We start from the raw sequence: 113,927 nt of genomic DNA on the forward strand, positions 1-113,927 counted from the left end.
GATCTTCCGCAGCTTCGAGACCAAGGACGCACTATGACCGCCATGCTCCGCACCGGCCAGTCGATCGACCGCGCGGACGGCGCCCGGGCCCGCCGGAAGAAAGTCGGCGCCTCGGCCTTGACCACGCTGACCTGGCTGATTGCCTTGATCTTCTTCGCGCCGGTGCTCTGGATGGTGCTGACCGCGTTCAAGCAGGAATCCGATGCCGCCTCCAGCCCGCCGAAGTTCGTCTTCGAACCCACCTTGGACCAATTCGGTGCGGTATTGAACGCCGGCGCCGGAAGCTACTTCCTGAACTCGTTGCTTGCCACCGGCGTCTCCACGGTGTTGGTGCTCCTGCTCGCGGTGCCGGCGGCTTACGCCTTGAGCATCCGCCCGGTGAAAAAGACCCAGGACGTACTGTTCTTCTTCATTTCCACCAAGATGTTGCCCGTGGTCGCGGTGATCATGCCGATCTACGTGATCGCCGGGCAGCTGAAAGTCTTGGACAGCGTCGGCACGCTGATCGTGCTCTACACCTCGATGAACCTGCCCATCGCGGTCTGGATGATGCGTTCGTTCTTCCAGGAAGTGCCGGCAGAAGTCCTCGAGGCCGCCCAGATGGACGGTGCCGGACTGCTCAAGACGATGCGGACCATCCTGGTTCCGATGGTTGCTCCAGGCTTGGCGGCAACCGCATTGATCTGTGTGATTTTCGCCTGGAACGAGTTCTTCTTCGCCCTCAACCTGACCGCGGCCAATGCCGCCACGGTACCGGTTTTCCTGGTCTCGCAGATGACCAGCGAAGGGTTGTTCCTGGCGAAGCTTTCGGCCGCCTCGGTACTCGCCTCGCTGCCCGTGGTGATCGCCGGCTGGCTGGCGCAGAAACAATTGGTCCGCGGGCTTTCCATGGGCGCGGTCAAATAGGCCCCTGCTAGGCCCTCACAAGCAAGCACGGATCACCGCGCAGCACTCGTCCAAGCGGTGTCTCGGCGCCGGACCGGAAGAAGCGGGCCGTCGAGCTGCTGCGCAACCTGACCCGGGATCTCGGCACCACGATCGTGGTGGTCACCCATGATCAGGGCTCGCCGGAATGACCGATCGGAAATTTTGACTTTCGCAGGGAAAACTCAAAGAGGAAGCCGTCCGGAAACAACACTGACTGCCCACTTCAGCGCAGCGGCAATATGAACAGAACATATAGGACAGACTGTCTCAATTTAGTGTGATAAAAAATTCAAATTTGCTCTTCTCAAGGGTGAACTTGGGCAGTATATTCAGAATGCAGGCCTGCACTGATTGCCCCCGAAAAAATCCCCCTTGAATCACAGGAGCCACAATGCACACTATTGCTGACCTCATTGCGACGCTTTACACCTTCATTGGACCGGCCGTGCACACCATGTCCGAGTTCGTCCTTCGTTTGATCGCCCGCCTCTGGGGCCTGTGATCCTTACGGAATAGCGGTACGGCATGCACTCAGAACGTACTGGGGCAAGCCGACGAAGGGGGTGCAGGCCGGCCGGATTTCCCGCGCCGGCCTGCACCTCTCCTTTTAAATTGGCTTAGTCCCCGCCGATTGGCATGCCAAAAGACCTTTCCATTCAGCAGCGCCGGGATAAATGCGACGTGAATTCCTTCTTGCGCAGTCGATTGTAGATCATTATCAAGATCTACTTACGTATTAAGGATCGGTTATCGTATTTCCCGACCACCGCCACCGGGCAATGCCGGCCATCGACAGTGCACACAGGCAACCAAAACGTAGATCAATTTTCCAATCAATGGATTATTCACATTCCGGCAAGTCCGGGCACGAGCGTATCCTGGCTATGGGGGAAGCAATCAAGGATCGGCCGACCCCGGAGAAAGAGACCATGTCTGAGAACAAGCGAGGACTGACCGGGCGCAGCGTCGGTCGCCCGGCAATAATGTCCCGGGAATCCATCGGCCGGGCCGCGCTGGCCGAGCTGGACGGGATTTCGTCGACCAAAGTCGCCAAGCGCCTCGGCGTCGGGCAGAGCTCGCTGTACCGGCATATCACCGACCGCGCAGACCTGGTCCGGCTCGCCGTCGACTTCGGCCTCACGCAACAGGAATGGCCGGAACCAGGCGACAGTTGGCGGGGCTATTTGCTGGACTTCGCCACGTCGTTCTGGAACTTCCTGGACCGTCACCCCGGAGCCAGCCAAGAGATCAAAATGATGCGGCCGTCCCCGGCAGGCCTGATTTCGGCAGCCACCAAGATCGCGCAGGACCTGATGGGATTCGGATTCAGCGCCGCGGATGCGAACATGGCAGTCGACGTGGTCGGCCATATCACCATGGACACCATGATCTCCGAAGAGATCTTCCGTTCCCGCGATGCGCACGGCGTACTGGTCCGGGACGAACAGCGCGCGGCTTGGTCGGCGCAGGAGGATCCCGTACTGGCCGCGGAAACCCTGCGCGCCATCGACGATGGCATGTACCGACTGCTGCTGGAGCGGACCGAACTGCTGCTGGACGGCTTCGAGTTCCGCCTGAGCAAGGTCCAAAAGGTGAATTAATACCCCCTAGGGGTATTTGACTTATACCCCGATGGGGTATACCTTGGCATCATGTCACACGGCTACAGCGAAGAAAAACAGGCCTATTTGCGACGGCTCCGTCGCGTCGAGGGCCAAGTCCGCGGCATCGCCAAGATGGTCGAGGAAGACAAATACTGCATTGACATCCTGACCCAGATGGCCGCAGTCAACAAAGCCCTGCACGCGGTGAGCATCGGCTTGCTGCAGGAGCACATCGACCACTGCGTCGTCGGCGCTGCCGAAGAATCCGCCCGGACCGGCAACCCGGAAATCGTCAAAGACAAAGTCCAAGAAGCCACCGACGCGATTTCGCGTCTGCTGAGGAGCTAAAGACCCATGAGCAATCACACCACCACCGTTTCCATTTCCGGGATGACCTGCGGGCACTGCGTCAATTCGGTCACCGAGGAGCTCAGCTCGATCGCCGGCGTGGAAAACGTCGACGTCGAGTTGAACGCCGGCGGCATCTCCACAGCCACGATCAGCTCCTCGAGCGAGCTCAGTGACGCCGAAGTCGGCGAAGCCGTCGCCGAAGCGGGATACTTGGTCGTCGCCGACCGGGCCTGATCCGCCAGCTCCACCCCGACCAGCCGAGCGATCGGCAACCCGTTCTCTCGCGCGCCCGAAATGACGCCGCGTCCCACACGTGCAGCCAGCACCGGAGGCAGCAGATGAAATCCCCCAGCACTTCAGAGCGGTTCGTCGACCTGGACATCCAGGGGATGACCTGCGCCTCCTGCGTCGCCCGGGTGGAGAAGAAACTCAACCGGATCGACGGCGTACAAGCGGTGGTGAACCTGCCCCTGGAGTCGGCCCGGGTGCAGGTGCCGGCGGGAATCAGCGACGCCGAGCTGCTGGCCGCGGTCGAAGCCACCGGCTACCGCGCCACCGTGCAGGCCGCGCGTCCGGACCGCGGGGAGCCGACCCCGCATTCCGGCGCCGCCGAGCTGCTGCCCCGGCTGCTGGTTGCCGGAATACTGACCCTGCCGGTATTCCTGATCTCGATGCTTCCGGTTTTGCAGTTCGCCCATTGGGGCTGGGTAGTGGCCGCCCTGTCCTTGCCCGTGGTGAGCTATTCCGCCTGGGGGTTCCACAAGGCCGCGGTGGCCAATGCCCGGCACCTCGCGTCGACCATGGACACCTTGGTCTCGATCGGGGTGAGCGCCGCCTACCTGTTCTCGCTCGGCGAGCTGCTGGCGAATCCGGCCCTCACCGCGCATGCCGGCATGGAGATGGCCGGCGCCGGGCACCCGGCGCTCTACTTCGAAGTCGCGGCGGTGGTCACCACGTTCTTGCTGCTGGGCCGCTACTTGGAAGCCCGGTCGAAAGCGAAAGCCGGCGACGCGCTGATGGCACTGTTGAACCTCGGCGCGAAGCACGCCACCGTGCTGCGGCACGGCGAGGAATTCAAGATCCCAGCCGAACAGCTGGCGGTCGGTGAGGTGTTCGTCGTCCGGCCGGGTGAGAAGCTGCCCGCCGACGGCGAAGTCCTGGAAGGCCATTCCGCCATTGACACGTCCTTGGTCACCGGGGAGTCGGTTCCGGTCGAGGTGGCGCCGGGCGACCCGGTCACAGGCGCCACGATCAACGCCTCGGGACGGATTCTGGTCCGCGCCACCCGGGTCGGCAGCGAGACGACCCTGGCCCAGATGGGCCGGCTGGTCAGTCAGGCGCAGAGTTCCAAGGCCCCGATCGCCAGGCTCGCCGATCGGATCAGTTCGGTCTTCGTGCCGGTGGTGCTCGGCATCGCCGTGCTCACCTTTGCACTCTGGTGGATCCTGAGCGGAGATCTACAAGCTGCTTTCACCGCCGCGGTGGCGGTACTGGTGATCGCCTGCCCTTGCGCCTTGGGTTTGGCGACTCCGGTGGCCCTGCTCGCCGGGACCGGCCGGGGCGCCCAACTGGGCATCCTGATCAAGGGGCCCCAAGTACTCGAAGACACCCGGACCGTGGACACCATCGTGCTCGACAAAACCGGCACCGTGACCAGTGGGCAGCTCGCCGTCAGCGCAGTGGAACCGGCAGCCGGAATGGACCGCGAGCAGCTCCTGGCCCTGGCCGGCGCCCTGGAGCAGGGCAGCGAACACCCGGTGGCCAAAGCGATCATCGCGGCCGCGGCCGGCCCGCTCAATCCGGTCACGGATTTCCAGGCGACCGCCGGTGGCGGCATCCGGGGCGCGGTGGCCGGCCGCGCGGTACTCGCCGGCACTGCGGATTTCCTAAAGCGCAACGGAGTAGCCGCCGGGGCGCCCAGCCAGGCCGTGGGCACCCAGTTCCAGGTGGCCGTCGGCGGTGTTTTCGCCGGAACCATCGTGCTCGCCGACTCCGTGAAGCCCGGCTCCGCTGCCGCGATCGAGAAATTGCGTGCCCTCGGCCTGCGCCCGCTGCTGCTCACCGGGGACAATGCCGGGAGCGCCGCGGAAGTCGCGGCCGCCGTCGGCATTCCGGCTGTCGACGTGCATGCCGGGGTACGGCCGGAAGGCAAGGTCGCCGTCGTACGCGGGCTCCAGGCCGGCGGCGCCACGGTCGCGATGGCCGGCGACGGTGTGAACGACGCCGCAGCATTGGCGCAAGCGGATCTGGGCATTGCCATGGGTTCCGGAACCGACGTCGCGATCGAAGCCGCAGACCTGACCGTCATGGGCAACGATCTGGCCCAGGTGGCCACCGCGATCGGCCTTTCCCGGGCCACCCTGCGAACCATCAAAGTGAACCTGTTCTGGGCGTTCGCCTACAACACTTTGGGCATTCCAGTGGCCGCACTCGGTCTGCTCAACCCGATGATCGCCGGCATCGCGATGGCCGCGAGTTCAGTCCTGGTGGTGGCCAACTCGCTGCGCTTGCGCAGCTTCGGCCGGTAATAGTTCTTCCCCCGCCGGGTTCCGGTCCGGCAATGCCGAAGCCTCCGGCGTCCACTCGGCTGCCGGATCGTGCCCCGCGTCCGGGCCCGCAGAGTCCGCCTGGCGCAGCTCGCCGACCCGGACCAGAACCACCCCGAGCACGATCAGGAGCCCACCCAGGAGCTGGATCGTGCGCGGCAATTCGGCCAACAGCAGCCAAGCCCAGAGCACCGCGAAGAGCACTTCCACGAGGGAAACGAAAGAGGCGATCCGAGTGCCCAAGCGACGCACGCCCATGATGCCGAAGACATAGGAGAACACCGTGCTCAGCAGCACCAAACCCAATAACGGCACCAGCCAGCTGACCCGCTGACCGGCGAAAACCACATCCGAGGTGCTCATGGTCAGCGGCATCAACCCGGTCAGGCCCAAGATGCCGATCAGCAGCGCGCCGAAGACCATTCCGCCACCGGCCATCAACACCGGCGGAACCACATCGTCCGCCCGGGCGGACATGATGAAGTAGAACGCGGAACAGACCGCCGCGGCCAGGCCCCAAAGCACCCCGACGACGTCGATCGACTGGCTGCCGTTCAGGTCGAGCACCAGGAACAAGCCGCCGATGGCGCTCAGCGCGCCCGCAATGGTCAACACCCGGGGGCTGCGCCGGGTCAACGCCCAGCTGTACAGCACCAGCAACACCGGGGAAAGGTATTCCAGCAGCAGCGCAACACCCACGGAGAGGTGCTGCACCGCGTTGAAGAAGAACAATTGGCACAAAGCGATCGGCACCATGCCGTATACCGCGATCCGCCACAGCGATCCGCACACACTTGCCCATCGACGCACCAGGACGAAAACCACCGGGACCAGCATGACGATTGCAGCACCGCCGATCCGGCCCAGCGCGGCGGCTCCGGAGGACCAGCCGGATTCGAAGAGCGACTTCGCGAAGGTGCCGGAAAAGCCGAAGGCCGCAGCCGAAGCCAAAGCGAGTCCCAGACCGGACAACGCCGTGCGCGAAGTGGTGTTCATGGTCATCTCAAATATTCCGTCGTTTGATCCCGCGGCACGCCGCATCCTGCAGATTTCTTGAGCTACCGCTCATGTCATCAGCAAAGTGAGTTACGCTAATGACAATACGCTTTGTCTGAATCAGGAGCCAACATGGTCTTTGCTCATGACACGGAGGACGCGCTGCGCGGCGTCGCGGCCTTGGTCAACACCGGCGCGAATGCCGACTCCCTGCGCACATTCGACGAGCTGGACGAGTTCGTCCAAGCGCAGCAGTACAGCGGCTCCAGGACCCACGACGCGGCCGAATTGCGTGGCGTGCTGGCTTTGCGCAGCCGGCTCGCCGGGCTCTGGAGTGCCCCCGAGGACGTGATGGTGCAGGAAACCAACGCGATCCTGCGCGAAGCGAAAGCCCTGCCGCAATTGGTGAAGCACGACGGCTTGGATTGGCACCTGCACGCGACCGCACCGGAAGCGGAACTCGCCGTGCGGATCGGCGTCGAGGCAGCCATGGCGTTGACCGATGTGGTCCGGGCCGGCGAATTGGCGCGGCTGAGGATCTGCGCTGCGGAGGACTGCCACGCCGTGGTGCTGGATCTGTCCAAGAACCGTTCCCGCCGGTTCTGCGACACCGGCAACTGCGCGAACCGGACGCACGTGGCGGCCTACCGGGCCCGGAAGGCCTCCGCCTAGCCCCGCCGGCCCGTCCGCTTCCCTTTCTGCGAAAACAGCTGCGCCCGGGTTGCCCCGGGCAAGAAGCCAACTGTCCAACGTTGCCGCAAATTCACAGGTACAGTCACAGCCAATCACGCTTGTCCGGATAAACATCTTCACATAGACTCCAAAACATCGTTATTGATTACTAACTCGTCTTTAACGAATAAATGTTGCCTATTTTCGAAGAGGATATAGACAGTGAAGAAATTAATCAGAAATTCGATCGGCGCCGTTACAATTGCGGGAGCGATCGCTGGCGGCGCTCTACTCACCGCCCCTCTGGCCGGCGCACTCGCGCCTGGAACGTATTTCCTGCCTAACGAAAATGCTTGCTACGGCGCGCAGGACCGCATGGAACGAAGTGGATTCACGATTACCCAGCGTTGCACCTACAGCGGCCCGATGTTCCTTGGCTGGCGCACCGCGGACGGCCCGTGGCTGTTTGTGGCGAAATAGCTCGGCATACCCTTAAGGATTAATGCACTCTGGGTGGTGGCATCAACAATTGTTGATGCCACCACCCAGAGTGCATTAATTATTGATTGGAAGTTACTTCATCGTTCCCTGCGACACTGAACCTTGCAGCTGGCGTTGGAAGATGACATAGACGATCAGCACCGGGACTACGGTGATCACTACCGCGGCGAACAATGAGCCGTAGTTGACGTTGTAGTTCGCACCGGTCGCGAACGCGCCCAAAACTTGTGAAAGCAGTCGATTCTCCGGAACCCTGGCGTTCAAGGCCACGGCGAGCAGATATTGGTTCCACAAGCCCACGAAGTTCAGAATCGCCACGGATGCCAATCCAGGCCGCGCCATCGGCAGCATGACTTGGAAAAAGGTCCGCCACTCCCCGGCTCCGTCGATCGCAGCGGCTTCACCGATCTCGAAGGGCAGAGATTTGAAGAAGGAGAACAGGAAGAAGACCGTGAACGGGAGCGCGAACGAGACGAAGACCAGGATCAGCCCAAGATGGGTGCCCAAAAGGCCTAGACTCTGCAAGATTCCGAACAACGGAACAATGGCCAAAAAGATTGGAAACGTCAGACCAGCAAGCATTCCGATGTAGATGGCGCGACTGCCCCAGAACTTGAACCGCGCCAAGACGTAGGCGCACATTGAGCCAAGCAGCATCACCAGAACCAAGGAACAGCCGACGACGATGATCGTGCTGAGGAATGCCCCGCCGATCTTCGAATCCGTCCAGGCGTTCGCATAGTTCTCAAATCGCCAAACCTTGGGCAAGGCGAAGGGGGAGTCGAAAATCTCGGAGCTGGTCTTGAACGAGCTCAACAAAGTCCAGAGCAACGGCAGCACCACGATGACCGACCAGATCACCAAAATCGTGTGCGAAACGCCGCCAACGACCTTGTCCCCGGTGCTGGTCTTGGGCTTGCGCAGATCCAAAGCCCCTGATGCGGCCCGGGTTTTCGGCGGTGAAGTCAATTGAGCAGTCATCAGTACGAGGTGTCCTTACTTCCACCGGTGAGCTTGTTCACCAGGAAAACCAAGCCGGCAAAGCAAAGGGTCAACAGCGCTGCGATGACCGCCATGGCGCAAGCCAAGCCAAAACTGCCTTTTGTGAATGCCGTCCGCAACAGGTTCTGCGCCATCACCCAGGTTGAATTCTCTGGACCACCGTCAGGATTCAGTGCCGCCATGTAGACGAAGGCATCCAGAGCCAGGATTCCCATGTAGATGAAGGCCGTTTGTACATTGTCGCGAATCAACGGGATGGTGATCGAGACCGCCAATCGGAAGCGACCAGCACCGTCGATTCTGGCCGCTTCGTAGATCTCCGCCGGCACGCCTTTGATCGCCGCGATGAACAGCACCATGTAGAAGCCCACCAAGCCCCAGATGATGACGAAAATGCTGGCGCCCATCGCAGTGCTCGCCGAGCCCAGCCAATTCGAGCCCTCGATCCCGAATAGCCCGAGGATACTGTTCAACAGCCCGCCATTCGGGGTGTAGACCTGAGCCCAGATGATGCCGATGGCGATTGCCGGAATCACATAGGGGAAGAATGAGACCACCCGGTAGAAGCTTGAACCCTTCAGACCCCGGATCTGTCCCCGACTCGGCCCGCCAATGGTCACCATCGTGGAAAAGATCAAAGCGATGACGATCGTGACGATCGGCACGATGACCGCCAGAATCACGTTGTTCAGCAGGGCCTTCATGAACAGTTCGTCTTGGAAAACTTTGACAAAGTTGTCGAGCCCCACGAACGTGAAGTTCGTCGTAAAGCCGGACCAGTTGGTCAATGAATAGTAGATCGCCTGAACAAACGGGGAGACTACGAAAAACAAGTACAACGCCAGCGGCAAGCCCAGGAACACCAGGAAGAAACTCACCTTGTCCCAGGTGAGCTTCTTCCTGCCGCCACGGCGGGTGGCGACGTTGTCGTCGCCACCCGCCGATGGCTTCAATGGAACAGAAGTCACTTCACTTCAACCTTCGTCACCGACGAGTCGTTGCGGATCTTGTCGAAGATCTTTTGCGACTCGGAGGTCAGCGTCGCCACATCGGACTGCCCGTCCAAGAAGCTGTTCCACAGCGTGAGGAAGTCCTTGTTGGTGCCGTAGAAGTCATTGAAATTGAAAGTAAAGACTTTACTGCCGGCGGCTTCGATCATCTTGGTCTGCGAAACCAGCGCGGTGGAACCGAAACCGTCGGCCGGTACCGTGCCCTTGACGATGGTGGGCGCCAACTTGGTCTTGGCGAAGTTGGTAGCGGCGTCCTTCGACAGCATCGTGCGCAGCAGTTCCTTAGCGCCCGGCACGTTGTTTCCCTTGCTCGGAATCATGAACGGCTCGCCCGCTGCGCTGTGCAGCGTCTCGGCGGGCAGCTTGGAGTTCGCGGAAACCGTGAACGCCGGCACCCCGGCCATCTTGAAGTCCGCTTTGGTCTGGTCCTTCATTTCGTTTTCGATCCAGGAACCGGAAGGGTAGAGCAGGGCCTCTTGCTTATTGGCCCATTGCGCCTGTGCCACTTTGAAATCGGTGCCAGAGCCGCCGGGTACGAAGTAACCCTTCTGCACTGCCTCGGCGATCTTGTTGAACACGGCCTGGATAGCCGGGTGCGACCATGAATCGGCCTTGAGATTCTCCAGCGCGATCCGGACCTCGTCGCCGCCTTCCTTGACTGCTGAGCTGACCGCGAGTTCCATGTAGTAAGTTGCCGCCTGCTTGCCCCAAACGAAGAGCTTGATGCCTTTTTCTGCCGCCTTGGCGCCGAGTGCCAGAGCCTCGTCCCAGGTCTTCGGCGGAGTCCACCCATTGGCTTCGAAGAGCGAGCCGGAGTACCACACGGCATACACGGTGAGCGCATAGTTCAGGGCGACGAATTTTCCGCCGAAGGTGCCCGGAGCCGTCACGCCTTCATACAGCGTGTCCTTGATCGGGGTGCCTTCGAGGTTCTTGGCGTTGATCACCGAGTTGAGGTCTTCGAGCTGCTCCAGGATCGTGCTGATGCCGATTGACTTGGCACCGGAGTTGTCGAGCAAGTCCGGCGGGGTCCCGCCCGCGAAGCGGGGCTGGAGCTCTCCGGAGATGTCGGTTGACGGCGACACCTTGATGGTTACTCCGCCATGGGATTTCTTCACTACGTCGGCAGCGAACTGCACGTAGTCAATGCCGTATCCGCCGTCGAAGACTACCGCGTCGATGGTCGAGTTGTCCGCCAAACCGAACGGGTTCGAGTCGGATACGGTGCCAGTCTGGCCGCCCCCGGAGGTGCTGCCGCCGCCGGACGCGCAGGATGCCAGCGTGCCGCCGAGCGGGACCAGTACGGCTGCGGCGAGCGCGCCGCGCAGGAAGCCGCGCCGTTCAAAAGATTTGGTCTCGATAGTCATTTCTTGCCTTCCCTATATGGTGCGATTGTCATTGCTGTTGTGGCGCCATTGCACTGCCCGGGTCAATCGGGCCCAGCTCATGAAACCTGCCGGATTCGCTCGGCATAGAGGTCCTCCAGAGCATTGTTGTGTTCATCCCCGCCAGGGACGTTCGCCGAAATGTAGAACGGCGGGCGTTCCCCGGATTCGGCCAATTTCGCCGCAGTGCCGATGGTCAGCAACTGGGCGATGTAGGCCGCCGTCAACGAAGACACGGCCCCCACGCCGGTGCCGTCCGCTGTGGTCAAAGTGGTGTCGCCGAACGGCGCCAGGTTGTCGATCACGACGTCGGCCACTTCACTGAGCCGCTTGCCGCTGGAATGCTTGGGTTCTACCGCGTTGGTGTGCGCCAGGCTGGTCACCGCGATGAGTTTGTGGCCGCGGGCTTTCACGGCCAGGGCCAGCTCGACGATCGAACCGTTGACCCCGGAATTCGAAGCGATCAGGAACACGTCCCGCGGATCGATCGGGTAGAGCGAGAGCAGATCGCCGATCACCTCGGGGTTGCGCTCCAAAGCGGAGCCGGTGAGGATCTCCGGCTGGTACCCGCCGCGCAGCACCAGGGCCCGGAGGGTGATCCGGCTGGTCGGAATCAGCCCGCCGGCCCGGCCGGCGATTTCCATCGCGAAGGCCTCTGAGTGGCCGGTCCCGAATGCCTGGATCACGCCGCCGGCGCGCACCGCATCGGCGAACAGCTGGACAGCGGCGTCGAACCCGCCGGCGTCGGCGGTTTCCGCGAGCTGCGAAAGCCGGCTGGAGACCTGTTCGCTGAAGTCCTGCATCAAGGCTTTTTCTTCCGTGCGCCCAATGAGATCAGACAATGTTCTTCCTCTTTCGATCGACTGAATGCGGGGTCAGCCGAGCCATGTGCTCGGCTGCGGAAATCGCCCGGCCGGGCCGGCGATGCGGGGCCACCGCCATTGCCGAAGATGCCAGTTGCGCGGTCGCCCGGGGGAAATTCTCCTGCGCCACCAGCAAGTAGAGGAGGTCCATGGCCAGGAGTTGCACGTGTTTTGCCGAGAGGTCATCGGGCTGCAGGAACTGCTCGTGCACGCTGGTGGTGATTTGGAAGTCCGCCGATTCGGCCAGTGGAGAGTTCGGATTGTTGGTCAACGCCACGGTACTGGCACCGGCCAGGCCGGCCTGGCGCAGCATCTGGATGGTCTCCTCGGTGCGCCCGGTATTCGAGATGCCGATCGCGATGCACTCCGGATTCTGCAGCGATGCGCTGGTCAGGCCGGCGTGCACTTCGGTCCAATGATGCGTGGGGATGCCGATCCGATAGAGCCGGTTCTGCAGTTCCTTGGCCATCACCGCACTGCCCCCGATGCCGTAGATGTCCACGTGTTCGGCCAGGGCCAATCGCCGGGCGAGGTTTTTCATCAACCGCAGGTCGAGTACCGCGGCGGTCTCCTGCAAGGACCGGGTATGCGCATTCATCAGGGTGCTCAGTACGTCGCGCGGCGAATCATCCGGGCCGAAGGCCCGCCCGATGTCCGTTTTCCAAGACTCCCGGGCGTCGGAGCGGCCGACGTCGGAGGCGACACCGACTCGGAACGGCGCATAACCGGTGTAGCCGATCAAACGGCAGAATCTGGTCACGGTGGCTGCCGAGGTGCCGGTTTCATCGGCGAGTTCTTTGATCGAAAGCTCCAAGGGGGCCTGTGGCTTCTCGATCAAGAACCTGGCAATCTTGGACATCGCACCACTCATCTCGGGCAGACGCGCCTTGATCCGATTGACCACGCCCACCACGGAATCCACGGCGAAATGCGTCGCGGCGTTCCCCATAGTTTCCACGATGAAAATCCATTTCTTGCAAATGAGTGATGATGGAAAACTATTCTCATACACTCTTGTGTGTCAAGTCACAGAAGGTAAAAGGTAGGTTACAGTGGCACTTTTCCTGGCCGTGGATGCCGGCGGCACCTCGACCCGCGCAGCGGTCCTCGATCAGTTCGGCAATTGCCTCGGATTCGGCAAGGCCGGCCCTGGAAACCCTATTTCTTCAGGGGTGGAGCGGGCAACCGAGTCGGTAAGCGAAGCCTCCCGACAAGCTTTGGGTGAGCTTTCCGAGCCCCGGCCCGAGCTCCAGGGGGCCGCTTTGGCGATGGCCGGCGGCTCCGTCGAGGTGCCGCTCGACGGCATCCAGTCAACGCTTCGGGCACACGGCCTCCAGAATAAAGCGATGATCGAATCTGATCTTTTAGCTATGTATTTATCCGGAACTCATCATTCTGATGGTTTTGCATTGGTCTCCGGCACCGGAGCCATCTGCGCCCGGGTCGAGCAATTCGAAACCAGTCACGTGGCCGATGGCCTCGGTTGGCTGCTGGGCGACCAAGGTTCGGGGTATTGGATCGGCCATGAAGCAGTCCTCGCGGTCGCCGCCGCGCTGGACGGGCGGGCGCCGCGGACCATGCTGACCGGAGCGCTGCTGGAACAGCTGGCCGTGCCGCGCTCGGCTTTGCGCATCGAAGGCCGGCCAGCCGAGCTGCAGTCGTTCCTGTTGAAAATCTATGCGCTCCGGCCGATCCAACTCGCCGGCTTCGCCACCCTGGCGTTCGACGCCGCCGAACAAGGCGACCAGGTGGCCGCGGAAATCCTGCGCCGGGCCGGCCGGGCGCTGCTGCACAGCCTCGCCGCGGTCCGTCCGGAGGGAACCGCATTGCCCCTGGTGATCGGCGGCAGCATCCTGCGCGCCGGATCCCCGGTGCTGCAGACCGTGCAGGAAGCGCTCCCCGGCGTCGCGGTCACCCGGGTGGAGGACGGCTTGGCCGGGGCCGCCTCGATTGTGCTGCGACGCGCCGGCATCACCGTGGACGAAGCGGTGTTCACCCGGATCCGGGACAGCCTCGGCGGGCTCCGGAACCGCTGATCGGACAGCTCGATTCTGCATCGCGCCTCCGGCGCGTACGGTATTCCAATACGCGAAAAATTGCGGTCCGGTTAGCTGTACTCGGGCCGCGGCTTATCCTCCGGGCCAGGTGCCTGTGCAGCGGACTCCGACGGCTCGGCCGGCTCGGTCAGATCAGGCTCCACCGGTGAACTGGCCGGGGCCGGCTTTACCGACTTCTTCAACCGGTCTTCGGAGCGCAGGCTCACACCCGAGCCTTTGCCGAGATGATCGGCATTTTCCTTGTAGCTCATCGCGAGCATCGCGCACATCACCAGCGCCACCACGAAAGTGATGCCGAACGCGATCAGCCCGAGATCGAAGCGGACCACCCGGAGTTGGCCGTTGCTGGCGTCCCTTCCGGTACCGCCGGTAGCGACCACGGTAGTGATCACCGCGGCGATCAGGCCGAGCACTGCGGAGAAAACAAGCGGTCCCTTGACCGAGGTCCGCAGCTTCTTGCCGCTGCCTTCTTGGTCGGTCACGAGCGCTCCTTCAGAAATGTTGCTATTTGGGTACCGAACTTATTCTACGCCCGGTAGAGATTGTTTTCCGCCTCGACCGGCCGTACCGGACTGCATCGGCCGGGCGCCGTCGTGCCGGTAGCTGAGTGCGGCAAGGACCAGCACCACGCCGATGATCACGGCGGAGCCGCCAGTCACGCCGAGCGGCGCGCGCGGTGAACCGTTGGCCAGGACGAACAACAGGATTCCGGCCAGTGCGGCGACGCCGCCGGTGATCAGCCAATCCCGGCCCAACACCGTCTGCAGCCGGAACTTCAGCCCGAGCAGGATTTCCAGCACGCCGGAAAGCAACAGCCCGGCACCGAGCGCGAGTGCGATGGCCCCCGGGGCGACCAGCGCGAGGATTCCGCATGCCGCCAAGACAATGCTCTCGGTGCGCAGCAGCAAAGCAGACCCCTTGAGCCCGTGCTGTACCGCCAGATTGAGTGAAACCACCGCGATGCCGCTGAAAATCAGATAGATTCCGGCGACGAACGACGGCACATCCGGCCAAAAAACCGTCAACAATCCAAACCCCAAAGCGATCAGCGCCCGTAACAGCACAGGTTTCCACAAACCGGGTTCCGGCGTTGGCCGCCCGGCATCGGCGCGGTTCAAAGTCACTTCGTCTCCATCCGATGAGCTGCTTGCCGCTCCAGTCTATTCGGTTCCGGTACCTGGCCGCCGCCGCGGCCGGCGGGCCGGCCCGCCGGTTCAGGCGCCGGTCCGCTGCCAAGCGTCGGTACGGGCCCGCAGGCCCAGGCTCACCGCCCTTGCCAGCAGATAGCCGCCGGCGAAGGCGGCCCACAACCAGGCCAAGGCGGCTGGGCCTTCGACGCCTGAGCTTTCGACCCAGAACAGCAGCGGCAGATATCCGGCCAGGCAGAGCACGCCGACCAGCGCCAGATAACGGGCATCTCCGGCGCCGATCAGCACCCCGTCCAGGACGAACACGAATCCGGCAATCGGCTGGCCGAGCGCCAGCGCCAGCAAGGCGGCGGACAGCGCGGCATGCACGCCCCGGTCCGCAGTGAAGATCCAACCGACCCAGGGCGCAGCGAGGAATACCAGTGCACCGGTCAGCACGCCGAAGCCCAGGCCCCACAGCAGCATCTTCCGGGTCAGCGTACGCACCGCCACGAGGTTCCCCGCGCCCAGCTCCTTGCCGATCAGGGCCTGAGCGGCGATCGCCAAGGCATCGAGCGCGAAGGCCAGGAGGTTGAACACCGTCATCGCGATCTGGTGCGCGGCCAAATTCGCCGGCCCTTGCGAGGTCGCCAGCAGCACGGTGGCCAGAATCGCGATCCGCAGGCTGAGCGTGCGCAGCAGCAGCCAGCCGCCGACCGAAGTCAGGTTGAGCACGGCCTTCCACTGCGGCGCCAGACTCAGCTTCTCCCGCCGGGCCGCGCGGACCACGATCACCAGGTACACCGCAGCCATCAGCCACTGGACGATCGAGGTGCCGATCGCCGAACCGGCCACCCCCCATCCGACCGGGTAGACCAGAAGCCAGTTCAGTCCCGCGTTGAGCGCGAAGCCGGCCGCGGCGACGTACAGCGGCGTCCGGGTATCCTGCAGCCCGCGCAGCACTCCGGTGGCCGCGAGCACCAAGAGCATCGCGGGGATCCCGGGCAGCGAAAAGCGCAGATAGCTGCCCGCTTCCGCCAAGACCTGGCCCTGCGCGCCCATCGCCGTGAGCAATGGCTCAATGCTGAAAATACCCACGACTGCCAATGCGAGGCCCAAGACCAGGGCCAGCCACATGCCGTCCCGGCCGACCGCGATCGCATCCCGGTGCCGGCCCGCGCCGATCAGCCGCGCAACGGCCGGGGTCGTCGAATACGCCAGGAAGACCAGCAAACCGACCGCAGTCTGCAGCAGTGTGGCGGCCAGGCCGACGCCGGCCAGTTGGTTGACCCCCAGGTGGCCCACGATCGCCGAATCGGCGATCAGGAAAAGCGGCTCGGCGATCAAGGCTCCGAAAGCCGGAACGGCCAATCTCAGGATCTGCGCATTGCTGCCGCGGCGGGGCGCGGCCAATCCGGTCGGTTCGGCGGGCACAGCTGAAGTTTACCCGCCGATTCGAGCCCGGGAGGTGCAAGACTGAGTGCCATGGAAAGCCCAGCTGGAATCCCGTTACGCGGACCAGCGCGCCCGACGCCGGTGCAGCACCCGTCCATGAACCAGTTCAGCGCGGCCGCAATCAGCTGGGCGAGCGCCGGCGGAGCGGCTGGACCCGCGCAGCGCGTAGCCCGGCAGTTGAGCTCCGACTCCGGGGTGCGCTCCGTGGTGCTGGTCGAGGGTGCCAGCGACCAGGCCGCCGTCGAAGCCCTGGCACTGCGGCACGGCCGGGATTTCGAGACGGAGCGGATCGCCGTGATTCCGATGGGCGGGGTGACCAATATTGCGAAGTTCAGCGCCCTACTCGGTCCGGAAGGGTTGGGACTGACCCTGGCCGGTCTCTGCGATCTGGGCGAAGCCCGGTATTTCCGCCGCGCCTTGGCGCGGGCCTATCCCGCTGCGGCCGAGCGCGGACCGGACTGGATGCAGCGGCTGGGCTTCTTCATCTGCGATACCGATCTGGAAGTGGAGTTGATCCGCGCGCTGGGCGTCGACCGGGTACAGCAGGTGATCGCGGAACAGGGCGATCTGCGCCCATGGCAGACCCTGCAGCAACAACCGGCGCAACAAGGCCGCAGCATCGAACAGCAATTGCACCGTTTCATGGGCACTACGAGCGGGCGCAAGATCCATTACGGGGCGGTCTTGGTCGAAGCGCTCGATCCCGCCCAGGTGCCGGCACCGTTGGCCGGCTTGCTCGATTTCCTCGGCGTAGCGGACCGCCCGGCCGGTCCGGTTGGCTGACAGCTGCCAGCTCAGACGGGATCAGTAAGCCCCGCCGGCATTGTCCGGCGCCATGTTGGAGAACCTCGAATAGTGCCCTTGGAAGCCGACCACGATGGTCTTGGTGGGGCCGTTACGGTGTTTCGCGATGATCACGTCCGCCTCACCGGCCCGGGAGGACTCTTTGTCGTAGATGTCCTCGCGGTGCAGCAGGATCACCATGTCCGCGTCCTGCTCGATGGATCCGGACTCACGCAGATCGGAGACCATCGGCTTCTTGTCCGTGCGCTGCTCGGAACCACGGTTCAGCTGGGACAGCGCGATCACCGGTACGCCGAGCTCTTTCGCCAGCAGTTTGAGCGCGCGGGAGAATTCGGAGACTTCCTGCTGCCGCGACTCGACCCTTTTGCCCGAAGACATCAGCTGCAGATAGTCCAAGACCACGAGTTTGAGATCGTGCTGCTGCTTGAGCCGACGGCACTTGGCCCGGATTTCCATCAGCGACATGTTCGGGCTGTCGTCGATGAACAGCGGGGCTTCGTTGAGCGGACCCATCACTTTGGCGATTTTGGCCCACTGCTCGTCTTTCACCGTGCCCTTGCGCAGGTCCTGCAACTGGATCGTGGCTTCCGCGCTCATCAGACGCATCGCGATTTCGGTCCGGCTCATTTCCAGGGAGAAGAACACCGTGGCCATTTTGTGCTTGATCGCCGCCGATCGGGCGATGTCCAGCGCGAAAGTGGATTTGCCGACTGCCGGACGGGCCGCGATCACGATCATCTGGCCCGGATGCAAGCCGTGCGTGAGTTCATCGAGGTCGTAGAACCCGGTGGGCACGCCGATCATGCCTTCGCCGCGATGCCCTGCCGCTTCGATCTCGTCCATCGCGGATTCCATCACTTCGCCCAGCGCAACATAGTCTTCCGCAGACCGGCGTTCTGCCACTGCGAAGATCTCGGCCTGGGCGGCGTTGACGATGTCCTCGACCTCGCCGTCGTTGCCGTATCCGAGCTGCACGATTTTGGTACCGGCATTGACCAAGCGGCGCAAAACCGCCCGCTCGGCGACGATCTGGGCGTAAAAACCGGCATTCGCCGCGGTCGGCACGGATTGGATCAGTTGATGCAGATAGGCCGGACCGCCCACCTTCGAGATCTCGCCGCGCTTGGTCAATTCATCCGAGACGGTGACCGCGTCGGCCGGCTCGCCACGGCCATAGAGATCCAGCACCGCTTCGTAGATGCTCTCATGCGCGGGCCGGTAGAAATCCTGCCCCCGGAGGACTTCGACCACATCCGCAATCGCGTCCTTGGACAACAGCATGCCGCCCAACACGCTTTGTTCGGCAACCAGGTCCTGCGGTGGCGTCCGCGCGAATTCCGGCTCTCGCAACGACGCGACGTCCGCTTGCTGATCCGCTACCGACATCGACGCTCTCTCTCCACAAAAATCTCATGACCGCCGGCCCGGTTGCGATCGGCATCGCGGCCGGCGGATCTTTACTCAATTGTGCCGCTGCACTCCGACAATATTGGGTAACCCCCAGGCGTACCGCGCGCAGCGGAGCACCTGGCGCACGCTGCGCGGATCGAATCTTCCGAACCGCAGAACCTGTCCGTAGCGGGGCTTCACCGGGGGGTACCTCGCAACGTTAGACGCTGTGCCGGTCAACGCCAAGCCGCCTTGTGGCTCTACTTGTGGATAACTTGTGGATACTGCGGCGTGTTGTGTGCACAGGCTGGGGACAAGGTTGTGGACAGAAAGATTTTTTTCCACAAATAGTTGCTCTGACCTGCTGTTTTGCTAATCACACGCTGTGGAGGAAAAGAAGTTTTTCGGAAACCTTCATCCACAGCTTGCATGTTGACAACCTCACGGAATTGCGCATGCAGGGCGATCCTGGCCCGCTCGGCATCGAGGATGATGTGATGGATGTCACTGCGACCGCAGGTCTCCCGCGCGATCGCTAGGCACCGGCGATTCTGCGCACTAAGCTCGGTTCATGGATTGGTTGATCGTAGTCATCATTGGCATTGCCGGGCTCGCGATCTTGATCTGGGCATTGCGGGTCGGCCGAGGCAAGGGGGCCCAGCTCTCCGACGCGGACGTGTATCTGCGCGGACTCACCGCGAAATCGCACAGCTCCAAAGTCTCGGCACCGCAGAATCTGACCTCGGCGCAGTCCACCGCCGCGTACACCCAAGCCCCTGCGGCCCAGCTTCCACCGCATATCCATGCCCAGGCGCAAGCCATGGTCCGCGCCGGTCAGAAGATCCAGGCGATCAAATTGATCCGGCAGTCGACCGGCTGGGACCTGGCCACCTCGAAACGATTCGCCGACAATCTCTGAACCGGCCGAAGGGGTCTGCCCACGATGAATGCCGCAAACCTGACCATGCCCACGAACGCCCCGGCCACCGAATTCATCAATGGGGTGGAAAACCCGAAGCGGCGGGCTGACGCGATCGAACTGCTCCGGCTCTTCGAGGCGGCCACCGGCGCTCCGGCCGTGATGTGGGGGAATTCCATGGTCGGCTTCGGCTGGAACCACTACCGCTACCCGAGCGGACGCGAGGGCGATCAGATGGCGGTGGGATTCTCGCCGCGCAAAGCCAACCTTGCGCTGTACGGGCTGATCAACACGGACGCCGCCCGGCTCCGGCTGGCCGAATTGGGCAAGCACAAAACCGGCGTCGGCTGCCTCTACTTGACCGCCTTGGCCGACGCCGACCCGGCGGTCCTGGGTGATCTGGTGCGCGAAGGCTTCGAACTGATGAACACCGGGCCCGAAGGCACCATGGTCACTGCGCAGCTGTGAGCCCGGACTCCGTCAGCACGGTCCCGCTGACGCAACAAGTTGCGGCTCCGCCGATCCAAACCTCACCGTCCAGCAATTCCACGTGGATCCGCCCGGCGCGGCCCAGAACCGTGCCCTGCCGCGCAATATAGGACTCTGGAGCCAATCCGGCGCCGATCAGCCATTGCGCCGCACCGGCGTTGAAGCTCCCGGTGACCGGATCTTCCCGGACCGCGTCTTTGGCCATGAAGGTCCGGACTTCGAACTGCTCCGCCGAGCCTTCCGGGCACGCGCCGATGACGCCGACTTTGAGCTCGCCCAAGGCCTCGAAATCGGGAACCAGGGCAAGCACTTCCGCTGCGCTTTGCAACCGGACACCGATCCACTCCGGACCATTGACCAGCCAGCTGGCCTCGAGGAGCCGCTCCGGGGCGAGGCTCAGCCCCCGGGCAAGCTGAGTACGTTCCGCCTCGCTCACCGGACCGAAGCGGCTCATCGGCGGAGCTTTGAAGGCGAGCCGTCCGCCGTCGTGCCGGATCTCCACCAACCCGGCGCCGCATTCCTGGACCAATCGGCCAGTCTGCTTGGGCGTCCCTCCAGCGTCCAGCCAAGCCCGTGCCGAACCCAAGGTAGGGTGCCCGGCGAACGGGTACTCGGCGCTGGTGGAGAAGATCCGCAGCCGGTAGTCGGCCTCGGGGTGTTGCGGGGCGAACACGAAGGTGGTCTCTGAAAGGTTCGTCCAGTTGGCCAGCTGCTGCATCTGAGCACTGTCCATGCCGTCGGCGTCGAGCACGACGGCGACCGGGTTGCCTTTGAAAGGTTCGCTCGAAAACACGTCGACCTGGCTGAATCTGCGGCTGATCATCGGCCCAGCGTAACAGCGGTTAAAACGCAACGCGGCCTCGCGATTCCGCTGGAAGATCCAGCGAACCCCGAGGCCGCGTTGGCGCGTCCGGAAACCTGCGCAAATAGACCTGCTCCACCCTCGCACGCTCGGGCGGAGCCTCTGGCCTAGGTTCGCGAACTTCCCTCCAAGCCTCGTAAACTCGGCTTGAGGGGACCCTGTTCGCTTACTTGCTTGCGACGACGTTCAGGTCGATGACTGCGGAAACGTCCTCGTGCAGACGAACGTTTGCCTGGTACTTCCCGATGCTCTTGATGTGCGCCGGAATCTCGACCTTGCGCTTGTCGATGCTGCCCAAACCGGCAGCTTCAACAGCTTTCGCAACGTCTTCGGCCTTGACCGTGCCGAAGAGCCGACCGGATTCGCCGGCCTTCACTTCGAGCAGCACCGGCGAAGCGGAGAGCTTCGCAGCCTGGGCCTGGGCAGCTTCGACCGAAGCGTGCTCGCGGGCGGTGCGGGCAGCCTTGATCGACTCGACCTGCTTCTCGCCGCCTTTGGTCCAGGTCAGCGCGAAACCGCGGGGCAGAAGGTAGTTACGTGCGTAACCGTTCTTCACCTCGACGATGTCGCCCGCAGCACCGAGACCGGTTACTTCGTGGGTCAGAATGAGCTTTGCCATAGTAGTTTTCTCCTAACTTTCTGCGGTCGCTTAGCCGCGGCCAGCGCCGGAGTACGGCAGCAGAGCGACTTCGCGAGCGTTTTTGATCGCCTGGGCGATCTTGCGCTGCTCCTGCACGGTCACGCCGGTGACGCGACGAGCACGGATCTTTCCGCGGTCGGAGATGAACTTGCGCAGCAAAGCTACGTCCTTGTAGTCGATGACGGTGATGTCAGCGGCCTTCAAGGGGTTGGACTTTGGTTTGGGCTTACGGATTTCAGCCTTAGCCATCGTGGAGCTCCTTTTCTCGTGGAGCCCGTGGTTTTTCACGCCACGGGATGGGGATTGGGGCAGGCCCTTTCGTGTCGCTCGCGCGCCACCTAGGGACCCTGGCTGCCCCACTCAAATGATTTGTTTCGTGCTCTACCCGAAGATTAGAACGGCGGTTCGGAAGAATCCGGACCGGCGCCCCAGCCACCCGAGTTGGCCGAGGGGGTCGCCCACGGGTCTTCGGCTGGTGCAGACTGCGCGCCGCCCCAGGAGGAGTTTCCGCCACCCTGGTTATTGGCCTGTCCGCCGCCGAAGTTCCCGCCACCGCCGAAGTTCCCGCCACCCTGGCCGCCGGAGCGCTGGGTACGGTTCACTTTGGCATTGGCGTAACGGAGCGAGGGGCCGATCTCGTCGACCTCGAGCTCCATCACAGTGCGCTTTTCGCCCTCTTTGGTTTCGTAGGAGCGCGACTTCAGCCGCCCGGAAACAATCACCCGGGTGCCCTTGGTCAGCGACTCGGCCACGTTCTCCGCCGCTTCGCGCCACACCGAAGCGCGCAAGAACAGCGTTTCGCCGTCCTTCCACTCATTCGAATTGCGGTCGAAAGTACGCGGCGTGGACGCGATGGTGAAGTTGGCGACTGCCGAACCGGACGGCGTGAACCGCAACTCCGGGTCGTTGGTCAGGTTGCCAATCACGGTAATGGTGGTTTCGCCGGCCATATCTCCTGCTTCCTACGATGTTCTTTAAGACAACAGTCTTCAGATCAGCGGTGCACCGAAATTACTCGGCGACAACCTTCTGGTCTTCCGGGCGGATGATCTTGGTGCGCAGAATGGTCTCGTTGAGGCCAAGCTGACGGTCGACTTCCTGAGCGGTAGCCGGCTCAGCGGTGAAATTCACCACGGCGTAGATACCCTCGGACTTCTTCTTGATGTCGTAAGCCAAACGCCGACGGCCCCAGATGTCCACCTTGTCGACGGTTCCACCGTCTGTGGTGATCACGTTGAGGAACTTCTGCAGCGATGGCTCGACGGAACGCTCTTCGACCTCTGGGTCGATGATTACCATCAATTCGTAAGGACGCATATGTGAACCCACCTCCTTTGGGCTAAGCGGTTGCGGGATTTCCGTAACAGGAGGTTCATTTGCGTCGACCTGCCGCGCATTCGGCGTGCACTTGGCACACCTGCAGACGCAACACATCGAATCTGTGCGAACACAGACTTGTCAATGATACCGGAAACCCGGCCCGCCAAGCGACCAGCCTGCCGAGTGGCCAGCTCTGCAGGTTAAAAGCCGCGTTTAAGCTGCAGAGCTGGCCACTCGGCGGAATCTGGATCAGTCGGGGAGCGGCTTGAACGCAGTTTCGCGCAAGGCGAAGACGTAGACCGCCAAGGAGATCAGGCAGAGCGCCACCACGTACCAACCGAACAACCCAGGCACGCCCCAGCTTTTGAACAGGGTGCCGACGAACGGCGCTGTGCCGCCGAAGACCGCCACGGTGAGCGAATACGGGAAGCCGATCCCGGCGCTGCGCACATGGGTCGGGATGGTCTCGGCATTCACCGCGGCGGAAATTGCGGTGAACCCGCTCAACACCAGCATGCCCAGCAGGGTGACCACGAGCGCCCCCGCGAAGGTCGATTGCGAAACCAGCGAGAGGCCAGGCACGATGCCGACGGCGAAGATCCCCGCGGAGCCGATCAGCAACGGCCGGCGGCCGATCCGGTCCGAAAGCATGCCCACCAGAGGCTGGACCAGCATGAAGAAGAACAGCCCGATCGTGGAAATGATCAGGAAGTCCTTGGCTTCGAACGGCCCGTTGCCGGTCGCATAGGTCGGCAGATAGGTGGTCCAGGTGTAGTAGAGGATCGTGCCGGAAATCGTGATCCCGACAATCAGCAGCGACTGCTTCGGATATTTGGCCAAGGCGTCGAAGAGCCCTGGCCGGGCGGTTTCCGCTTTGACCACGAGAGTCTCTTCGGTGCCGCGGCGGATCCACAATCCCACCAGGCTCAGGAGTGCGCCGACCAGGAACGGCACGCGCCAACCCCAAGCTTCCATATCGGCCTTGCTCAGCGTGTTCAGCAACCAGGCGGCCAGCCCGGAGGCCAGCAATTGCCCCGCGGTGGTCGAGACATATTGGAAGGACGAATAGAAGCCCCGCCGGTGCGCCGGCGCCGACTCGACCAGGAACACGGTGTTCGCGGCGAATTCGCCGCCCACCGACAAACCGGAGATCAGACGCCCGAGCACCAGGATGACCGGTGCCCAGATTCCGGCCGCGGCGAAGCTGGGCGTGAGCCCGACGATCAACGAACCCAGCCCCATCGCGGCGATCGTCAACACCAGGGTGCGCTTCCGGCCGATCCGGTCCGCAAGGTTGCCCACCAGCAATCCGCCGATCGGCCGCAGCAGGAAGCTCGCCGCGAACACCGCGAAGGCGGAAAGCAGCGCCGCGGTCGGGTCTCCGGCGTCGAAGATCTGCGGTGCGAAGACCACGGCCAGGAAGCTGTAGATGTACCAGTCGTACCACTCCACCGCATTGCCCACCCCGGAGGCAATGATCTGACGTGCATGCCTGCTGACCGATTGGACTTGTGCGGTGGAGGTTTCACTCATGGCCACATGCTACGTCCGGGATCCGGTTGATTCGGGCAACCACGTCATCATCGGTCATCCGGGCGCCGGCTCGCGGCGGCGGGCCGGGTGCCGGGCCCGCCTCGGGTCAACGCCCGGCACCCGGGACTAGGATCGGTTCGTGGAGAATCACTCACGACGGGCCCGGATCGCCCGACGGCGCTTCCTGGTCATGGCCGGCGCCGCATTGGCCGCGCTGCTGCTCACCGGCTTCGGCGACTCCTGGCTGCACGCACCGGCAGTCGCCTGGGCAGTCGCCGCGGGAATCTACGACCTCTGGGTCTGGCTGGCGATCGCCAGAATGGATGCAAGTACGACGGCGGCGCATGCCACCGAAGAGGATCCGCGCCGGGACACGTCGAACCTGCTGATCACCTTCGCCGCGGTGGCCAGTCTGGCCGCCGTCGTGGTCGTGATGATCGACGGCAAAGGCGCAGACGGACCGGCCAAACTGGTCCTGGCCGCATTGGCCCTGGGCACCACGGCGCTGTCCTGGCTCATGGTCCACACGCTCTACACCTTGCGGTACGCGGAAATCTACTACACCAACCGCGGCCCGGACGGGCGGATCCAACCCGGCGGCATCGACTTCAACCAGAGCGAACCGCCGCAATACACGGACTTCGCCTACATGTCCTTCAGCTTGGGCATGACCTACCAGGTCTCGGACACCAATATCCAAACCCGGGCCATGCGCTCGGCGGCCCTGCGGCACAGCCTGCTCGCTTTCGTCTTCGGCACCGGAATCCTGGCCACCACGATCAACCTGGTGGTGAGCCTGGCCGCTTGAGCCGCCGACCGCCGATCAGAGTGCGGTACCGAAGAACCCTTCGGTGACCCGGGCCAGGTGGCGCGGATCCTGGACCCCGCACATCTCCCGGGCCGAATGCATCGACAGCAACGGAATGCCGACGTCCACGGTACGGATTCCCAGTCGGGTCGCGGTCAGCGGTCCGATCGTCGAACCGCAGGGAATATCGTTGTTCGAAACAAATTCCTGATACGGAATATTTGCTTCGGCGCACAGCCTGGAGAACGCTGCGGCACCGGTGGCGTCCGTGGCGTAGCGCTGGTTCGCATTGATCTTCAACAACGGCCCGGCATTGAGCTGCGGCCGGTTCGCCGGATCATGCCGTTCGGAATAGTTCGGGTGCACGGCGTGCCCGGCATCGGCGGAAAGGCAGAACGAAGCGGCCAGGGCCCGCCGCCACTGGTCGTCGCTCGCCGCCAGGCCATTGGAAATCCGGCGCAGCACATCGGCCAAGAACGGTCCGGAAGCTCCGGAGGCCGAACCGCTGCCGACCTCTTCATGGTCGAAGGCCGCGAACACCGCGATCGGGCCGTCTGCCTGCGGCTCGAAAGCCAGCAACGCGCTCAGCCCGGCATGCACCGAACTCAGGTTGTCCAGGCGTCCCGAGGCGAAGAACTCGCCGTTCCCACCGAAGACACCCGGTTCCTGGCAATCCGCAGCCACAATGTCATAGCCGCCGACCTGGTCGGCCGGCACCCCGGCGGCGTCCGCGAGCACGGCCAGCAAATCCGACTCCGAAGCCTCGCCCAATCCCCACACCGGATTCATTTGCTGCTGTTTGCCCAGCTGCAGGCCTTCGCTGTTCACCGCGCGGTCCAAGTGCACCGCCAATTGCGGGAACCGCAGCAGCGGGCCGGTCTGGGTCAATACCGTCCGGCCGTCCCGCAACACCAGGCGGCCGGCCAGGCGCAGTTCCCGGTCCAGCCAGGAGTTGAGCAGCGGGCCGCCGTAAACCTCGACGCCGGCCTGCAACCAGCCGGCCCGGCCGGTGCTGGGCTTGGGTTTGAGCTTGAAAGACGGCGAATCCGTGTGCGCGCCCAGAACATTAAAACCGGTGGTTGCTGCTGCCGCCTCCGGCACCACCCAGGCGATGATCGCGCCGTCCCGGATGGTGAAGAACTTGCCCGGCCCGCCGGGCCACTGGTCCCGCTCGAACAAGGGCGAGAATCCGCCGTCCAGCAGTCTGCGCCCGGCTTCGGCAGCAGCGTGGAAGCTCGACGGCGAGGCGCCGACGAAGCGGCCCAGGTCTTGGATGTGTTCGATGGCGGAAGGCATAGTCCGATTCAACCAGAAAACCCTGACAGGTTCTTGCAGCCGACCAGTCCGGGGATATTGCCAGGCAGCACGGATGGATATATCTTTCAGATATATATGTTGAGGAGTCCGATGTCCGAGCCGAGCACCGAATCCCAGCCGGGTAACGAACCGCCGGCTTTGACCCCGACTGCTTGGGCGATCCTGGGCTATCTCTCACTGAAATCGCAGAGCGGATACGAAATCCTGCGCGCCGCCCGGGAATCGATCGCCGAGTTCTGGGGCGTCAGCCCCGGCCAGCTCTACCCGCAGCTGCAGAACTTGGCCGAACTCGGATTCATCCAAGCCCAAGGCGCGGCCGAAGGCCCCCGGGCCAAGCAGCAATGGTCGTTGACCGAGGCGGGCCAGCAGGCGCTGCAGCAATGGTTCACCGCACCGTCGGAGCCATTGAAGATCCGGGACGAGGCCTTGGCCAAACTCTTCTTCGCCGCGAAGGGCGGGCCGGCCGGCCGCGATTCCGGACTGCTCGCCCGGCTGCAGGCCGAGCGCCGTCGAATCCAGGCCCAGCTGGACCGGACGCTCGCCGCGGCGCTGCCGGACGGCCCGCTCCCCGACCCGCAAGAAGCCGCAAAGCTCGGCGCCCCGGAACTCGCAGTGCGCTACGGCGCGCACGCCGCACGGACTGCCCGGCACTGGGCCAAAGACCTGCTCGGCAAAGACCCTCGCAACCGGGCGGAACCATGAGCGTGGAGACATCCTTGAATGAAGCCCTGCTGAGCATTCCGGCCTGGATCGTCACGATTGGCCTTTTCGCCTTCAGCGCCGGATTTCTGGCTCGGCGGCTGCTCGGCGTGCCTATCGGCTGGCCGCGTTCGATCGTCGTCGGATTGATCGTCTACGCCGCCGGGGCCCCGGTGGCGACCCTCTTCGCCTCGACCTCGGGGTTGAGCGCCGGCACTGAACTGTCTCCGTCCGCCCTGGGCGCAGCCGCGCTGATCGTGGTGCTGTCCTTCGCCTGGGCTTTTGCCTTCGGCATCGGGCTTCTGGTCCTGGTCGAAGTGCTCTGGCCCACCGGATCCATTCCCACGCCCTTGGCTTACTTCCGGGCCCGGCGCGCGTCCAAGGCCCGCCGCCGGCGTTACTTCCGGGTGGCCGCCCTGGCGATCCGGAATGGACTGCTGCGCCCGGTCGGCGCCCGCGCCATCCAGTCGGGGACCCCGGAGGCCACACGCACTGCCCGGGCGCTGGCCAAAACCTTGAACCAAGCGGGCGTGAGCTTCATCAAACTCGGCCAGACAATGTCCACCCGGGCAGATATGCTCCCTGCGGAATATATTTCCGAACTGTCCGTGCTGCAGACCCGGGCGGAGCCGGAGAACTGGACGGATCTGGAACCGGCCCTGGCCGCCGCCCTCGGCGCTCCTGTGGACCAGGTATTCGCCTCGGTCAGCACCGAACCGCTCGCCTCGGCATCGGTGGCGCAAGTGCATGCTGCGGTACTGCCGAACGGGGACGCCGTCGTGGTCAAAGTGCAGCGTCCGCAGGCGTTGGCCCAAGTCACTGTGGACCTGGACATCATCGAACGGTTCGCAGGGACTCTGGAAAACCGCACCGGCTGGGGCAAAGCCCTCGGCGTCAAGGCGCTGGCGAGCGGATTCGCCGATTCGCTGCGTGAAGAACTCGACTACACCGCCGAGCTGGAGAGCATGCGGACGATTGCCTCCGGCGCTTCCACGATCCGGATTCCGACGGTCTACCCCGAGCTCTCCTCGAAGCGGGTTCTGGTGATGGAAAGGCTCGACGGCGTGCCACTCGGCGAAGCCGATTTCAGTGCGGTTCCGGCGCCGGAGCGGCAACGCCTGGCGGAGTCCTTGCTGCGCGGCGTGCTGGCCCAGGTAGTGGTCTCCGGAGTGTTCCATGCGGACCTGCACCCGGGGAACATCTTGCTGCTGGCCTCCGGCGAACTGGCGCTGCTGGACTTCGGATCGGTGGGCAGGCTCGGCAAGGACACCCGGACTTCGTTGGCCGGCTTCCTGGTTGCGGTCAAGGCTGAGGACAATGTGGCGGCGGCCGAGCGATTGCTGGAAATGCTGGATCCACCCCCGGAGCTGGATCGGAGGCAGTTCGAACGGGATCTGGGCGTGCTGCTCACCTACCTGGGCGGATCGACGTCGTCCTTGGTGACCCGGCTGTTCCGTCTGGTCCAGCAGCACGCGCTGGGTGTACCGGCTCAGCTTGCCGCCGCACTGCGGGCAATCGGGGCGCTGGAAGGTTCGATCAAGCTGATCGAGCCGGGCTTCGACGTGATCGCCGAGGCGCAGAAGCAGTCCTCGTCCTTGTTGGCCTCGATGTACTCAGCCGAGTCGTTGAAGCACCTGCTGGCCTCGAACGCGATCGGCCTGGTCTCCGCGTTGCAGCGGCTGCCGGGGAATCTGAGCAGCTTGAGCGAGAAGATCGAACAGGGAACCCTGCAGGTGCGCGTCCGGCAGTTCTCCGATGCCGGCGACCGGAGCTTCCTGACCTCCTTGGCGCACGAAGGGATCGTGGCGTTGATCGCAATCGCCGCGGTGATCGGCAGCATCGTGCTGGTGGGCCTCGACACCGGGCCGATGCTGGCGCCGAATCTGCGGCTGTATACGTTCTTCGGCTATACCCTGGCGCTTGGCGGCTTCGTGTTCGGACTGCGCACGCTGGTGCGGGCGTTCCGAGGCAAGCGCGAGCGCTAAGCCATCGACATGCATCCGGGCGAACAACTCTGACGTCCTCAGCACTGGAACGTACCTGGCTCCTGACCCGGCGCCGGTGACCGGCTTCAGTCGTCTTCCGCCGCACCAGCCATGACCGCAGCCGGTGCCAAATAGCCGTTGGGGTCGAGGACCCAGCCCGCCGCCCGTGCTGCGGTGACTACTTCGGGAGCCCACTCCAAACGGACTCGACCATCACCGGGATTGATCACCAGGACTTCCCCGGTACCCTCGGTGGCTGCCGAGCTGCCAGCTTCGAGGCAGCGCAGTTCACGCCATACGTCCGCTGGAACCGACAAAGAATCCGAAGGGCCCAGCTCCACCGCCGAGCCTCCGTCCGCGTCAAGCGTCACGAGCCATCGCCCGCTCTTGACCAGCACAACTTGGGGGCGGTCATGACGGTGGCGCAGCAGGCCTTCCGCGGGCCGCGCCCGCAACCAAGCGATGTTAAAACTGTGCGGCTCATGAATCGGCGGAACCTGGCGGCGGTCTTCAGACATGCCATAGCCAATGGCCAGGCTGAGTTCGGCACCGCCGGCGGGCAGGCCGTTGCAAAGAAGTCCCCGGCGACTGTAAACCCGGTCATTGGGTTGCACCACTCGAGAACGCATGTCTTCGGCAGAATAATCGGTCAATTCGTCGATGTATTCCTGCTCCATCGGCTTGATCAAGGCAACGTCCGTCGGAAGCGTGTCGCCGGCAACCGTGTCGATGAGGCGATTGTCCGCGGTCAGGTGAAGCCCATAAGATTCCGCCTCCCGCAGCACCGATGGACCCCAGATGATTCCGCCGGTCTCATCGTGGCCGAGCACGGTGTAAAGTATCCCCTCGTCCGAGCCTTCATTGGTGAATCCCCGGAAAATCCAAGTGGGTATCGAGACAATATCTCCGTCTTTGGCAATATATTCTCCCTGTTTCCCGTCGACCCCCCAACGCAGTCTGAATTCACCGCCCAGGTTGATGAAAACCTCAGCTGTGAAGTGCAGATGCAAATTGTTGCTGATCCCTCGTGGCATTCCGGCGGCACCGGTATTGAAGCCGTGGGGCTCCGCCAAATTTACGTATTGATTGGGATTCTGCGAAACGCCGGGTCCGACGAAGGCGTAATTCTCTTTCTGATCGGAACCCGGAGTACGGCAGTCGATGAATGCCGCGTTGCAGGCCACCCAGTCCGCGCGGCGAATCGTTCGACGTGCAATTTCGGCGCTGTCGAGGCGCCCTTCGGGACGGTTGATGAGATTGCTCATAATGGTCCTTCCTTGAATTCTGGTCAGTGAATCGATCAGTAAATATTCGCGTTGGGCTCCGGCCCATCGCCACGTGCGGCGTTGATTTGCGCACGCACCGCAATGTCATCCCACAACTTGATTTCTCGGGAGATCCGTCCATCGTGGAACAGGAACTGCGAGATGCCCAGGATTTCCACGGGACTACCGGTGGTTGCGCCGAAGCGCGCCCTTCCGTTATAGGCGCCGGTGAATTTCCAAGTCACTGCAATGCGCAGGCCCCCATATCGGACCGCGTCCTGGGTCTGAATGTCGCGGACCTCAAACTGCCCAGAGGGGAATGCGTCGAGGAAGTGCAGCAATCGCCGCCGGTACCCCTCCGGCCGGATGACCAGCTCATTGCCGATGGTGTGCAGGGTGAGGTCCCTCAGGAAAAACTCATCGACCTGTTTCAGGTCCCGGTCGTTCCAGACTTGTTGAATCATTGCCAGAACAATCTCGACTTCTCTGCGGTAATCGTCCGGTCGGGGACCAGAATCCCCGGCGGCAATGACATCCACTGGTCCGGGTTGCGCAAATGAACCGGTGTAACCGCGAAAACTCTTGGTTCGTGCCACTTCGCTCGGGTCGAGGCCCAGGGCCAAGGTCTGTGCAAGTTCATCACGGACAACCCATTCTTCGACCATCCTGCCCCGTCGGTAAAGGCAATTGGCAATCGTTTTACCCACCACCTTGTAACCGGTTTCGCCGGAGAGCACCAGGTGCGAACTGAGGAATGCATCATTGCCACGCGCTTCCCAAACCACATCGCCTGCTTGTCCGATGTGTTCGGGTGCGTCCGAGATTCGCATCAGGCATCCCTCGATGACTTCCTGGCGCGAGGTCGAAGTACCGTACGAGCCGTGCACGATTGAATTCGGCTCATAGTTCTCCCGGATGAACCCGATCTGGCGTTCGACCCAAATGAGGTCGGTGACCTCCCGGATGAAATCGTCAGGATTCTGGTATGGGTGATAGGCAACCGGATCGAGGGGCATACTTGCTCGCTTTCGGCGGACAGAAACTAGCGGACACGATTAGTGTATGCGTATGCAATTATGCTTGCAAGGATATCCCTGGCCCCGGTCACGAACTGCTTAGGAGATACTGCCCAGCGTGTCTCGGACAACCAGCTCGGATCGGAATTTGCATTGCTCCACAGGCCGATCGGGCTCTTCGATGCGTCGGACCAAAAGATCCGCCGCCCGGCGCACCATTGCCTCCAAATCGAAGGACACCGTAGTCAACCGGATGATCGGCCACGAAGCGGCAGGCAAATCGTCGAACCCGATAATCGACACATCTGCCGGGACCTCGGCCCCGATGCAGCGGGCCGCATTGAGCGCACCGAAAGCGACAACGTCATTCCCACAGACAATGGCCGTCGGTGGCTGCGCCGCCTCCAACAGGGCTCGCGTCGCGGTGAACCCGGTCATCGTGTCGAAAGGACCCCGATGCACGTACTCGGCGGAAAGCGAAATGCCATGCCGGGCGAGGGCTTCCCGCAAGGCAAGTTCGCGGCCGACTCCGGTACTGGTATCAGCAGGGCCGAAGATGGCGGCGATCCGTCGATGCCCGCGCTCGAAGAGGGCGTCCGCCATTTGGACCATCCCGGGAATCGGATCAACCTCCGCCGAATCCGCTTGAACGGACGAGGACGTGCGGTTGAAGTAGACGAAAGGGAGTTCACGGTCGCGTAGCCGCAACGGCACCACCGAATCGACCTTCGAAGTCGCCAAGAGGACCCCGTCCAGGCCGTTGGAAATGAGGCGTTCGGCAACAGTCTCGGTATCCACTGCCTCCGTGTGCAGCATCAGCTGATAGCCGCGCGACTGGAGCTGTTCATGGGCAGGCGCGATGATGTGCGAATAGAACTGATTCTCGAGGTCGGTCAGCAACAGGCCGATCCGGCGCGTGCGACCACTGGAGAGCGCGCGCCCCGCCTCACTCGGAACGTAGCCCAGTCGCTCGGCAGCTTCTCTAATCCGCTTCTTCGTCGCTTGGGACACTCGCGGATCGTCGCGCAAGGCGCGCGAAACCGTCGGTTGTGAAACACCGGCCAAGCGTGCGACATCACGGCTCGTGACGACCATCTGTCCCTCCTGAAGATTGGGCGTGCGAAGTTTATCAGGTGCTTAGCCCTTGACCTCTACAGATCCAATTCATAGAATCTTGCATACGTATGTCTGTCTAGTAAGGAGAGTCCATGGTTCAGCACTTGAAACATGCGTCGTCCAAATCGTTCGCCGACACCGGCCACACGGAAGTGGCGGATCGGGTTCGACAAATCATCACCGAGGTAAGAAGCGAGGGCGACAAAGCCGTCCGCAAATACGCCGAACTCTTCGACCGGCAGACTGCGGCCTCGTTCCGGGTCCCCGAAGCCCACATCGCAGAAATCATGGACACCCTCGATCAGCAAATCATCGATGACATCGTTTTTGTCCAGGACCAGGTCCGCACTTTTGCCAGGGCGCAAAGAGCCTCCATGCAGGACGTCGAAATCGAAACCCTTCCCGGCGTCTTCCTCGGACACCGGCATATTCCGGTACAGGCCGTAGGTTCATACATTCCGGGCGGGAAGTATCCCTTGACTGCCTCGGCGCACATGACGATCATCACCGCAAAGGTAGCCGGAGTGCCTCGCGTCGTGGCATGCACGCCACCAATCCGAGGCGAAGTCCCAGCGGCGACCATCGCCGCGATGAAGCTCGCCGGCGCGGACGAAATCTACCTCCTGGGCGGCGTGCAGGCTGTGGCCTCGATGGCACTCGGCACCGAGTCGATGGAACGGGTCGATATGATCGCGGGCCCCGGAAACGCTTACGTCGCTGAGGCCAAACGCCAGCTGTTCGGCGAAATCGGTATCGATCTGTTCGCCGGACCGACTGAAATCCTGATCATCGCCGACGCCGACGCCGACCCGTTTCTGATCGCGGTAGACCTCCTGTCCCAGGCAGAGCACGGCCCTGATTCCCCCGCGATTCTGGTCACCACCTCGGCTCGGCTCGGCCAATGGGTTCTCGAATACATCGAACGGATCCTCCCGGGCATGCCCACCAAGGACTTCGCTGAACCGGCTTGGCGCGACTGGGGCCAAGTCATCGTCGTGGATGACCTGGATCAGGCGTATGCCTTGGGCAATCGGCTTGCTGCCGAGCACGTCCAGGTATTCACTGCCGACCCGGCGGCCGCCCTGATGAAAATGCACAATTACGGTGCCCTCTTCCTGGGCGAGAACACCTGCGTCTCGTACGGCGACAAGGTCATCGGCACCAATCATGTGCTGCCCACGCTCGGAGCCGCCCGGTATACCGGTGGATTGTGGGTTGGAAAGTTTCTCAAGACCGCCACATATCAATACATTGAAAACCCGGTTTCGGCCGCGGAGCTCGGTCGGGTTTGCGGCCGGGCGGCCAGGGTGGAGCTGTTCGATGGGCATGCCCGTGCGGGGGATGTGCGCGCTTGGCGGCATGGGGGCGACGACTTCGACTGGATAACGCAAGCACTGGCAGATGCGCCGAGGGGGTCGGGAAAATGACCCGTCTGACCGGACGAACCGCTTTGATCACCGGAGGCGGTACCGGACTCGGCGCGGCGATCGCCCGCGCGCTGCACGGAGCCGGTGCCAAGGTGGTGCTCGCCGGCCGCCGGGCCGAACCCGTCCGCAAGCTCGCGGAGGTATTCGGCGAACGTGCAGACTGGCGGACCGTGGATGTGGCCGACGCCGGTTCAGTAGCCAGGCTCGAAGCCACCTTGCGGGAGCAGGAGATCTCGATTCTGGTGAACAACGCCGGAGTGGCCGGTCCGGTCGCGCCGATGATCGACATCTCGGTCGATGAATGGGATGAAGTTTTCGGCATCAACGTGCGCGGCACTTTCCTCATGTGCCAGGCGTTCCTTCCCGCCATGGTCCGACGCGGTGCCGGGGACGTGATCAACCTGGCTTCGGTCTCCGGTAAACGACCCTTGATTCGACGCACCCCTTACTGCGCCTCGAAGATGGCCGTCATCGGCCTCAGCTCCACACTGGCCTTCGAAGTAGGATCGGCCGGAATCAAAGTCAATACGCTTTCCCCGGGCCCGGTGGAAGGACCCCGGATGGAGCGCAATTTCAGACTCGAGGCGCAGTGGAGCGGCACCAGTTATGAAAGCGCGATGGAGGCCTTTGTGTCACGTTCTGCGCTCGGTCGGATGGTGACCGAAACCGAGGTCGGCGCCGCAGTGCTGGCGATGTTGGGCATGCCCGGCTTGTCCGGTGCGGACGTGGACCTTTCCGCGGGGATGATCGCATGAACGGCCAGCGGAGATCCTTGCGCCAGCGAGTACTGGCCGGAGAGCGCGTCTGCGGTGTGCTGCTGCGGATTCCAGCCGAGGAGCTCGTCGAAATGCTCGCCGTCGCCGGCTTCGATTTTATTCTGATCGACTGCGAACATGGCCCGGCCGATGTGGTGGCTCTGCGGCAGCACATCGCCGCTGCGGCAATGCACGGCGTCGACGTCCTGGTCCGTGTCGGCACCGGAGAAGAGGCACTGATTCTGCGCTCATTGGACCACGGAGCGACAGGGATCGTGGCACCACATGTGGATAGCCCAGCCCAGGCGGCACAATTGGTCGCGGCGACGCACTACCCGCCGCATGGGCACCGTGGTTTCGCCACCTACGGCCGTTCCGGCCGTTACGGCGGAGTGGACGCCGCGGCACACCAATCCAGGCTCGCAGCCGAGACTCTGGTGATCGCCATGGTCGAATCCCCCACCGCAGTGGCGGCGGTTGCGGAGATCGCGGCCGTTCCGGGCATCGACGGAATCATGCTCGGCGCCGCAGACCTGGCCGCCTCAAGCACCCCGGAGCAGCTTTCCCTGTTGGAATCCCGAGGCCGGGTCAATGCGGCCCTGGCTGCGGCCGGTTCGCTGCGGCTGGACCTCGTCGGCGATGCCGAGGCGGCAGCGGCGGCCTATTCCGACGGGGCGCAAATGGTTGCATACAACCTGACGCAAGTGCTCATGAGGCAATTCGCGGGACTGCTGGCGCCAAGACCTGCAGATGCCCGGTGATCAGCGCGCCCACTGCTTGATCAACCGGCCCACTTCACCGGGGCGCTCCATCGGAACGACGTGTCCGGCCCGTACGGACGCCAGTTGCGCCCCCGGAATGATTGCCGCAATAGCCTGATGGAATACCGGGGGACAAATGACGTCCGCCGTTCCGGATATCAGCAAAACCGGCATCCGGAGCAGGCCGAGCGTCCGCGATTCGTCGATCCGGCTCTCTTGCATTTGGAGCTGGGCGTCCAGTTGCCCGGCTCCGATGTGGTCGGCCATCCGGAGCAACCGGTCAGCAATATCGGGATCCCGCAACCGGGCTGGCTCGCTCGACAAGGCACTGAGGATGCCTTGTTGCAGGCTGTAAGGCGTCTCTGCAGCAGCCAGCCGATCGCGCCAGGACTGCCAACCGGCACGCTGGGCAGGCGTCGGCGCTTTCGCATTGGTGGACATGAGGCACAGCCGAGCCACCCGCTCTGGGGCGCGCCGGCACAGCGACATAGCGACTACCCCACCGAGCGAGAAGCCGACCAAGGCGAAGCGCCGGGGCAGGCTGTCGAGCAATCGGTCGACTTGCCGGTCGACCGTCGTTTCCGCGAGCGCCGGTGTGATCGCACCGACCAGCCCGCACCCGGTCCAAAGATCCGGAGTGCAGTTCATTCCGGGCAGGAGAACCAGCGGTTCGCCGGAGACGGCGGAGTCGCAGAGCCGGTCCTTGTCCATTGTGGGCAAGAATCGGCTCATCCTTTGACCGCACCGTCGCTCAACCCGGCAACGAGGTACTTCTGGGCAATAAAGGCGATCGCGATTACCGGCAGCGTCAGCAGCATCGCCGCCGCACCGGCCTGCTGCAGCATCGGAAGAGTCTGTCCGAGCTGTGTGGTGATGAATACCGGCACTGTTTTGGATGACGTATCGGTGAGCACGAGCGCAGTCAGATATTCCTGGAACGCCAAAAGGAAGACGAAAATCCCGGCGGTGAGGATGCCGGGACGCAGCAATGGGATCATCACCCGGCGGAGCATGCTCAACCGGGTGCAGCCATCGATCATCGCCGCTTCATCGAGTTCCTTCGGGATCTCCGCGAAGAAGTTCCGCAGAAGCCAGATGGTGAACGGCTGATTGATCGCAACCAGGGCCGCTGCCAAAGCGAAACTCGTGTCGTATATCCCGAGCGCCTTGCTGATCTCGTACATCGGCAACACCACCGAAAAACGCGGCAGTGACCGAAAAATGAGCGCGATGATCAACAGGATCGCCGAAACATAGCCAGGATAACGCGACAAGGCATAAGCAGCCGGAATGCCGATCACCAACGCCACGACCGTGGACATCACCGCAACCATGATGGTGTTCACCAGGTACTCGGCAAAATACGTGGTTTCCCAGAGGTCGACAAAAGCTTCGAACGTCGGGGTGTAGCCCGTGAAGACCGGCGGGTTGGCGAAGGCCACATCGGTCGGTTTAGTCACCGACAAGGCGGTCCAGATAAAGGGGGCGAGCATCAGTAAGGCCATCAGGCTAAGCAGTAAAACCGAACCACGACTCCTTTTGCGGCCTGGGCTGCCGGTCCTTTTGCCCTTGAACCCGGCCGTCTTGGCGGTAGCGGTATGGATACTCATGCGCGCACCTTCGCTTCTTTGAGGAGTCCCCGGATGAACGGGAACAGGCAGATGAGGATGAGGAGAATCGCCAGTACATTGATCGCACTGCCCAGACCAAGCTGTTCCGACCCGTCACGGAAGGCCACATCGTAGATATAGAGCATGATCGACTCATTGCCGATGGCATCGGCTTGCGGGGAGAGCGGGATGAGATTGTCGAACGTACGAAGTACGTCCATGATCGTAATCAGGCAGACGAAGCCGAGGATTCCACGGATCGCGGGGATGATGACATAACGGTGGGTCTGCCACGGCGAGGCCCCGTCGATCTTCGAGGCCTCGCGCAATTCGGCCGGCACACCTTGGAGCGCAGCAAGGATCATCAGCATAGAAAACGGAAGCAGATGCCACACCGTATTCGCGATCACCATGATTCGGTTGGGCCAGGTTTCGGTAAACCAGAGCAGTTCAGCACCAGTCAGCGAACGGACGATTCCACTCACCACCCCGCCGAAGTTCTGATCGAACAACCAGGAAAACGAAACCGCTCCGACGATGTTCGGCAACACATAGGAGACGAGCATTGCCCCCAAAATCACCGGCTGGAGCCGGCCGAGGCGGTTCATTCCAGTTGCCACGAGATACCCGAGGACTAGAATCATGACGGTCACGACGGTGGTGATCAGCAGCGTGAAAAACACTGCCCGGCCAAATCGCGGATCGGACAAAGCCGAACTGAAGTTCCCCAAGCCGATGAATTCCCCGGGCTCACCGTACTGAACCTTTTGGAAGCTCCACTGAATGGTGCGGATCAGCGGGACTACCAGCAGTCCGAACATCACCAGCAGACTGGGTCCGATCAACAGGGCGAATTCGCGTCGTCGCATCGTCACTTCCTATCTATGAAGTCTCTGCAAGAACTTGAGTGCACTGATTAGCCACCGACCAAGCGGGACTCATTCCGGTTCCGGTAGAACGCCGCTCAGCGCCGGCCGGATATCGCACGTTCTGCGAGGTCTTGCATCTGAATCAGGCCGACCGGCACCTCGACCTGCCCGGTGATGATCTGCACCAGGACCGGGCGGATGGCGTTGCTCACCGCGGCCATCTCGGATTGACCGATTGCCGGCATGGTCTTGGCTATGGTGTCGATTGCCGCGGTGGCGTACTTCGAGCTGTCCGGACTCACCGTGTCCTCCCGGGCCGGGTAAGCAGCAGGCACCGCCGCCTTGGAAGCTTCCTCGCTGATCGAAGCTGCCATCATCTGGAACAACATGTCTTTGTCCAACGTGGTGTTTTTGGGTATCGACCAGCCATCGATCGACAATCGGCTGTACAGATAGGGAGCCCCAGCCTCGATCGCAGGCGAGGCCGCGAAGCCGAACTGGCCGGACAACTTGCTATTGGCCGGGAGCGTGAGGTCGTTCATCCGGCCAGAAAACATGATCCCCATGGCAGCGGTGCCATTGAACATCTGTTGCTGCACTTTGGGCTGGTCAAACGTGGTGACCTGCGGGTCCATGTATGGAAACAGCGACCGCATTCCCTCTAATGCCCGACTCGCTTCATCGGAATCAAACTGCACTCTGCCCGACGGATCGATGAAATCCTTGCCCAACGAATTCATCGCCGCTTGGTAATGAGTGGTGACATCGGCGGTGGCCAGCCAAGGCAAGGCGATCGGGTATCTGATCCCGCCGATGGTTTGGATTGCCTTAGCCGACTCGATCATCTCCGCAAAATTCGTGGGGGGCTTCAGGCCCAGTGAATCAAAGACATCCGTCCGGTAGGCAAGTACGAACATCTGGGCCTGCATCGGCAGAGCATAGAGTTTTCCGTCGAAGGACAGTCCTTCTCGCATCGCGGCATTGAGCTCGTTGAGCTTGTATCTGTCCGAGTACTTGGCGACCAAGTCATCCAGTGGTTCGAGTTTGCCATTGTCGGCCAGTCCGGGGAGCACGAATCCATAAGTTTCCAAGATGTCGTAGCTGCCTTCATCCCCGGCCAAGGTTGCCGTGGTCTTGGTCACCTGGCCCGCGAAATCGATCGGATCGTGTTTGAGTGTGACGCGGTCACGACTGCAACTCTTCACCATGGTGTTGGTGAAAGGGTCGATCGCGGAGGAGTTGTAAGCCAGGACGTTCACCGTGGTCGACTGGGTGGGCATGGTGTACCCGCATTCGACCGCGGTCGCATTCTGCGCTCCCACCCGCGAGGCGGCCCCGCATCCGGCAAGCGCCAAGACGCTTGCGACCATCGCCAAGCCGGCAGTCCCTTTCCGTACGACAGAAGTGTGTAGCATGAATCCCCCTCCAAAGGCAGTTCCCGGGTGCAGACAAGTCTGCATCGATAAACCCTTAACACATGCGTATGCAATTCCTGGTCGAGCAATTGTCCGTCTAATCTTAGGTCCTTCGACCACGCACCAGATCAAGGCGCAATTGGGCGCTGTCCCGGTGGGCCGGCATTTGTTCAAAATCCGAAATCACCACAGTCGGGCCGGCCTGGATTTCGGTCGCCTCACGGGTTGCCCGCTGGTAAGTCAGCTGCTTGAGGAACCGGGCAACCGAGAGCCCCCCGGTATACCGGGCTCCGCGACCGGTAGGCAGCACATGATTGGTCCCGGACATTCCCTTATCCGCATACGCCACGGTCGACCACTCACCAAGAAACAATGACCCGTAGTTACGCAGATTCTGGAGGTAGTAGTCCGGATCCTCGGTCAGGATCTCCAAATGCTCCGGGGCGAGAAGATCCATGACTTCAACCGCGGTCCGCGGCGAATCCACCAAGTAGATCGACCCCCAGTCGCGCCACGAGGCTCCCGCGACTTCCCGTGTCGCCAAGCCGGAAAGCTGCTGTTGGATCTCCCGCTCGACGTCAGCCGCCAACCTCGCCGAAGTGGTCACCAGGCAGGCGGGCGAGGTCGGACCGTGTTCGGCCTGGGCTAGGAGATCTGCCGCCACCATGGCTGCATTGGCTTGCTCGTCGGCGATTACTGCCACCTCCGATGGCCCCGCCAGTACATCAATCCCAACCCTCCCATGGAGCTGCCGCTTCGCCTCCGCCACAAAAGCGTTCCCGGCGCCGACCAACATGTCAGCAGGATCGGCGTCGAGCAATCCGAAAGCCATGGCCGCCAGCGCCTGCACGCCACCAAGTGCGAAAATCCGCTCCGTTCCGGATATCTGTGCAGCGTAAAGTACGGCCGGATGTACCTGCCCGTTCCGCGACGGCGGTGTGCAGGAAAGCACCTTCGACACCCCCGCGGCTCGCGCCACCCCAACCGTCATAAAGGCACTGGCCAGCAAGGGGAACCGGCCGGCCGGCAAGTACGCCCCCACCGTTTCCACCGGGACGTAGCGTTGTCCGCAGTGCACGCCAGGGACGACTTCGGCTTCGAAATCGCTCAACCGGTCGCGCTGCATCCGGGCAAAGTTGCCGGTACGCTCGGAGCCGGCATCGAGCGCCTCGCGCAATTCGACGGGAAGTTCGGCTACCAGACGCTCGGCGGCTTTCGGGGTGATCTCGAAGTCGGTCCCCCCGGTCCAACCATCGAGTTCCGAAGCATACTCCCGGACCGCATCCAGGCCCCGGGCTTCGATGGCGGAAAGCATCTCGGAGACCCTGGAAATGACGCCGGGATCGGCCTGTGCCGGCACATCTGGACGATTCGGCTCGCGGACCGCGGTAACGTTGCCGGAAAGGCGAATTTTGTCTTTCAGCGTCAAATGCATACGTATACTATATGTGACTCACCTAACATTAAGCAAGAGATGTCCGCACATTCCTAACGGGGTGGCTACGGGGTCGCACGACGACCGGGCAGGGCCTTCTCCGGCTGGCGCCCCCGGCGCAACGCAGGGTCGATTCTCTTGCTGAACTGGGAGGGGAAGTGCCTTGCCCGCAGCGTCAGAGACGCTGCGGGCAAGGGTTCACTTGCCGAGGGTGGCCGAAACCTAGTTGGCCGCCAAGGAGTTCATCGAATTGACCTCGTCGACGTCGCTTCCGGTGACCCAGGACCACGGTGCGGTAAAGAACCCGCCGTCGCCCCAGTTGGTGCCCCAGCTGTTCTCCACGGTCACCCCATCGGCGTCGTATCCGATGATGGTCACTTCATGCCCGGCATTGGGAATCAGATTTCCCTGCGCCGGATCGTAGTAGGAGTTGTTCGAGTCCAGATCATTGAAGTTGTCCCGGACCGAGAACCCGACGGCTACCGGGTGACCTTGCGAAATCGCCGACTTCACCGCAGTTTGGCGATCACTATTGGTCAGATCGGTGAAGCTGCCCAGTTTGTAGTTCAGCGCGTTCTTCTTCTGCGCGGCACTGGGCAATGTCTTGTAGTTGGTGGTGCCCTGCGAGTAATCGGACTGGGTGTCGATGCCGCGGGACTTCTCCATCGGGAGCGCCACCGAAGCGAACGTCCCGCTGTCCTGGCCGTTGTTGTTCTCCTTCACGATCTGCGAGTAGATGAACATCGGCGCCATCGGCGCGCCACTGCGGCCAGCCTCGTTCATCAGGATCCCATAGCCGCTGTAACCGGTGGCCCAGGTGACGCAGGAGCCCACTTGGCCCTGGTCCCCCGGGGACAGTGCATAGTCTTTGAGCGAATAGGAGTCCGGGGCGGCAATCGCCGGGCTGGACTCGAAGCTGGCCCGCTCATTGCCGGTCTTGGCGTGGTGCGCCCGGGCCGCTGCGATGTCGAAACCCATGCCGTGCACTTCGCCCGAGGAATCGGTCACCGTGCCGGGGACCACCGGTGCGGCCTGTGCCAGCCCGGCGCCGGAAGCGAGCGTGAAAGCGGCCGTCGCTACGGCCAGAGCTGAGAAAAACCCACGTTTGTTCATGCTGGTATTAACTCCCTTGTCAATAACGTCGCGGTCCCGAATGGAACCCAGAAAGGAGCCTGATCCTGCGGACTGGAAGCTAACTGAGAATCACCCGCAAAAAGCCTCGAATCGGCGAACTCCCAGCCAAGCCGCCGCCAACGCATAGAAAGCTATTCGGCGCCCGGCACCACCACGCCGGTTTCATACGCCCAAACCACCACTTGCACCCGGTCCCGCAAATCCAATTTGGTCAGGATCCGCCGCACATGGGTTTTCACCGTGGCTTCGGAGAGGAAGAAGTGTCCGGCGATCTCGGCGTTCGAAAGGCCTTCTGCCAGGGCGCGGACCACTTCGACCTCCCGCGACGTCAGGCCTTCCGCGGAACCGTCCGAGGCCGCGACCGGTTGCTTGGAGCGCACGAAATTCTCCAACAGCCGCTGCGTCACCCGCGGCGCCACCACGGCTTCGCCGCTGGCCACCACCCGGACTGCCTGGACCAACTCGCCCGGAGCCACGTTCTTGAGCAGGAAGGCACTCGCTCCGGCTTGCAAGCCGGCAAAGGCGTATTCGTCCAGATCAAAGGTGGTCAGGATGATCACCCGCGCGGACGAACCCGAACCCACGATGTTCCGGGTTGCTTCGATTCCGTCCATCACCGGCATCCGCACGTCCATGAGCACCACGTCCGGCTCCAGTTCGCGGACCATCCGCACGGCTTGCTCGCCGTCCTGCGCCTCGCCCACAATGCTGAAATCGGGCTCGCCTTCCAGGATCAGCCGGAAGCCCATCAGCAAGAGCGGCTGATCATCGACCAACAAGATCTTCACGGGGTCTCCTCACCGTCTTTGGAATCCGGGCACTGCAGTCTCGCATCCACCAGCCATCCGCCGCTCGCCGCGGGGCCGGCACTGACTTCGCCCTGATAGGCCGCGACCCGCTCGCGCATTCCGATCAGGCCGTTCCCACTGCCGACCTTCGGCGGCCGCAGCAAGGTGCTTCCCCGGCCGTCGTCGGCAATCCGCAACCGGACGTGGGGGTGTTCGTGTTCCATCTTCAATTCCACCCGGGAAACCGACTGCGCGTAGCGCAGCACATTGGTCAACGACTCCTGCACAATCCGGTAAACCGTCAGCCGGAAAGCCGGGTCCGAGGGCAGTGCGGGGCCGGAAATCGAAACCGAAAGCGGCATCCCGGCCGTGCGGAATCCGGCGATCAGCGACTCCACCTCGAAATCCGCCGGCAGCGGCTTGCGCTCACCTTGCTCTTTGGAGCCCTCCAGACGCAAGACGCCGAGCACCCGCTGCATATCGGAGAGCGCGCTGCGGCCGGTCTGCGAAAGCTTCACCAAGGCTTCTTCGGCCCGGTCCGGGGCCCTCTTCAAGGCCACTTGTGCACCGTCCGCGAGCGCGATCATCACGGACAACGAGTGTGCCACGACGTCGTGCATCTCGCGGGCGATCCGATTCCGCTCATTGGCCGAAGCCAGCTCGGCATTCCGGCTCGCCCAGGCACGCAACTCCAGTTCATGCTGGCGATCGCGCCACACCGAAACCCCGATCCCGGTGGCGATCACATTCGCCAGGACCATGAAGCCGGCCGGCAGCAAGAGCATGCTCACGGTTTGGCCCAGCCCCACCGGATCCCGGCTGAGCGAGAGCAGCACCAGCAAAACCGAGGTCGGAATGCTGACTGCCGCAGTCGCGATGAATCCGAATCGACCACCGCGGGCCGCGGCCACCGCGTACAGCGCGAAAATCGAACTGACGCCCAACCCGTCCGGGGCATTCGCCATCGACAGCGCCGAAAAGACTTCGAGGACACTGGTTGCCAGCAGAACCCGGACCGGGAACCGGCGGCGGAAGAACAACACCAGCGCAATCAGGAGACAGAACAGTACTGGCAACGGATTTTCGCGGAATGTCTCGGAAAAGAACCCGAGGCTGGACAGCAAAAGGTAGACGAGCACCACGACGGCGTCCATCCAGACCGGACGCTCATAGAAAAAACGCCGCAGCGGGCCGCGGCGTTTGGTGGTGAATTCGGTGAGGGCGACGCCGGCCGTTCGTTCCGGCACCGCCCCCACCTGGCTTGTTCTGCTCATGAGTAGAGCTTAGGCATCCCGTCGCTTGAGCACGATCATCGCCGGAATCGTGAAGAGCGCGATCCAGGCCAGGAAGATCAGCCCGCCGACACCGGGATCGATCAGTCCGTTGATCTGGGTGACCTCCAGCATCCGGCCGCCGGCGAAACTCGGCAGGTATTCCTGCACGTGCTTCCAGAATTCTCCGGGGATCAGTTGCGCTGCCTGGGCGGCGAAGGGGAGCACGAACATCAACGCCATCACCACGATGATCGCACCGGCCGAGCTGCGCAGCAGCACGCCGAGCGACAAGCCGATGACCGCGACTCCGGCGACGTAGAGCCCGCCCAACAGGATTCCCTGCAATACGCCGTTCTGGCTGAGGCTGATCTCGATGTTGTAGCCGTTCAAGATCGGTACCGCCAACGCGAAGGTGACAAAAGCGGCGACCAGCGTCAAAACATAGGAGACCACCACGAGTACCACGGCCTTGGCCAGGAAAGCCTGGATCCGGCCGGGAACTGCGGCGAAGGTGGAGCGGATCATCCCGGTGCCGTATTCGGAAGCGATGAACAGCACCGCGAGGGCACCGAGGATCAGCACGCCGATCTGCAAGCCGGCGACCGGAATCCCGGAAATTTCGAGTCCGCGCGGGGGGTTGTCCAGAACTTGTTGCAGGGTCAGCCCGGACGGGACGACCTCGCCGTTGGGCCCGGTGACGTTCCGGGTCATTTCAGTGAATGCCGTGGCGCGCAGCCAAGCCGCCAAACTGCCGATGCCGACCATCGCCACGAAGGTCACCGCGAGCAGCAGTTTGGTCGAAAGCAGAGTCCAGAATTTGATCGACTCGCTGCGCAGCACGCCGATGAAGCTCAGCCCGCGGGTACCGGCACTCGAGGTGCGGGCGGGCGCAGTCGCAATTGCATGTGACATGTCGGTTACTTCCCTTCCTGGGAGAGCGCGGCGAGCAACTGGGCATCGCCGGACGCGCCGCCGTCGATCGTGGAGTGGTACTCCACCTCGTCCTTGGTGAGATTGAAGTACGCCTCTTCGAGCGAAGCGTTCAGGGGCGAAAGCTCGTAGACCAGAACCCGGTTGTCCAGGGCGATCTGCGCGATCTGCCGCGCATCCAAGCCGGTGACCTCCAGCGTCTCCGCCTCGCTGGCGCTGATCGTGACGCCGTCCGAGGCCAGGAACCGGGTCAGCTCGGTAGCCTGCGGGGTCCGGACCCGGACCCGGGCGGCACGGCTCCCGGAGATCAATTCGGCGATCGGCGCATCCGCAATGATCCGGCCGCGCCCGATCACGATCAAGTGGTCCGCGGTCTGCGCCATCTCACTCATCAGGTGCGAGGACAGAAAGACGGTCTTGCCTTCGGAGGCCAGGTACTTGACCAGGTTGCGCACCCAGAGCACGCCTTCCGGATCCAAGCCGTTGACCGGCTCGTCCAGGATCAGGGTCTGCGGATCCCCCAAAAGCGCCGTCGCGATGCCCAGCCGCTGCCCCATGCCGAGCGAAAAGCCACCGGCCTTTTTCTTGGCTACTTGGCCCAGGCCGGTCATTTCGATCACCTGGTTGACCCGGCTCACCGGAATGCTGTGGGTCGCGGCCATCGCCCGCAGGTGGTTGTACGCGCTGCGGCTGGTGTGCACTGCTTTCGCGTCGAGCAAGGCACCCACTTGGTGCAGCGGGTCTTTGTGCTGTGCGTAGTGCTTGCCGTTGACCGTGACGTCGCCGCCGCTGGGCCGGTCCAGGCCCACGATCATCCGCATCGTGGTCGATTTGCCGGCCCCGTTCGGGCCCAGGAAGCCGGTGACTTTGCCCGGCTGCACGGTGAACGTCACCCCGGCCACAGCGGTCTTCTCTCCATAGTGCTTGGAGAGCTGCCTTGCTTCAATCATGAGCTTGCTCCTTCAAAGGTCGATTCCAGGTTCTACGCTACGGAACCGGCGCCCTGAATGCAGCCCGCTCAAGGATGAATCAACCGTCCTCCGCAAGGATGACGGCGGCCGCCCGGATCAGCGGGCTTCGTAGGTCAGGCAATCCGCCATTTCCGCGCCGGGTCCGATCCGGACGTCGTGCGCCTCGCACATCAGGTTGGCATTGTGCGAACACTCGCTGCGCTGGCAGGCACCCACCGTGGCCAGCACTTTGGGCAGCCCGCCGGTCGCCGAAGTGTCGATGAAGGTGGCGCAGGAAGCGTGCTCCGGAGAGCCGGAGACGGTGATCGCGTAAGCCGTGCAGCCATCGTGGTTGAACGAACAATTGTGCACGGAACAATCGGAAACATTGGCAACTGGCGTCGACATGGCATTCTCCTCGATATTTTAGGTAAGCATTACCTCAATAAATATTTACTGGAATGATTCCCGTTTCGAAGATAACACCGGGGATAATTAAAAGAACCGCTGAATTAGCGCATTTTATCTGCGCGTATTTCCGGCCGCGGAATACACCGTGAGCGCCCCGGGGCGCACCGTGAAGACCGCGGAGACCACGCCGGCGACGACTTCGCCGTCGATGGCCAGATCGAACGGCAGATCTGCCGCCTGCAGCCGGACCGACGTCGGCGTCTGCAGCCCGATGGCCTTCGAGACCTCGGTGCGGCCGGTGAGGATCGCAGCCAACAGCCGGAACCTGGAGAACGCCGAGTGGGCCGAGATGGTGCGAAGATCGAGCACTCCGTCATCGAGCACCGGGCGTTCCAACGGCGCAAAGCCCCGCGGGTAGTAGCGCCCGCGGCCCAGGTAGACCAGCCAGATCTTTTTGCGCTGCCCGTCGACGATCAACGTGGTGGGCCGGACCACGGCAAAAGTCCGCAGCCCGGCGACGATGCCGGCCAGCGGTTTGCCCAGGCTTTTCTGCAGCAGATCCCGGCGCTGCACCAGTTCCGGGTAAATTCCGACGCTGGCGGTATTGAGCATGATCCGGCTCGATGTGCCGTCCGAACGCTCGATCAGCACTTCGGCGACGTCCGTGCGGATCGCCGAGCCCCGCGCGAGCGCCTCCTGGACCGCGGCTGGATCCGCCGCGTGCACATCCCGGGCGAAATGGTTGAAGGTGCCACCCGGGAAGACCGCCAGCGGCAACGCTTCCTGGAGTGCCCGCTGCGCCACCGCGCCGACCGTGCCGTCGCCACCCCAAACCCCCAGTGCTTCGGCCCCTGGCCTGCGCAATGCGGCGTCGATGGATTCGGACAATGGCGCCGAGCCATCGTATTCGGTCAGCGCCAGCTCCGGCAGATTCTGCCGCAACCCGGCCATGGCGGCCGGCGAATAAGACCCGCTGGCGCGGTTCGCCAGCAATCGCAGTCCGGCCCCTGCGGCCAGCGGCACCGCCGGCACTTCGGTCACCCGGGTTTGCGGAGTCGGCGTCGCGGGCGGGAACCAATTGCGCACCAGCAACCCCGAGGCCACCCCGATCGCAGAGCCGAGCACCACATCCGAGGGCCAATGCGCCCCGGTGTGCACCCTGGAGTATGCCACGCCGAGCGCCAGCGGCGCCAAGGCCAAACCCAACGCCGGACTGGTGGTCGCGACTCCGGTGGCAAAGGCCATCGCCGAGGCCGAATGCCCGGACGGAAGCGATGAACTCACCGGTTGCGGCTTGACGAAGCGAAATCCGGGCAGCAGCTCGGCGCCCGGCCGACGCCGCGGCAACAACGTCTTGAACACCAGATTCGTGGTCCCCGACGCCAACCCGAGGGCCAGCAATCCGCTCAGCGCAGCCCGCCTCGGGGTGCCCGGAAAGAGTGCCGTGACCCCGGCGATGCCGAACCAGAGTTTGCCCTTCGTGGCGGCTGCGGACAGCTCGCGCATCGCGGTGTCCAGCGGCCCGTTGGGCAGCCGGCTGATCCGCCGGACAATGCGCCGGTCCAGCTTGGCGAACGGACGGAGAGCTTTGCGCATGCGCCCCAGCCTAGCCGTTCCGGCTTCGCCGACCGGTCAGCCTGCGGCTTTTTGCAGCTCGACCGGCTTCAACGGACGGGCTGCCGGAACCACCAGGATCGAGAGCACCATCACTGCCCCGATGGCCAGCAGGGCCGGGCGCAGCGTGAAGTGATCGCCGAGGAAGCCGATGATCGGCGGGCCGGCCAGGAACGCGATGTATCCGATCGTGGACACCACCGAAACCCGCTTGGCGGCCCGGAGCGGATCATCTGCTGCCGCGGACATCCCGGTGGGGAAGCCCAACGCTGCGCCGGCACCCCAGAGCACCGCGCCGACGCCGCTGATCCAGACGTTCGTGCCGAAGACGAAGATCACCAAGCCGGCCAGGGCGGCCAGCAGGCTGGCATACAGAGTCGGCACCCGGCCCCAGCGGTCGATCAACCGGCCACCGAGGAAGCGGCACATGGTCATCGAGGCGATGAACACCGCGAACATCAGGGCACCGGCCCATTCCGGCGCGCCCAGGCCGTCCACGGTGGCCTTCGCGATCCAATCGTTCGCCGCACCCTCGGTCAGCGCTGCCCCGAGCACCACCAGGCCCACCAGCAATGTGCGCAACTCACCCCAAGCACTGCGCGACGTCGTCTTGCCGGCAGATCCGTCGCGCTCCGTACGGTGTTCGGCCTCGGGCAGGAAGTTCCGGGTTGCCAGGAACAGCACGGCCAGCACCAGGATCGAAATGACGATCAAGTGCGGCGGCAATGGCACATCCAAGGCGGACAAACCGGCGCCGGCCAGAGCACCCAGGAAGGCGCCGCCGGAAAACGCGGCGTGGAATTGCGACATCACGGTCCGTTTGAGCTTCTGCTCCACCGCGGCGCCCTCGACATTCTGCGCGACGTCCCACAGCCCGATGCCGGCGCCGAACAGGAACAGTCCGACCACGGTCAGCGGCACCGAAGCCAGGCTCAACGCGAGCGCAACGAACAAAACCCCGATGGCGGCGATCACCGCAGCCACCCGCACGGTATTGGCCGTGCCGATTCTCGAGACGACGTTGCCGGCCATCGGCAATGCGATCACCGAACCGGCTGCCAGACTGAGCAATACCGCACCCATTTCACCACTGCTGAGTTCGAGTACCCGGGTCACCGTGGGGATCCGGGCCGCCCAAGAGGCGAAAGCCAAACCGTTCACCGCGAAGATCAACATCGTCGCAACGTAGGCGGGGCGGGCATTGAATTTGTTCGCGCCAATCACAGCGACGTCACCTCCACCTGGGCAGCGCGGGCCGCCGCGATTTCGGGTTGGGAAAATTCGTGGTCGGTGACCACCTGGTCGACCTGGTCCGGTCCGGCCACCACGGCCGGCGCATGCCGCTCCCATTTGCTCTGGTCGCAGACCACGATCACCCGCTTGGCAGAAGCGATCGCGGCTCTTTTGATCGCCGCATCAGCCAGGTCGTAGGCCATGATTCCGGTGCTCAGATCGAAGGCGCACGGCGTGATGATCGCGGTGTCGAAACGCAAGGCAGCAATATTGCGCTCCGCCATCGGCCCCTGGAACGCCAATTCGCCTTCACTCAGGTCGCCGCCGGGCACAATGATCCGGCTCCGGCCGCCGATGAGTTCATTGACGGCATGCAGACTGGCCGGGAAGACGGTCAGCAGGCGCTGCTGGAGCACCGAGGCGATCTGGGTCGCAGTGCTTCCGCTGTCCAAGAACACGAACTCGCGATCCTGGACCAGTCCATCGACTTTCTGCGCCAACGCGGCCTTGGACCAGCGATTCTCCAGTACCCGCTGGGCATATCCCGGTTCGTAGCCGCCCAGCACCAAGGAGACCGCAGCACCATGGACCCGGCGCAGCACCCCGCGCTGTTCCAACAGGTCCAGGTCACGCCGGATGGTGGCGGCCGAAGTCGCGCAGCGCGCCGCGAATTCGTCCACTTCGATGCGCTCTTGGTGTTGCAGCATTTCGGTCATCAACCGGTGCCGCTCGTCAGCAGTCATGTCCAAACGATAGCATCCCATGCTCAAATGAACATATAAGGTGTTCGTTTCATATTGATCTGGTTCAGCGCTTGCGGACCACCCGGGATTCGTCCCAGACCGGCGCATCCGATTCGTAGACTTTGCCCTCGGAGCCGAACACGAAGAACCGGTCGAAGGACCGGGCGAACCAGCGGTCGTGGGTCACTGCCAAAACCGTGCCCTCAAATGCGTCGATGCCCTGTTCCAAAGCTTCCGCCGAATGCAAGTCCAAGTTGTCCGTGGGCTCGTCCAGCAGCAGCAAGGTGGCTCCGGAAAGTTCCAAAAGCAGAATCTGCAACCGGGCTTGCTGCCCGCCGGAGAGCGAATCGAACGTCTGCTCGGCCTGTTTGGCCAATCCGTAACGGTCCAAGGCGCGGGCCGCCGGCTCCTGCGAAAGCCCATCCCGGTGCTCGTCGCCGCGGTGCAGGATTTCCAGCAGGGTACGCGCCTGCAAATCCGGGCGGACGTGCGTCTGCGCGAAGAATCCGGGCCGGATCCGGGCGCCGAGCTTCACCGTTCCGGTATGCGGAACCTCGGCGATCACCACTTCGGAGACTGGAAGGTGTTCCCGCTCCGGATCGGTTCCGCCAGCCGCCAGCAGCCGCAGGAAGTGCGATTTGCCGGAGCCGTTCGAGCCCAGAATCGCCACCCGGTCACCGAACCAGATTTCGGCGTCGAACGGCTTCATCAATCCGGTCAGCTCGAGCTTCGTGGCCACCACTGCGCGTTTGCCGGTCCGGCCGCCACGCAGCCGCATCTTCACGTTCTGCTCGATCGGAATCGCCTGCGGCGGACCGGCCTCCTCGAATTTCTGCAACCTGGTCTGCGCCGCCCGGTAACGGGAAGTGAACCCGTCGTTGACCGAAGCCTTGACCTTCAAGCGTTGCACCAACTCGCGCAGCTGGGCGTGCTGCTCGTCCCAACGCCGCAAAAGCTCTTCGAAACGGGCATTGCGATCGTCCCGGGCCTGCTTGTAGCTGCCGAAGCCGCCGCCGTGCGTCCAAGAATTCGCGCCGGAGGCGCCCGGTTCCAAGGTAATGATCCGATCGGCGCCATTCGCGAGCAGCTCCCGGTCGTGGCTGACGAACAGCACCGACTTGGCTGAAGCGTTCAAGGTGGCTTCCAGCCACCGCTTGCCGGGCACGTCGAGGTAGTTGTCCGGTTCGTCCAGGAGCAGGATCTGGTCCGGACCGCGGAATAGGGCTTCCAAAACCAATCGCTTCTGCTCGCCGCCGCTGAGCGTAGCCGCCGCCCGGTATTGGGCGCGTTCGAAGGGCACTCCCATCGCCGCCATGGTCACTTCATCCCAAGTGGTCTCGATCTCGTAACCACCGGCATCGCCCCAATCCGCGAGCGCTTGTGCATACTTCATCTGCACCGCTTCGGAGTCGTCCTCCAGCATCGCCAACTCGGCGGCGTCGACCGCCAAGCCGGCGGCATTCACCGCCTTCGGCGCCACGGCGAGCAGCAAGTCGCGCACCGTCGACTGATCCCGGACTTGGCCGATGAACTGGCGCATCACACCGATGCTGCCGCTGTAGGTGATCGCACCGTCATCGGCCTTGAGATCGCCGGCGATGATCCGCAGCAGCGTGGTCTTCCCGGTGCCGTTGGGCCCGATCAGGGCGCTCTTGATGCCGTCTCCGACCCGGAAGGAGACGGAGTTGAGCAGCTGCCTGCCGTCCGGGAGGAAGAAGTCGATGTTCGCGACGTCGATGTGTGCCACTGCACTAGTCTGCCACCAGTGCAGCAGCAACATCGTGTCCCCGCTGCCGTGCGGTTTCCGGCCGGGCTAACTCCGGCGGCGGCGCACCCCCAGCAGGAGTGCGGCTCCGGCGAACAGCGCGCCGAATCCGGCCAGCGCCAACGGCGTGCCGTCGAAGCCGGTTCCGCTCAATTGCCCGTCCGGTTGCGCACCGGCTCCGGAGCCCGGCAGCGGAACCGAACCGCCCGGATCTCCGGGGTTCGGACCCACCGTTTGTTCCGCCACCGTGAAGCCGATCGCCACCGGCTTGTTCGATACGGCGCCGGTCAGCACCACCTGGTGCGCACCCAAGGCCGCAGCGTCCGGAACCGTGAATTCGCCGGTCAGAATGCCGTGCGCATCGGCTTGGGCGGTGCCCAGCAGCAAGGGCTCGGAGTGCAGGCTGATGCTGACCAATTCGCCGGGCGCGAAACTGTCCCCGCTGAATCGGACGGTCTCGCCCCGGGCCGCCGAGCTCTGCTCCAGCCGTGCGTTCGGCGAGTAGCTCACCGGTGGCGTGGCCGCCTCCACCAGCACCGTGCCGCTGACCGGGATCTGGCTGGATGCACCGCGCAGGCGCACCGGGTAGACGCCCGGCTTGGCGTCCTGCGGCACCGTGAGCCGGAAGGCCACCGAACCGGTGGCATCGGCGTCGGCCGAGAGCTGCTGCACCGACCCGGACTCCACGCTGCCGAAGTCGAGCGACACCTTTTCTCCGGCGTCGAACTTGCTGCCGGTGACGGTCACCGGAGCTCCGGGGCGCACGGCCCCGGCCGGATCGATCTTCAGCTCCGGCTGCGGTTTCGCGGCCGGCTTGACCGTGACCGGGATCTGCACCGTGCGCGAACCGTTGGCGTCCGAGACGGTCAGCGCAGCGGTGAACGAACCCGTTGCGGAATAGCGGTGTTGCGCGGTGATCGCGGCGACCAGATCGGGCCCCGGCAGGGCGAACCCCGCATCCTCGGTCGGGCTGCCGTCGCCCCAGTAGACCCGGGCGCTGTATTCGCCCGGCACCGCTTGCCCGGCGCTCAGGCCCGGCGAACCGCCGGATGCCGTACCGAGCGTTGCTTCGACGGCGCCGCCCAGCTCGGCGGAAATCCCACTGGCCGGCTCGGCCCGCAGCACCGGCGGCGGAACGATGGCGCCGTCGGTGGCCACGGCGAAGACATGGATCCGCCCGTCGCGCTCCGCTCCGGCCTGCTGCGGCAAAGTCACCGAAGCCACCGTTTTGCCTTCCGGAATCCGGTAGGGCTTGGTGGCGAAGAGGAACGGGATGGCGCCGTCCTTGGCAGTCCCGGCGAGCCGGTACGGCGCTTTCGCCACTACGGTGTTGCCGAAGGCCGGCACCGCATCCGGCGTGGCACCGAGCGTCCAATCCGAGAATTGCATCGGCAGCGGCGCGCTGGATCCGTCGGTGAAGCCCACGGTCCCCGAAACGTCTTGGTTTCCCTGCGTTCCGGTGCCGATGAAGGACAACACCGTCGCTTCTTTGCTCAGCGTCAGCTTCACTTTCTGACCGGAGCCCATGGCATTGTCCGGTGCTCCCGGGGGGACCGCCGGCAGCGTGAACGCCAACGTCTTCCCGTCGACCTGCACCGAGTTCGGCACCCCCTGGACCACACCGGCTGCGGCCAGCGCCTGCCGCGAGAAGGCGTATCCCACCGAATCGCAGTTGGCTGCCGCCGGGTCTGGCACGCCCGGGTCATCACCCAGGCAAACCTTGTCGAAGGCGCTGGCGATGCCGGAAGCATCGGCGAGTTCCACAGTGGCCAGAAGGGCCGCACTCTGCTTGGCCAGGCCGTCGCTCGCGGTCACCGTCACCTGGTACACGCCGGGTTTGGCGTAGTTGTGGCTGGCGCTGACCGGACGGACGACGCCGGTCCCCGCCACGGTTGCCGGTGTCACCGCAGTGCCATCACCCCAGTCGACCGTCGCGGTGTAACCGTTCGCCGCAGCTCCGCCGCCGACCGTGCCGAGCAGCTGCTTGCTGTCCACGCCGGGGATCGCAGTGATTCCCTTCGCCGCAGTGACCGCCAGGTCTCCGGGCACGGCGTCACTGGCTTTGGCCAGCAATTCCAACTCGGCGAGCACTGGCAGGTCTCCGGATCTGCTCGCGGCAATGCTCAGCCGGTAGTGCGCAAACGGCGTCGGCGTGCTGATTTGGAACGGCTTGGTCTGCAACCTCCAGTCGAAGCGCACGTCCTGGCGGCGGTCCAGTTCGGTCCAGGCGCTGCCGTCGTTGGAACCCTCCAGCGTCCAGGCCGCCGGGTCCGCCCCGGAGGCCGCCGAGCCGGAGGTCAGGGTGTAGAAGCTCGCCTTTTGTTTCCCCGCCGGGTAATCCAGTGAAATCACCGGAGCCGGCACCGAGAAGGAAACCTGGCTCGCCGAATTGTCGTCGCTGAGGGTTTTCAGGTCCTCGCCGCCGCTGCTGCGCAGCACCGCATCCTTGGTGGTGTCCATGATCGGCTCCGGAACCGGACCCGGTTGTGCCGCAGCGCCCCAGTTCGAAGGGTTGGGCCCCATCACGAAATCGATGCTGCCGCCATCTGCGATGTCGCTTTGGTCCAGAGTCGTGGAATCATGCGCTTTGCCGTTGATCGACATCGACTGCACATAGACGTTGCTGGTGGAGTTGTTTCGGGCATTGATCACCAGGGTCTTGCCGTTGCCCCAACGCACCGTGGCTTTGCTGAACTGCGGCGAACCGATCGAAAAATGCGCTGAGCCGACTTGCAGCGGATAGAAGCCCAGGGTGGAGAAGATGTTCCACGAGCTCATTTCGCCATTGTCCTCATCGCCCGGGTAGCCCTGGCCGATCTCCGAGCCGACGAAGAGCCGGCGCTGGATTTCGCGCACCACGGCCTGGGTCTTGGCCGGTGCGCCGGCATAGTTGTAGATGTACGGAATGTGGTGCGAAGGCTGGTTGGACATGCCCAATTGGCCCATCCGGACCGCTCTGGCCTCGACCATTTCATGGATCACACCGCCGTAACCGCCGGGCTTGTCCGCGTTTTCCGGCGTCGCGAAAAAGGCATCGAGCTTGTTCTCCAAGCCTTTCGGCCCGCCGTAGAGCGCGGCCAGCCCCCGGCCGTCCTGTGGAGCGTGGAAGGCGAAGTTCCAACCGTCGGTCTCGGTGAACAGACCGCCCCAGGATTCCGGATCCAAGCCGGCTTGGAACTCGCCGCCCGGGCTGCGCCCGTTGAAGAAGCCTTGCTCCGCATCGAACATGTTCACGTAGTACTGGGCCCGGTTGAGGTAGTATGCCGAGTCTTCCTTGAGCTGCGCCCGTCTGGCGTCCGGGGTCGCCGGGTCCGCGGCCAGTTTCGCCGCCATATTGCCCAAGCCGAAATCGTTGATGAAGCCTTCGAGCCCCCAGGAGACGCTTTCCCCGGTACTGCTGCTGGTATAGCCGGTGAACACCGACGTGGTCAGGCCTTTGCGGCCGACCGCGGAATTTCCGATCGAGGGCACGGTCGCGTTGCGCACCGCGGCATCGTAGGCACCGAGCGGGTCCGGCAGCGGCACTCCCTTGAGATACGCGTCGGCGAAGGAGACGTCCGAGCTGGTCCCGGTCATCAGATCGGCGTAACCGGGCGACGACCAGCGCGCGATCCAACCGCCGTCCCGGTATTGCTGCACGAAGCCGTCGGCCAATTCTGCGACCTTTTCCGGATACAGCAAGGAATAGGCCGGCCACGCAGTGCGGTAGGTGTCCCAGAATCCGTTGTTGACATAGATCTTGCCGTCCAGGATCCGGCCTTGTCCGGTGGCCGGATCCTGGGAAACCGGGCTGCGGTACTGGTATTTCGGCGCGGCTGCGGTTCCGGTGTTTTCGAAACCGGAATTCGGGTACAGATTCAACCGGTACAGATTGGAGTACAAGGTGGTCTGCTGGGAGTCGTTGGCGCCCTCGACGTCGATCACCCCGAGCCGGGCGTTCCACAGCTCCCGCGCGGCGGCACGGACTTCCTCGAAACTGCGGCCGGCGACTTCCAGATCGAAGTTCCGCCGCGCCTGGGCCTGGTCGATGAACGACGTCGCGAACCGCAAAGTGACCGTGCCGCCGGCCGGTGCCGGCCCGGCGAAGACCGCCGCCGCCGGGGCACTCAGCGTGCTGCTCGGCACCGTGTCGAAGCTGCCGTACAGGTACATGTCGCCTTGTCCGGAGCCGCCTTGCGCCGGAACCGTCCCGGTGACCGTGCTGCCGTCGAAACTGAACCGGGCACCGCCCTTGGGCGAATCGAAGACCAGGCTGCGCTGCGCGCCCTCGAAACCGAAACGCATCAGCGCACCGTGGTCGCTCGCGGTCATCTCGGCTTTGACGCCGCCGGCCAACTGCACCCGGTAATAATCCGGCTGCGCAACTTCCTGATCGTGCGAAAAGGCGAGCGCCCGTGCCGATTTGCTGGCACTCGGCGTCGCGGTGGCCGCCGGCATCACGGAGAACTGGTTCCGGTCGCCCATCCACGGGCTGGGTATGTGCGAAACCGCCAAGCCCTGCAGAGTGGGCTGATTCGAGGCATTGTTGGCGGACTGGTAGTCGTACTCCCAGTTGGAAACACTGGCGTTGGTCACCGGGGCCAGGAAGTTGAAGCCATTGGGCACGGCGGTGATCGGCAAGTTGTTGCCGCGGGAGAACGATCCGGAGGAATTGCTGCCCCGGCGGGTGTCCACGAAGTTCGTTTTGGACGATCCGTCGATCCGGTTCGGAGTGCCCTCGATCTTCAGGTCGTCGATCCACCCGCTGAAGACACTCTGCGCCGGAGCCGCCGTGTTGTCGAAGCGCAGCAGGATCCGGTCAATGGTCTTCCCTGCCGCGACGGCGCCGATCTCGCTGAGCACATAATTCCATTGTGCGGCGAAGAGGATCTTGCCCTCGCCTTGGCCCGCTGCGGTGAGCGGCACGCCGTTCTGATCCACCGGAGAGAGCTCCGAGAGGTAACTGCCGTCGGTGAAGTGCAGGTCCACGGCGGCGTACGTGGCGAGGTAGTCCGTGTAGTCCGCGCCCGGGATGATCTTGTAGCTCAAGCGGCTTCCCGGCAACACCGGCAGATTGACGTCGAACAGCTTGTTCAGTGCAAAGGCCCGTCCGGCCTGGGTTTTGGTGCCGCTGTACTTCAGCGCCCGGACTCCGGTGAAACCGGCATTGGACTTGACGTTGTAGCCGCTGCCCGGCCCATTGCCCACCGCGGTGTCCATGGTCTTGCCGGTTCCGGGCTCCGGAACCGGCAAATCCGCACTGGCAAGGTCCCAATCCGCCAACTGCAGGATTCCGGAGTTTCCGGTCTTGGTCACCGAAAGCCGGTAGTACTGGTAACTGCCCGGTACCGCGACCGGGTAGAGCTTTTTCAAGCCGCGGTCGGCAAAGGACTGGCCGCGTTGGCCGTCCACCGTGGTCCAGGCTTGGCCGTCGGCGGAACCCTGGAGATCCCAGTCCACCGGATCCCGCAACGGCGCATCTCCGCCGCTGGTCAAGGAGTAACTCTTAACGGTATGCGCCGCATCCAGCTGGTACTGCGCCCATCCGGTGTCGCTGAAGACCAGCCACTTGGTGCCTGCGGAACCGTCCTTGAGATTGCCGGCCACTTCATTGGGCGGATTCTCCCCGCTCGCACTGACGTTGCGCACCGAATCCAAGATGCTGTCCTTGAGCGCCAGATCGGTGTTGCCGGCGCCGGATACCCCGGAGCCGACCGGTTTGCCGTCCGCTCCGGCCTCCGGGGTGCTCTTCGCCGGCTTGACCGGTTCGGAGTCTTCGAAGGAACTGGCGAAGTCGGTGGGACCCGGAGCAGCCCGGGCCGGGATCACGTTCATACCGGAGAACAATAGTGCGCAGACCGTGCCCAGCGCGATCATCGCGGAAAATCTCAATCCAATGTGCGGCCGGGGGAAGCGGATCACGGACGTCCTCCTTGACGTGACAGGGTTCAAATCGACCGGCTGGATCGATGAAAACGTTTCCAATTTGACGAGGCTACGTTTTCCCTGTGCGTCCGTCAAGAGTCCGGAAGCCGATTGGCCCAGCTCCGGAGCGCGGCCGCCGATTCTTCTTGGTAACGTTTCCAAGAAGAATCGCACCGGACAGGAGCCAGCATGAACCAGGCCGCCGCTTCCAGAGCCACGATGAAAGACGTCGCAGCACGTGCCGGCGTCGGCTTGGCCACCGTCTCCCGCGTAGTCAACGGCGATGCCAAAGTCAGTGAAAAAACCAGGATCCTGGTCGACCAGGCCATCGCCGATCTCTCCTTCCGCCGCAACGACAGTGCCAGGTTGCTGCGTCAAGGCATCGCGGCAAGCATCGGCGTGGTCTTGGACGACGTCGCCGACCCGTTCTTCTCCACCCTCAACCGGGCAGTGGAAACCCAGGCGATCGCCCGCAAAACACTGTCCATGACCGCCTCCACCGGCAACGACGCCGCACATGCCAAAGAGCTGATCGTGGCGCTGTGCGCCCGGCGCGTGGACGGATTGATCGTCGCAGCTCCGCACGGCACCGAGGAGAGCTACCTTGCGGACGAAATCCGCGCCGGCACCCCGGTGGTCTTCGTCGATCGCCCGCCCGTGGCGTTGAAAGCTGATGCCGTCTTGAGCGACAATGCCGGCGGGGCCCGGCTCGGCGTGCAGCACTTGATCGCGCACGGGCACCGCAAAATCGCCTGTTTGAGCGACGGGAGCAATCTCTACAGCGTCCGGCAGCGAATCGAGGCCTACCGCCAGGCCTTGGCGGAGGCCGGCATCCAGGCCGAGCCGGTCCTGGAGCACAGCGATGGCCACGATGGCCTGGACCTCGGGCAGTGGCTCGAAGCCGCCGACGCTTTGCCGGAATCGGATCGGCCCACCGCGTTGTTCTGCACCAACAGCCGGGCTTCGGTCGCGGTACTGCGCGCCTTGCGCAACCGCAGCGGCGCCGAACCGGGGGCGCCGTGGCCGGCATTGCTCTGCTTCGACGACTTCGAATTGGCCGACGTCGTACAGCCGGGCATCACCGTGGTGGCGCAGGATCCGGCCGCGATCGGCGCGGCAGCGGCGGATTTGCTGTTCCGTCGGCTCGATGGCGACACCGGCCCGGCGAGCACTATCACGGTGCCGACCCGGCTGATCGTGCGGGGCTCCGCTGAAACGCCTCCGGTCAGTGGGCGGCGCTGAGCACCGCGTCCTCGATGGCCGCGTCGTATTCGTCCTGCGCGGCCGCCATTCTGCCGACATTCTGTTCCGCCCAGGTGCGCAGGGTCTTCAACGCGGGCAGCAGGCTCGCGCCCAATTCCGTCAGCTGGTAGTCCACCCGCGGCGGCACCTGGGCAAATACCGTCCGGGTCAACAAACCGTCGCGTTCCAGTGTGCGCAACGTCTGGGTGAGCACCTTGGGGGTGACCACCGCGACCTTGGCCCGCAAATCGCTGAACCGCATCGGCCCGGGCTCGAGCACTTGGATCACCAGGGTGGCCCACTTGTCTCCGATCCGTTGGAACACCAGCCGGGACGGACAGTTCGGATCCATGATGTTGGTTTCCATGAGTATCTTCCAGGTTACTGAGTATCTTTGAAGCCATCAGTGTCAAATGGATACTTTTAGATTATCCGAAAACCAACCCAGGAGGAAACATGAAAATCGCCATCATCGGAGCCACCGGCATGGTCGGCCGCGAAATCACCGTCGAAGCTCTCCGCCGTGGGCACCAGGTCACCGCGGCGAGCCGCAGCGGGGCCGCCGTGGAGGGTGCCCCCGCGGCCACCCCGCAGGCCCTCGAACTAGGCGACTCCGCGGCGCTCCGCAGCTTGGCCCAAAGCAACGATGTCATCATTTCGGCGACCGGACCGAGCCGCACCGGAGGTGATCACGACGCTTGGTTGGCGCAGAACCAGCAGGCCTTCGACGCGGTCGGCGATACCCGGATCCTGGTGGTCGGCGGGGCGGGCTCGTTGCAGTTGCCGGATGGCAGCCGGTTGGTCGACGCCCCGGACTTCCCCGACGCCTATCGGTCCGAGGCGCTCAGTGCCGCCCGGCTGTTGGACGTCCTGCGCAGCCAACCGAACCGGCTGGACTGGACGATGCTCTGCCCGTCCCCGGTCATCACTCCGGGCGAGCGCACCGGAAACTACACCACTGCCCGGGACGAGGTGGCCGGCCCGAAAATCTCCAGCCAAGACTTCGCCGTCGCCATGCTCGACGAAGTGGAGCACCCGGCGCATCGCCGGGCCCGGTTCACCGCAGCCAACTGAATCCACCCCAGCCGCCCGGCGCGCAGCGGGTCAGGGGTGCCGGAATGCCCTGGCCTGCTGCCGCCGGGTCGCGGACCAGCCGGGCAGCGTTCACGGCAAGCGACGAGCGGTGAATCCGTCCAGCAGCGGATCGTCGACGCCGCTGCGGCGGAGCAGATCACGCCGCGGATCGAGCACGTCCCGCACCACCAAAGCCAACATCACCAAAGTAACGATGTTCGAGGTCAGCACCGCCAGTGCGTAATAGGGCAAATCGATCCCGTGCTGAGCGTTGTTGTCGCCCAACACCACGCCCAAGTGGAGCAGTTGTGCCAGATAGAACAGGATTCCGAAGAGCTGCCAGATCAGCAAGGCGCGCCAACGCGGCCGGGCCAGCGCGAACAATGGCAGTAGCCACACCAGGTGTTCCGGAACCGCATATTTGTCCACCACCAGGAACCAGCCCACGAGCAGCACCGCCAGCTGCGCGAGCCTGGGCGTCTGCCCGGTTTTGAAACACAGCACCGCGACGCCCAGCACGCCGAGCAGCAGCAACGCCGCCGAAACCAGCGAAGCCGCCACCGGGTCGATCCCGCCGACCCCGATGCGCTCGGCCAGCGCATTGCCCAGGTAGTAGAACGACCCGGTTGCCGGCTTGCCGTTCCAGGCATCGGTCCAGAAATTGAACCACGCCGGTCGGCTGAGCAGCATCACCGGAAGATTGACCACCAGCCAGCTCAACAAGCCGCCGACCAGCAGATGGAAAAGCACGGAGCGGAACCCGCGGCGCCACAGCACCAACGCGGCCGCCAAGAGGATCAACCCGGCGTAAGGCTGCACCGAGACGGCCAGGCCCAACACCACGCCGGAGGCCATCGCGCGCCGCCGGGACAGCAAGAACAGCGCCACTGCGGACAATGCCGCAGCCCACAGGTCCCAACTGGAAAATGCCGTGAAAAGCAGCAGCGGCGAAGCCGCGAACACCGCAGCATCCCAGGGACGACGCCGGTTGCTGCGGGCCAGGGCCAGCACTCCGATCAGCCAAACCAGTACCAGTAGGAAGGCATTGAGATCGAAAAACCCGAGCACCCGGGCATTGCCGGTCCCGGCGAACCCGCTCAACCAAGCGGTGACTCCGGCGATCAGTCCGGTCAGCGGCGGGTAGTCGAATCCGGTGTTCGCTGCGGAGAACGGGAAAACTTCGCCGATGCGGTAGGTTCCGAAAGCATTCGGGAACTCCGAGTAACAGGTAGTCGAGTACTGGTCCGGCGTCACCCAGCCGGCCCGCCGGCAATGGTCTTTGAACAGCAGCGCAAGCAGGCCCGATGCCAGCACCATAAAGACCAGGACCCGCTCTACGCTGAAGAATCCGGTCCGAGTCTGCCCCGGCGCCGTGTGCTTCCCGAGCGGGCCGCCAACCACCTCGGTCGACTTGGCCAAAAAGGAATCACTCCGGCTGGGCACCACAATGCGGCGGGCCGGCCGGCGTCGGAATTCCTGCATGAAATCGAGCATACCGGGGCCAATCGCCGGCACCCGCACCCAGCAGGCCCGTCCCATTGCCGGATTCAGTGGGCAGAGACGTCTGAACCCGCCGAACCGCTCGATTGGACGGGCGGGGAAGCGGGATTGCCGCGGTTAAACGAAGCAGCCCACGCTGGGCGGCGTGGGCTGCTTGCTGTGCATTCGGCGTCGATGGGGTCATCTTCAGCCTCCTCAGGTAGCAAGACTCAGCGGATGTTGAAGATGTTCATCGAGTTCAAGTCGTTCTGCACTCGCTCGCGGGTGCGGGCGATCTGCTTCTCGTCGATCGGAGCGAAGAAGATGCGCTTGATCGTGGACTTCGAGGGGAAGGGATTCATCGTGGGTCACCTCCTTGCGCGGTGTTGCAGGGAAACAGAGTGAGGAAAGGCATAGGTTCTCCAGTGGAATGGCAAAGCCAGAGGATGTTGCTGAATGAATACGTTATTTTTGGCGCGACAATTTAGCACTAATCGAATAATCGAATAATCGACCGCGTAATTGGACGCATAAAAGCGCGAACAGTTTATGCGTCTGATTGATTCAAAGCAGCCACGAATCCCAAGGATCGTCGTGGGAGGCGCCTTCGCGCCGAAGCTCAGTTAACGGGAACCGAGAATGCCACGAGTTGGGGCCTGGTACGCTGCGATCTTGTGACCGATCTTGCCGGCATCTACTGCGTTCATGTTGTAAAACATTTTGAGGCCTCCCTTCATCTCGTGACTGACAGCCCAGGCGGATGCGCTGAACTCGTTAATAACGTACACCATGAATTCGGCGCTCCGCCACAAAAATCCGAAGATTCTTGAAAATACTGTGAGAATTACGTCTCACTCGTGATCTCGGCATTGTGGCCCGCCCCGGGGCTAGAGTCCCCATTGCTCGACGGCGGGCGTCCGCTTGTCCCAGCCGAGCGTGCAGACTTTGGCCGTGCCGAGCACGAAATGCCGGCCTTCGGTGGCCGGCAGATCCAACCAACGCGCGGTCAGCACCCGGAGGAAGTGGCCGTGCGCCACGAGCAGCGCCTGGTTCACCACCCGGCCCGCCGCCGGACCCTCCGGCTCCGCCGGCTGCGGCGAAAGCACCCGGGCGATCACCGCGTCGGCCCGGGCTGCGACCTGTTCGATGGTTTCACCGCCAGGCACGCCATCTTGCCAGATCAGATAACCGGGGCGGCTGCGACGCACCTCGGCGCTGTCCACGCCTTCGTAATCGCCGTAGTCCCACTCGTGCGCCAACGGTTCCACGATCGCCGCCGAGAACCCGGCCAGCTCCGCGGTCCGCCGGGCCCGTTGCGAGGGCGAACTCAAGACCAGGTCGAAGTCGACACCGGCCAAGGCGGGCCGTGCCGACAACGCCTGTTCTTCGCCGTGCTCGGTCAACGGAAGGTCGGTCAGGCCGGTGTACCGCCCGCTGCGCGACCATTCGGTCTCGCCGTGCCGCAGCAACCACAATTTGGGCAGCGTCACATGGTCCCAGGGCACCGCGTCGGCGACCGGTCCGGTTTCCTTCGAAGGGCCTTTGCTGCTTGGCTCAGTGCTCATCGTCCACGCTTCCTGTCGATTCCTCGGCCGCCGGCGATCCGGGTCCGTGCTCCTGCCACCAGCCGTGCAGGCGGCGCTGTGCTTCCTCGGCGCCCAAGGGGCCATGCTCCATCCGCTCCTCGAGCAGGAATTTGTAGGCCTTGCCTACCAACGGTCCCGGAGCCAGCCCCAGCAGGGCCATGATCTGCGCGCCGTCGAGATCGGGCCGGATCGCGCCAAGCTCTTCCTGTTCCGCCAATGCCGCGATCCGCTGTTCCAAATCGTCATAGGCGAACGCCAAGCGATCGGCTTTGCGCTGGTTGCGGGTGGTCACATCGGAACGGGTCAACCGGTGCAACCGCTCCAACACCGGGCCGGCGTCGGTGACGTACCGGCGCACTGCCGAATCCGTCCAGCCGGCTTCCCCATAACCGTAGAAACGCATATGCAACTCCACCAGGCGGGCCACCGCCTTGATCGTGTCGTTGTCGAACCGCAAAGCCTTCATCCGCTTCGCGGTGAGCTTGGCGCCGACCACATCGTGGTGCCGGAAGCTCACCGCCCCGGAAGGTTCGAAGCGGCGGGTGGCCGGTTTCCCGACGTCGTGCATCAACGCCGCGAACCGGAGCACGAAGTCCGGACCGGGCACCGGCCCATCCGGACCGGTTTCCAAACCGGCCGCCTGCTCGAGGACCTGCAGCGAATGCTGATAGACGTCCTTGTGCCGGTGATGTTCATCGACTTCGAGTTGCAAAGCCGAAACTTCGGGCAACATCTGATCGGCCAAGCCCGTGCTGACCAGAACATCCACGCCGAGCCGGGCTTGCGGCGCGCAGATCAGCTTGGTCAGCTCGTCGCGGACCCGCTCCGCGGAAATCATGTTGATCCGTTCGGCCATTTCGATCATCGCGCCTTCGACCTCGGGATGCAGCGCCACCCCGAGCTGGGCCACGAATCGCGCTGCGCGCATCATCCGGAGCGGATCGTCGGAAAACGAATCCTCAGCCCGGCCCGGCGTGCGCAGCACTCCGGCGTAAAGGTCCTTGATCCCACCGTGCGGATCGACCAGTTCCATCCCCGGCAAGCGCAAAGCCATGGCGTTCATGGTGAAATCCCGGCGTTGCAGATCAGCCTCGAGCGAATCCCCGAAAGCCACCTCGGGCTTGCGTGAATCCGGATCGTAGGCTTCCGCCCGATACGTGGTCACCTCGATGGTGAATTCGCGTTTGCGCAATCCGATCGTGCCGAAAGCCCGGCCGATCTCCCAAAAGGCATCCGCCCAGCCCTTGATCACGGCGAGCGTCTGGTCCGGGGTGGCGTCCGTGGTGAAATCCAAGTCCGGTGACTGCCGGCCCAGAAAAAGATCCCGCACCGGCCCGCCCACCAGGGAGAGTTCAAAACCGGCGTCGACAAAGCGTTGTCCCAGCTCAAGGACGATCGGATCGAGAGTGGAGCTGTCCAGAACGTGCATCATAGTTCCTTAAGCCTGCCAGACTTTCGTTAGAGTGGGGTGCATGGCCCATCCAGTCCCGAGTGCACCCAAGCGCACGCCGTTGCCTTCGGCGATCAATGCGCAGATGCCGCCCGGGCAACCGCTGAGCAGCTTGTCCTCGCTGCCCACGGTGGAGGAAGTCTCGGCCGGCGGCGTCGTGGTGGACAAGCACGACGGCGGCCTGCGGGTGGCAATCATCGCCCGGCTCAACCGCGGCGGCCGGGTGGAATGGTGCTTGCCCAAAGGACATCCGGAAGGCGAGGAGACGCACGCGCAGGCAGCGGTCCGGGAAATCGCCGAGGAGACCGGCATCGAAGGCACGGTGCTCGCCCCGCTGGGCAGCATCGACTACTGGTTCACGGTCACCGGCCACCGGGTGCACAAAACCGTGCACCATTTCCTGCTGCGTGCCACCGGCGGCGAGCTGACCATCGAAAACGATCCGGACCACGAGGCGATCGATGTGGCCTGGGTGGAATTGCCGGATCTGGCCAAGCGGCTGTCCTTCCCGAATGAGCGCCGGATCGCCGATCTGGCCGGCGCGAGCTTGCCGCAGGACTTCTGAAACGCGGTTCGCCGGACCCTGCCGCAAGGCACTCGCATGGGATGATGGTGGCAAATGGCAGATCAAATCAACAACCCGGCAACCGAGCTGATCGCGACGGTCGGAACTGAACGAACCCCGGTCAATACCGCCCGGTCCAGCGCCATCATGGCCGCTGGGACCTTGTTCTCCAGGGTCTTGGGATTCGCCAAAGGCGTGCTGATCGCGGTTGCCCTGGGGACTACCGGCGGCGGGCTTTCGGACATCTTCGACATCTCGAACACGTTGCCGAACCTGATTTACATCATGCTCGCGGGCGGCGTGTTCAACGTGATCCTGGTCCCGCAGATCATCAAGGCCAGCAGACTTCCGGACCGCGGCGCCGACTTCATCAGCCGGATCTTCACCCTGGGCGGCCTGGTGCTGCTCGGCATCGCGATCCTGTTCACCTTGTTGGCCCCGATCCTCGTGCAAGTGCTGACCAAGGACTTCAACCCGCAGCAATTGGCGCTGGCCACCAACCTGGCCTATTTGCTGTTGCCGCAGATCTTCTTCTACGGGATCTACGCCCTGCTCGGCCAATTGCTCAATGCGAACAACCGGTTCGGCGCCTATATGTGGGCGCCAGTGCTCAACAACATCGTCGCGATCGCCGGAATCGGCGTCTTCATCGCGATCTGGGGCCAGGCCGAAGCCAGTCCGCACACGGTGGAAAACTGGTCGGCGGCGCAAACCTGGATCTTGGCCGGCAGCACTACGCTCGGCGTCGTGCTGCAGTCGATCATCCTGATCGTGCCGGTCAAGCGCTTGGGACTGGGCCTGCGGCCGAAATGGGGTTGGCGCGGGATCGGCCTGGGCGGCACGGGAAAAGTTGCCGGCTGGGCGCTGTCCACCATGATCATCGGCCAGCTTTCCTTCATGGTGATCAACTGGGTCGGCAGTGCGGCTACCGCGGCGAAGGAAAACCCGGAGACCTCGGATGTCGCCGGGATGTTCGTCTTCAACCGCGCCACGGACATCTACATGCTGCCGCACTCGGTCATCGTGCTGTCCATCGCCACGATCTATTTCAACCAGCTCAGCCGCTCGGCCGGCCAAGGCAATCTCCGTTCCCTCCGGAACACCACCTCCAGGCTGCTGCGCACCGTGGGTGTGGCCACGGTGTTCTTCGCCGTGGTGCTGCTGGTACTTGCCGCTCCGATCGGAATGCTGCTCAGCGGTGGCCGGGCGCAGGACGGCCTCACGGTGGGGATCGCCGTGGCGATCCTGGCCCTCGGCGCACCGTTCTTCAGCTTCAACTTCATGCTCAACCGGGTGTTCTATGCCACCGAAGACGCCCGGACACCGTTTTTCCTGCAGGCCTTCATCGTGATCCTCACCGTGCTTTCGGCGCTCATCGTCGCCGCGGTACCGGTGTCCGTCCTGGCGTTCTCGTTGCTGGCCACGCTCACTCTGGTGAATTTCATCGCCCCGGTGGTGACCGCCATGGTCCTGCGCAGCAAAATCGGGGATTTCGGCATCCGCCGGATTGTCCGTTCCCATGTGCAGTACGCGGTCGGCGCGCTGTTCTCCGCGGTCATCGGCGGCCTCCTGATGATCGGTTTCGGCGGATTGGACTTCGGCGACGGCAAGTTCCCCGGCTTCGTCTGGCAGAGCTTCGGGCACGCCGTGCTGGTGATCGCGGTGGTCGGCTCGGTGATGGCACTGAGCTACGTTCTGGCACTGCGCCTGATGAACGTCAAGGAACTCAATGACGTGATCGGGCCGCTCACCCGGCGTTTTTCCCGCACTAGATCCTGATCCGGCGGGCGCGCATCGGATAGGATCGGAACTCAGAGTTGCAACCGGAGCTGGCTGGCGTACCAACCGACCAGCTGAGGAGGAAACGTTGTCGCAGTCCATGGAAATCGGTACCGTCCTCGGCGGACGGTACAAAGTAACCGCGCACGTTTTGGATTCCGCGGAAGGCGATCAGGTCCTCGACGGCCTGGATCAAGTCCTCTCCCGCCCGGTGAGCATCGTGGTGGCCGGGGCGGGCAATGGCGACGGTCTGGCCCAGGGGGCCCGCGAAGTCGCCACCGGGGACCGGACGGCAGCCTTCCAGATCCTCGATTTGGGCTTGGGCGAAGGCACCGCGTATCTGATCGCCAGCAAGAGCAACGCCGCCGACCTGCTGGATCTCCTGGTACCGACGGAACCCTACGTGGAACCGCAGTTCACGGACACCCTGGGCGAAGAACTCTTCGGCACGCTCCGTGCGGAACAACCGGAGCAAGCCGCATATGTCTATGACGACGACGGTAGCCCGGTGATCCTGCCGGCGGCCCCCGCAGCCGTCCCGCCGCCGCCGGCCGTCGCGCCCCGGTCCACCGAGTTGCCGCCGACCACCGGGCAGCCCAGCGTCCCAGCGGCCCCGGTCGAGGCGGAGAAGCCGAAAGTTTCGCTGTGGTCCGATGAAGACTACGGTTTCATCAACGAAAAACCGGCGACAGAAGCAGGGAGCCAAATCCCGGCGGCAGCGGTCCCGGGTTCGGCTGCCGGACAACGCAAGCCCAGCACCTTCCCCTCTTCGGCGATCGCCTCGGTTCCGCTGCCGGATGAGGCCGAGTACGACGACGACGCCGACAATGCGCCGCGGAGCGGCCGCTGGCTGATCGGCGGCGTGCTGGTGGTGATCCTCGTGGTCGCAGTCGTCTTCGCCGGAACCCAGCTGATGGGTCAGTGGTTCGGCAACAACGCTCCGGCCGCCAACAGCTCGAACACTGGCCAAACGTCCTCCAGCGGCAACTCGGACAGCAGCCAATCGCCGACCGAAGGGCCGGTGGCCCCGGTGATCGCCGGGGTGACCCAATCGGTGCCCGGCGTGGTGAATGCGGCGAACTTCCCGGAAGGCCGGCTGAACTTCCTCACCGACGGCAACCCGGCCACGCTGTGGCAGACCTTGGAATTCTCCGACGACACCTTCGCGGCCCAAGCGACCAGTCTGGCGCTGGTCATCCAGTTGCAGGCAAAATCCGACATCTCCTCGGTTGCGATTGCGCAAAGCGGCACCACCGGCGGTAGTTTCGAACTGCTGGTCAACGACAAGGCCGGGCTGGACGGCGCCAAGTCGATCGGCACCGGGAGCTTCAACGGGCCGGACACCACCATCGCAGCGCCACCCGGCACCAAGGCCAGCTATGTGATCATCAACTTCACCAAGCTGCCCCGGGTCCAAGCCCCCAAGTTCTACCCCTTCGGGTTGAAAATCGGCGAGATCACGATCAAGTAACCTGATAGGTGTCCGTCACCCGTCCGGAATAAGCTGCACCGCCAAACCGTTGTGCAGATGCATTCCGTTTCCGACCCGCGACCCCCGCGGGCGATCACACCAAGGAGCTCTCAGTCCGTGAGCACTGAAACCAGTCAAAACGACGTCCGCGATGTCATCATCATCGGCTCCGGCCCTGCCGGCTACACCGCAGCGATCTATACCGCGCGCGCCGATCTGAAACCCTTGATGATCGCCGGTTCGGTCACTGCCGGCGGTGAGTTGATGAACACCACCGAAGTGGAGAACTTCCCCGGCTTCCCGGAAGGCGTCATGGGCCCGGATCTGATGGAGAATCTGCAACAGCAGGCCGAACGTTTCGGCACCCAGATCGAGTTCGACGACGTCACCGAAGTCTCGCTCGACGGCGAGATCAAAACCGTGATGACCGGGTCCGGACAGAGTTACTCCGCCAGGACCGTGATCGTCTCGACCGGATCCGCTTACCGGGAGCTCGGCCTGGACGACGAGAAGCGGCTTTCCGGGCACGGCGTGAGCTGGTGCGCAACTTGTGATGGTTTCTTTTTCAAGGACCAGGACATCGTCGTGGTCGGCGGTGGCGATTCCGCGATGGAGGAGGCCACCTTCTTGACCAAGTTCGCCAAGTCCGTGACCGTGGTGCACCGCCGGGATTCGCTTCGCGCTTCGAAGATCATGCAAGATCGGGCGTTCAACAACGAAAAGATCACTTTCGTCTGGAACACCGAGGTGTACGGGATCGATGGCGAAAGCAAAGTCACCGGAATCAAGTTGAACAACTTGGTGACCGGCGAAAAGAGCGAACTCCCGGTGACCGGAGTATTCGTTGCTATAGGCAACGATCCTAGGGTTGACTTGATTCGTGGAGTTTTGGATCTGACTTCCGAGGGCACCATCGCGGTTTCCGGCCGGAGTTCGAAAACCTCGCTTCCTGGAGTTTTTGCCGCCGGCGATGTGGTTGACCCCACCTACCGTCAAGCGGTGACCGCTGCTGGCTCGGGGTGCGTGGCTGCTCTGGATGTGGAACACTACCTGGCCAGCCTGACCAGCTGACTTACCCGCCAAGAAAGGATCTAACCTTATGAGCAATGCAAAGGCTGTCACCGATAGTACTTTCCAAACTGATGTTTTGGGCTCGGATAAACCTGTAATCGTAGATTTCTGGGCAGAATGGTGCGGACCGTGCCGAAAACTGGGACCGATTCTCGACGAGATCTCGGTTGAATATGCCGATAAGATCGAGGTGGTCAAAGTCGACGTAGACGAAAATCCGCGGATCGCCGCCGAGCTCGGAATCACCTCTATTCCCGCGGTGTATCTGTTTTCCGGCGGTGAAGTTAAGAACACCGTCATCGGCGCCAAGCCGAAGCAGTTCTTTGAAAAAGAGTTTGCTGACTACCTCAAATAGTCGAGGAGCATCGAAAGGCCCTGTTTCACGTGAAACGGGGCCTTTCGTCTTATCTAAGGCCGAACAAGCACAGACTCAGGGTGAGGCACCGTGGCCGATGCTCGGCAATCCAAGCGTCGCAGCAGTCAAACCTCCCAACGACCGGTGCCGCGGACGCCTTGGCGCATTCGTGGACATTGCGGACCCTCAAATCTCGGACATCAATGAATTCCGACGCAATCTGAGCGCCGCTATCGATAATGGAATCCAGCCTCGTTTCCGCTTGCCACACTATTTCGAAACCAGCACCGACCAGTCATATCAAAAGCTGGCCGTAGTCCGCAGTGATGCCAACCAGCTGGGCGTCGGCAGTGGCACTTCTCGAGGCATCCTGCGTCTGTAGCAAGGAAAGGCGGCAACAAGGAATCGGAAGTTCGGATCAATAAAAAGGGTGGTGTTTCACGTGAAACACCACCCTTTCCGTCGGATCAGGATCAACCGCGGTTGTCAGGGTCCAATACCGTCATGATTCGATTCAAGTCTTCGACCGAGGCGAACTCAATACTGACCTTGCCCTTTTTGGCACCAAGGGTGATCTTGACGCTGGTATCGAGCCGATCTGCCAGTGAACTGGCCAAAAAATCCAGCCGTTCATGCCGAGCACTGTTCCGCTCAGCAGCTGCCCGACGAGCGCTCGATGGCTCCTGGTATAGCGCCACAGCCTCCTCCGTCGCACGAACCGAAAGCCCCTCAGTGACAATCCGTTGCGCCAGCCGCTCAATAGCTTCGGAATCTGGTAGCGACAGAAGGGCCCGAGCATGACCGGCCGACAATACCCCGGCAGCAACCCGCCGTTGCACCAAAGGTGGAAGCTTCAACAGCCGCAGGGTATTGGAGACCTGTGGGCGCGAACGCCCGATTCGATCCGCAAGCTCTTCATGGGTAGTGCCGAAGTCCTCCAACAACTGTTGGTAAGCGGCTGCTTCTTCTAGTGGGTTCAATTGGCTTCGGTGCAGATTCTCCAAAAGTGCATCACGAAGCAAATCGTCATCGGCAGTATCCCGGATAATCGCCGGGACGGTACCAGTTTCTGCCAACTGGCTGGCCCGCCAGCGGCGCTCACCCATGACTAGCTCGTAGCTCGGACCACCCTTTTCAGATGACTTCCGCACCACAATGGGTTGCAGCACGCCGATTTCCCGGACCGAGTGCACCAGTTCCGCCATATCGTCTTCATCGAAAACGGACCGCGGTTGCTTGCGATTTGGATGGATGTCATCTAGTTTGATCTGCGCAAACCGAGCACCTGGCACATCGACTAGATCTTGGGCGGCGGATGTTTCACGTGAAACCGGCCGAGACCGGCTCTTCTTTTCCTTCGACTCAGGAAAAAACAGATCGACTGGCCGGCTGGCCGGCGCCGCTTGTTCAGTCTCGGAACTCTCGTCCGCCTCTGGAGCCGAAGGAATCAAAGCGCCCAAGCCGCGGCCTAAGCCTCTGCGTTGTTTGTCAGTCACTGTGCAATGCCAATCTGGATAACCCTAAGGTGCTACCGAACGTATTGCATCAATCCTACCGACTCTAACCGCGATTCACACCACGCTCAGCCAGTTCCGCCGCCGCCTCAAGATAGCTCAACGCACCAGACGATGACGGATCGTAGGTCAAAACGGTCTGCTGGTAACTAGGCGCTTCCGAGATACGAACCGATCGCGGGATGACCGCGGTCAAGACCTTTTCCGGAAAGTGCGATCGGACATCCGCCGCAACTTGCGAAGCAAGATTCGTTCGACCGTCATACATGGTGAGCAAGATCGTGGAAACTTCCAACTCCGCATTCAGATGCTTCTGAATCATGCCAATATTCTTTAGCAACTGACTCAGGCCTTCCAATGCGTAGTACTCACACTGAATCGGAATCAGAACCTCGAATGCAGCACAGAACGCATTCACGGTCAACAGTCCCAAACTCGGTGGGCAATCGATCAACACGTAGTCCAGTCGGGGCAGCCCGGTTTGCTTCCGATGCTCGGCATACGCTTCCAGGGCACGCCGCAGTCGCTGCTCCCGGGCGACCAAAGAGACCAGCTCGATCTCCGCGCCGGCCAAATGGATGGTGGCCGGCGCACAAATCAAATTGTCCAAGTCCGGACACGGTGCCACCACTTCATGCAGCGGAACATCGTCAATCAAGACATCATAGATACTGGCGACCTCAGCCCGATGGTCAATGCCCAAAGCGGTCGACGCATTGCCCTGCGGGTCGATGTCAATGACCAATACCTGCAGACCCGCGGCCGCCAATCCAGCCGCGATGTTCACCGTCGTCGTGGTCTTGCCGACGCCACCCTTCTGGTTGGCGACAGTAAGCACCCTGGTCTTGTCCGGCTTGGGCAGTTTCCGACCGACCAACTTTTCGCGCCGCCGGGTCTCGTTTGCCAACTCGCGACCAATCGGACTCTCGTCATCTACTTCGTCGATCACACTGCGTGCAGACTTGGTTTCACGTGAAACAGTCGAATTACTCTTTTTTGAAACTGATTTTGGTTGACTATTCGACAATTGGGCAGAACCAAGTGCTCCAAATGGGGGAATCCTTTGATTGGATCCATCCAGATTGCTCACCGGCTACCTACTTTCCATTCGCGGCCCTATGACCACGGTTGTCTTGGGACTAGCCTATCGTCCAGCAGCGCCAACCCGAATCCGCACCACGGTCGTGGGTTCTTCCAGAACCTCGGCGCCGACCACCAGAACGCTGGTATCCACACCACCCAATTTTCGGATCGCCTTGGCTGCCTTGGCGATCTCCGCCTCGGCGCTGCGGCCCTTGATCGCCAAAACCTCGCCGCTTCCATGCAGCAACGGAATAGTCAATCCAGCCAGCTTGTCCAGCGCGGAAACCGCCCGCGCGGTCACCACGTCGCAATCGACGCTGTCCACAGCCTGTTCCGCACGCATCCGAAGAATCGTCACTTGATCGGAAAGGCCGAGGTCCGCAACGATCTCGGCAAGCCAAATGACCCGGCGTTCCAGGGGCTCGATCAAAGTCAGGCGCAAATCCGGCCGGGCCAATGCCAGGCAGAGTCCGGGCAGGCCGGCACCACTTCCGACGTCGGCCACCGCGGCGCCTTCAGCCATCAGCTCGGCAACCACTGCACAATTGAGCACGTGACGATCCCACAACCGGGGAACCTCCCGTGGGCCGATCAGGCCCCGTTCGATTCCGGAACCGGCGAGATGCGCAACATAGCGCTCGGCCATCGGCAATCGATCTCCGAAGACCTGTTTCGCTGCCGTAGCGATCGTCCCACTCAGCTCCGGTACGCTCAGCTCGGGAATTGGCGTATCAGACACAGCGAATCAGCTCCTTCCAAGTCATCAGGGACCGATTCGGATCAATCCGCGGCAGTGACCACGATATGCCGGGCCGTGCCTTCGCCTTCGGATTCACTCACAAAACCCAGATCCGCCACCGCGTCGTGGACGATCTTGCGCTCATAGGCACCCATCGGCTTCAAGGCCACAGCCTCACCGGTGTCCTTCACCTTCTGCACCGCGTCCTGGGCGATCTGCTGCAAGACGCCCGCCCGGTCCTCCCGGTACCCGGTGATGTCCAGAACCAAACGGGACCGGTGGCCGGTGGCCGAAAGCACGTTCAACCTGGTCAGCTCCTGGAGCGCCTCCAGGACTTGGCCTTCCCGGCCAACCAGATTGGACAACGCTTCGCTCTGGTCATCGGTGACGATCGAAATGTACGTCCGTCCGTTGCGCACCTCGATATCGATGTCGCCGTCGATGTCCGCGATGTCCAGGAGTTCTTCCAGGTAATCTGCGGCTACATCGCCTTCTTCTTCGAGCCGGCTCGGCGTCGACGCTTCCGCATCGGCCAGCCCGGCATTATCATCGACGACCTCGGAGTTGCGCTCGTCATCCAACTCTTCAACAGCGGGGGATTCGGCAGTCATTTACTTTTTCCTTCGGTTCTTACGTTGTGGCTGGCTTCGCTGGCCCTTGGGCTCAATGACTTCTTCGACCTCGGGTTCGGTCTTCTTCGAGCCGATCAGCGGCAATCCTTTGGCGACGCGGCGCTGCATGTATTCCTTGTATGCAGGCGATCCGGGCGTCGGCATCCTGCGGATCACGAAGAACTGCTGGCCCATGGTCCACAAGTTGGTCGTGGTCCAGTAGATCAAGACGCCGATCGGGAAGTTGATGCCGCCGATGCCGAAGACCAACGGCAAAATGTAGAGCATCATCTTCTGCTGCCGCATGAACGGCGAAGCCATGGCGTCCTCGGACATGTTCTTCGCCATGATCTGCTTCTGCGTGATGAACTGGGAGGCGATCATGGCCAGAATCATGATGATCGAAAGGACGATCACCGAAACGTTCGGATCGCCACCCTGAACCTGCGGCAGAAAGGCCTTCGACAGCGGAGCGCCGAAAATATCCGACTCGTCGAACTGCTTGACCTGCGCCGCGCTCAACAGTCCGATTCCCTTGCCGTCCTGATTCGCCTGAGCCACTCCGGAGAGCACCTGGAACAGCGAGAAGAAGAACGGCATCTGGATCAGGATCGGCAAACACGCACTGAATGGATTGGTGCCGTGCGATTTGTACAGCGCCATCTGCTCCTGTGCCATCGCCTGGCGGGAAAGCTGATCGGTTTTGCCCTTGTACTTGGTTTGCAGCTTCTTCATTTCCGGCTGCAAAGCCTGCATGCCGCGCTGCGCCTTGATCTGCTTCACGAACACCGGGATCAGCGCGGCCCGGATCACCAGCACCAAGCCGATGATGGACAGCGTCCAGGTCCAGCCGCTCTCCCCGGGCAGGCCCAAAAACGTCAGCCCCTCATGGAAGCCGACCATAATGGCCGAAACCAGCCACTTGAATGGGAACAGAATTGTTCCGAAGATATCAGGCACTTACTTTTTCCCCTCGTGAAGCATCAGGCAGCCCGGTTCGATGAACCAAGGGACTCGGTGCGGTCAAGCTCATTGTTCAGGTAGCGTTCCGGGTGATTCAACATCACGATCCGAGGAGTGGATTCCCTCGGCAACCGGGCAAAATCTCGGTGGTCGTGCGCCGGCACATGATCGATTCCGCCAGCTGACCAGGGGTGGCAGCGAATCAGCCGCCGGGCAGCGAGATAGCTTCCCTTGACGGCCCCGTGCACGGTGATCGCTTCCAGCGCGTAACCGGAGCAACTCGGAAAATAGCGGCAAACTTGGCCGTAGAGCGGTGATATCACCGCGCGGTATCCAGTCAGGACAGCAATGAGCACGGTGCGCGGCAAGCGCCAAACGAAGCGGAAAACGCTCCTGACCACCTTCACTCATTCGCTCCTTGTTCGACTGCGGACCGTGCCGGGCTTGGAATCTTGGCAAAGGACGCCCGGAATGCCGACGCGTAATCGTCGTGCAGCTCCTGCCAGCTGGAGCCGGCAGCCGGCGGCAACGCCCGGACGACAATGCTCAACCCTTTTGGGTACTGCAAAACAGTAGGAGCGGCCATGGCCCGCAATCTGCGTCTGACGCGATTGCGGGTAACAGCAGTTCCCACTGTTTTGGCGACGATGAATCCGACCTTGCTGGGCACTATTGTCCCAGAAGTCGGCTCCACAGGCTCAACGAGTGTATATAACACCAAGTTCCGGCGCCCAGATCGGGCACCGGAACGGACGGTGTTGGAAAACTCGCTCGCCGTGCGAAGTCGGTTAGCGATCGGCAACATGGCTGGCTCTGAATTCCCGCCGAAGCGAAATCACTACCGACACCTTGCGCGATCCCTACCGAAACTCAGCAGGTCTAAGCGGAAAGCTCGGTACGGCCCTTGGTACGGCGGGCGGCCAGGATTGCACGGCCTGCGCGAGTACGCATGCGCAGTCGGAAGCCGTGCTTTTTGGCACGACGGCGGTTATTCGGCTGAAAAGTCCGCTTGCTCACGGTGGTCAACTCCAAGAAAATCTTGTGGCGCGCCGAGGCTGTTGCGACTGGGGAAGTAACAGGCCGACGCTGAAATATCGCGTGCCTGAAAACAGACACAAAGGACTTCACAACGTTAGGCCATCCCGGACCCGCCAGTCAAACTGACCCCTGCTCCGCTGCTGGACGAAAGCCGCTCGGCAGCCCGCCCCTGAGAGGTTTTCCACAGCCGCGGGATACCGGCCAATCCAGCTACCGTCTGCTCAACTTCATCACCTACTCTTGTTCAGTGACCTCTTATCCACTGGTTGTGAATAACTCTGTGGATGACAATGCCGGAATCGGCCCGGGGGCATCGATGACGTCAAGTAGGGGATTTGAGTGAACGCTGAAAGCAACAACGACATTGCCGGTTCGTGGCGCAAGGTCGTCAAAATCCTCGAGCAAGACGAGCATGTATCGCCGCGGCAACGCGGTTTCATCACCCTGGCCCAGGCACAGGGGCTGATCGGGTCCACCTTGTTGCTGGCGGTGCCCAATGAGTTGACCCGGGAGGTGCTGCAGAACCAGATCAAGGGATCCCTGGACCTGGCCCTGCGCGAAGTCTTCGGCGAAGACGTGCTCTGCGCGATCAGCATCGACACCGATTTGACCCCGGTGGCCGAAGAAGAACGCGAACTGGACGAGCCGGTGGAACCTTCTGAGGAGTCTCGGCCCCAGCCCACTCCGCCGAGCACTTCGAATGAGTTCGGCCGTTTGAATCCGAAATACATCTTCGACACGTTCGTGATCGGCCAATCGAACCGCTTTGCCCATGCCGCAGCGGTCGCCGTCGCGGAGGCGCCGGCGAAGGCGTACAACCCGCTGTTCATTTACGGCGATTCGGGACTGGGCAAAACGCACTTGCTGCACGCGATCGGGCATTACGCCCGCCGGCTCTACAACGGCATCCGGGTGCGGTATGTGAATTCCGAGGAGTTCACGAACGAGTTCATCAACTCGATCCGGTACGACGAAGGCACCAGCTTCAAGACCACCTACCGGAACGTCGACATCTTGCTGATCGACGACATCCAGTTCCTCTCCGGCAAGGAAGCAACCCAAGAAGAGTTCTTCCACACCTTCAATGCGCTGCACAACCACAACAAACAAGTGGTGATCACCTCCGATCTGCCGCCCAAACAGCTTTCCGGTTTCGAGGAACGGATGCGTTCGCGCTTCGAGTGGGGACTGCTCACCGATGTCCAGCCGCCCGAACTGGAAACCAGAATCGCGATCCTGCGCAAAAAGGCCATCGGCGAAGGCCTGCACGCACCGGATGACGTGTTGGAATACATCGCCTCGAAAATCTCCACCAATATCCGTGAGCTCGAGGGCGCGCTCATCCGGGTCACCGCGTTCGCTTCGCTCAACCGACAGCCGGTCGACGTCGGGCTGGCCGAAACAGTTTTGAAGGACCTGATCACCGACGACGGCGACCAACAGATCACCGCGGCCACGATCCTGGGCCAGACCGCTTCGTACTTCAAGCTCAGTCTGGAAGAACTGCGGTCCAAATCCCGGACCCGGACTCTGGTCAACGCCCGGCAGATCGCGATGTACCTCTGCCGCGAATTGACCGATCTGTCGTTGCCGAAAATCGGGCAGGAACTCGGCGGACGCGACCACACCACGGTGATCCATGCGGACCGCAAAATCCGCGAACTAATGGCCGAGCGCCGGACCATCTTCAATCAAGTCACCGAACTGACCAACTTGATCCGGCAGCAACAACGCGAAAACTGAGTGCTATCGGCCAAGCCTTGCCGCACGCACTTTTTAACACCTGTGGAAAAACCTGTGGACTACGAGGTGGACAACCGGGCGGATTCTGGTGACAACTCGGAGGGAGCTTGTGGATCCGCTAAAAGCCACAGAAGTTGTCCACTGGGCAAAGCTGAGCAATGCGTGCTGAACCAACATCTTGTACACAAGGCAGTTCGCCTGGATTCCAAGCCCCAGCAGAGTTATCCACAGTATCCACAGCAGTTATTAACACTACGAATCACAAAAAATTGATTCCATCAGATAACAAATACCACGGACCGCGAACCGCCCCGAGCTCCGGCTTCCGGACGCCGTGCGGCCAGAAGCTCGGTAAACCCCATGGATCCGGTGCACATGGACGAATGCCGTGCAGAAGCGGCTAAGCTGTTGAGCAATATGTAATTCCCGGCGTCTTCGCTGGGTACCGATGGATGCGAAGAAAAGGGGCGCCCTTCTGTGAAATTCCGAGTCGAACGGGATGTTCTCAACGATGCTGTGGGCTGGGCAGCCCGAGCACTTTCGCCCCGGCCACCGGTTCCGGTGCTTTCCGGACTCCTGCTCAAGGCCGAAGGGGGGACGCTGAGCCTGTCGAGCTTCGATTACGAAATTTCCGCCCGCTTGGAAATCGCCGCAGACGTCACCGAACCCGGAACGATTTTGGTCTCCGGCCGCTTGCTCGCCGATATTTGCCGGAGCTTGCCGGCCGCGCCGGTCGAAGTCAGCACCGAGGGCTCGAAGGTCATCCTGAGCTGCCGAAATTCGCGCTTCAATCTGGCCACCATGCCGGAAGCCGACTACCCCGAATTACCGGCCCTGCCGGAAATCAGCGGGACGGTGCCCGGCGAGGCGTTTGCCCGGGCGGTCTCCCAGGTCACGGTGGCGGCCAGCAAAGACGACACTTTGCCGATCCTGGCCGGCGTCAAAATCGAGATCGAAGACGATCTGATCACCATGTTGGCTACCGACCGTTACCGGTTGGCGATGCGCGAGGTGAACTGGAAGCCGACGACGCCGGGCATCTCGACCTCGGCATTGGTCAAGGCGAAAACGCTGAGCGAAGTTGCGAAGACCTTGGGCGGCGCCGGCGACATCAACATCGCGCTGTCCTCCGATTCCGAACTGATCGGTTTCGAAAGCGGCGGCCGGCGGACCACGTCCTTGCTGGTCGACGGGGACTATCCGAAGATCCGGTCGCTGTTCCCGGAAAACACGCCGATCCATGCCACGGTGGAAACTGCGGCGCTGGTCGAGGCGGTACGCCGGGTCGCGTTGGTCGCTGAACGGAATACCCCGGTGCGGTTGGCGTTCAGCGACGGCCAGGTCGGGCTCGACGCCGGTACCGGTGAGGACGCGCAGGCTTCGGAAGCCTTGGAAGCGGCCCTGACCGGAGAAGAAATCACGGTCGCGTTCAATCCGCACTACCTCAGCGAAGGTCTGGGCGCGTTCGAGAGCAAATACGTGCGTTTTTCCTTTACCTCCGCACCCAAACCGGCCATGATGACAGCACAGCAGGACATCGACGGCGACGACCAGGACAGCTACCGGTACCTGGTGATGCCGGTCAGGTTGCCCAACCAGTAATCGGCCTCGGCGGCTCAGCAACAGTTCTAAAGAAAAGGGTCATGATGCACATCGGTCTCATTGGTCTTGGAAAAATGGGTTTCAACATGCGTGCCCGGTTGCGCCAGGCCGGCATCGAGGTGACCGGTTTCGACCGCAACCCGGAAGTGACCGACGTCGAAACCATCGATGCCTTGGTCGCCGAGCTGCAGGCTCCGCGGATCATCTGGGTGATGGTTCCTTCCGGAGCGATCACCGATTCGGTGATCGCGGAACTCGGCGAAAAACTCAGCCCCGGCGATCTGGTGATCGACGGCGGCAACTCCCGGTTCACCGAAGACCAGAAACATGCCGCCGAATTGGCGGAAAAGTCGATCAAATTCCTCGATTGCGGGGTTTCCGGCGGAATTTGGGGACTGGAGAACGGCTACGGCCTGATGGCCGGCGGTTCGGATGAGGACATCGAAACCGCAATGCCGATTTTCGATGCTTTGCGCCCCGAGGGTGACCGCGCCGACAGCTTCGTGCACGTGGGCGGGGTCGGTGCCGGGCACTACGCCAAGATGGTGCACAACGGGATCGAATACGGATTGATGCAGTCGTATGCCGAAGGCTATGAGCTGTTGGCGGCCAAGGACATCGTGAAGGACCTTCCCGGAACTTTCCGGGCTTGGCAAAAAGGCACGGTAGTGCGCTCCTGGTTGCTTGATCTGATGGTCAAGGCCCTCGATGAAGATCCCGGTTTGGCGGCCATCGACGACTACGTCGAAGATTCCGGCGAGGGCCGCTGGACGGTTGAAGAAGCAATCGCCAGCGCGGTCCCGGTGCCCGCGATCACCGCCGCGCTCTATGCCCGGTTCGCCTCGCGTGAAGACAACTCACCCGCTATGCGAATGGTTTCCGCGCTGCGCAACCAATTCGGCGGCCACGCGACCAAACCGGCCAAATAGTGTGTATCTAGAGCGGCTTTCGCTGACTGATTTCCGGAGCTACAGCCAAGCGGATCTGTCTTTGCAGCCCGGGGTCACGGTTTTCCTGGGCTCCAATGGCTTGGGCAAAACCAACCTGGTCGAGGCACTGGGTTATTTGAGTTCTTTGGGATCGCACCGGGTCTCCAACGACGCGCCGCTGATTCGTTTCGGCGCCGAACGGGCGCTGATCCGGGGCCAACTGGTCCGCGGAGCGCAGCAGCTGAGCCTGGAAGTCGAAATCAATGCCGGCCGGGCGAACCGGGCACGGATCAACCGGGCGAACCCGGTGCGCGCCCGGGACATCCTGGGCTTGTGCCGGAGCGTGCTTTTCGCACCCGAAGACTTGGCCCTGGTCAAAGGGGATCCGGGCAACCGGCGCCGATTCCTGGATGATCTGCTGCAGTCGCTGCACCCCAAATATGCCGGGCTCCGTGCCGACTACGAACGGGTGCTCAAACAGCGCAATGCTTTGCTCAAATCCGCCCGCGGGCAGCGTGGTCTGCGCCGGGATGCGCCGCCGGAATTCCTGGCCACGCTGGAAGTCTGGGACCATCATCTGGCCACCCAAGGAGCGCAGCTGTTGGCAGCGCGATTGGCATTGTTGGAGCAGCTCAAACCGGAAATGGCGCGTTCCTATGCCGAGCTGACCGACGGTTCGAAAGTCCTGCGGGCACACTACCGTTCATCGCTCAGCGGCTATCAGGAGGACAGTGGCTTCCCGGAGGAAGCCGGCAGCGCGGCCGGGCCGGGTGATGACGATTCCCTGGTGCACAGCACTGCGGAACAACTGACCGAACAGTTTTTGGCCGCATTGGCCACTGCCCGGCCGCGGGAATTGGAACGCGGGTTGACCCTGGTGGGTCCGCACCGGGACGAGGTCGAACTGGTTCTGGGCAATGCCCCGGCAAAAGGGTACGCATCGCACGGTGAAACCTGGTCGGTCGCACTGTCCTTGCGGCTGGCCTCCTACTACGTGCTCAAAGCGGACCAGGAGCTCGAAGCAGCGGACCCGATTTTGATCCTCGACGATGTATTCGCCGAGTTGGACGCCGCACGGCGCAGCCGGCTGGCCGGCATCGTGGCTGCTGCCGAACAGGTGCTGGTCACGGCTGCGGTGGCGGAAGACGTCCCCGAGGAATTGTCCGGAGCCCGGATCAGGGTTTCCGCAATCGGGGTCGTCGATGGCTGAGCCGGAAGATCCGAAAACCGGGGCTCCGGAGCATCGCGATCCGGCGTCCGATCCTGAGCTCGATGCCGCCCAAGCGGCATTGAACCGGATGCGGGAAGCCGCGCAGTCCCGAGGCGAACGGCGGGTGCGCAGTGCCGCAGCCCTGAACAGCAGCCAGGCCAAACAGCGGCAGAGCGCAGCCCAGCGCGCGGCCCGGAAGAACAGTCCGTCCGGGCGCGATCCGCAAGGGTTGGGCGGGATCGTTTCGCGAATGGTCGCCGAACGCGGTTGGTCCGCTCCAGTGGCCGTGGGGTCAGTGATGGCGCAGTGGGATTCCTTGGTCGGGGCTGACATCGCGGCGCACTGCCGGCCGGAGTCATTCAGCGGGACGGTGTTGCATGTACGCTGCGATTCCACCAGTTGGGCGACTCAGCTGAGGTTGCTGTCGAGCAGTTTGCTGGCCCGGTTCAGCGCGGATTTGGGCGCCGGCGTGGTGACCAAAATCCACGTTCTGGGACCGACCGCGCCGAACTGGCGCAAAGGCGGGCGCACCGTGCAGGGACGGGGACCGCGGGACACTTACGGGTAAATGTCCGAACGGCCCTTAGCGGGCTGAGAACTCCTGCAGGTGTATCCGTCCCCATCCAGAGGAGCGGAAATTCGTCCTGAGCCGGATATTTGGCCGCTCAGGGGTATTCAAAGCCGGATTCACCCCCGAAATCCTTCCGACCCTGTAGAATGTCAAGAAGGAAGAATCGGACGCTCCTGCGACCGGTGCAGTGAGTCGTGTGCTCTGAGCGCATCGGTACGAGCTGATCAACCAAGAATAGAGGGGTCGAGCACGCCTGTGTCCACCAGCAACTCAGATAACCCGCAAGCGCCGGAACCGTTGAATCCGGAACCGTCGGATTCCGATCCGCAGGCGAAGAAGTCATCCGGGCCGAACACCGCTCCCGAGGGCGACCAGCATTACGATGCCAGCGACATTACGGTTTTGGAGGGCTTGGAGGCGGTTCGCAAGCGGCCCGGCATGTACATCGGCTCCACCGGTCCGCGCGGCCTGCACCACCTGATCACCGAGGTCGTCGACAATTCCGTCGATGAAGCCTTGGCTGGTTACTGCACGCACATCGAGATCACGCTCCAGGCGGACGGCGGTGTCCGGGTAGACGACAACGGCCGTGGCATTCCGGTGGACATCCATCCCACCGAGGGCAAGCCCACGGTCGAGGTCGTGATGACGATCCTGCACGCCGGCGGAAAGTTCGGCGGCGGCGGGTACGCGGTCTCCGGTGGTCTGCACGGCGTTGGCATCTCCGTGGTGAACGCACTTTCCACCCGGGTCGAGACTACGGTCAAGCGCCAGGGCTTCGCTTGGCGCCAGTCCTTCGCCGACGGCGGCAAGCCGGTTGGCGAGCTCCGCAAGGGCGAGGCGACGGAAGAGACGGGAACCACCCAGATCTTCTACGCCGACGGAAGCATTTTCGAGTCGACCGAGTACGATTTCGAGACCTTGCGGGCCCGATTTCAGCAGTACGCATTCCTGAACAAGGGCCTGCGGATCACACTCACCGATGAGCGGGTTCCGGAAGAGACCGGGGAAGAGTTGGCTTCGGATGAAGAGTCCGCCGACGCTGAGCCCAAGCACCGCCAAGTCGTTTACCAATACGACGATGGCCTGATCGACTACGTGAAGTACCTCAACTCGTCCAAAAAGGCCGAGGTGATCAACCCTGAGGTGATCGCGTTCGAGAGCGAGAACAAAGACCTCAATGGCCGGTCGATCGCCTTGGAACTGGCGATGCAATGGACCACCGCTTATTCGGAGAGCGTGCACACCTACGCGAACACGATCAATACGCACGAAGGCGGAACCCACGAAGAGGGCTTCCGTGCCGCGATGACCTCGTTGATCAACCGCTATGCGCGGGAGAAGAACATCATCAAGGAAAAAGATGAGAATCTCACCGGCGACGACATCCGCGAAGGTCTGACCGCGGTCATTTCGGTCAAGCTCTCCGAGCCGCAATTCGAAGGCCAGACCAAGACGAAACTGGGCAACTCCGAAGCCAAGGGCTTCGTGCAGCGGGTGGTCACCGACGAACTCGGCGACTGGTTGGAGCGCAATCCGACCGCGGCCCGCGATGTGATCCGCAAGTCGATCCAGGCGGCTCAGGCCCGGTTGGCCGCTCGGAAAGCCCGGGAATCCACCCGCCGCAAAGGGTTGCTGGAATCCGGTGGCATGCCTGGCAAGCTCAAAGACTGCCAGTCGAAAGACCCGTCGAAGAGCGAGATCTACATTGTGGAAGGCGACTCCGCCGGCGGTTCCGCGGTGCGCGGCCGCAATCCGGAGACCCAGGCGATCCTGCCCTTGCGCGGCAAGATCCTCAATGTGGAACGGGCGCGGCTCGACCGGGCCCTCGGCAACGCCGAAGTGCAGGCCATGATCACCGCGTTCGGGGCCGGCATCGGCGAGGACTTCGACGTCGAAAAGGCCCGCTACCACAAGATCGTGCTGATGGCCGATGCCGACGTCGACGGCCAGCACATCACGACTTTGCTGCTCACCTTGCTGTTCCGCTACATGCGCCCCTTGGTGGAACACGGCTACGTCTACTTGGCGCAACCGCCGCTGTACCGGATCAAGTGGTCGAATGCCAAGCACGACTACGTCTTCACCGACAAACAACGTGATGACGCTCTGGTCAAGGGACAGGCCGCCGGGCACCGGTTGCCGAAAGAAGGCATCCAGCGTTACAAGGGCCTGGGCGAGATGGACTACACCGAACTGTGGGACACCACGATGGATCCGGACCACCGGACCCTGCTGCAGGTGACCATGGACGATGCGGCCTCGGCGGACCAGACCTTCTCCATCCTGATGGGCGAAGACGTCGAGTCGCGCCGGAACTTCATCCAGCAGAATGCCAAGGATGTGCGCTTCCTTGACATCTAAAGCTGTTTCGACAACACCTTCCGACCAGGGTTTTGAACCCGAGATTTTGAACGGGGCCGCACGATGAGCGACGAGAACGACGAAATCGCTGAGATCGGCGAAGTATTGGAAGCCGAGATCCTCACCGATCGGGTCGAGCAGGTAGACCTGCAGGCCGAAATGCAGCGGTCCTACTTGGATTACGCGATGGCCGTGATCGTGGGCCGCGCTTTGCCCGACGTCCGGGACGGGCTCAAACCGGTGCACCGCCGGGTGCTGTACGCGATGTACGACGGCGGTTACCGGCCGGACCGGTCGTTCAACAAATGTGCCCGTGTGGTCGGCGAAGTCATGGGCCAGTACCACCCGCACGGCGACATGGCGATCTATGATGCGCTGGTGCGTCTGATCCAGGACTGGGTCATGCGGTACCCGCTGGCCCTGGGCCAGGGCAACTTCGGCTCCCCGGGCAACGACGGTGCGGCAGCACCGCGGTACACGGAAACCAAGATGGCTCCGCTTGCCATGGAGATGGTGCGCGACATCGACAAGGAAACCGTCGATTTCCAGGACAACTACGACGGCAAGAACCAGGAGCCGGCCATTCTCCCGGCCCGTTTCCCGAACCTGCTGGTCAACGGATCCTCGGGCATCGCCGTCGGCATGGCCACCAACATTCCGCCGCACAACCTGCGTGAAGTGATCGACGGCGCGCAGTGGTACTTGGCGAATCCGACGGCGAGCAAAGAAGAACTGCTCGAGGCCCTGATCCAGCGGATCAAGGGACCGGACTTCCCCACCGGGGCGCAGATCCTGGGCCACCGCGGCATCGAAGACGCGTACCGGACCGGCCGTGGCTCGATCACCATGCGCGCCGTGGTCAACGTCGAAGAAATCCAGGGCCGCACCTGCCTGGTGGTCACCGAATTGCCCTACCAGGCGAATCCGGACAATCTCGCGATCAAGATCGCCGAATTGGTCAAAGACGGCAAGATCGCCGGCATCGCGGATCTGCGCGACGAGACGTCCGGCCGCACCGGGCAGCGGCTCGTCATCGTGCTCAAGCGCGATGCGGTGGCCAAGGTGGTGCTGAACAACCTCTACAAGCACACCTCGCTGCAGGAGAACTTCAGCGCGAACATGCTCGCGATCGTGGACGGCGTGCCGCGCACGCTGAGCGTGGATTCGTTCATCCGTTACTGGGTGACGCATCAGTTGGACGTGATCGTCCGGCGCACCCAGTACCTGCTCCGGCAAGACGAAGCCCGGGCGCACATCCTGCGCGGACTGCTCAAGGCCTTGGACGCGTTGGACGAGGTCATCGCCTTGATCCGTCGCTCGCCGTCGGCCGAAGAAGCCCGTTCCGGCTTGAAGAAGCTCCTGGACATCGACGATCTGCAGGCCAATGCGATTCTGGACATGCAGTTGCGCAAGCTCGCTGCCTTGGAACGCCAGAAGACCTTGGACGAACACGCCGAGATCGAAGCGCGGATTGTCGAGTACAACCGGATCCTCGGCTCCGAGGACGTCCAACGCGGCATCATCAGCGAGGAGCTGCGCGAGATCGGGGAGAAGTTCGGCGATGACCGCCGGACCCAGATCATGCTCGGCTACGACGGCGACATGAGCATCGAAGACCTGATTCCGGAAGAGGAGATGGTCGTCACGATCACCCGCGGCGGTTACGTCAAGCGGACCCGGAGCGACAACTACCGCTCCCAGCACCGCGGCGGCAAGGGCATCAAGGGTGCTCAGCTGCGCGGGGACGACGTCGTCGAGCACTTCTTCGTCACGACGACCCATCATTGGCTGCTGTTCTTCACCAACTTGGGCCGGGTGTACCGGGCCAAGGCGTATGAACTGATCGAAGCCGGACGTGATGCCAAGGGCCAGCACGTGGCCAATCTGCTGGCTTTCCAGCCGGACGAAAAAATCGCCCAGGTCTTGGATCTGAAGGACTACCAGCAATCGCCCTACCTGGTGCTCGCGACCAAGAACGGCTTGGTGAAGAAGACCCGTCTGGAAGACTACGACACCAACCGTTCGGCCGGTGTGATCGCGATCAACCTGCGCGAAGAAGACGAACTGGTCTCCGCCCAGCTGGTTTCCGAAACCGACGACCTGTTGCTGGTTTCCCGCAAGGGGCAATCGATCCGGTTCACCGCGACCGACGAGGCATTGCGGCCAATGGGCCGGGCCACCTCGGGGGTCACCGGAATGAAGTTCCGCAGCGACGACGAATTGCTCGCCGCCGATGTGGTCACCGAGGATTCCTACGTCTTCATCGTCACCGAAGGCGGGTACGCCAAGCGGACTGCGGTGGAGGAATATCGTACCCAGGGACGAGGCGGGTTGGGTATCAAGGTTGCCAAACTGGTGGAGGACCGGGGCGACTTGGTCGGTGCCTTGATCGTGCAGGACGACGACGAGGTCCTGGTGGTCATGGAGGGCGGCAAAGTAGTCCGTTCCAACGTCTCCGAAGTGCCCGCCAAGGGTCGTGACACGATGGGCGTGATCTTCGCGAAACCGGACAAGAACGACCGGATCATCGAGGTCGCTCGGAACAGCGAACGGGGCTTGGAGAGCGAAGAGTCCGAGGATGAAGTACCGTTGACTGAAGACCAGACGGCCGAAGGCCAGACTGAGACTGGTACCGAGGAGGCACCGATTGAGCACGAATAACTCGAATTCCAAGCCCGCTGGGGGCGCCCGGGTGAGCGCCCCGGCACGTCCACCGCAGCGGCCGACGTCGAGCTCTTCTTCGGTTTCGCAAAGCCGCCCCGCCCTGGTCAAGCCCGCTCCGAAGGCCAAGGTCCGCCGGGCCCGGCTGCAGGTTTCCCGGGTCGATCCCTGGTCGGTGCTGAAGATGGCGTTCTTGCTGTCGGTGGCGCTCGGGATCATCACCGTGGTGGCTGCGATCGTGCTCTGGACGGTACTCGATCTGACCGGATTGTTCGGCCAGATCAACACCTTGATGAATGACATCCAGGGGTCCGAGGGTGGCGCATTCGACGTCAAGAAGTTCGCTTCGCTGGGCCAGGTGGCCTCCTTCGCGACGATCATCGCGGTGGTCAATGTGGTTTTGTTGACCGCTTTGTCGATGCTTTCCGCGGTCTTGTACAACATCTCCGCGACCTTGGTCGGCGGCATCGGGGTCACCCTGACCGACGACTGAACCTGGCTGGATTCGGCCGGCACCGGTTCTGGGCCTGCAGATTTTGGCAGCACGGGATGATGCTGTAGAGTTTTATCTCGGCCCGAGAGGGTCGTGGGGGCGTATAGCTCAGGCGGTTAGAGCGCTTCGCTGATAACGAAGAGGTCCCAGGTTCAAGTCCTGGTACGCCCACGGATCCTACTAAGCAGGAGGAACGATGAAGAAATTGATCGTGCTTGCGGCAGCGGTTGCTGGCGTGGTCTTCCTGCGGAAGAAATTCCAGGAATCCAACGCACAAAAGAATGTGTGGAACCAGGCGACTGACAAAGTCGACTGAAGCCACTTCGGGGGCATGGCGCAATTGGTAGCGCACCTGCTTTGCAAGCAGGGGGTTCGGGGTTCGAGTCCCCGTGCCTCCACCGGATGAAGAACCCGGACTCGCCGCGCGAGTCCGGGTTCTTCTGCGTCTGGTACCCGTCGAGTGGCCAGATCTGCAGGTCGAAATCTGCCTTTGAACTGCAGACGTGGCCGCTCGACGAAGGCTGGGGAATGCGGGACAAGGTGTTGGTCCAGACTGTGGCCTAGGCTGATCCTGTGAACTTCATCCTGGCCGCGGTTGCGGTGCTCGGCGTCTCGGCCTCTGGCCCGATCATGGCGGCGACTGCGGCGCCGGCTTTGGCGATCGCCTTCTGGCGCAACGCCTTGGGCGCGGTTTTGATGGGCGCGCCGACCGTGATCCGGCAACGCAGCCAGTTCCGCCAGCTGAGCCGGCGCGACGTGTTCTGGGCGGCCGCTTCGGCTACGGCCCTGGCCCTGCACTTCGCTGGCTTCATCACCGCCTTGAAGCTGACCTCGGTGGCCACCGCGACGGCTTTGGTCTGCCTGCAATCGGCGTGGATCGTGCTGTTCCAGCTGTTCCGCAAAGTCAGCCAGGTTCCGGCGATCTTCATCGGCTTGGGCATGGCACTGCTGGGCGTGGTGGTGATCACCGGATTCGATCTGGGCAATTCATCGGAAGCGCTCCTGGGTGACCTGTTGGCGTTGTTCGGCGGCATCATGGCCGGAGCCTACACGCTGATCGGCGCAAAGGCCCGGCAGACCATGGGAACCGGGGTGTACACCACGCTTTGCTACGGGTTCTGCGCGGCGATCCTGTTGATCCTGCTCTGGGCCTTCCAGGTGCCGCTGCTGGACTTCCCCCCGGTCGCCTGGCTCGGCATCCTCGGCGTCACCTTGGTGGCGCAGATCCTCGGCCACAGCGTGTTCAACTACCTGCTGGCGAGCATGAGCGCACTTTTGGTCTCCATGCTCATCCTGTTGGAGATCCCGGGCGCAGCGCTGCTTGCCGCAGTGTTCCTGGACGAGCGGCTGCCGGCCGGAACTTATGCCGGGCTGGCCTTGATCCTGGTCGGATTGGCCGTGGTCATTTTCGGCCAAGGCCGGTCCCTGCCGCGGCGCGGCAAACAGCCGGCGCCAGGAGTTTAGGACCGCAACGCCCGTCGGGCCATCTGGTTCACGCTGGCCGTGTGCACGGCGCGCAGGACCTTCGCCGGGAAGTAGACCGAGAAGAAGACCACCATGGGTGCCTTCAGGGCCAGCCCCTTCACATTGTGGGCCTTGTAGGTGCGTTCGAAGCGGGTGACGTAATAGCGGTAGTCGCGTGGAGAATCTTCCAAGCGGCGCGCAGACATCCCGGAGACCATCGAAGGCACGTATTGCACCTTGAGCCCGTGATCTGCCAGATGCAACGACAAATCGATGTCTTCGTGCATTTCGTCTTTTTCGTCCCGGCAGGTTTCGGCCCGGATTTCTTCCCAGGCGCTGCGGCGCAGGGCCATGTTCGATCCGAAGAGGAAATGGTACTGGTGCTTGGCCAGCTTGAGCATCAGCTGACGCATTTTGTCGTCGGCTTTGAGCCCGAAGCGCCGCATCGGCATGTCGTAGTAGACCACGGGTCCGGTCGCGGCGGAAATCGCGGGATCCAGGAAGGCGAGCTGGACTTGCTCCACCCAATCCGGTTCGATCACCGAGTCGGCGTCGATCCGGCCCAGCACGTCGCCGGTGGCACGGTCGAGACCGAAATTCCGGGTCGGGATGAGTCCTTGTTCTTCGCTCTGATGCAGCAACCGGATGGGACTTTCCGGATACTCCAACTGCATTTGCGCCACGATGGAACAGGTGGCGTCATTGGAGCGGTTGTCCACCACGATGATTTCGTCGGCCGGGACAGATTGGTAGATTGCGGCGATCAGGCACTGCCGGATCACACTTTCTTCGTTATAGGCCGGTATCACGATGGATACACTGGGCCGGCCCTGGTCGAATCCAGAACCCAGATTGTCATCGCCTGGCGCGGCTAAGTCACTTGGCATCGGATCAAATCTAGCATCCAGCAGCTCGGACCGGCGGGTTGACCGCCGGTCCGAGCACCGGAATCACTTGTCCTTGAGTTCTTCGGCCTTGTCCTTGACGGCTTCTTTGGCTTCGGCAGCTTTGTCCGCAACCTTCTCGGCTGCGCCTTTGGCGGCGTCTTTCACCTCGGTTGCTTTGTCGGCAACCTTGTCCTTGAGCTCTTCCGCCTTCTCGGCAGTTTCGGCTTTGACGGCTTCGGCCTTGTCTTTGGCCTCGGTTGCTTTGTCGGCAGCCTTGTCCTTGAGTTCTTCGGCCTTGTCGGCAGCCTTTTCCGTGGCTGCTTCGGCTTGGTCTTTGACGTCGTCTTTGGCCGAGACGGCCGCGGCTTTGACGTCTTTGGCGAAATCATTGACCGGCGCCGGGGTCTTCCAAGGGTCTTCCACCGGGCGGGAAGCCCGCCACACCGCTACACCGGCGGCGATCGCGGCAGCGAACACGCCGAAGACCAGCCAGCCCCTGCCGCCTTTGCCGGAGCTCTTCTGTTCCCGCTTGAGCTGGGCGGCGGCTTCTTTGGCAGCTTGTTCGGCTGCCTTCCGGGCCTTCGAAGCGGCCCGGCGGCCTTGCTTGAGCGCGGGGGCCACTGCGCTGGACGCCTGGCTCGCCGCCTTTTCCGCAGCCGGGGCAACGGTTTCGCTGACGTACTCGGTGACGTTCTGGTTTGCACTGTCCAACGCCTTGCCGACTGCGGTTGCGGCGTCGCCGAGCTTGTCCGAGATCAGTGGGAAGTATTCCCCGACGACCTTGTCCTTCGCGTTCTGCAATGCCGGGGTGGCCTTTTCCAGAGCTTCGGCGATCTTGGGTGCGGCATCGTCTACGGCATCGGAAATCCGCGGGCCGAGTTTTTCCAAGCCCTCTTGGATTTTCGGCGTGACGTTGGCTACTCCGTCGGCGGTGAATTGGGCGGCTTTGCGAAGGCCTTCTTGGACTTTCGGCGAAGCATTGTCAATGCTTTTTTCGGCCCAGTTCTTGGCCGACTCGACGTGGGGCCCGACCCATTCCCTGGTGCTTTCGACTCCGTTGGCCAAGGTTTCCTCAAGGTCACGGGTGACGCGGTCTGCTTTTTTCACAACTACCTCCCGAGTATTTGAATCTTTGCCTAGCCTACGTGCAATGGGCCGTGCGGGCGAGTCTGCGCTCTCAGGGGAACGACAGCGCGCAATGCAGCCGGGCATGGAAGAATTGCAGGCATGACTGCGATTCCTACAGCAAAAGCGACTCTGCACACCAACCACGGCGACATCCGGTTGAACCTGTTCGGCAACCATGCACCCAAAACGGTGGACAACTTCATCGGGCTCGCCACCGGCGAAAAGACCTGGACCCACCCGGCGACCGGCGAGGAGAGCAACGAACCGTTCTACAACGGCGTGATCTTCCACCGGATCATCCGTCAGTTCATGCTCCAGGGCGGCGATCCGCTCGGTCAGGGCATCGGCGGGCCGGGGTACCAGTTCGACGACGAAATCCACCCGGAACTCATCTTCAACGAGCCTTACAAACTGGCAATGGCCAACGCCGGCATCCAAATGGGCCGCGGCACGAACGGTTCACAGTTCTTCATCACCACGGTGCCGACCCCGCACCTGCAGGGCAAACACTCGATCTTCGGCGAAGTCGCCGATGACGAGTCCAAAGCCGTGGTCGACGCGATCGAAGCCGTGCCCACCGGTCGTGCCGACAAGCCGCTCGAAGACGTCGTCATCAACTCGGTCACCATCGAGAAGCTCTAAGGCCAGTCGAGCGTGAGTTACGGGATTCCGACGGCGGCTTCCGGCCAGGGGGCCGAAGTACCGGTCTGTCCGAGGCACCCGGACCGGGTGGCCTACGTCCGATGCCAGCGGTGCGGACGTCCGGCGTGCACCGAGTGCCAGCGGCCGGCCGCCGTCGGGATCCAATGCGTCGATTGCGTGCGGGAAACCGCGAAGAACGCTCCGGTGAAACGCACCATGTTCGGCGGGGTGGCCCGGGGCGGCCGCCCGGTGGTGACGTTCAGTCTGATCGCGATCTGCGTCCTGGTGTTCGCTGCGGAATTGATTCCCGGCGCCGGAGTGATCAATTACCTGGCTTACGCCCCCTTCGTCACCGAGCAGGAACCGTGGCGGATGCTGACCTCGGTGTTCACCCATTCGACCAGTTTCCTGCCGCATATCCTGCTCAATATGTACTCGCTCTACATTCTGGGCACGGTGTTGGAACCGATCTTCGGGCGCTTGCGGTTTTTTTGGCTGTTCTTGGTTTCCGGCCTGGCCGGCTCGGTGGGCGTGCTGTTGCTTTCCCCGATTTCTTCGGTGGTGGTCGGCGCCTCGGGAGCGATTTTCGGCCTCTTCGGCGCTTTGTTCGTTTTGCAACTCAAACGCCGCGGTGACTTGCGGCAAATCATCGTGCTTCTGGTGATCAATGGCGCGATCGGTTTCTTGCCCGGCGTGAACATCGCCTGGCAGGCGCACTTGGGCGGATTGATCGGCGGTGCTTTGCTGGCCGCGGTGTTCATTTACGCCCCGGCGGGGAAGAGCCAGAAGATCCTGCAGTGGGGTGGAATGACCGCGATCATCCTGCTGCTGGTGGTTTTGACGGTCTGGCGGACTTCGGCGATCCAGACGCTGTTCGCGCCGACCGTCGGACTCTAGTTATCCACAGGTCTATGCACAGTTGGGCATAACTTACACACCTGTAGTTCAGCAATTTCAACCGCAGTTCATGTGCTGGTAGCGGTTGTCCGGGCGGGAATATCCGCGACGCAGAGCGGCTTATCCGGATGGTTCCCGGTGAAAGAGGTTCTGGTGGAAATCTGGCAATGTGCAACCTGCGGCGTCGAGCGGTCGGGGCAACCCGGTGCGCAGGAGGTCTGTCCGATCTGCGCGGACGAGCGGCAATACGTACCGCTCGACGGGCAGCGCTGGACCACCTTGGCAGCGCAGGCGGCCAACGGGGCGGTGATCGACTTCTTCGAGGTCGAACCGGGGCTCTTCGGTCTGACCTCGAGCGGCGCCGGCATCGGGCAGCAGGCGATGTTGCTGATCACGCCGGCGGGGAATGTGCTGTGGGACCCGATCAGCATGATCAGCGATGCCGTGGTCGAGCAGGTGAAAGCGCACGGCGAGGTGGTCGCGATAGCCGCCAGCCATCCGCACATGTTCGGCGTCCAGGTGGAGTGGGCCAGGGCCTTTGGCGCCCGGGTGCTGGTGAACCAGGACGACGCTCAGTGGCTGCAGCGGCCGGACGGATCGATCGACTTTTGGTCGGGCAGCCGGGAGGTGGTACCCGGAGTGACCTTGCACCAGGTGGGCGGGCATTTCAAGGGCAGCGCCGTGCTGCATTGGCCGGCCGGGAACGCCGGCAGGGGAATTCTGCTCGCCGGGGACAGCATCTTCGTCAATCAAGACCGGACTGCCGCCTTCATGCGCAGCTACCCGAACAAGATCCCGTTGTCGGCCGCAGTGGTGGACCGGATCGCCACGACGGTCCAGGAATTCGCCTTCGACCGGCTGTACAACAACTTCGGCAGCGTGCTCCCGCACGATGCGCCTGCGGTGGTCCGCCGGTCTGCCGACCGGCACATCGCCTGGGTCCGCGGCGATTTCGACCACCTCACCTGAGCTCGAGCGCGGGGACCGGTTGCAGCTCGAGTGCGATGCCGAGCCGGTCCAGGGTCTGGGCGAAGTCCCGAACGGTCAACGCCGGACTCTCCGTCACCAAGCTGAGCAGCTTCCCGGTGCCGGGTACCGCGTAAGGGGCCGCGGACCGCGCAACGTCGTCGGCCGGGTTGAAGAGCTGCCACCCGGGGGCAGCGCGTTGGAAGGCGAAACTGAGCCACGGCAGGTGGGTGCTGGAGAGCAGGACGCCGCCGAGCTCCGGCCACGATGCAAGCTGCCGGCCGAGGAAGTCGGCGACTTGGTCCACGGCAGTTTCCGGGTCGGTCAGGAACTTTCCCGATTCGACGAGCTCGATGAGTGCGGTCGCGGCTACGGCGTGGACCCGCGCCGCGGCCTGGCCGGCCTCCCGCTCGATGAACTCGTGCAGCCGGGGACTGCCGGTCATCGAGGCGGCACCGGCCAGCAGCAGGCCCTGTTCCGGCGCGATGGCGGCCAGAGCCTGCCGCACCGGAGGCAGCACGCCGAGCACCGGGAAGTCGCAGTCGGCCGCGACCGCCGCCAAGACGGTCACCGATGGGGCATTTGAGCCGATGACCACGCACCCGGCACCGAGCGATCTCAGATACCGGCAGCTGGCCACCGCGATTTTCAGCAACTGCGCCTCGGACTTCGCCCCATAGGGGAAGCTCGCCCGGTCCGCGAAGTAGATCAGATCGCTCTCCGGATAGTGCCGCCGCAAGGTCCGGACGATGTCATAACTGCCCAACCCGGCGTCGAAGACGGCAATGGGCGAATTCAGGGCATGGGGATCGACGGGGTTCCTCGGTGGCACCGGGCCAGGCTAACCGCAATCAACGTCTCCGGAGCCGGAGCCTTGACGGTCCGCTGTGATCCAGCTCATACTGATGTAGATGTCTGAGTCACTTGACCCAGATTTTTGATCCGGTTGGACCCATCGTCTCGAGGTGAACCACCATGCCGAACATTCCGGCCGTTGAACGCCGCCGCTCGCTGATCGACGCGGCGTTCTCGATCATCGCCCGGGACGGCATCGCCGCGGCGAGCACTCGCGCTGTGGCCAACGAAGCCGGTGCTTCACTGGCCAGTTACCACTATGCCTTCCGCTCCCAGGCCGAACTCATGGAGGCATTGATCGAAGACACGTTGTCCTTCGAGCGGCTGGGCCTGGAATCGGCGATGATCGATGCCACCGATCTGCGTTCCACGATCGAGTTGTGCCTGCGGAACTATTTCGAAGGGCTCAAAGCCAACCCGCATCGGGAAATGGCGATGTTGGAGTTGACCCAATACGCGCTGCGGACTCCGGGCCTGGAACACTATGCGAGTGCCCAATATCAGCGGTACTACGCCCTTGCCGAAGGGCTGGTCAATGCTTTGGCGCAAGGCTTCGGGGTGCGGTTCGCACTGGATTCGGCTGCGCTGGGCCGCCTGATCGTGGTGTTCACCGATGGTTTGACCACGACCTGGCTCGCCGAGCGCGACGATGCCCAGGCGTTGCAGAATATCGACACCGTCGCCGGTGTCCTGATGGGGTTCGTCCAAGGAGAGCCAGCATGACGAATGAAGCCGTGGACCTGAGCCGGTTGGATCTCGGTTCGGAAGAAATCCGCTCCGCCGCAACGCGGGCGCCTTGGCGCAGCCCGGAAAAGTTCTGGCCGCGGATCGAGGCGGTGACTGCCGAGCTCGACCCGCCGTTCGGCGTCGTGCATGTTCCGGCACTGGCGCACAACGCCTTCGACCTGCTCCGCCGGGCACAAGGCACGCCGATCCGGCTCGCCTCGAAGTCCATCCGGGTGCGTGAGGTCCTGGCCGCGTCCTTGAAACTGGAAGGCTTCCACGGTGTGCTCGCCTACACCGTGGCCGAGGCGAATTGGCTCGCCACCGATGCCCCCGGCTGGACCGGGATCGACGACGTGGTGGTCGCCTACCCGAGCGTCGACCGGGCTGCTCTCCGGGCACTGGCCGGTTCCGAAACCCTCGCCCGGCGGGTGACTCTGATGGTGGACTCGACTGCGCAATTGGACCTCATCGACTCGGTCCTCCCGCCGGCGCAGCGCAACCCGGTCCGGGTCTGCATCGAGCTGGACTGTTCTTGGGATGCGCCGGTGCTCGGCCGGATCGGAGTCTGGCGCTCCCCCGTGCACAGCCCGGAAGCAGCCCTGGCTCTGGCCCAGGCGATCCACCGGCGGCCAGGGTTCTCGCTGGTCGGCATGATGGGTTATGAGGCCCAAATCGCCGGATTGGGGAATGCTCCGATCGGCAATGCCGCCCGCGGCATGATGATCCGCGGCCTGCAAAAGCGTTCCGGTGCCGAATTGCTGGAACGGCGGCAGAAGGCGGTGGCCCTGGTCCGCCAGGTGGCGGATCTGGAGTTCGTCAACGGCGGCGGCACCGGTTCGCTGGAATACACTCATCGGGATCCTTCGGTGACCGAGATCGCCAGCGGCAGCGGGCTCTTCGGACCCCGGCTGTTCGACAACTACGCGCATTTCCGGCCTGCCCCGGCGGCCTCTTTTACGCTCGACGTGGTGCGCAAGGCGGTGCCCGACATCGCCACCGTGCTCGGCGGCGGCTGGATCGCCTCCGGACCGCCGGCTTGGGATCGGGCGCCCTTCCCGGTCTGGCCGGAAGGGCTCGAATACCTCCCGCGGGAAGGGGCAGGCGAAGTGCAGTCGCCGCTGAAGGGCGATGCGGCGCGCTCGCTCGCCGTGGGCTCGCGGGTCTGGTTCCGGCACACCAAGGCCGGGGAGATTTCCGAGCACCTCAACCAGGTGTACTTCATCGACGACGACGGTGTGCTCGGCGCGGTGCCGACCTACCGCGGCGAAGGGAAGGCCTTCTTATGACCGGCCGGCAGTCGGTGCGTATGACGGAAGCCCGCTCCGTCCAGCGGGCAGTCAAGCCCTGGTCGAATTGGGGGCGCAGCGAGTCCGGACACCCGGTAGCCAGGGTTTCGCCGACGACGGTCGAGGCAGTCCAGGAAGCGGTCGTCCGGGCCCGGACGACCGGGCAGACGGTCAAAGCGATCGGTGCCGGGCACAGCTTCAGTGCGATAGCGGTGACCGACGGCGTGCAGCTCAGCTTGGACGGGCTCAGCGGTTTGCTCAGTGTGGACGCGGGCAAGCAGCAAGCGACCTTCGCCGCGGGCACCCGGCTCTTCGACGTGCCCGGACTCTTGGCGCCCTACGGATTGGCGATGCCGAACTTGGGCGACATCGACCGGCAAAGCCTAGCCGGTGCGATATCCACCGGCACGCATGGCACCGGGGCAGCTTTCGGCGGGATAGCCACCCAGGTGACCGGCATGGTCGTGGTGACCGCCGACGGCGGCCTGCTGTGCGCCGATCGCGAGCAGAATTCGGAGCTGCTGCCGGCGCTGCGGGTGGGCCTGGGCGCCTTGGGCATCATCGTCGAAGTCACCTTGCAATGCGTTCCGGCGTTCAGCCTGCAGGCAGTGGAAAAGCCGATTCCCTTGGACGAAGTGCTAGCGACCCTGGACGAGCGCTTCGAGACCGAAGACCACTTCGAATTCCACTGGTTTCCGCACAGCGAAGTCGCTTCCACCAAAACCAACACCCGTCGGATGGGGCATGAAGCGTTGCGCCCGCGCGGCGCACTGGACCGGTTTCTGGGCGACACCGTGGTGGCGAACGGTCTGTTCCGGGCGCTGTGCAATGTGGAGCGTCTGGTTCCTGCGCTGACCCCCGGGGTGAACCGAATCGCCGCACGGCAATTCGCCAATGCCGAGTTCACCGATGCCTCGCACCGGGTGTTCGCGACGAGCCGCGGCGTGCGTTTCCGGGAGATGGAATATGCGTTGCCGCGTGCGGAGTTGATCCCGGTCTTCCAGCAGGTCCGCGAGCTCATCGGCAAACGGGGTTGGCGGATCGAATTCCCGATCGAGGTCAGGGCTGCGGCGGCAGATGAAAACTGGCTCTCGACCGCTTATGGCCGGGAAACCGGGTACCTTGCGGTCCACCGCTTCTTCAGGCATACCGAAGCCGAATTCTTCCCGGCCGTCGAGGAGATCTTCACCGCGCACGGCGGCCGCCCGCACTGGGGAAAAATGCACACCCGGGAGCTGGCGTATTTGCAGGGCGTCTACCCGAAAATGCCGGAGTTCCTGGAACTGCGGCGAGAACTCGATCCGACCGGACTTTTCGGCAATGCCTACCTCCGCCGGGTGCTCGGCGGCTGAATCGGGCAGCAGGATAACCTAAGGCTCATAACTCTGCGAGAGGTTGCAAACCATGGATGCCGACGCCATTGTCATCGGAGCCGGATTGGCCGGTCTGGTCGCCGCGCACGAGCTCACTGCGAAGGGCAAGAAGGTCGCGGTCGTGGAGCAGGAGAACCGGGCCAATCTGGGTGGCCAGGCATTCTGGTCGTTCGGCGGGATCTTCCTGGTCGACTCGCCGGAGCAGCGGCGGCTCGGGGTGAAGGATTCCTTCGATTTGGCCTGGAACGATTGGCAGGGCAGCGCGCAGTTCGATCGGCTGCCGGACGAGGACGCCTGGGCGCTGCGCTGGGCCCGGGCATATGTCGAGTTCGCGGCCGGTGAGAAGCGATCGTGGCTCAACGGCCACGGGATCAGTTTCCTGCCCTCGGTGGGTTGGGCGGAGCGTGGCGACCTGCGGGCCGATGGGCATGGCAACTCGGTACCGCGTTTCCACGTCAGCTGGGGCACCGGCACCGGAGTGGTCGGTCCTTTTGTGGACTACGCGCTCGCCGCAGAACAAGCCGGATTGCTGACCTTCCACCACCGGCACCAAGTGGACGAGTTGCTGATTTCCGACGGCGTGGCGACCGGGGTGCGCGGGACCGTACTGGCCGCGGACGATTCCGCGCGCGGAGTCAGCTCGAATCGGGACCAGATCGGCGAGTTCGAGCTTTCCGCGCCGGTGGTGATCATCGCCTCCGGCGGAATCGGCGGCAACCACGAGATTGTCCGGCGCAGCTGGCCGGAGCGGATGGGCACGCCGCCGGCCTCGATGATCACCGGCGTGCCGGCCTACGTCGATGGCCGGATGCTGGAGATCAGCGCTGCTTCCGGAGTGCGCTTGGTCAACCGGGACCGGATGTGGCACTACACCGAGGGGGTGCAGAACTGGGATCCGGTCTGGCCGCAGCATGCCATCCGGATCCTGCCCGGCCCGTCCTCGATGTGGTTCGACGCCTTGGGCCGGCGATTGCCTGATCCCTGCCTGCCCGGGTACGACACCTTGGGCACCTTGCGGCATCTGCGGACCACCGAAGACATCGCCCGGTTCGACCACTCGTGGTTCATTTTGACCCAGAAGATGATCGAAAAAGAGTTCGCGCTCTCCGGCTCGGAACAGAATCCGGACATCACCAGCAAGGACCGCAAGGCGGTCTTGCGGGAACGCTTGTTCAGCAAGGGCGCTCCAGCGCCGGTGGAAGCTTTCAAAGAACACGGCGCGGATTTCGTGGTGGCGGATGACCTGGCCGACTTGGTGGCCAAGATGAACCGTCTCACCGATGAACCGACATTGGATCCGGCCTTGATCAAACAGCAGATCGAAGCCCGGGACCTGCAGATGGACAATCCCTTCAGCAAAGATTCGCAGGTCCAAGGCATCCGGAATGCCCGCCGGTTCATCGGCGACCGCTTGGGCCGGGCAGCTGCACCGCACAAAATCCTGGACCCGGCGGCCGGGCCGTTGATCGGGGTCAAACTGCATGTGCTGACCCGCAAAACGCTCGGCGGCATCCAAACCGACCTGCAATCCCGGGCGCTCGACGCCGCAGGCCAGCCGATTCCCGGCCTCTATGCCGCCGGTGAAGTGGCGGGATTCGGCGGTGGTGGAGTGCATGGCTACAACGCTCTGGAGGGCACCTTCCTGGGTGGCTGCCTGTTCTCCGGCCGGGCGGCCGGGCGGCACGCCGCCGGCCAGGTGTGAGGCTATCGAAAGTATGAGTAAATTGTCGGTATGAGCGATGCGCGTACGGTCGGGCTCGCCCGGAAATTGAGCACTTTCGACGCAGTGCTCATCGGGGTCGGTTCGATGGTCGGGGCCGGCATTTTCGCCGCGTTCACGCCCGCGGCGGCAGTGGCCGGTTCCGGTTTGCTGATCGGTTTGCTGATCGCGGCCGGTGTCGCGTTCTGCAATGCGACCTCCTCGGCCCAGTTGGCCGCGCAATACCCGAGTTCCGGCGGCACTTATCTCTATGGCCGGGAACAGCTCGGTGCCTGGCCCGGTTTTTTGGCCGGCTGGGGCTTCCTGATCGGGAAGACGGCAAGCAGTGCGGCGATGGCGCTGACCTTCGCGGCTTATGCGGTTCCTCCCGCCTGGCAGCGTCCTGCTGCCGTCGTAGCGGTGCTCGGCTTGGCGCTGGCCAACTGCTTCGGCGTCACCCGGACTGCGCAACTGACCAAGCTGATCGTGATTTCCGTGCTGGCGATTCTGGTGTTGGCGATCGGATTGGTCTGGACGTCGGGAGCGGCACAGCCGGTTCAGTTGCCGGGAAACGGATTTTTCGCGTCCGGCTGGTATGGGATTCTGCAATCGGCAGGATTGCTGTTTTTCGCCTTTGCCGGCTATGCCCGGATCGCCACCCTGGGTGAAGAGGTCCGTCGTCCGAGGCGGAGCATTCCGCGGGCGATCGTGATCGCGCTAGCCGGCACCGCCGCGTTGTACGGTGTGGTTGCGGTGACGCTCTTGGCGGTGTTGACGCCGTCGGGAGTCGCCGGGACGCCGGCGCCATTGCTGCGCGCGGTGGAAATTTCCGGTGCCGACTGGGCGTTGCCCTTGCTCCGGCTCGGCGCTGCTTTGGCTGCCCTGGGTGCCTTGCTCGCTTTGCTGGCGGGGCTGGGCCGGACCGCGCTCGCCATGGCCAGGGAACGTGATCTGCCGCAATGGCTTTCCGCCGTGCACCCGAGATACCAGGTGCCGCGGCGTGCCGAACTGGTTTTGGCCGCGGCGATCTGCCTGATCGTGGTGTTTGCGGACGTGCGCAATGCGATCGGGTTTTCGTCGTTCGGCGTACTGGTCTACTACTTGGTGGCCAATGCCGCTGCGTTCCGTCAGGATTCGGTGCATCGCCGATATCCCAAGGCCATCCAGGTTCTGGGCGGCTTGGCGTGCCTGATCCTGGTCGGCACCCTGCCGTGGCCCGCGGTCGTGGTCGGTCTGGGCGTTTTCGCGGTGGGCGGCGGTTACCGGCTCATCCGATTGCGGCTCAGCCGGCCGGCTCGTTGAGCAGGCGCTCCAGCAAACCGATGGTTTCGTCGATCGCATGCTGCGCTGCGGGAACGAATGGCCCGAGGTTGACGAAGCCGTGGGTCAAGCCCGGGAATTCCTTGAAGATGACCCGATTTCCGGCCGCCTCGAGCGCTTCCGCATAAGCCGCGCCCTGGTCTTTGAGCGGGTCGAACTCCGCGGTGACGATGACGGCCGGGGCCAATCCGCGCAGGTCGCCGAGCAAGGGCGAGACCCGGGAGTCGTTGCGCAACGCCGGATCGCTGAAATAGGAATTTTGGAAGAGCTTCATGGACGTCGAATCCAAGAAATAGCCATCGCCGTATTGCTTTGCCGAAGCATAGGTTTTGCTGCTGTCCGTGGCGGGGTAGATCAGCAGTTGGGCGGCGATGTCCGATCCGCGCAGCGTCTGTGCGATCACCGCGGCGAAATTCGCACCGGCACTGTCGCCGCCGATCACCACGGGGTGATCACCGCCGCCGAGCTGGTCCGCGTTCGCCAAGGCCCACCGGGTGGCCGCCGTCGAATCTGCCAGGCCCGCCGGGAAGGGATGTTCGGGTGCCAAGCGGTAGTCGACCGCGAGCACGGTCAGGTTCAGCCCGTTGCTCAGGGCACGGCAGGGCAGATCATGCGAGTCCAAGTCGCCCAAGACCCAGCCGCCGCCATGGTAGAAAACGAAGGTTCCGGACGGCGCATCGCCGGCAGGCCGGTAGATCCGGACCGGGATTTCCCGGCCATCGTCCGAAATCGTCCGGTCGGCCACGTCGGCCACCGGGGCGGCGAAGGCGGCCATCGCCGCCGGGTCTGAACGTGTCCGATACGCTTCGCGAGCCGCCGCCGCGTCATGTGCGACCTCGGGAGCCACCAATGGCGGAGCTTTTTCCAGGACCATGGCGAGTATCGGATCCAAGGGCATGGGCATCTCCTGTTCGGGTGCGGGCTTCGTCATCCCGAGCCTACGCTGCGCCGCGGTCCGGTGGAACCGTTCATTGCACGATGACCACGGCACCGCTCAGCGCGGCCGCACGGTTGCTCGCCAGCGGGTTCTTGTCACCGGTGCAACTGAGTACCAAGGTGTGCGGGACCGCGGGATCCAGGCCGCCGAAAGCGGCAATGACCTTGACGCCGTTGCGGACCAGGGCGAAAAGATCCACGGTGCCCCGGTCCTGGCCGTCCAGACTCAACCGGACGATGCCTTGGCTGGGTCCGGGAGCGGCCTGCAGGTACACCCGGCCGCCGAGGAATCGCAGCGTCGCGGTAGCTCCGGCCGTGGTGCTGTAACTGTCCAGGCTGCCGATCGTCCAGCCGCTCGAGTAGCTCCATTGGTTGACCGCCGGCCCGGTGTTGTTGTGCTTGACGGTGAGCCCCGGCGCGCCGAACCGGACCAACTGTTCGTGGCCTCGGGTGCCATTGGTCGGCACGGTGAAGCCGGTGCCGCCGGGAACCGTGCTGAAGCTGATCCGCTCCGGGTACTCCAATGCGGTGCCGCTGGTGCGATTGACCGACACCGCGATCGGTTGGTTGTGCCGGGACGGGTCGGCAACCGTGACCACCAGGTCGGTGCCGCCGAGCTGATCGGGCGCCTCTCCGACGACCACCGCGGCCGCCCGGTCGACGGTGACGCCGCCGGCGGCTCCGGCGGTGAAGAAATTCGCCAGGACCAGATTGGCTTCGACCACGGAAATCGCCTGCACCGAGGTGCTGTTCGCGAGCACCGAAAAGCCGCGCTCCCCGGAACGCGCTTGGGTCTGCGCTGCGCTGGCGCCGGGGAGCAGCGCATACCCGTAATCGGCGCCGGACGGGTTGCTGCCATGGTCGAAAAACAGGCTTTGGTAGTCGTCGCTGACCTGGTCGGTGGGTCCGTTGACATTGACCGTGCGCCAAGCACCGCTGCGGGATTCGCGCAGGGCGGTCACCGGTTGCGACTGCAGGAACAGGTAGCCGCCCACGGCGGGCAAATGCGCCCATGCCGGATCGGCGAACGTTTCCGCCGGTCCGACGGCGTCAGACCGTTGCACGCCGTCGACGGTCAGCGGCTGGGCTTTCCCGGCTTGCAGTTTCCGGGATTCGACGGTGGTGTGCACGGTCTGGCCTTTGCTGGCGGAAATTCCGCTGCCGAGCGCGATGACCGCATCGGCCAAACAGAACCAGGACTTCTTGGCGACCAGGTCGCCGTCATACGCTTTGTGGTCCATGCCGACGGTGCCGACGCGATCCAGCCAGCCGACGCCGCCGGCCCAGCTCTGGCTGGCACCCGGGATCCCGGTGCCGGAGACGGCGCCGTTCTCCCGGGGCTGCAGGCCGTTGGTCACCCCGGGCAGATGGAACGGGTCACTGGTCGCCCAATAGTCCCCGTCGAAGCTGAGCCGATCTCCGGCGGTGTGGATCTGCAGCATGCCGTCGCCTTGGTACCAGCCTGCGTTGTTTTCGCCATTGCCCCATTCGTAACGACCCATCCGGTTGGAGGAGATCGAAAATGCGGCGGTCCAGCTGCCTTGATGGTGGATCACCCGGTCCTGGTCCGGGGTCTGCACGTGGCGTTGCAGAGCCGCCCCGGCTTCGATCGCCGGATTGCCCAGGAGCGCTTGGATCTGCCGGGAACGGTTCAAGGTGTTGCCCAGCAACGGGCTCACTGCGGTGTTCCGGCTCAGCCAGCCTTTGACCATGCCGTTGATCCGCGCTGCATATTCCGGCGAAGTGGCGGCGAGCTGGACCAACGCCCCAGCCAGGGTGTGCCCGGCGGTCTGCCCCGGGTTTTCCTGCCGGGACACCGCGCGGCCGCGGACCGCGTCGACGAGTTGGCCGTCGAAGACGAACCAGCCGTAATTGCGCAACGCGGCATCGTAGATGATCCGGACTTTGTCGTCGGTCACCGCCCAGGCGGTTCCGGCGAGCAGGGTCAGGATGTCTGCCAGCCCGTCGATCGTGACCAGGCCGTAGGAGCCGACGTAGGCCAGTTTGCTGTGTTGCACGAAGGATCCGTCGGCGTAGAAACCGTCACCGGAAATGACATAACCGAAGACCGAGTTCCGCCCGTTGCCTTCGACGTCGCTGAGTGCGTCCCGCCCGGCAGCCACCCGGGCCGGGCTTTCCATGATCAGGCCGTGCCGGATCGCGATATGCGCTTTGTCCGTCCGGTTGGCGCCGGTCTCCTTGAGCGAGGGGCTGTTGGTTCTGACGTTGGGGTTCGCGACGAATTTGGCGATGAAGCCGTCGATGGAATTCTTCTGTTCCGGGCTGAGCTGAGGGAAAAGCACGATGCCGAGGTCGGCCAGCAAATTCGGCATGCCGATTTCCCAGAACCACCAGTTTCCGGTAGCCCGGCTGTTCGCCGAGTATTTGCTGGCCCAGAAGCTCAATGCCGAAAGCACATCGGTCAAGAGGCCGGGGTTCTGATACAGCGAGCTGCTGGGCGCGGACCAGGCGACCGCCATGCTCCGGAGCCGGATCAGGCTGTTGTTGGCCAGTTCCGGAGAGCTGAACGGCGAATAGTCGCTCCAGAGGTAGGTCCGGTTCGCTGAAATATCCAGACTTGACCAGAAGGATCGGGCTTGCGCATCCGAGGCATCGATCGCTGCGGAAATCTTCGGGTCCGAGCGGCTCAGCGTGCCGCCGTTGAGGATTTCGGTGCGCCGCTCTCGGGCGGTTTCGAAGTCGGTGGCGGCCCAGGCCGGCGTCGCCCCGGCCAGGCCGAGCAGGGCCGAAGCGGAAACCGCCCCGGCGGAGACTTGCAGAAAGCGGCGTCGGTTCAGGTCCATCGTGTTCCCCCATCACGTAGTTCCGGTGGCACCGGGGCGACTTTGCCTCGGTGTTCCGATTGCCCAGGTATAGCAGTACCGACCGCCCTGGGGATAGGCCAGGCAGGTACTCACAGCTTGCGGTGCATTCCGGCACGGAAAACCGGCAGCCGACCCCTGGAAATCCGGGGCCCCGCACCGCGAGGATGCAATGCCCGCGGTACCCCGAAGAAATGTGACGGAGCCAGGCAGTGAACCGTCCCCTCGGGCCAGGTTTTCCACAAGGGTTATCCACACTGGGCATAAGTTACACACATGTAATTCCACAGGTGTGGACAACCCAGGGCAGCGATCCGGAGTTGTGAAAGTTTTTTACCCACAGAGTTGTCAACACTGTGGATAACTTTCACCACAGGGTGTGCACGGTGGATCTCCGGCCGGCTGCGGTGTTCGATGCGCAGGCCCTGATGCGGCCTTCGTCAGGCCGGTTGGACGCTCCTGGCCGGCATTGCCCGGTCGGTGCCGTGCCGGTTGTGGCGGGCCGGGTATTTTCTTCGCTCGGTAGCAGCTCGGAGATCGATTAGGCTTCATGAATGTGCCCCAAAAAACTGTTCAAAACCGTGGGAAGCTCAAGCAGCAGCTGATCTTGGATTGCGCCTTGGAACTGCTCTACACCGAGGGTCCCGCCGGCATCACCCTCCGGGCGGTCGCCGCGAAGGCCGGGGTCCCGGCGTCCAGCGTCTCCTATTACTTCCCGACTTTGGTCGAATTGGTCCAGGGCGCCTTTGCGCACTATTTCGACCAGTTGATCCCGAGGATGACCGGGAACATCCAGCGGGAACTGGGCGGCAGCCGGGATTTGAAGATCTTGGCCAAGGCGCTCGCGACCGAGGTCAGCTCGCGGGACTCCCGGACCTTGTTGCCGTTGTACGAAACCTATTTGGCCGTTGCCCGGCATACCGAGCTCTACCCCGAGGCGGACAAAGCAATCGCGCAGATCCCGATCGTGGTCAAAGCCTTCCTGGATGATCTGGCGGTGCCGGAAAGTGCCACGCTCTCGGCTGCCATCGTCGGGCTGATCGAGGGATTCGGCCTGCGCAGGTCGAACGGACGGGTCGAGGCATTGTGGGGGCAGGAGTCGTTGCAGCGCAGTTTCGAAATGCTCTTCGAGAGTGTTTCGAAAAAAAGCTGATCGAGCGCTCAACTTTTGCTATGGTTGCCAGCAGATATCAACGCGCTGTCTGAAGGGGCAATCTGATGGAAGCTGCAACGCCGAATGCGACGCCGGAAAATTCGAGCCGGCTCGATGCCGCCAAGCGGCATCGGAAACAGGGGCTGAAGTGGTTGGTCACCGGGGTGCTGTTCTTTGCCGCGGCAGTGGTTTACTACTTCCTGGTGGCCGAGACCAACCGGGCCAATGCGATCGTGCTCTTGGCCGCCTACGCGATCGTCTACGTTGCTCCGGTGGTGGCGGGCATTGGATTGATCAGGATGGTCTTCGGCATGGTCAGGATCGCCAAGCTCAAGCCGCAGCCAGTGCGGTGAGCCTGCCGTCGCGCATTTCGGCCGTCGAGTCGGCCAGTGCAGCGAATTCGATGTCGTGGGTCACCATCACTGCGGCCACCTGGAACTCGTCGGTGACTTTCCGCAGCAAGCGCATGATGGCGGCGCCGCGTTCATGGTCCAGAGCGGCCGTGGGTTCGTCGACCAGCAAGACGTCCGGTGCGCCGATCAAAGCGCGGGCGATGTTCACCCGTTGACGCTGTCCACCCGAGAGTTGGTGCGGCCGCTTGCCGGCACAGTCCGCCAACCCTACGAGATCCAAGAGTCCGATCGCCCGCTGGCGGGCAGTCTTTGCGGACTCGCCGCGCAGCTGGGCGCTGATCAGAAGCTGTTCGACGGCGTTCAGCGAGGCGAGCAGGTTCGGCTGCTGGAACACGATGCCGAGCTTCTCGCGGCGCAGCGCGGCACGGGCCCGTTCGCTGAGTCGGGTGACGTCGACGCCGCCGATGCCGACGGAGCCCGAGTCGGGGCGGATCAGCGTGGAGGCCACGGCCAGGAGGCTCGATTTGCCGGAGCCGGAGGGTCCGACGATGGCAGCCAGTTGGCCTGGCCGTACGCTGAGATCCACCGAATCCAGGGCATTGATGGTTCCGGTCCCGTCCGGGTATTCGAGGTGGACTCCGTTGAGGGCAAGGCTTGGTGCGTTGGACATAGCTTTCCTTTCAATTCCCGCCGAGCGCGACCAGGGCGTTGATTTTGGTGACGCGGCGCACCGCCACTGCGGCGCCGGCCAGGCCGAGCACGATGATCCCGAGGACCGGGAGCAAGACGGTTGCCGGAGTGAGCAGAAAAGGCGCCGCTTGGGCGGCCAAAATACCGCCCGCGACGCCGACCGCACCGCCGATTCCGGCACCTGAGACCAACACGATCGCGGCTTGGCCGATGGCATCCCGCAGGACGAACCCATTGCCGGCCCCCAGGGCTTTGAGCACGGCGATGTCCCGGGTCCGTTGGATGGTCCATACGGTCAGGAAGGCCACGATCACCAGGGCGGAGATTCCGTAGAGGAAAGCCTGCATCAGCAGCAGCGAGCCGTTTTCACTTCGATACGAGGCCAGGGCTTGGAAGGAGCCGGTCAGCGAGCTGCTCACGGTGCGGGCTCCGGCGTCCGCTGCGGCTTGATCGACGGTGGCGCCGGGTTGGTAGCTGATCGCGGCCACTGTGGCCAACTGTCCGGGGTCGTTGAGATGGGCGAGTTCCCGCCAGGCCGGCAAGGCAAGCCAGAGCACGCTGGTATGCGAGTACCACTGATCGGGAACGACGCCGCCGACGTTCAGCTCGGTCCCGTTCAGGCTCAGCTGGTCGCCGGTCTGCACGGCGAGGGCCTTGGCCACCGAGCTGCCGATCAGCACGCTGCCCGGCGTGAGCCCGGCCGGGGCAAGTCCGCCGTCGGGATCGACGCCGAACAGGGTGACATTGCTGGTGCCCGGGCTCGTGCTGCTGACGGCCTGAACCCGGGCCTGGCTGATGCCCAACGCGCGGGCATCGCGAACTCCGGGGGTGTCCTGCCAACGTTGCAGTTGCCCTGGGCTGATGGCACTTTCGGTGAACGATGCTTTGGGTTCAGCGGAGCCCGGCGCGCCGAAGGCGATGGCGTCCACGGCCGGTGCGGTCGTGGAACCGCTTCGGTCCGCGCCCAATGCGCTGATCGCCGACGTCGACTGGTCGGCGAGCCCGGCGGTCAATCCGGAGAGCATCACGAGGAGCAGGGAGATGAGGGCGACGACGGCGCCCATCAGGGTGAATCTGCCTTTGGCAAAGCGGATGTCTCGGACCGCGAGGAACACGTTGGACTTCTTTCGGTGGCTGAATCGTCTTCTTTCCCACTCTCCCGCCGATCCGGGAATCCGGCATCGTGGGTGCGGTTGATCCCGGACGGCCGATGGGTTGGCCGGCAGGTCAACCATTTGATTGATCCGCCCGGCGACCGTGCTGCATAGACTGGTCCAGTGCCGGTCATGAAAGGTCTTCGCCCTCGGGGGCAGGCGGCGGACCCGCCGAGCGGGACAGCATCCGCATCCACGATGGCGATTCTGCGTGCGCTCCGGGTCGCCTTGCACGTGGGGTTCGCCGGTCTGTTGACTGTTGCGTTGCTGCGGTTGCTGTTCGCCGACAGCCGCCCATCGGCCAAGTTCCTCCTGGTCGGCCTGGCCGTTCTGCTGGCCGTGGTCTATTTGGCCGGAACCGTGTTGGAGAAGCGGTTTGCTTCCGGAGCGCTCGGTGCCGATCCGCGGCGTTACAGCTTGTTGTGGCTCGGCGCAGTGACCGTGCTCTGGGCGCTTCTGCTGGTCGGCAGCGCTGATTTTTCCTGGCTGGCTTTTCCCTTGTTCTTCCTTTACCTGCATTTGCTGCCGCGCTTGGTGGCGCTGCCCGCCATCGCGGTGTTGACGGCAGCCGTGATTGCCGCCCAATGGGCCGCCGGCGGGTTTCTCGTTCCGCAGCTGCCGGCGGTCTTGGGTCCGCTTTTCGGCGCGGGGTTCTCGGTGGTGACCGGTTTGGCCTATCAGGCCCTTTACCGGGAAGCGGAAGTGCAGCGCCGGGACGCCGAAGAGCTCCGGCGGACCCGTGCCGAGTTGGCTGCGGCGCAGCATCGAGCCGGAGTCCTGGCAGAGCGGGGACGGATCGCCCAGGAAATCCATGACACTCTGGCCCAGGGCCTTTCCAGCATCGTGCTGGTCGCCCGGGCTGCAGAAAAGTCATTGGCCGCGGGCGACCCGGACACCACTGCGTCGCGGCTGGCCTTGGTCCAGCAGACCGCCTCGGAGAACCTCGCCGAGGCGCGGAATTTCGTCCGGGGCCTCAGTTCGCCGACGTTGCAGGAAAGTTCGTTGGTGGACAGCCTGCGGCGGCTTTGCGAACGCACGGAAGCCGATGCGGTAGCGCGGGGTGCGGCTCTGCGCTGCATTTTCGAACTGCAAGGGGATCCGGTCGAGCTGCCGCAACCATACCGGGTTGCGCTGCTTCGCACCGCCCAGGCGAGTCTTGGCAATACCCGGGAGCATGCCCGGGCCGACCATGCCGTTGTCACCCTGGCGTTCCAGGGCAACGACGTCACCTTGGACATCTACGATGATGGCGTGGGGTTCGACCCCGCTGCGGTGCAACTCACGGAACGGCCGGATGGCCGGGGCTTCGGGTTGCAGGCGCTGCGCCATCGGATCGGCGAACTCAATGGATCGCTCGGGCTGGAATCGGCGCCCGGCGAAGGAACCGTGGTCGCGGTCCGCTTGAGCATTGACGTCAGGCTGGAAACCGGGGAGCGTGCGGCGCAATGAAGGAAATCGGAATTCTCCTGGTCGACGACCACCCTGTGGTGCGCGCCGGATTGCGGGCCATGCTGGCGGACTTCGAAGGCATGTCGGTGATCGCCGAGGCGGCGGATGGCGGGGCGGCGCTTCAGGAGTTGGCGCGGCTGGCGGCACTGGGCGAGTCCGTGGACGTGGTGTTGATGGACCTCCAAATGGGAGCCGGGCTGGATGGCGTCCGGGCAACTGAGCAGATCAAGCTGCTGCCGGATCCGCCGCCGGTACTCATCCTGACCACTTATGACTCCGATGCGGACATTTTGGCTGCGATCGAAGCGGGCGCGACCGGCTACATGCTCAAAGACGCCCCGTCGGAGCAAATCCGCCAAGCGGTGCTGGCCGCCGCCGCGGGCGAGACTGCACTCGCCCCGCGGGTTGCCGCGCGACTCATGGGCCGGATCAGCAACCCGGCGCCGAATCTCACGCCGCGGGAAGTCCAGTTGTTGGAGTTGTTGGCCACCGGGCTCTCCAACCGGGCCATGGCAAAACAGTTCTTCATCTCGGAGGCGACGGTCAAAACCCATTTGGTGCACATCTACGGAAAGCTCGGCGTGGATAACCGCACTGCGGCGATTTCGGTGGCGGTCCAGCGGCGAATCATCCGGAGCGGATAGCCCGGAGGTACGGCACATCGCGGCCCCGGGGATGCGGACGGTGGGCTGGAAGCCTATTCGCCGAGCAGGGTTCGCAGCGTCTGCCGGAGCTGCTCGCCGACCGCGGCATCGACCGGCGCGAGGAATTCCCGCTCCGCAGCTTGATAAGCCTGATCGGCACGCCGGAAGAGCTTCCGGCCGGAATCGGTCAGTTCGACGACGTTCCGGCGCCGGTCCTGCGGGTCCGGCCGCCGGGTCACGATCTGCTGCGCTTCGAGTGCATCGAACAAGGCGACCATGGTGGTGCGGTCGACGCCCAAGGTCTGGGCCACCTGTTGCTGCGACATCGGTTTCTGCCAGACCAGGATCCGCAGGACGCCATAGGCCTTGCTGTCGATGCCCAGGGGCTGCAATGCGGCATCGGTGATTTCGACGAGCCGCCAGTTCGCATGCTTGAGCAGGTACCCGAGGATATCGTGCGGGCTGCCGCCGGCGGGATTTTCACTTGACATGATTCCATCTTATCAGTGATGATGATCATCAGTAATCCTGATGATCAGATTAAGAAACGAAAGGGCTAGAGATGATTCTCGTTACCGGAGGCGCCGGATTCATCGGCTCGCACACCGTCCGCGCACTGCACGAGGCGGGTGAGGAATGCGTCCTGATCCAGCGGCGCAGCCCCGAGGTGCCCAGGCAATTGGCCGATCTTCCGGTCCACGTCGTGCAAGGCGACGTCACGGACAGCTCCGCTTTGCTCCGGGTAGGCCAGCAATACCCGATCACCGGAATCGTGCATCTCGCGATTGCCCTGCCCTGGCCGGTCACCGAGGAGGATCCGGTCGATGCCGCCGGTCGCGCGCTCGAAGGCTTTCTCAACATCGTCCGTGCGGCGCGGGCCTGGGGAGTGCGCCGGATCGTCACGGCGAGCACCATCGGGGTCTACAGCGGGGTGGCGGAGTCCGGCGCGCTGCGGGAAGACACCCCGCTGCCCATGGAGTACCTGCACGTCATCCCGACCTTCAAGAAGATCGCCGAACTGCTCGGCAGCCACCTCAGCACCGTGGCCGACGTCGAAATCGTGAATGCGCGGATATCGGGCACCTGGGGGCCGGGCGGGCATCTGCCCGATCCATTTTTCGCCGCGCCCTCGCTCGCTTATGCTGCGGCGCACCGCACCGTGCCGGAACTGTCCGGTCTGGTGGCAACGCCGTACCTCGAGGACGCACTCGACCTCTGCTATGTGAAAGACACTGGTCGGGCGCTCGCGCTGCTGCAATTGGCGGAGCGCCTGCAATACCCGACTTACAACGTCGGCTCCGGGCATGCGACCAGCAATGCCGAGGTGATCGCAGCGCTCGCGGCCGCCGAGCCCGGTTTCACCGCCGAGCTGCCCTCGAGGCCCGGCCGGCCGGTGAGCTGGTTGGATACCGCCCGGCTCCGCGAAGACACCGGCTTCGAGCCTCGATTCCAGGTCGCGGCCGCTGCGGCGGACTACATCGCCTGGTTCCGTGCGGAAAGCCAGCGGTAGTTCCTCGCGGTCGGACGGCGTTGCCGGTTCGCGAATCGAAATCAGTTCGGGCCGCGGCCGGACCGCAGCCAAATCCGGGCTTCGGACAACAATCTGGCGAGCGGCATCCGGTTGAGCTGGGGGCCGATGACCCGGCTCAGATCCGGAGCGATTCCGCCGCGAAGATCGAAAATCTCGCTTTCCACGTGTTTTGCGCCTTGACGGCGGGCCAGCCGCCTCAGCCAGCGGGTCATTTTCACCGGCCCGCACAGCACCACGTGGGCGCCTCGCAGGCCCGACGGGCCGAGTTCCTGCAGCAAGGACTGTTCGGTGAGCGGTCTGCCTGCGTCGGAATCGAAGTAGTGGAGTTCGATCCTGCCTTGGGCTGCAGCGGCCTCGACCTCGGAGCGGGCATGCGCGGAGTCTTCGTTGCGGACTGCGTGGATCAGGATTGGCGGCTCTTGCCCGGAGGTCCCGGGCAGTTGCTGGAGTGCAGCGAGGAATGGCGTGATGCCGACCCCGCCGGCGATCCAGACGGTGCGGCGCGGAGATCCGGCCGGGAAGATCCGGAGCTGTCCGTAAGGCCCCTCGACGAAGGCGCGATCCCCGACCGCGACCGCATCCTCCAACTGATCAGTCCAATCGCCCAGCCGGCGCACCATGAACCGCAGCCCAGGCCGTTGCGGGTCGGTCGCAATCGAAAACGGATGCGGTTCGCTGAGCCCGGGGACTTGGAGTTTTAGAAAGGCGAACTGGCCCGGTTTCCAGCTCAGCGGCCGGCCCTGCGGGGTGAGTAGGATCTCCACCGCGCCCGGGTGCGGAATCAACTCGGCGATCCGGTACGGCGAACCACGCCAGATGGCGTCCCGGCCGACGACCCGGATCAGGTAGCCCAGGATGCCGGCGGCAATCACTAGGCCGAACCACAACCCCCATGCGGAGAAGTTCCCGAAGGGTTTTTCCGCGGTAACCATATGGTAGGCGGCGAAGCCGAAGGGAATGATCAAGAGCTTGTGGGTCAAGCGCCAGAGCCGCCACGGAAGCCAACGCAGGACGCTCACCAGTACCAAGAGGTAAAGCGTCGGTTCGGCGATCCCGGCCAGAGTCGTGCCGAATTCGGCGGCCGCCGGGTTTGCTCCGGGCACTCCGGTGACTTGGTTCGACGATTGGATATGCCACCACATCAACACCACGGCGACTACCCCGAGCCAGCGATGCGCCACGTAAACGCGGTCGAGCCCGCCGAAGAGCCATTCGCTCCACCGGGTGCGGATCGCCAAAACGAAGGTCCAGGACATCGCCAGGATCGACTCGGTGCCCACCAACAGCCCCAGTGCGTCATCGCCTGGTTGGTCGAGCATGCCCAGGAACGGCAGCGCGCTCAGGGCGAAAGTGGCGATGATCAGCAGCGGTCCCAGAAGATTGCGCCCCCCTGGAAACGGTGCGAATCCTGGAATCCAGTCCGACTTCCGACCCAACAGGGTCTTGGTTGCCCCGGAAAGCGCCGACTGGGCCGGCCGCTGGTCATTGTCCATGCTGCATTGCCCTGACTCGGTGAATCACGATGGTCCCCAGACTCCTTGATTCCATTCGGCGGGTGCCGTGTTCACCAGCTTATCGGCCGGCGGCAAGCCGAACCCGCTTATTCTGGAATCATGACCCAAGCCGCTGCATCGCCGACGGACCCCGCCCAGGAACCCAATCCCCAGTGGTCCCGGGTGCAACTCAATCTGGCCGCTTTGGCTATGGGCGTGGCGGCCGGCATCATCGGTCTGCTCCCGTGGTTGCTCAGTGGCCGGCGGTTGTCGCTGCAGAACTTCTGGATGCTCGAAGCAGCCCCGGAAACCATGCCGTTCTCGGCGCTGCCATTGAGTCAGTATTCGCTGTTCTCCCTGTTGGTGCTCCTGGTCACCGGTGGCGTCATCGGCGGTCTTGCGGCGCGTTACTTCCCGGCCGGCAACCGGCGGAGCATGATCTGGTGCACGGTGGGCGGACTGCTGCTGGTGCATTCACTGGCTGCGCTGCAGAGCTTCGTAGTGCTCGGTTCCGGGCTGGGCATCGGGTCTCAAGTGCGTCAGCTGGCGCAGGTCTATTTCTTCGGGCTGTTGTGCGGCGTGCTGCTTTTGATCATTGCCACCGCGCTGTTGCTCGGCCTCATTGCTGCGCGCAGCCGGGCTGCGGCTGCGGTCGGATTCGGCTTGGCCGCCGTGCCGGCGTCGTCGTGGTTCATCTCCTGGTTCAGCTATTTGCTGCCCCAAGGCCAGCTGCCCAACTGGATTTCGGTATTGGACCGCTGGTTGCCGGCGGTGATCGTCGGCATAGTTTTGTTCTGGTGCGGCCTTCGGCCAGCCGGCCGGTTGCTCGTGTGGGTGGTGAATCTGCTGCTGCTCTGGAGTGTCCCGGCGGCGGTGACGGCGCAGCAGTATGCCTTCGGTTCGCGGGTTCTCGCCGGAAACCTGGCCGACACGGCAGATGCCTTCGGCCAGGTTTTCCGCCAGGCTCTGGGTCCGGCCGGGGACGGTGGCTTCCGGCTCGTGGTGGCGCTCGCGATCGCCGTGCTCGGCACCGCGGTGCGCGAAGTCGTCATGCGGCGGAGCGCTCAGGCGGACGCTGCTTCTTCGGCTTGAGCTTCGGCGATCCAGCGGGTGCTCCAGGCATCCAGTGCTTTGATGGTCGGTGCCAGCTCTTCGCCCCAATGGGTCAGGCTGTATTCGACCTTGGGTGG

110 protein-coding genes and 2 tRNA genes (2 of these 112 running past the window's edge) are annotated in these 113,927 nt (G+C 63.3%); 53 read left to right on the top strand and 59 right to left on the bottom strand.

What is annotated here, in order from left to right:
• The 6 genes from JOE69_RS09585 to JOE69_RS09610 form a co-directional block, all read left to right on the top strand.
• Nucleotides 1-37 carry the end of a carbohydrate ABC transporter permease gene (locus JOE69_RS09585; RefSeq protein WP_296362616.1) on the top strand. It extends 923 nt beyond the left edge of the window, so the window shows 37 of its 960 coding nt (coding positions 924-960); its start codon lies off the left edge, out of view; the stop codon is at nt 35-37.
• Complete coding sequence (locus JOE69_RS09590) at nt 34-906, top strand: carbohydrate ABC transporter permease (RefSeq protein WP_374709693.1); 873 nt, start codon at nt 34-36, stop codon at nt 904-906. The genes JOE69_RS09585 and JOE69_RS09590 overlap by 4 nt, the downstream gene beginning before the upstream one ends.
• A 950-nt stretch (nt 907-1,856) precedes the next feature.
• Entirely contained in the window at nt 1,857-2,528 is a 672-nt protein-coding gene (locus JOE69_RS09595; protein WP_296362611.1) for a TetR family transcriptional regulator, read from the top strand.
• Nucleotides 2,529-2,579: 51 nt separating this feature from the next.
• Nucleotides 2,580-2,879: a metal-sensitive transcriptional regulator gene (locus JOE69_RS09600; RefSeq protein ID WP_296362609.1), complete on the top strand. Its 300-nt coding sequence runs from the start codon at nt 2,580-2,582 to the stop codon at nt 2,877-2,879.
• Nucleotides 2,880-2,885: 6 nt separating this feature from the next.
• On the top strand, nt 2,886-3,116 hold the full coding sequence (locus JOE69_RS09605; protein WP_309798178.1) for a heavy-metal-associated domain-containing protein: 231 nt from the start codon (nt 2,886-2,888) through the stop codon (nt 3,114-3,116).
• 104 nt (nt 3,117-3,220) lie between these two features.
• Nucleotides 3,221-5,410, top strand: a complete 2,190-nt coding sequence (locus JOE69_RS09610) for a heavy metal translocating P-type ATPase (RefSeq protein WP_309798180.1) — start codon at nt 3,221-3,223, stop codon at nt 5,408-5,410.
• Here JOE69_RS09610 and JOE69_RS09615 read toward each other — a convergent pair.
• Nucleotides 5,360-6,424 (bottom strand): EamA family transporter, encoded by a 1,065-nt coding sequence (locus JOE69_RS09615; protein WP_309798182.1) that lies wholly within the window; start codon nt 6,422-6,424, stop codon nt 5,360-5,362. The genes JOE69_RS09610 and JOE69_RS09615 overlap by 51 nt on opposite strands.
• Before the next feature lie 132 nt (nt 6,425-6,556).
• On the opposite strand from JOE69_RS09615, the gene JOE69_RS09620 reads away from it, so the two are divergent.
• The gene (locus JOE69_RS09620) at nt 6,557-7,096 is read left to right on the top strand and encodes a CGNR zinc finger domain-containing protein (RefSeq protein WP_309798183.1); all 540 of its coding nucleotides are present in this window, start codon (nt 6,557-6,559) and stop codon (nt 7,094-7,096) included.
• 222 nt (nt 7,097-7,318) lie between these two features.
• Nucleotides 7,319-7,576, top strand: coding sequence for a hypothetical protein (locus JOE69_RS09625; RefSeq protein WP_309798184.1), 258 nt, complete (start codon nt 7,319-7,321; stop codon nt 7,574-7,576).
• 93 nt (nt 7,577-7,669) lie between these two features.
• On the opposite strand, the gene JOE69_RS09630 is transcribed toward JOE69_RS09625, so the two are convergent.
• The 5 genes from JOE69_RS09630 to JOE69_RS09650 all read right to left on the bottom strand — a co-directional run bounded on the left by JOE69_RS09630 (nt 7,670) and on the right by JOE69_RS09650 (nt 12,806).
• A complete protein-coding gene (locus JOE69_RS09630; protein ID WP_309798185.1) occupies nt 7,670-8,578 on the bottom strand; it encodes a carbohydrate ABC transporter permease in 909 nt (302 codons plus the stop codon).
• A complete protein-coding gene (locus JOE69_RS09635) occupies nt 8,578-9,567 on the bottom strand; it encodes a carbohydrate ABC transporter permease (protein WP_309798188.1) in 990 nt (329 codons plus the stop codon). The genes JOE69_RS09630 and JOE69_RS09635 overlap by 1 nt, the downstream gene beginning before the upstream one ends.
• Nucleotides 9,564-10,976 (bottom strand): N-acetylglucosamine/diacetylchitobiose ABC transporter substrate-binding protein, encoded by a 1,413-nt coding sequence (gene ngcE / locus JOE69_RS09640; RefSeq protein WP_309798190.1) that lies wholly within the window; start codon nt 10,974-10,976, stop codon nt 9,564-9,566. The genes JOE69_RS09635 and ngcE overlap by 4 nt, the downstream gene beginning before the upstream one ends.
• A gap of 77 nt (nt 10,977-11,053) precedes the next feature.
• On the bottom strand, nt 11,054-11,836 hold the full coding sequence (locus tag JOE69_RS09645; protein ID WP_309798192.1) for a sugar isomerase domain-containing protein: 783 nt from the start codon (nt 11,834-11,836) through the stop codon (nt 11,054-11,056).
• Complete coding sequence (locus JOE69_RS09650; protein ID WP_309801244.1) at nt 11,829-12,806, bottom strand: MurR/RpiR family transcriptional regulator; 978 nt, start codon at nt 12,804-12,806, stop codon at nt 11,829-11,831. The genes JOE69_RS09645 and JOE69_RS09650 overlap by 8 nt, the downstream gene beginning before the upstream one ends.
• Before the next feature lie 103 nt (nt 12,807-12,909).
• Here JOE69_RS09650 and JOE69_RS09655 point away from each other — a divergent pair, with 103 nt between their 5' ends.
• Nucleotides 12,910-13,893: an N-acetylglucosamine kinase gene (locus tag JOE69_RS09655; RefSeq protein ID WP_309798194.1), complete on the top strand. Its 984-nt coding sequence runs from the start codon at nt 12,910-12,912 to the stop codon at nt 13,891-13,893.
• Nucleotides 13,894-13,964: 71 nt separating this feature from the next.
• Here JOE69_RS09655 and JOE69_RS09660 read toward each other — a convergent pair whose 3' ends face one another.
• The 3 genes from JOE69_RS09660 to JOE69_RS09670 form a co-directional block, all read right to left on the bottom strand.
• Entirely contained in the window at nt 13,965-14,396 is a 432-nt protein-coding gene (locus JOE69_RS09660) for a hypothetical protein (protein WP_309798196.1), read from the bottom strand.
• Between the two features lie 39 nt (nt 14,397-14,435).
• Nucleotides 14,436-15,038 carry a hypothetical protein gene (locus tag JOE69_RS09665; protein WP_309798197.1) on the bottom strand — a complete coding sequence of 201 codons (603 nt, stop codon included), beginning with the start codon at nt 15,036-15,038 and terminating at the stop codon, nt 14,436-14,438.
• Nucleotides 15,039-15,128: 90 nt separating this feature from the next.
• Nucleotides 15,129-16,475 (bottom strand): MATE family efflux transporter, encoded by a 1,347-nt coding sequence (locus JOE69_RS09670; protein ID WP_309798202.1) that lies wholly within the window; start codon nt 16,473-16,475, stop codon nt 15,129-15,131.
• A 51-nt stretch (nt 16,476-16,526) separates the two neighbouring features.
• On the opposite strand from JOE69_RS09670, the gene JOE69_RS09675 reads away from it, so the two are divergent.
• Complete coding sequence (locus JOE69_RS09675; RefSeq protein WP_309798204.1) at nt 16,527-17,279, top strand: TOPRIM nucleotidyl transferase/hydrolase domain-containing protein; 753 nt, start codon at nt 16,527-16,529, stop codon at nt 17,277-17,279.
• A 21-nt stretch (nt 17,280-17,300) separates the two neighbouring features.
• On the opposite strand, the gene dnaB is transcribed toward JOE69_RS09675, so the two are convergent.
• Nucleotides 17,301-18,686, bottom strand: a complete 1,386-nt coding sequence (gene dnaB / locus JOE69_RS09680; RefSeq protein ID WP_296362588.1) for a replicative DNA helicase — start codon at nt 18,684-18,686, stop codon at nt 17,301-17,303.
• Between the two features lie 269 nt (nt 18,687-18,955).
• Between dnaB and JOE69_RS09685 the strand changes: the two genes are divergently transcribed.
• The 3 genes from JOE69_RS09685 to JOE69_RS09695 are packed head-to-tail and all read left to right on the top strand — an operon-like array spanning nt 18,956 to nt 20,076.
• Nucleotides 18,956-19,228, top strand: coding sequence for a hypothetical protein (locus JOE69_RS09685; RefSeq protein ID WP_309798207.1), 273 nt, complete (start codon nt 18,956-18,958; stop codon nt 19,226-19,228).
• Between the two features lie 32 nt (nt 19,229-19,260).
• A complete protein-coding gene (locus JOE69_RS09690; protein WP_296362587.1) occupies nt 19,261-19,608 on the top strand; it encodes a hypothetical protein in 348 nt (115 codons plus the stop codon).
• Between the two features lie 24 nt (nt 19,609-19,632).
• Nucleotides 19,633-20,076, top strand: coding sequence for a DUF1801 domain-containing protein (locus JOE69_RS09695; RefSeq protein ID WP_309798209.1), 444 nt, complete (start codon nt 19,633-19,635; stop codon nt 20,074-20,076).
• On the opposite strand, the gene JOE69_RS09700 is transcribed toward JOE69_RS09695, so the two are convergent.
• From JOE69_RS09700 to JOE69_RS09725, 6 genes are all read right to left on the bottom strand, one after another.
• Nucleotides 20,060-20,920, bottom strand: a complete 861-nt coding sequence (locus JOE69_RS09700; RefSeq protein ID WP_309798211.1) for a PhzF family protein — start codon at nt 20,918-20,920, stop codon at nt 20,060-20,062. The two genes, JOE69_RS09695 and JOE69_RS09700, sit on opposite strands and share 17 nt — an antisense overlap.
• A gap of 205 nt (nt 20,921-21,125) precedes the next feature.
• Complete coding sequence (rplI, locus tag JOE69_RS09705) at nt 21,126-21,578, bottom strand: 50S ribosomal protein L9 (protein ID WP_296362582.1); 453 nt, start codon at nt 21,576-21,578, stop codon at nt 21,126-21,128.
• Nucleotides 21,579-21,608: 30 nt separating this feature from the next.
• Nucleotides 21,609-21,848 carry a 30S ribosomal protein S18 gene (gene rpsR / locus JOE69_RS09710; RefSeq protein ID WP_010144869.1) on the bottom strand — a complete coding sequence of 80 codons (240 nt, stop codon included), beginning with the start codon at nt 21,846-21,848 and terminating at the stop codon, nt 21,609-21,611.
• Nucleotides 21,849-21,991: 143 nt separating this feature from the next.
• Nucleotides 21,992-22,549, bottom strand: coding sequence for a single-stranded DNA-binding protein (locus tag JOE69_RS09715; RefSeq protein WP_309798226.1), 558 nt, complete (start codon nt 22,547-22,549; stop codon nt 21,992-21,994).
• Nucleotides 22,550-22,610: 61 nt separating this feature from the next.
• Nucleotides 22,611-22,916 carry a 30S ribosomal protein S6 gene (gene rpsF / locus JOE69_RS09720; protein ID WP_296362577.1) on the bottom strand — a complete coding sequence of 102 codons (306 nt, stop codon included), beginning with the start codon at nt 22,914-22,916 and terminating at the stop codon, nt 22,611-22,613.
• A gap of 252 nt (nt 22,917-23,168) precedes the next feature.
• Nucleotides 23,169-24,452: an MFS transporter gene (locus tag JOE69_RS09725; RefSeq protein WP_309798229.1), complete on the bottom strand. Its 1,284-nt coding sequence runs from the start codon at nt 24,450-24,452 to the stop codon at nt 23,169-23,171.
• Nucleotides 24,453-24,591: 139 nt separating this feature from the next.
• Between JOE69_RS09725 and JOE69_RS09730 the strand changes: the two genes are divergently transcribed.
• Nucleotides 24,592-25,260, top strand: a complete 669-nt coding sequence (locus tag JOE69_RS09730; protein WP_309798231.1) for a DUF1345 domain-containing protein — start codon at nt 24,592-24,594, stop codon at nt 25,258-25,260.
• A gap of 15 nt (nt 25,261-25,275) precedes the next feature.
• Here JOE69_RS09730 and JOE69_RS09735 read toward each other — a convergent pair whose 3' ends face one another.
• Nucleotides 25,276-26,556, bottom strand: a complete 1,281-nt coding sequence (locus JOE69_RS09735) for a M18 family aminopeptidase (protein ID WP_296362574.1) — start codon at nt 26,554-26,556, stop codon at nt 25,276-25,278.
• 111 nt (nt 26,557-26,667) lie between these two features.
• Here JOE69_RS09735 and JOE69_RS09740 point away from each other — a divergent pair, with 111 nt between their 5' ends.
• Nucleotides 26,668-27,279 carry a helix-turn-helix transcriptional regulator gene (locus JOE69_RS09740; RefSeq protein ID WP_309798233.1) on the top strand — a complete coding sequence of 204 codons (612 nt, stop codon included), beginning with the start codon at nt 26,668-26,670 and terminating at the stop codon, nt 27,277-27,279.
• On the top strand, nt 27,276-29,261 hold the full coding sequence (locus tag JOE69_RS09745; protein ID WP_309798235.1) for an ABC1 kinase family protein: 1,986 nt from the start codon (nt 27,276-27,278) through the stop codon (nt 29,259-29,261). The genes JOE69_RS09740 and JOE69_RS09745 overlap by 4 nt, the downstream gene beginning before the upstream one ends.
• A gap of 86 nt (nt 29,262-29,347) precedes the next feature.
• Here JOE69_RS09745 and JOE69_RS09750 read toward each other — a convergent pair whose 3' ends face one another.
• From JOE69_RS09750 to JOE69_RS09760, 3 genes are all read right to left on the bottom strand, one after another.
• The gene (locus JOE69_RS09750) at nt 29,348-30,526 is read right to left on the bottom strand and encodes a cupin domain-containing protein (RefSeq protein WP_309798237.1); all 1,179 of its coding nucleotides are present in this window, start codon (nt 30,524-30,526) and stop codon (nt 29,348-29,350) included.
• Nucleotides 30,527-30,561: 35 nt separating this feature from the next.
• A complete protein-coding gene (locus JOE69_RS09755) occupies nt 30,562-31,542 on the bottom strand; it encodes an ester cyclase (protein ID WP_309798239.1) in 981 nt (326 codons plus the stop codon).
• A 99-nt stretch (nt 31,543-31,641) separates the two neighbouring features.
• Nucleotides 31,642-32,637, bottom strand: coding sequence for a LacI family DNA-binding transcriptional regulator (locus JOE69_RS09760; protein ID WP_309798241.1), 996 nt, complete (start codon nt 32,635-32,637; stop codon nt 31,642-31,644).
• A gap of 113 nt (nt 32,638-32,750) precedes the next feature.
• Between JOE69_RS09760 and hisD (JOE69_RS09765) the strand changes: the two genes are divergently transcribed.
• From hisD (JOE69_RS09765) to JOE69_RS09775, 3 genes are read left to right on the top strand one after another with little or no spacing between them, the layout of a single operon-like run.
• Nucleotides 32,751-34,085, top strand: a complete 1,335-nt coding sequence (hisD, locus tag JOE69_RS09765; RefSeq protein ID WP_309798243.1) for a histidinol dehydrogenase — start codon at nt 32,751-32,753, stop codon at nt 34,083-34,085.
• The gene (locus JOE69_RS09770; RefSeq protein ID WP_309798245.1) at nt 34,082-34,840 is read left to right on the top strand and encodes an SDR family NAD(P)-dependent oxidoreductase; all 759 of its coding nucleotides are present in this window, start codon (nt 34,082-34,084) and stop codon (nt 34,838-34,840) included. The genes hisD (JOE69_RS09765) and JOE69_RS09770 overlap by 4 nt, the downstream gene beginning before the upstream one ends.
• Complete coding sequence (locus JOE69_RS09775; RefSeq protein ID WP_309798247.1) at nt 34,837-35,601, top strand: HpcH/HpaI aldolase family protein; 765 nt, start codon at nt 34,837-34,839, stop codon at nt 35,599-35,601. Before JOE69_RS09770 ends, JOE69_RS09775 begins: the two co-directional genes overlap by 4 nt.
• On the opposite strand, the gene JOE69_RS09780 is transcribed toward JOE69_RS09775, so the two are convergent.
• From JOE69_RS09780 to JOE69_RS09855, 16 genes are all read right to left on the bottom strand, one after another.
• Nucleotides 35,602-36,312 (bottom strand): alpha/beta fold hydrolase, encoded by a 711-nt coding sequence (locus JOE69_RS09780; protein WP_309801246.1) that lies wholly within the window; start codon nt 36,310-36,312, stop codon nt 35,602-35,604.
• 17 nt (nt 36,313-36,329) lie between these two features.
• Entirely contained in the window at nt 36,330-37,094 is a 765-nt protein-coding gene (locus JOE69_RS09785) for a carbohydrate ABC transporter permease (protein WP_309798249.1), read from the bottom strand.
• A 113-nt stretch (nt 37,095-37,207) separates the two neighbouring features.
• Entirely contained in the window at nt 37,208-38,080 is an 873-nt protein-coding gene (locus JOE69_RS09790; protein WP_309798251.1) for a carbohydrate ABC transporter permease, read from the bottom strand.
• 95 nt (nt 38,081-38,175) lie between these two features.
• A complete protein-coding gene (locus tag JOE69_RS09795; RefSeq protein WP_309798253.1) occupies nt 38,176-39,495 on the bottom strand; it encodes an ABC transporter substrate-binding protein in 1,320 nt (439 codons plus the stop codon).
• 103 nt (nt 39,496-39,598) lie between these two features.
• Nucleotides 39,599-40,930 (bottom strand): histidinol dehydrogenase, encoded by a 1,332-nt coding sequence (hisD, locus tag JOE69_RS09800; protein WP_309798255.1) that lies wholly within the window; start codon nt 40,928-40,930, stop codon nt 39,599-39,601.
• Nucleotides 40,931-41,152: 222 nt separating this feature from the next.
• Nucleotides 41,153-42,043 (bottom strand): C1 family peptidase, encoded by an 891-nt coding sequence (locus JOE69_RS09805; protein ID WP_309798257.1) that lies wholly within the window; start codon nt 42,041-42,043, stop codon nt 41,153-41,155.
• Between the two features lie 152 nt (nt 42,044-42,195).
• Nucleotides 42,196-42,852: a response regulator gene (locus JOE69_RS09810; protein WP_296362569.1), complete on the bottom strand. Its 657-nt coding sequence runs from the start codon at nt 42,850-42,852 to the stop codon at nt 42,196-42,198.
• The gene (locus JOE69_RS09815) at nt 42,849-44,126 is read right to left on the bottom strand and encodes a sensor histidine kinase (RefSeq protein WP_309798259.1); all 1,278 of its coding nucleotides are present in this window, start codon (nt 44,124-44,126) and stop codon (nt 42,849-42,851) included. The genes JOE69_RS09810 and JOE69_RS09815 overlap by 4 nt, the downstream gene beginning before the upstream one ends.
• A 9-nt stretch (nt 44,127-44,135) precedes the next feature.
• Nucleotides 44,136-45,038 carry an ABC transporter permease gene (locus JOE69_RS09820; protein WP_309798261.1) on the bottom strand — a complete coding sequence of 301 codons (903 nt, stop codon included), beginning with the start codon at nt 45,036-45,038 and terminating at the stop codon, nt 44,136-44,138.
• A 5-nt stretch (nt 45,039-45,043) separates the two neighbouring features.
• The gene (locus JOE69_RS09825) at nt 45,044-46,006 is read right to left on the bottom strand and encodes an ABC transporter ATP-binding protein (RefSeq protein WP_296362565.1); all 963 of its coding nucleotides are present in this window, start codon (nt 46,004-46,006) and stop codon (nt 45,044-45,046) included.
• A gap of 117 nt (nt 46,007-46,123) precedes the next feature.
• Nucleotides 46,124-46,414: a DUF1540 domain-containing protein gene (locus JOE69_RS09830; protein WP_296362564.1), complete on the bottom strand. Its 291-nt coding sequence runs from the start codon at nt 46,412-46,414 to the stop codon at nt 46,124-46,126.
• Nucleotides 46,415-46,528: 114 nt separating this feature from the next.
• Entirely contained in the window at nt 46,529-48,013 is a 1,485-nt protein-coding gene (locus tag JOE69_RS09835; RefSeq protein WP_309798264.1) for a bifunctional phosphatase PAP2/diacylglycerol kinase family protein, read from the bottom strand.
• Nucleotides 48,014-48,049: 36 nt separating this feature from the next.
• Nucleotides 48,050-49,207: an MFS transporter gene (locus tag JOE69_RS09840; protein ID WP_309801248.1), complete on the bottom strand. Its 1,158-nt coding sequence runs from the start codon at nt 49,205-49,207 to the stop codon at nt 48,050-48,052.
• A gap of 44 nt (nt 49,208-49,251) precedes the next feature.
• Nucleotides 49,252-50,007: a DeoR/GlpR family DNA-binding transcription regulator gene (locus JOE69_RS09845; protein ID WP_309798266.1), complete on the bottom strand. Its 756-nt coding sequence runs from the start codon at nt 50,005-50,007 to the stop codon at nt 49,252-49,254.
• 64 nt (nt 50,008-50,071) lie between these two features.
• A complete protein-coding gene (locus tag JOE69_RS09850) occupies nt 50,072-51,754 on the bottom strand; it encodes an ABC-F family ATP-binding cassette domain-containing protein (protein ID WP_296362561.1) in 1,683 nt (560 codons plus the stop codon).
• Nucleotides 51,755-51,820: 66 nt separating this feature from the next.
• A complete protein-coding gene (locus tag JOE69_RS09855) occupies nt 51,821-57,673 on the bottom strand; it encodes a GH92 family glycosyl hydrolase (protein ID WP_309798269.1) in 5,853 nt (1,950 codons plus the stop codon).
• 192 nt (nt 57,674-57,865) lie between these two features.
• Here JOE69_RS09855 and JOE69_RS09860 point away from each other — a divergent pair, with 192 nt between their 5' ends.
• On the top strand, nt 57,866-58,918 hold the full coding sequence (locus JOE69_RS09860; protein ID WP_309798272.1) for a LacI family DNA-binding transcriptional regulator: 1,053 nt from the start codon (nt 57,866-57,868) through the stop codon (nt 58,916-58,918).
• Here JOE69_RS09860 and JOE69_RS09865 read toward each other — a convergent pair.
• Complete coding sequence (locus JOE69_RS09865; RefSeq protein ID WP_309798274.1) at nt 58,902-59,285, bottom strand: winged helix-turn-helix transcriptional regulator; 384 nt, start codon at nt 59,283-59,285, stop codon at nt 58,902-58,904. The two genes, JOE69_RS09860 and JOE69_RS09865, sit on opposite strands and share 17 nt — an antisense overlap.
• 89 nt (nt 59,286-59,374) lie before the next feature.
• On the opposite strand from JOE69_RS09865, the gene JOE69_RS09870 reads away from it, so the two are divergent.
• Entirely contained in the window at nt 59,375-59,992 is a 618-nt protein-coding gene (locus JOE69_RS09870; RefSeq protein WP_309798275.1) for an NAD(P)-dependent oxidoreductase, read from the top strand.
• Between the two features lie 90 nt (nt 59,993-60,082).
• Here the strand turns inward: JOE69_RS09870 and JOE69_RS09875 are convergent, their stop codons facing one another.
• From JOE69_RS09875 to JOE69_RS09890, 4 genes are all read right to left on the bottom strand, one after another.
• Nucleotides 60,083-61,474: a glycosyltransferase family 87 protein gene (locus tag JOE69_RS09875; protein ID WP_309798276.1), complete on the bottom strand. Its 1,392-nt coding sequence runs from the start codon at nt 61,472-61,474 to the stop codon at nt 60,083-60,085.
• A 227-nt stretch (nt 61,475-61,701) separates the two neighbouring features.
• Nucleotides 61,702-61,833, bottom strand: a complete 132-nt coding sequence (locus JOE69_RS09880; protein WP_296362554.1) for a hypothetical protein — start codon at nt 61,831-61,833, stop codon at nt 61,702-61,704.
• Between the two features lie 525 nt (nt 61,834-62,358).
• Nucleotides 62,359-63,036 carry a histidine phosphatase family protein gene (locus JOE69_RS09885; protein WP_309798279.1) on the bottom strand — a complete coding sequence of 226 codons (678 nt, stop codon included), beginning with the start codon at nt 63,034-63,036 and terminating at the stop codon, nt 62,359-62,361.
• Nucleotides 63,026-64,489 (bottom strand): CCA tRNA nucleotidyltransferase, encoded by a 1,464-nt coding sequence (locus JOE69_RS09890; protein WP_309798281.1) that lies wholly within the window; start codon nt 64,487-64,489, stop codon nt 63,026-63,028. The genes JOE69_RS09885 and JOE69_RS09890 overlap by 11 nt, the downstream gene beginning before the upstream one ends.
• Nucleotides 64,490-64,529: 40 nt before the next feature.
• Between JOE69_RS09890 and JOE69_RS09895 the strand changes: the two genes are divergently transcribed.
• The 6 genes from JOE69_RS09895 to JOE69_RS09920 all read left to right on the top strand — a co-directional run bounded on the left by JOE69_RS09895 (nt 64,530) and on the right by JOE69_RS09920 (nt 70,130).
• Nucleotides 64,530-65,072: an NUDIX hydrolase gene (locus tag JOE69_RS09895; protein ID WP_296362549.1), complete on the top strand. Its 543-nt coding sequence runs from the start codon at nt 64,530-64,532 to the stop codon at nt 65,070-65,072.
• Nucleotides 65,073-65,126: 54 nt separating this feature from the next.
• Nucleotides 65,127-66,851 carry a murein biosynthesis integral membrane protein MurJ gene (gene murJ / locus JOE69_RS09900; protein WP_309798282.1) on the top strand — a complete coding sequence of 575 codons (1,725 nt, stop codon included), beginning with the start codon at nt 65,127-65,129 and terminating at the stop codon, nt 66,849-66,851.
• Nucleotides 66,852-66,939: 88 nt separating this feature from the next.
• Nucleotides 66,940-68,322 (top strand): ABC transporter substrate-binding protein, encoded by a 1,383-nt coding sequence (locus tag JOE69_RS09905; protein WP_309798284.1) that lies wholly within the window; start codon nt 66,940-66,942, stop codon nt 68,320-68,322.
• Nucleotides 68,323-68,439: 117 nt separating this feature from the next.
• Nucleotides 68,440-69,393: a thioredoxin-disulfide reductase gene (gene trxB, locus JOE69_RS09910; protein WP_309798286.1), complete on the top strand. Its 954-nt coding sequence runs from the start codon at nt 68,440-68,442 to the stop codon at nt 69,391-69,393.
• Nucleotides 69,394-69,421: 28 nt separating this feature from the next.
• Entirely contained in the window at nt 69,422-69,748 is a 327-nt protein-coding gene (trxA, locus tag JOE69_RS09915; protein WP_309798288.1) for a thioredoxin, read from the top strand.
• A 169-nt stretch (nt 69,749-69,917) separates the two neighbouring features.
• Complete coding sequence (locus JOE69_RS09920; protein WP_309798290.1) at nt 69,918-70,130, top strand: hypothetical protein; 213 nt, start codon at nt 69,918-69,920, stop codon at nt 70,128-70,130.
• Nucleotides 70,131-70,221: 91 nt separating this feature from the next.
• Here JOE69_RS09920 and JOE69_RS09925 read toward each other — a convergent pair whose 3' ends face one another.
• The 8 genes from JOE69_RS09925 to rpmH all read right to left on the bottom strand — a co-directional run bounded on the left by JOE69_RS09925 (nt 70,222) and on the right by rpmH (nt 75,675).
• Nucleotides 70,222-71,244: a ParB/RepB/Spo0J family partition protein gene (locus JOE69_RS09925; RefSeq protein ID WP_296362540.1), complete on the bottom strand. Its 1,023-nt coding sequence runs from the start codon at nt 71,242-71,244 to the stop codon at nt 70,222-70,224.
• 64 nt (nt 71,245-71,308) lie between these two features.
• Nucleotides 71,309-72,352, bottom strand: a complete 1,044-nt coding sequence (locus JOE69_RS09930; RefSeq protein WP_309798294.1) for a ParA family protein — start codon at nt 72,350-72,352, stop codon at nt 71,309-71,311.
• Between the two features lie 54 nt (nt 72,353-72,406).
• Nucleotides 72,407-72,991 (bottom strand): 16S rRNA (guanine(527)-N(7))-methyltransferase RsmG, encoded by a 585-nt coding sequence (gene rsmG / locus JOE69_RS09935; RefSeq protein WP_309801250.1) that lies wholly within the window; start codon nt 72,989-72,991, stop codon nt 72,407-72,409.
• Nucleotides 72,992-73,125: 134 nt separating this feature from the next.
• Nucleotides 73,126-73,695: a Jag family protein gene (locus JOE69_RS09940; RefSeq protein WP_309798295.1), complete on the bottom strand. Its 570-nt coding sequence runs from the start codon at nt 73,693-73,695 to the stop codon at nt 73,126-73,128.
• Complete coding sequence (gene yidC, locus JOE69_RS09945; RefSeq protein WP_309798297.1) at nt 73,696-74,655, bottom strand: membrane protein insertase YidC; 960 nt, start codon at nt 74,653-74,655, stop codon at nt 73,696-73,698.
• A gap of 23 nt (nt 74,656-74,678) precedes the next feature.
• Complete coding sequence (yidD, locus tag JOE69_RS09950; RefSeq protein ID WP_309798299.1) at nt 74,679-75,065, bottom strand: membrane protein insertion efficiency factor YidD; 387 nt, start codon at nt 75,063-75,065, stop codon at nt 74,679-74,681.
• The gene (gene rnpA, locus JOE69_RS09955; RefSeq protein WP_296362532.1) at nt 75,062-75,463 is read right to left on the bottom strand and encodes a ribonuclease P protein component; all 402 of its coding nucleotides are present in this window, start codon (nt 75,461-75,463) and stop codon (nt 75,062-75,064) included. Before rnpA ends, yidD begins: the two co-directional genes overlap by 4 nt.
• Nucleotides 75,464-75,537: 74 nt before the next feature.
• Entirely contained in the window at nt 75,538-75,675 is a 138-nt protein-coding gene (gene rpmH / locus JOE69_RS09960) for a 50S ribosomal protein L34 (protein WP_102158631.1), read from the bottom strand.
• Nucleotides 75,676-76,035: 360 nt separating this feature from the next.
• Here rpmH and dnaA point away from each other — a divergent pair, with 360 nt between their 5' ends.
• From dnaA to JOE69_RS10020, 12 genes are all read left to right on the top strand, one after another.
• A complete protein-coding gene (dnaA, locus tag JOE69_RS09965) occupies nt 76,036-77,439 on the top strand; it encodes a chromosomal replication initiator protein DnaA (protein WP_296362531.1) in 1,404 nt (467 codons plus the stop codon).
• Nucleotides 77,440-77,916: 477 nt separating this feature from the next.
• On the top strand, nt 77,917-79,041 hold the full coding sequence (gene dnaN, locus JOE69_RS09970; protein WP_309798303.1) for a DNA polymerase III subunit beta: 1,125 nt from the start codon (nt 77,917-77,919) through the stop codon (nt 79,039-79,041).
• A gap of 44 nt (nt 79,042-79,085) precedes the next feature.
• Entirely contained in the window at nt 79,086-79,970 is an 885-nt protein-coding gene (gene gnd, locus JOE69_RS09975; RefSeq protein WP_309801252.1) for a phosphogluconate dehydrogenase (NAD(+)-dependent, decarboxylating), read from the top strand.
• A gap of 1 nt (nt 79,971) precedes the next feature.
• Nucleotides 79,972-81,180 carry a DNA replication/repair protein RecF gene (recF, locus tag JOE69_RS09980; protein ID WP_309798305.1) on the top strand — a complete coding sequence of 403 codons (1,209 nt, stop codon included), beginning with the start codon at nt 79,972-79,974 and terminating at the stop codon, nt 81,178-81,180.
• Nucleotides 81,173-81,748: a DciA family protein gene (locus tag JOE69_RS09985; protein ID WP_309798307.1), complete on the top strand. Its 576-nt coding sequence runs from the start codon at nt 81,173-81,175 to the stop codon at nt 81,746-81,748. The genes recF and JOE69_RS09985 overlap by 8 nt, the downstream gene beginning before the upstream one ends.
• 396 nt (nt 81,749-82,144) lie before the next feature.
• Entirely contained in the window at nt 82,145-84,115 is a 1,971-nt protein-coding gene (gene gyrB, locus JOE69_RS09990) for a DNA topoisomerase (ATP-hydrolyzing) subunit B (RefSeq protein ID WP_374709745.1), read from the top strand.
• Nucleotides 84,116-84,178: 63 nt separating this feature from the next.
• On the top strand, nt 84,179-86,776 hold the full coding sequence (gene gyrA, locus JOE69_RS09995; RefSeq protein WP_296362523.1) for a DNA gyrase subunit A: 2,598 nt from the start codon (nt 84,179-84,181) through the stop codon (nt 86,774-86,776).
• Nucleotides 86,763-87,269, top strand: a complete 507-nt coding sequence (locus tag JOE69_RS10000) for a DUF3566 domain-containing protein (protein ID WP_309798311.1) — start codon at nt 86,763-86,765, stop codon at nt 87,267-87,269. Before gyrA ends, JOE69_RS10000 begins: the two co-directional genes overlap by 14 nt.
• Nucleotides 87,270-87,366: 97 nt before the next feature.
• Nucleotides 87,367-87,440: transfer RNA gene (locus JOE69_RS10005), tRNA-Ile, on the top strand.
• A gap of 25 nt (nt 87,441-87,465) precedes the next feature.
• Complete coding sequence (locus JOE69_RS10010) at nt 87,466-87,585, top strand: DLW-39 family protein (protein ID WP_227316950.1); 120 nt, start codon at nt 87,466-87,468, stop codon at nt 87,583-87,585.
• Nucleotides 87,586-87,594: 9 nt separating this feature from the next.
• A tRNA-Ala gene (locus tag JOE69_RS10015) sits at nt 87,595-87,667 on the top strand.
• Nucleotides 87,668-87,842: 175 nt separating this feature from the next.
• Nucleotides 87,843-88,733, top strand: coding sequence for a DMT family transporter (locus JOE69_RS10020; protein WP_309798314.1), 891 nt, complete (start codon nt 87,843-87,845; stop codon nt 88,731-88,733).
• Here the strand turns inward: JOE69_RS10020 and JOE69_RS10025 are convergent.
• Together JOE69_RS10025 and JOE69_RS10030 are read right to left on the bottom strand one after the other, a co-directional pair.
• Entirely contained in the window at nt 88,730-89,620 is an 891-nt protein-coding gene (locus JOE69_RS10025; protein WP_309798316.1) for a glycosyltransferase family 2 protein, read from the bottom strand. The two genes, JOE69_RS10020 and JOE69_RS10025, sit on opposite strands and share 4 nt — an antisense overlap.
• A gap of 63 nt (nt 89,621-89,683) precedes the next feature.
• Nucleotides 89,684-90,727 carry a YtxH domain-containing protein gene (locus JOE69_RS10030; protein WP_309798318.1) on the bottom strand — a complete coding sequence of 348 codons (1,044 nt, stop codon included), beginning with the start codon at nt 90,725-90,727 and terminating at the stop codon, nt 89,684-89,686.
• Between the two features lie 120 nt (nt 90,728-90,847).
• Between JOE69_RS10030 and JOE69_RS10035 the strand changes: the two genes are divergently transcribed.
• The 3 genes from JOE69_RS10035 (at nt 90,848) to JOE69_RS10045 (ending at nt 93,256) form a co-directional block, all read left to right on the top strand.
• Nucleotides 90,848-91,390, top strand: coding sequence for a peptidylprolyl isomerase (locus tag JOE69_RS10035; protein WP_296362513.1), 543 nt, complete (start codon nt 90,848-90,850; stop codon nt 91,388-91,390).
• Between the two features lie 12 nt (nt 91,391-91,402).
• The gene (locus tag JOE69_RS10040; protein WP_296362512.1) at nt 91,403-92,287 is read left to right on the top strand and encodes a rhomboid family intramembrane serine protease; all 885 of its coding nucleotides are present in this window, start codon (nt 91,403-91,405) and stop codon (nt 92,285-92,287) included.
• A 153-nt stretch (nt 92,288-92,440) separates the two neighbouring features.
• On the top strand, nt 92,441-93,256 hold the full coding sequence (locus JOE69_RS10045; RefSeq protein ID WP_309798321.1) for an MBL fold metallo-hydrolase: 816 nt from the start codon (nt 92,441-92,443) through the stop codon (nt 93,254-93,256).
• Here the strand turns inward: JOE69_RS10045 and JOE69_RS10050 are convergent.
• Nucleotides 93,249-94,085 carry a glutamate racemase gene (locus JOE69_RS10050; protein WP_309798323.1) on the bottom strand — a complete coding sequence of 279 codons (837 nt, stop codon included), beginning with the start codon at nt 94,083-94,085 and terminating at the stop codon, nt 93,249-93,251. The genes JOE69_RS10045 and JOE69_RS10050 overlap by 8 nt on opposite strands.
• A 143-nt stretch (nt 94,086-94,228) precedes the next feature.
• Between JOE69_RS10050 and JOE69_RS10055 the strand changes: the two genes are divergently transcribed.
• From JOE69_RS10055 to JOE69_RS10075, 5 genes are read left to right on the top strand one after another with little or no spacing between them, the layout of a single operon-like run.
• Entirely contained in the window at nt 94,229-94,831 is a 603-nt protein-coding gene (locus JOE69_RS10055; RefSeq protein ID WP_309798325.1) for a TetR/AcrR family transcriptional regulator, read from the top strand.
• Nucleotides 94,828-96,120: an amino acid deaminase/aldolase gene (locus tag JOE69_RS10060; protein WP_309798327.1), complete on the top strand. Its 1,293-nt coding sequence runs from the start codon at nt 94,828-94,830 to the stop codon at nt 96,118-96,120. Before JOE69_RS10055 ends, JOE69_RS10060 begins: the two co-directional genes overlap by 4 nt.
• 20 nt (nt 96,121-96,140) lie before the next feature.
• Nucleotides 96,141-97,472, top strand: a complete 1,332-nt coding sequence (locus JOE69_RS10065; RefSeq protein WP_309798329.1) for a D-arabinono-1,4-lactone oxidase — start codon at nt 96,141-96,143, stop codon at nt 97,470-97,472.
• Between the two features lie 52 nt (nt 97,473-97,524).
• Nucleotides 97,525-99,195, top strand: coding sequence for an FAD-binding dehydrogenase (locus JOE69_RS10070; protein WP_309798332.1), 1,671 nt, complete (start codon nt 97,525-97,527; stop codon nt 99,193-99,195).
• A 30-nt stretch (nt 99,196-99,225) separates the two neighbouring features.
• Nucleotides 99,226-100,494 (top strand): APC family permease, encoded by a 1,269-nt coding sequence (locus tag JOE69_RS10075; protein ID WP_309798334.1) that lies wholly within the window; start codon nt 99,226-99,228, stop codon nt 100,492-100,494.
• On the opposite strand, the gene JOE69_RS10080 is transcribed toward JOE69_RS10075, so the two are convergent.
• Both JOE69_RS10080 and JOE69_RS10085 read right to left on the bottom strand, forming a co-directional pair.
• Nucleotides 100,475-101,443, bottom strand: coding sequence for an alpha/beta hydrolase (locus tag JOE69_RS10080; RefSeq protein WP_309798336.1), 969 nt, complete (start codon nt 101,441-101,443; stop codon nt 100,475-100,477). The two genes, JOE69_RS10075 and JOE69_RS10080, sit on opposite strands and share 20 nt — an antisense overlap.
• 37 nt (nt 101,444-101,480) lie before the next feature.
• Nucleotides 101,481-104,252 (bottom strand): polysaccharide lyase 8 family protein, encoded by a 2,772-nt coding sequence (locus JOE69_RS10085; protein WP_309798338.1) that lies wholly within the window; start codon nt 104,250-104,252, stop codon nt 101,481-101,483.
• A gap of 574 nt (nt 104,253-104,826) precedes the next feature.
• On the opposite strand from JOE69_RS10085, the gene JOE69_RS10090 reads away from it, so the two are divergent.
• Together JOE69_RS10090 and JOE69_RS10095 are read left to right on the top strand one after the other, a co-directional pair.
• Nucleotides 104,827-105,423, top strand: coding sequence for a TetR/AcrR family transcriptional regulator (locus JOE69_RS10090; RefSeq protein WP_309798340.1), 597 nt, complete (start codon nt 104,827-104,829; stop codon nt 105,421-105,423).
• A gap of 65 nt (nt 105,424-105,488) precedes the next feature.
• Nucleotides 105,489-105,776 carry a hypothetical protein gene (locus JOE69_RS10095; protein WP_309798342.1) on the top strand — a complete coding sequence of 96 codons (288 nt, stop codon included), beginning with the start codon at nt 105,489-105,491 and terminating at the stop codon, nt 105,774-105,776.
• Here JOE69_RS10095 and JOE69_RS10100 read toward each other — a convergent pair.
• Complete coding sequence (locus JOE69_RS10100; RefSeq protein WP_309798344.1) at nt 105,754-106,446, bottom strand: ABC transporter ATP-binding protein; 693 nt, start codon at nt 106,444-106,446, stop codon at nt 105,754-105,756. The genes JOE69_RS10095 and JOE69_RS10100 overlap by 23 nt on opposite strands.
• 10 nt (nt 106,447-106,456) lie before the next feature.
• Nucleotides 106,457-107,581 (bottom strand): ABC transporter permease, encoded by a 1,125-nt coding sequence (locus JOE69_RS10105; RefSeq protein ID WP_309798346.1) that lies wholly within the window; start codon nt 107,579-107,581, stop codon nt 106,457-106,459.
• Between the two features lie 171 nt (nt 107,582-107,752).
• On the opposite strand from JOE69_RS10105, the gene JOE69_RS10110 reads away from it, so the two are divergent.
• Nucleotides 107,753-109,069, top strand: a complete 1,317-nt coding sequence (locus tag JOE69_RS10110; RefSeq protein WP_374709746.1) for a sensor histidine kinase — start codon at nt 107,753-107,755, stop codon at nt 109,067-109,069.
• Nucleotides 109,066-109,713: a response regulator transcription factor gene (locus JOE69_RS10115; RefSeq protein ID WP_309798348.1), complete on the top strand. Its 648-nt coding sequence runs from the start codon at nt 109,066-109,068 to the stop codon at nt 109,711-109,713. Before JOE69_RS10110 ends, JOE69_RS10115 begins: the two co-directional genes overlap by 4 nt.
• Before the next feature lie 53 nt (nt 109,714-109,766).
• On the opposite strand, the gene JOE69_RS10120 is transcribed toward JOE69_RS10115, so the two are convergent.
• Nucleotides 109,767-110,204: a MarR family winged helix-turn-helix transcriptional regulator gene (locus tag JOE69_RS10120; protein ID WP_309798350.1), complete on the bottom strand. Its 438-nt coding sequence runs from the start codon at nt 110,202-110,204 to the stop codon at nt 109,767-109,769.
• Nucleotides 110,205-110,275: 71 nt separating this feature from the next.
• On the opposite strand from JOE69_RS10120, the gene JOE69_RS10125 reads away from it, so the two are divergent.
• Nucleotides 110,276-111,223: an NAD-dependent epimerase/dehydratase family protein gene (locus tag JOE69_RS10125; RefSeq protein WP_309798352.1), complete on the top strand. Its 948-nt coding sequence runs from the start codon at nt 110,276-110,278 to the stop codon at nt 111,221-111,223.
• 41 nt (nt 111,224-111,264) lie between these two features.
• Here JOE69_RS10125 and JOE69_RS10130 read toward each other — a convergent pair whose 3' ends face one another.
• Complete coding sequence (locus JOE69_RS10130; protein WP_309798354.1) at nt 111,265-112,737, bottom strand: ferredoxin reductase family protein; 1,473 nt, start codon at nt 112,735-112,737, stop codon at nt 111,265-111,267.
• A 120-nt stretch (nt 112,738-112,857) separates the two neighbouring features.
• On the opposite strand from JOE69_RS10130, the gene JOE69_RS10135 reads away from it, so the two are divergent.
• Nucleotides 112,858-113,829 (top strand): hypothetical protein, encoded by a 972-nt coding sequence (locus JOE69_RS10135; protein ID WP_309798356.1) that lies wholly within the window; start codon nt 112,858-112,860, stop codon nt 113,827-113,829.
• On the opposite strand, the gene JOE69_RS10140 is transcribed toward JOE69_RS10135, so the two are convergent.
• Nucleotides 113,802-113,927: the final stretch of a winged helix-turn-helix transcriptional regulator gene (locus tag JOE69_RS10140; RefSeq protein WP_309798358.1), read on the bottom strand. The gene runs 231 nt beyond the window's last position; the window shows 126 of its 357 coding nt (coding positions 232-357); its start codon lies beyond the right edge, outside the window — the gene reads right to left on this strand; its stop codon occupies nt 113,802-113,804. The two genes, JOE69_RS10135 and JOE69_RS10140, sit on opposite strands and share 28 nt — an antisense overlap.

It is taken from the genome of Arthrobacter russicus (assembly GCF_031454135.1).
Taxonomy (GTDB): Bacteria; Actinomycetota; Actinomycetes; order Actinomycetales; family Micrococcaceae; genus Renibacterium; species Renibacterium russicum.

What these genes read in the sequence shown, in the direction of transcription:
- JOE69_RS09590 (WP_374709693.1), top strand. Translation starts at nt 34, where the DNA reads ATGACCGCCATGCTCCGCACCGGCCAGTCGATCGACCGCGCGGACGGC.
- JOE69_RS09595 (WP_296362611.1), top strand. Translation starts at nt 1,857, where the DNA reads ATGTCTGAGAACAAGCGAGGACTGACCGGGCGCAGCGTCGGTCGCCCG.
- JOE69_RS09600 (WP_296362609.1), top strand. Translation starts at nt 2,580, where the DNA reads ATGTCACACGGCTACAGCGAAGAAAAACAGGCCTATTTGCGACGGCTC.
- JOE69_RS09605 (WP_309798178.1), top strand. Translation starts at nt 2,886, where the DNA reads ATGAGCAATCACACCACCACCGTTTCCATTTCCGGGATGACCTGCGGG.
- JOE69_RS09610 (WP_309798180.1), top strand. Translation starts at nt 3,221, where the DNA reads ATGAAATCCCCCAGCACTTCAGAGCGGTTCGTCGACCTGGACATCCAG.
- JOE69_RS09615 (WP_309798182.1), bottom strand. Translation starts at nt 6,424, where the DNA reads ATGAACACCACTTCGCGCACGGCGTTGTCCGGTCTGGGACTCGCTTTG.
- JOE69_RS09620 (WP_309798183.1), top strand. Translation starts at nt 6,557, where the DNA reads ATGGTCTTTGCTCATGACACGGAGGACGCGCTGCGCGGCGTCGCGGCC.
- JOE69_RS09630 (WP_309798185.1), bottom strand. Translation starts at nt 8,578, where the DNA reads ATGACTGCTCAATTGACTTCACCGCCGAAAACCCGGGCCGCATCAGGG.
- ngcE (WP_309798190.1), bottom strand. Translation starts at nt 10,976, where the DNA reads ATGACTATCGAGACCAAATCTTTTGAACGGCGCGGCTTCCTGCGCGGC.
- JOE69_RS09650 (WP_309801244.1), bottom strand. Translation starts at nt 12,806, where the DNA reads ATGGGGAACGCCGCGACGCATTTCGCCGTGGATTCCGTGGTGGGCGTG.
- JOE69_RS09675 (WP_309798204.1), top strand. Translation starts at nt 16,527, where the DNA reads ATGGAAAGCCCAGCTGGAATCCCGTTACGCGGACCAGCGCGCCCGACG.
- dnaB (WP_296362588.1), bottom strand. Translation starts at nt 18,686, where the DNA reads ATGTCGGTAGCGGATCAGCAAGCGGACGTCGCGTCGTTGCGAGAGCCG.
- JOE69_RS09690 (WP_296362587.1), top strand. Translation starts at nt 19,261, where the DNA reads ATGGATTGGTTGATCGTAGTCATCATTGGCATTGCCGGGCTCGCGATC.
- JOE69_RS09695 (WP_309798209.1), top strand. Translation starts at nt 19,633, where the DNA reads ATGAATGCCGCAAACCTGACCATGCCCACGAACGCCCCGGCCACCGAA.
- JOE69_RS09700 (WP_309798211.1), bottom strand. Translation starts at nt 20,920, where the DNA reads ATGATCAGCCGCAGATTCAGCCAGGTCGACGTGTTTTCGAGCGAACCT.
- rplI (WP_296362582.1), bottom strand. Translation starts at nt 21,578, where the DNA reads ATGGCAAAGCTCATTCTGACCCACGAAGTAACCGGTCTCGGTGCTGCG.
- rpsR (WP_010144869.1), bottom strand. Translation starts at nt 21,848, where the DNA reads ATGGCTAAGGCTGAAATCCGTAAGCCCAAACCAAAGTCCAACCCCTTG.
- JOE69_RS09715 (WP_309798226.1), bottom strand. Translation starts at nt 22,549, where the DNA reads ATGGCCGGCGAAACCACCATTACCGTGATTGGCAACCTGACCAACGAC.
- rpsF (WP_296362577.1), bottom strand. Translation starts at nt 22,916, where the DNA reads ATGCGTCCTTACGAATTGATGGTAATCATCGACCCAGAGGTCGAAGAG.
- JOE69_RS09725 (WP_309798229.1), bottom strand. Translation starts at nt 24,452, where the DNA reads ATGAGTGAAACCTCCACCGCACAAGTCCAATCGGTCAGCAGGCATGCA.
- JOE69_RS09735 (WP_296362574.1), bottom strand. Translation starts at nt 26,556, where the DNA reads ATGCCTTCCGCCATCGAACACATCCAAGACCTGGGCCGCTTCGTCGGC.
- JOE69_RS09740 (WP_309798233.1), top strand. Translation starts at nt 26,668, where the DNA reads ATGTCCGAGCCGAGCACCGAATCCCAGCCGGGTAACGAACCGCCGGCT.
- JOE69_RS09745 (WP_309798235.1), top strand. Translation starts at nt 27,276, where the DNA reads ATGAGCGTGGAGACATCCTTGAATGAAGCCCTGCTGAGCATTCCGGCC.
- JOE69_RS09750 (WP_309798237.1), bottom strand. Translation starts at nt 30,526, where the DNA reads ATGAGCAATCTCATCAACCGTCCCGAAGGGCGCCTCGACAGCGCCGAA.
- JOE69_RS09755 (WP_309798239.1), bottom strand. Translation starts at nt 31,542, where the DNA reads ATGCCCCTCGATCCGGTTGCCTATCACCCATACCAGAATCCTGACGAT.
- JOE69_RS09760 (WP_309798241.1), bottom strand. Translation starts at nt 32,637, where the DNA reads ATGGTCGTCACGAGCCGTGATGTCGCACGCTTGGCCGGTGTTTCACAA.
- hisD (WP_309798243.1), top strand. Translation starts at nt 32,751, where the DNA reads ATGGTTCAGCACTTGAAACATGCGTCGTCCAAATCGTTCGCCGACACC.
- JOE69_RS09770 (WP_309798245.1), top strand. Translation starts at nt 34,082, where the DNA reads ATGACCCGTCTGACCGGACGAACCGCTTTGATCACCGGAGGCGGTACC.
- JOE69_RS09775 (WP_309798247.1), top strand. Translation starts at nt 34,837, where the DNA reads ATGAACGGCCAGCGGAGATCCTTGCGCCAGCGAGTACTGGCCGGAGAG.
- JOE69_RS09780 (WP_309801246.1), bottom strand. Translation starts at nt 36,312, where the DNA reads ATGGACAAGGACCGGCTCTGCGACTCCGCCGTCTCCGGCGAACCGCTG.
- JOE69_RS09785 (WP_309798249.1), bottom strand. Translation starts at nt 37,094, where the DNA reads ATGCTCGCCCCCTTTATCTGGACCGCCTTGTCGGTGACTAAACCGACC.
- JOE69_RS09790 (WP_309798251.1), bottom strand. Translation starts at nt 38,080, where the DNA reads ATGCGACGACGCGAATTCGCCCTGTTGATCGGACCCAGTCTGCTGGTG.
- JOE69_RS09795 (WP_309798253.1), bottom strand. Translation starts at nt 39,495, where the DNA reads ATGCTACACACTTCTGTCGTACGGAAAGGGACTGCCGGCTTGGCGATG.
- hisD (WP_309798255.1), bottom strand. Translation starts at nt 40,930, where the DNA reads ATGCATTTGACGCTGAAAGACAAAATTCGCCTTTCCGGCAACGTTACC.
- JOE69_RS09805 (WP_309798257.1), bottom strand. Translation starts at nt 42,043, where the DNA reads ATGAACAAACGTGGGTTTTTCTCAGCTCTGGCCGTAGCGACGGCCGCT.
- JOE69_RS09815 (WP_309798259.1), bottom strand. Translation starts at nt 44,126, where the DNA reads ATGAGCAGAACAAGCCAGGTGGGGGCGGTGCCGGAACGAACGGCCGGC.
- JOE69_RS09820 (WP_309798261.1), bottom strand. Translation starts at nt 45,038, where the DNA reads ATGTCACATGCAATTGCGACTGCGCCCGCCCGCACCTCGAGTGCCGGT.
- JOE69_RS09825 (WP_296362565.1), bottom strand. Translation starts at nt 46,006, where the DNA reads ATGATTGAAGCAAGGCAGCTCTCCAAGCACTATGGAGAGAAGACCGCT.
- JOE69_RS09830 (WP_296362564.1), bottom strand. Translation starts at nt 46,414, where the DNA reads ATGTCGACGCCAGTTGCCAATGTTTCCGATTGTTCCGTGCACAATTGT.
- JOE69_RS09835 (WP_309798264.1), bottom strand. Translation starts at nt 48,013, where the DNA reads ATGCGCAAAGCTCTCCGTCCGTTCGCCAAGCTGGACCGGCGCATTGTC.
- JOE69_RS09840 (WP_309801248.1), bottom strand. Translation starts at nt 49,207, where the DNA reads ATGTTGATCTTCGCGGTGAACGGTTTGGCTTTCGCCTCTTGGGCGGCC.
- JOE69_RS09845 (WP_309798266.1), bottom strand. Translation starts at nt 50,007, where the DNA reads ATGACTGCTGACGAGCGGCACCGGTTGATGACCGAAATGCTGCAACAC.
- JOE69_RS09860 (WP_309798272.1), top strand. Translation starts at nt 57,866, where the DNA reads ATGAACCAGGCCGCCGCTTCCAGAGCCACGATGAAAGACGTCGCAGCA.
- JOE69_RS09865 (WP_309798274.1), bottom strand. Translation starts at nt 59,285, where the DNA reads ATGGAAACCAACATCATGGATCCGAACTGTCCGTCCCGGCTGGTGTTC.
- JOE69_RS09870 (WP_309798275.1), top strand. Translation starts at nt 59,375, where the DNA reads ATGAAAATCGCCATCATCGGAGCCACCGGCATGGTCGGCCGCGAAATC.
- JOE69_RS09875 (WP_309798276.1), bottom strand. Translation starts at nt 61,474, where the DNA reads ATGCAGGAATTCCGACGCCGGCCGGCCCGCCGCATTGTGGTGCCCAGC.
- JOE69_RS09880 (WP_296362554.1), bottom strand. Translation starts at nt 61,833, where the DNA reads ATGAATCCCTTCCCCTCGAAGTCCACGATCAAGCGCATCTTCTTCGCT.
- JOE69_RS09885 (WP_309798279.1), bottom strand. Translation starts at nt 63,036, where the DNA reads ATGAGCACTGAGCCAAGCAGCAAAGGCCCTTCGAAGGAAACCGGACCG.
- JOE69_RS09890 (WP_309798281.1), bottom strand. Translation starts at nt 64,489, where the DNA reads ATGATGCACGTTCTGGACAGCTCCACTCTCGATCCGATCGTCCTTGAG.
- JOE69_RS09895 (WP_296362549.1), top strand. Translation starts at nt 64,530, where the DNA reads ATGGCCCATCCAGTCCCGAGTGCACCCAAGCGCACGCCGTTGCCTTCG.
- murJ (WP_309798282.1), top strand. Translation starts at nt 65,127, where the DNA reads ATGGCAGATCAAATCAACAACCCGGCAACCGAGCTGATCGCGACGGTC.
- trxA (WP_309798288.1), top strand. Translation starts at nt 69,422, where the DNA reads ATGAGCAATGCAAAGGCTGTCACCGATAGTACTTTCCAAACTGATGTT.
- rsmG (WP_309801250.1), bottom strand. Translation starts at nt 72,991, where the DNA reads ATGGCCGAGCGCTATGTTGCGCATCTCGCCGGTTCCGGAATCGAACGG.
- JOE69_RS09940 (WP_309798295.1), bottom strand. Translation starts at nt 73,695, where the DNA reads ATGACTGCCGAATCCCCCGCTGTTGAAGAGTTGGATGACGAGCGCAAC.
- rnpA (WP_296362532.1), bottom strand. Translation starts at nt 75,463, where the DNA reads ATGTTGCCGATCGCTAACCGACTTCGCACGGCGAGCGAGTTTTCCAAC.
- gnd (WP_309801252.1), top strand. Translation starts at nt 79,086, where the DNA reads ATGCACATCGGTCTCATTGGTCTTGGAAAAATGGGTTTCAACATGCGT.
- JOE69_RS09985 (WP_309798307.1), top strand. Translation starts at nt 81,173, where the DNA reads ATGGCTGAGCCGGAAGATCCGAAAACCGGGGCTCCGGAGCATCGCGAT.
- gyrA (WP_296362523.1), top strand. Translation starts at nt 84,179, where the DNA reads ATGAGCGACGAGAACGACGAAATCGCTGAGATCGGCGAAGTATTGGAA.
- JOE69_RS10010 (WP_227316950.1), top strand. Translation starts at nt 87,466, where the DNA reads ATGAAGAAATTGATCGTGCTTGCGGCAGCGGTTGCTGGCGTGGTCTTC.
- JOE69_RS10025 (WP_309798316.1), bottom strand. Translation starts at nt 89,620, where the DNA reads ATGCCAAGTGACTTAGCCGCGCCAGGCGATGACAATCTGGGTTCTGGA.
- JOE69_RS10035 (WP_296362513.1), top strand. Translation starts at nt 90,848, where the DNA reads ATGACTGCGATTCCTACAGCAAAAGCGACTCTGCACACCAACCACGGC.
- JOE69_RS10055 (WP_309798325.1), top strand. Translation starts at nt 94,229, where the DNA reads ATGCCGAACATTCCGGCCGTTGAACGCCGCCGCTCGCTGATCGACGCG.
- JOE69_RS10060 (WP_309798327.1), top strand. Translation starts at nt 94,828, where the DNA reads ATGACGAATGAAGCCGTGGACCTGAGCCGGTTGGATCTCGGTTCGGAA.
- JOE69_RS10065 (WP_309798329.1), top strand. Translation starts at nt 96,141, where the DNA reads ATGACGGAAGCCCGCTCCGTCCAGCGGGCAGTCAAGCCCTGGTCGAAT.
- JOE69_RS10070 (WP_309798332.1), top strand. Translation starts at nt 97,525, where the DNA reads ATGGATGCCGACGCCATTGTCATCGGAGCCGGATTGGCCGGTCTGGTC.
- JOE69_RS10075 (WP_309798334.1), top strand. Translation starts at nt 99,226, where the DNA reads ATGAGCGATGCGCGTACGGTCGGGCTCGCCCGGAAATTGAGCACTTTC.
- JOE69_RS10080 (WP_309798336.1), bottom strand. Translation starts at nt 101,443, where the DNA reads ATGACGAAGCCCGCACCCGAACAGGAGATGCCCATGCCCTTGGATCCG.
- JOE69_RS10085 (WP_309798338.1), bottom strand. Translation starts at nt 104,252, where the DNA reads ATGGACCTGAACCGACGCCGCTTTCTGCAAGTCTCCGCCGGGGCGGTT.
- JOE69_RS10095 (WP_309798342.1), top strand. Translation starts at nt 105,489, where the DNA reads ATGGAAGCTGCAACGCCGAATGCGACGCCGGAAAATTCGAGCCGGCTC.
- JOE69_RS10100 (WP_309798344.1), bottom strand. Translation starts at nt 106,446, where the DNA reads ATGTCCAACGCACCAAGCCTTGCCCTCAACGGAGTCCACCTCGAATAC.
- JOE69_RS10110 (WP_374709746.1), top strand. Translation starts at nt 107,753, where the DNA reads ATGAAAGGTCTTCGCCCTCGGGGGCAGGCGGCGGACCCGCCGAGCGGG.
- JOE69_RS10115 (WP_309798348.1), top strand. Translation starts at nt 109,066, where the DNA reads ATGAAGGAAATCGGAATTCTCCTGGTCGACGACCACCCTGTGGTGCGC.
- JOE69_RS10120 (WP_309798350.1), bottom strand. Translation starts at nt 110,204, where the DNA reads ATGTCAAGTGAAAATCCCGCCGGCGGCAGCCCGCACGATATCCTCGGG.
- JOE69_RS10125 (WP_309798352.1), top strand. Translation starts at nt 110,276, where the DNA reads ATGATTCTCGTTACCGGAGGCGCCGGATTCATCGGCTCGCACACCGTC.
- JOE69_RS10130 (WP_309798354.1), bottom strand. Translation starts at nt 112,737, where the DNA reads ATGGACAATGACCAGCGGCCGGCCCAGTCGGCGCTTTCCGGGGCAACC.
- JOE69_RS10135 (WP_309798356.1), top strand. Translation starts at nt 112,858, where the DNA reads ATGACCCAAGCCGCTGCATCGCCGACGGACCCCGCCCAGGAACCCAAT.